Here is a 92,468-nt window from a genome sequence, read left to right on the forward strand (position 1 = left end):
CCAGGCGCATCGACCGTGCGCGGTTCGCGGTCCGCTGCCGACGGGCGGGCGGGCGCTACCGAGCGTCCGGCCTCTTCCTCCCGCGCCGCGGTCCCGGTCGATGCGGGCGATTCCGATGATCTCCGCAAATTCATGACATGTCCATTCAGTTGGTTGTGTCTATATTTTGATAGTAACTCTTATTTAACGTCCTCTGTCAATACTTTGCGGGCGCGGGTGTTCGCGGCACCATCGCGCAACGCCGCATAAGCTGCATGTCGATGAACACCCGCATGTCCCGCACCGTCCGCTTCCGCCGATCCCGCTCGCTGGCGGCCGCCGTGCTGACTGCCGGGCTGCTGGGCGCCACCACGGTCACCGGGCTCGGCGTGGCCGACGCGGCCCCTGCGCCGCCGTCCACGCCGTTCACCACCCCGAATACGGATTCCTGCCCGAACAAGACGGCCCCGCCCGCGCCGATCGATACCTCGGAGGTGCCGGCGCCCGGCAGTACGACGCCGTCGCCGCTACCGGTGCCGTCGGATCCGATCGGCGGCGACAAACTCGGACGCTGCGGCGTGGTGGTTCCGGCGGGCGCACCCCCGGTGCCCGCCGACATCTCGGCGACCGCCTGGCTGGTCGCCGACCTCGACACCGGCAAGGTGCTGGCCGCGAAGGATCCGCACGGCCGTTACCGACCGGCCTCCACGATCAAGACGCTGCTGGCCGCGGTCGCACTCCCCGCGCTGGACCCCAACCAGGTCGTGATCGGCACGCAGGACGACGCGAATGCCGACGGCACCCGCGTCGGCATCGGCCCCGGTGGCCGCTACACCAACGACCAGCTGTTCCACGCGCTGCTGATGTGCTCCGGCAACGACGCCGCCCATGCCATCGCCACCCAGCTCGGCGGCGACGAAGCCACCGTCGCGAAGATGAACGCGACGGCAAAACAGTTGCAGGCCATGGACACTCGGGCCGCCACCCCCTCCGGCCTGGACGGCCCCGGGATGAGCACCTCGGCCTACGACCTGGCCACGATCTTCCGCCACGACATGCGGAACCCCACCTTCGCCTCGATCATCCACACCGAGCAGTACGACTTCCCCGGCTACCCCGCCGACCCCAAGATCCCCGACGACAAGGACCACCCCGGCTTCCCCATCGCCAACGACAACCGCCTGCTGTACGACTACGACGGTGACCTGGGCGGCAAGACCGGCTACACCGACGACGCCCGGCAAACCTTCGTGACCGCCGCCGAACGCAACGGCCACCGCCTGGTCGTCACCCTGCTCAAGGCCGACGTCCTCCCCATCCGCCCGCCGGAGCAGGCCGCCCGCCTCCTCGACTACGCCTTCGCCCTCCCCGCCGGCGCGAACATCGGCTCCCTGCCCGACCGCAACACCGGCGAGGACTCGAACACCAATGTCGCCCTGGCGTCCCCGCCCGCCCACGACACCCCGACCGCCGCCGCGCCCACGACGCCCCACGGCAACTCGAACCTCCGGACGATCGGGATCATCGGCGCATTGGGATTGGCGATCGCGCTGGGTTTGTTCGGGTGGTCACGGATGGGACGGTCGCGGCGGTGATGACCGGCACCGATCGGAAGGGCTGGCAGAGGACACCCCACCGAACGCTACGTGGGTGGATAACGGCGTAGCCACTCTTTGTCGGTGAGTACATCGCGAAGTTCGGTTGCGAGGTCGTGGGCAAGAGTGTCCAGGGTGGCCGCTGATTTGATCGGGTCCAGGAAGACGCGGGGGACGGCCTGAATACCGTACTCGGCGCCGATCAACAGGCCCGCTGTCGCGGCGACTTCATTTCGGTGCGTGGCATAGTTCAATGCCATCAGCAGCGCCTCACGCAGGTAGTCACTGGCCATAGCGCAGTAGAGCGCGATACCCAATGCCTCGGCACCGTCCACGCCACCATCCGGGAATTGCCAGCGCAAGGTCGCCACCTCTGTCGGTGGCCGCTCGTCCTGGACGAGGCGCACCGCACGGTTGACCATCACACGAGTCTTCTCGTGATCGGGCCTGCGCACCAACTCGTCGTATGCGGCGGAAAGACAATCCATGAACGGGTGGTCACGAATCTGCTGATGCAGGACCACAGCCAAAACGCCGGCTGCCATGTAGTCATCGGGGTGGGGATGGGTCAGCGCGGCAATCGCAACCGCTAGGTCGAAGGTTTCCGACAGATCCTCCGACCACACCGCCGCGAGAGCTGCGCGGACAAGGACATCACCACCGCGAGCGGCACTTCTGGGATCAGCAGGGGTCGAGCGAATTCCGGTGGACGCGAAGGCTAGCAGCGCATCGACGACCGCGGGATCCGGATCGAAGTTCCTTTGCAGTGCAAAATCCTCGACGACAATACCGTCAGGGCCATCGTGTTCACCGGCGTCACGAGCATAAACACCACCATAAATACGCCACTCGTTGACTATACCGATTTTCTCGGGATCCTCCTTCATAGCGTAAAGCCAACGTTGAAATCCGTGCTGCACCGCCGAAATAGGATCAACATGATTACCGGCACGCCTGCCGCCCAGCGCACGAAGCAAACCCTCGGCAGCATTTGCCATCAGCTGAGTAATCCACGTGGGAGACGCCCACGTTTCGGGTAGGTAGTCGGCTAGATTTTCTTTGTTCCATCCACCGGTATTCCAGGGAAATGTCTTCAACAGCCCACGACCACAGGAATACGCGAATGCATCACCCGCAGCAGCAGAAATCACAGCGCCACGCAAGCGCTCGGCCCCGGTCGGAATCCACAGCTTCCTTGTGCCTCCCGGAAGGCTGCCAGTGATCTCATTCGAACGATCGCCGAATTCCACTTGAGCTTCCGCCGGAGCTTCGACATCAACGAAATGCACATTGTAATCACTATCATCCGGCCAGTTCTCCGGCCGAAACTCAACACGGTCCTCCCACCTCTCGGCCCAGTCGTCATGCCAATACCCGAGCTTCATGTTTCGCCGGTCTCTTTCGGACTTCGACCAGCCCTTGGGAGCGATTCGAGGGTCTCTCACCGCTGCTCCTCCTCGATAATCTTCACACCTTGCCAAGAGACCGCCCCCTTGGGTTCTGTAAACACCCGCTTCCCAGGCCATGTCAGGTTGCGCGATTCCCCCGGTAAGAGGTTGGCCGGCTTCCCGAGCCGCGCGATTTCCTCAGGTTTAGGAAAATCTGGAGAGCCTTCGTAGAAGCGTTTAGCGATTCCGTTGGCCTCCTTGATCAAATCAGCGAGTTCGGCAATTTTGCGCTCTCGTTCTGTGTCGGGTCGCTGCATTTGCTCCTGCTCCAACTGCGCGAGATCCTCACGCATTCTCCGGATCTCCCTGTGCAAGTTCGGTCGAATATGTTGAACTGCTCCCGGTTGGCTCGCAAAATCGAACCCGGCCGACGCCCAGGCGTAGCATCCCACGGAGCTACTGGCAGTCAATCTCACCTCAGCGCCTCCGGACTGCGCATACCAATCGAACATCGCCTTGTTGAATTCGGTAGCACATCCCCGACCTCGGAGACCTGGCTGGATATTGAAAGAGCTGTGCATGGCAGTGATATGCCCATCTTGTATGGAATAGGTCCGATTGGCATGTCCGACTCTATTCCCATGTGTGTCGTATATACCTGTCTCGACGACCATCGGGGTTGCCTCCGGGGATACGCTTTCGACGCGGAAGCGCAGCCCGCCATACTCACCGTCGACGGCCTGGCGGAGCAACTGCAGAACCCGCTCCCGATCGACCGGCAGACCGTCCGGTGGAAACAAGTCACGCAGGCTCGGCTTGGGTTCTGTCGACCGATCGGGTGGGTCCCCCTGATCATCCGCCGGCTTGGCGGATTCGGAATCAGGGCGCTGACTCTCGTGATGGTTGTCCGGTCCCGGTCGTTCTTCCCGTCCGTCGACACCATGTCTGTTGCCGGGCGCAGACTCGCGGTCGCCTCCGAGCGGCGCGAAATCGCGGTCACGCGCTGGGGGCGCCACATCGCGGTCACCCCCGAAAGGCGCCACATCGCGGTCACCGCCTAGTACTGAGTGATCCCCTGGCTGGGCCAGGTCCCGTCCGTGCGTCGGCGATGGTCGATCCACGCCGCCGCCATCATGTTCATGGTTCCGGGCGGCTGGGGCATCCGGGTGTCCTTGTCGATCACCAGCAGGTAGTCCGCGGTCGGCCGCGGCTCGGTTGTCGATTCTGGTCGGATCAGGTACTCGACTGTGGCCGGGTTGTCCCGAATGAGGCTGAGGTGCAGGCGAGTTCGCGGGGGGTAGATCTGCCCGCCGGGCATCCGGGTACCTTCTCGGATCGCTGCCGTGTACATCTGGGCCACCGTTTCGACCGGCAGGCTCGGGAGTTCGGTGATCACTCCGGTCCGGGCGTCGAGCACCATCTTCGACAGGCCGATATGCCGGCCCTGACCGATCTCCTGTTCGGACAGGATCGGGTAGATCACCCAACCCAGTTCGAACGGGTACATCCGGTACTTCCGGCTCGTGCCCAGCGCGTCGGCCAGGTACCGTTCCGCTTCCTCGGGAGTGTGAATCTGACTGAGGGACATACGGTCTCGCATCCTGGGTGAGTGGAATGGCGTGCAGACTGGCCGCGTCGGCGACCAGATTCGGGAACGGACGGTCGGACGCCTGACGCATCAGCGGGTCCCACCACACCGGGCCTTCGGCATCCCGCGGATAAACCACGATGACGCCGTGGCCCGACTCGATGACAGGACTGCCGTCGGCGTGATATTGCGGCAGCCCGGTTCGAGGGTCACGGGCGTGGAATCCGACCGCTACCGCTGCCGAGGAACCGGGCCCGAGCGAATCGATGAGGTCGTGCAACTCACCGAAACCGCTTATGGTATCACGATGTCCGAATGTCTGCCAGTCGGCGTCGAGCCAGTCGCTGATACGGTCGATTACTCCCTGTTCAGGGCTGCAATGGTCGACACTTCCGTCGGGAAGCAGATCCGGGTGACGCGGATGGGATATCTGGGGATCGCCATAAAAGCACGACAATCCGGCCATGATGTTGTCACCACAAGAGTTTCGGCGACCCGGCACCTCCGGACCACCGTCGTTGACATAGTTTGCCGCCTCGTGCGTGCGCGGATCGAACCAGGTGGCGAACCGGTCTCCCTCACGCAGCGCGTTTCGCACGTACTCCTGGTAGGAGGGATCTTCGAGAGGTGCCAGTTTGCCGGGACCGAGCTCCCGGGTTTCCGGCAGTCCGCGTAGTGGCGCATCGGTATTCGTGTCGGCGATTCGGTCACTCAGTCGCTGAAGATCGCTGGCATTCAACGACACTTGCCCGTCATGGTCAGCAGGAAGGCCGAGATGTTCGCGCAAACGCCCGGCCAGAGCCTCCGGTGACGCGCCGGTCGGCCAGATTCCATGTTCGGTACCACCGCTGTGAGCGACGGCCGCGTGTAGATCCGCAAGAGCCGGGTCAGCGACGAACTCGACGTGCAGACGCGGTCGATCGCCCCACGGCAGACGTTGATGTGGACCCGTGATCTCTGCCGCCGCGGCCCAGGCAGCTTGCGCTACATCGCGCATATGCTGGTTCGACACCCCGGGGCCTTGATCGAGGTGTACGCGGACGACCAGGCTCGAGATAGGTCGCCCCGAGTCATCAGCCGAGCGGCGCACCGAAAAGGGCCGCTCGCCTTGCCGGTCTGTCCTGCCGACCGCGCGGTCGCGTTGCGGTGCGGATGATTCGCTTCGAGGTGGTTGGCGACCGACCCCAGGGCCATCCGAGCGAGCCGACTCGCTCGGGCGTGACGACGGAGCGGTATCTGAGTGCGACGGCTTTACAGCGCGGGTCGGTCCCGGACGGTGCGGCGAAGCCAGGTCGCTCTCCCGTGGCCGCGGGGCGGGGTCCGGACGCGGCGCGGACGGGTGAGATTCGGTGGGTGTGCGAGGTGTGACGGAATGGGCCTGAATGGGTTCACTGGTCGTGGGGGGACGCTGGGGCCCACCCGGGGCGTCAAGCCGCCCAGGTGTGTTCGAATCAGGCGCTGGCCACCCAGCACGCGCGTGATCGGAACGCGGGAGATTCGACCGGGGCGCCCGCAAGTCGGCACGTGCATGTTCCGAATACGGAATGTCGGACTCGGGCGCCCGAAACCCTCCCTGCGCATGATCCTGGTGCGGAGCACCGAAATCTGACACCGAGCGAGGGAGTCCGCCTCCCCGGGTTGAGCCGGTTCGGCCGAATGAATTCTCCTGAGCCGCAGTCGAATAGGAATCTACTTCTGCTGCTCGCCGCGCTCCCGCTCGATCCGCCTCAGTTCCGAATCGCCCCACGCCTGCCAGATCTTCTTCTGATCCTCGGTGGCTTCCGAGGCCGCGTTGGCGTCCATTTCCGCCAGCCAGGCCAGATCGCGATCCGTCGCGGCGCGAACCTCCGGGGATACGTTCTCGTCCCTCAAGGTCGGTCCGAGAATTTCCCGCGCTATGCGCTCCATTTCTTCTGGGCTGATCGCCATCAGAACTCCTACCTAGATCTGTCAATCGGATGATGTACTTGTTGTTCTCGCGATCGAAAACCCGGCTCTCGACAGAGAACCTGTGCCCGGGTGGGAAGACGACCTCATTCTGCTGGCTACTCGCCCAGGAGATGTCCTTGCCATGGCGGGATTCGATGATCAGTTCGATGTTTCCGCCAGCAGAAGCGTTCTTGTCCGAGGAGGCGAATCCGTGGTCGGTCGGCGTCTTTCCGACCCCGTACGCCTCCAGAAACATCGCCAACTTCGCGGGGTCGTCGATCGAGATTCCGCGACGCACGCTGCCTCGATAGTCGGGCAACTTGTTGAGGGCACTGACGAGAGCCCGGATTTCCGTGTCCGAATCTCGCAATGCTCGGGCGGACCCTTCGCGGGTCGCGAGGTTGAGGCGTTCACATACGGCCATCTTCTGGTAGGACCGGATGACGCCGAGTTCAGGATCGGTCAGGCGATGGATTTCCGGGTTGTCGATACCCCGGCCCCGAATTGCCCGAACATCCTCCATCACGCGGGGATTCGCTACGGCATGCCGCTCCGCGGCGGTCTCGTCCCGGAAGTGCGGATTCGCATGGAAGGGCTTGCCTTCGACCGGCAGTTTGCCGTCCGGAGTCAGATTCGGTAGGGGCTGGGCTTCGAAAGCCTCCTCGTACACCAGATCCCACGTGCTACCCGGCCGCTCGGCACGGTTGTTCCCGCTGTCAGCGTTCGATCGGAAAAGATCGCGGAGTCCGGCGATATCCGGTGGTCGATCTGCCGGCCCGTCAAGTTTCCGAGGCTCATCATCCCCACCGCTCAGGCTTGAATCCCGTCCCCGCCCGGCCAGTTCGGGTCGTTCCCCTTCCGCGCCAGAATGCGTCCGGCTACTTTCATCACCAGCGAGTCGATCGTTGCGTCCGCCGCTTTGACGGCCGGGCCGTGCTTCTCGATCACCAGCTCGCGGTTCAGTTCCGTCTCGCTGCTCCCGAACCGGTAGGTCACCTCGGTCTCGGTTTCCGCTGTCTTCCGGTAGATCACGTACAGGGCCATCGACACCCGTCTGGTCTCGGTCGTCCTCGCCATCCCTCAGGACGCGATTACTCCGTTCCGGGGCCACTGCTTCTCGCGTTTCGCCCGGAGCATGATCTGGCCCGCGGCCGACCGGAAGATCACGTCCTCCGGTTGGTCCGTGTGGGGGGTGTTGTTCGCCTTGTCGATCGTCAGGGTGCGATCCAGGGCTTCTCTCGTCTCCCCGAACCGGTACTCCACCTCGTCCAGGTCGTCCCTGATTCGGCTGTAGTAGATCAGCAGTGCCATCGTGTGGTCCCCAGAAGGTGTCGTACCGTTCGCCCGAGCGTCCCGCGGCGACTTCGGCCCAGTTGTGGTCGATATTGGCATGTGCGTGAGCGTCCTGATACAGGGCGCCCGGATGGTCACGGTAGTAGTTCGACTCCGCCAGCTCATGTTCCAGCAGCACCAGGTCCGCCGGATCGGGCCGACCGGATCTCACCCTGATCCACGCCTCCGCGATATCCGGGTCTGCATCGTAGCGCCGATGAACGATTTCGCCGTCGTAGTCCCGAATCGGATGTTCCTCGCGGAACAGGTGATTCTTGATCTGTTGAATGTCCTCTGCCGAAAAGTGACTACCATCCTCGCGTGGATGATCGGCCAAGACCCTGGCCATGTGGTGAATATCGCTATCATCACCGCGGAAGCGTTCATACGCGTCATCAGCCCACTCGAATGCCGCGAAATCATCGCGCGGCCGGATCACACCGCCGGAATAGGCATCTGGGGAGACGTCGGGAATACCGTCGCGCGTCGGGTGGTCGATCGAGTTCGCGTCCCGCGGATCCACGGGGCGCTCGGCGGTGGGGGTGTGCAGGGGGGTCGCAACGCCAACCGGAACCGGTTGCGGTTGCTGCGCGCTATCGCTTCGAGTGCCAATCGAATCCGCTCGATCGGATGAGCCGTTCGACTGGTGGTCCTGCCGGTTCGATACATCTTGTCGCGGAACATCTCCGGGTGCGTGATCGCCGCCTCGAGAATCCGGGTGCGCGCCGCCAGGCTCCGGGGAACGAGCAGCCGCTTCCCTACCCGGATCATGCGGGGCCGGGGCGTCGGTTCGTTGAGTGGAGTCAGAAGTGCGCTGCAGTTCTCCGGGATTCCGCGGGCTCGACTGGTGAGCTGGGCGGGCCGGCGTGTGAGGACTTTCCGGACGCACCGGTGTGCCCGACGGCCGCTCCGGGGCAACCGGCGGACGATGCGACGAGTCGGGAACAGCTCGGACGGCGGCATCCGGTCGAGCGGGCGTATCGGTATGGCCCGGCCGAGCGGGAGTGGCCTCCGGGCGAGGTGTGGCGCCTGCTGCCGGCGGTTCGGTAGTCCGGTGCCCGGGCGCGTCGGCGATCAGCGATCGCGAAGATTCCGGAACCCGCTGCGGTGCACCGCGATCCGTAGCGGGAGTTTGCGCATCCGGTCGCGCTGCGCCATCCGGCGCCGGGCGGGCCGCAGGCATCTGCCGATCCCCTAGCGGCCCAGCGTTGGGAGCCTGCGGTTGCGATGGCGGGGCGGAACGATCGGGTGACGGCGTCGCCGCCTGTGCCGGGGCCGGCTGATTCGTCGATCCCGGCTCGGGACTCGGCTGTGGCCCGGCGTTCGACCGCACTTCGGTCGGAGGTTTGGAATCACCGGCCTGGCTCGCGCCGTTCGAGTCGGGTTGGGCCGCAACAGGTGTTTCGTGCCCGGCCGCGACGGTGGCCGCATGATCGGTACCGTTTCCCTGGGGCGGGGCGGGAGGGGCTTCTGCCTGCACAGTCCCAGGATCCGGATGGGTGCCGGAGGGATGTGTGCCGTCGGCTGCGAACGGAGTCCCCACCTCCGAGGACGAAGGCCGCGGAGGCAGATCAGCGGGCGACGGATGGTCCGAGCTGCCGGCGGCGGGCTTGTCGGGTGTCGGCTCGGTATGCGGGCTCGTCGCAGGGTCACCGTGCGGCGCGTTGTGCGCCCCAGGCTTGTTGGCGAGGCCACCTCCGGCGCCCTCCAGCAATGTGCCGGGGTCTATCGAATGATCGGGGTTGGTCGCCAACTGAGCGGCGGCATTGCCGACGACGTTGGCCGGCACCTCCGCCACGTTCTTGCCGACCAATCCGGCGACCAGTCCCGGTTCGGCCCCGCCGGCGAGCCGTCCGGCGAGATTGCCGCCGATGCCTTCGCTCATCGGGCCGGTGACACCTCCGGCGACGGCCCCGGCTCCCGTTGCCCGGAAGAAGCCGGCCAGATCGAATCCGTCTTGGCGGTGGCCGGCAGCCAACTGAATGCCTTGCGCGGCAGCGTCGGTCCCCGCCCCGATGCCGGCACCGATCACCGCCTGGGTCGCTACCTTGGTTCCCACGCGCATCGCGAGACGCCGGGCAACGAAGGCAGCCCCCTTGGTCGCGATTTCGGTCAGCAGCTTCTCCACCGCCGCGCGAATCGTCACCTTGACGGCGGCGGCCGCCGCCACCTCGCCTACCTGCCCGGCGCCGGGAACCCACGACCACGCGGTCATCGCGACCATGACCATCGCCGAGATGTAGATGGTCAGCTTGGTGTGTTCGATGTCGGTGGCACCGTGCTCGAGCTGCTCGGCGAAGCTGTTGCAGGTGTCGATGAGACGTTGCAGCTCACCGCCGTCACCGCCGGAAATATTCTGCCAATAACTCGACATCGCGGAATGGGCCTTGCCGTCGATCGCGTCGAGCGCACCGACCATTGCCAGGTCGGCTGGTTGCTTCAACTCCTCCAGCGCTTTGGCCATATCCGACCAGTGCCCTGCCGCGCGGCGCATAGCGTCTTCGTCGCCGTCGGGCCAATGACCGAACAGAAAATCCGACAGGTATGGAATTTGAGGAGGCCGCCACAGTGTCACGAGTTAGTTCCCCCGCTATACCTTGCCTATGCTGTCTGCACTGGCCTGATCCTGGTTCTGAACGAGGTTCGCGGTTCCGGTGATCTTGTTGCCGGTATCCCTGAGCCGGGCCGCCAATGCGCCCAACTCGTCGAGCGTCTGCTTGACGCTGCCGTCACCCTCCTGGGGATAGTTTTTCTCGAACTCCGTACCTGGGCGGTCTCCTCCCCAGCAACGTCCCTCGGCCTCGAGTCCCTGACTCAGCTTCTCCAACGCGGTTTCGACATCCTCGCCGAGCTGCTCGAACTTCGGCGCTATCGCCCGCAGCCGCTCCGGATCGGCAAAGAAGTCAACCACACTCACACTCCCTCATCTTCGTATTCCGTCCCCCTCTTCCGACGCACACGCAGCCGTACCGGTTCCACGGAAACGTCAGCTGCACCTGTCTATTGCTCCGTCGACGGAAGCTCGGAAAACCGTTGGCGCAGTTCCCGCATGCTGGGCATACCCGGCAGGACCTCATCCAGACCGACCATCCCGTCGATCACAGCCTGCACCGGTTCGAGGATCTCGGCGCGAGCCTGCGTGACCGCCTCGACGCCACCGCGGATCGCCGCATTGATGTCCTCGGTCAACTGCCGAGGCGTGCTGCGCCGAAACGCATCATCGGCGATCTTGACTTCCGTGACGGTCCCGGAACCGTTCACTGTTACCTGCGCCAGCTCGTTGGGCGAAGTCGCACGGACCGACAGTGCCGCCAGTTTGCTCCGGATGCCCTCCAATTCGCCCAGCTCATGGTCGAATTCACTGTGGATGCCATCCAAAGTTGCTCGCAGGGCGTCGTTGGCGGCACGAATCTTCTCGCGCTCCCAGTCGTCCATGCCGGATCAGCCCACCCTCGAACCGGCGTCACCGATCATCGCGAGGTAACGCACCTTGACCCCCGTTTCGAAGCACCGGAACAGTTGCTATGTGCGGAGTCGAACCGCACCGACCCGGCACGCTACCGCAGTCACGAGCCCGGCGGTCCGTACCCCTCGGCTTTGCTTCGTCCTCGCGCGTAGTCGGTCATTTCGCATCACCGGTATCGATTTCGATCCTCACCCCGGCAGTGGACGGCCGCGCAGCCGCGGGAGGCGGCGAGTCGGTAGTCGTGTGGGCCTGACTGGGGCTCGTGGGCGCCGAGGGAACACTCTCCAGCGGGCCCACGGTGGCCAATTCCGGACCAGCACTGGGCGATTGCGGCACGCCACCATCCAGCGGACCGACCGTCGCGAGTTCCGGGCCTGGACCGTCCGGCCCTGCGGGACCGTCGGGTATCTGTCCGCCTGCGTCGGGAACCGTAGTCCACAACGGCTTCGGGGGAACGATTCCGCTCGGTGGACGTTCGGAATCCGGCGCGGATTTACCGCCGCCTCCCGGCGCGTGCGGCATCCCACTCATCGGCATACCGGGTGCGGCAGGAACATTCGTTCCCGCGCCAGACCCCGCGTTCGAGTTATCAGTTCGAGGCTCGACTGCATGTCCGGGCACAGAGCCCGGCGTAGCGGTTCCCGAAGGCGCAGGTGTCAACGACTGCGCCGAAGACCCCGCAGCAGAAGCACCGCCGGGCCCGGGGCCAGGGCCAGACGACCGCGCACCGCCCGGATGCGAACCCTTTTCGTCGGATGGTCCGCCCGCGGTGGGATCTGCCGACTCGTCCGGCCCGGGCTTCAAGAACGGCACACCATCCTTGATTCCCATTGAGTATTCCTGCGACTTCCCTTCGGGCCCAGTAACTTTCGCAATGATAGTGCCGTTCGGCGCCTGCGTGACCGTGAGGTTTCCACCCAACGCGCTGAGATTGGCCAGCTCTTTCGAGCCGGGCAGATTCTTCACGTCGGTCAGATGAGAACCGACGCCGGACAGCTGAGATCCGAGGCCGGAGACGTTGCTGCCCAGCGACCCCAAACCTTGCTGAGCGACGTTTTGGATCTGGCTGAGACCTTGTTGCAGGGTCTGGGTCAGGCCCTGCTGGACGGTTTGGCTCGCTTGGCTTGCCAAGGACGACAGGATCTGAGCCGGATTGAATTGCGTCGCAGATGGATTGGTTGCGGACGGCACCGTAGGAGTGACGGTTGCCGGCGTGGTGGGAGTGACCGCCGACGGTGTCGTCGAGGCAGGTCCGGGAGCGGGCCCTGCGGGCGTCGAAGGCCCCGGCGAGGGCGTTTCCTTTCCAGGAGTGTCCGGCTGCGGCGGCTTTCGTATATGTCCGAACGAGTTCAACGCGTCGGTGACAACCTTCAGGTATCCCTGAATCGCGACATCGGTTTCGTGGCACAGGTTGGAGTACGCCTTGAAATAGCCCTCGGCACTTTCACGAAAGTGGTTGCGCCAGACAACGCACAGCGCCTGCGCCTTGTCATCGAAAACCGTCATGCCGCATCCGCTGCCATCCGCCATCGTCGAGGAATCGGTCATGGCGGGCAGGTAGTGCAGCAACCCACCCCGGTTAGGACCGAAGACGCCATTGTCGGCAAGGACCTGGATCCGCGCCCGAGCGTGGTCCCCGACTCCACGACGTGCGGCATAGTTGATGATCATCGAGACGTCGTCGTTCTCACTTGCGGCGTCGTCATCGTCACGAAGGTTTATACCGACGCCGTGACTGTTGCCGTTGGTCATGTCCACGCCGTTTATGCGATGGATACCTTGGAACTTCGCGAAGGCGTCGGCTTTGCGCTGTAGACAGCTCTTGATCTCGTCGACTGCCGTACAAAGAATGTCGGGCAAAGGCTCGAGTTCATCGGAAACGTCCTCGGCCCACGTGTTCAGTTTGGCCAGCTTGTCTTGCGCGGTTTCCCCACTGGAGCCCTGCCAGCATCCGGCGAGTCGCTGTGTTGCTTGCTGCTGATCGCTGTGAGCTTGCCGGACTTTCGGAAGCGCGTTGGAGATCCTCTGAGCCGCGCCGACCAAGTGATTCAGCTGCATGGATGCCTGCAAGTTGTACAGGCGGTCCATCTCATCTTCTTTTTTCAGAGCTGGGATGTCTGAGGTTCCCCCCGAAAAGGCATATCTGGCCTGAACGAGGTGGAACCAATGCAGCCATCCCTCCGATTCACGGTAAAACGGATTGAGACCGGAGTTGTATCCCGAGTTCGCGAAAGGCGCAGCGCCTTTAAGGATTCCATCCGCATCCGAGTTCGGATCGTACCGACCATCGTCGTCACCAATAGCCCGGTTGGCCGCCATATCGGACGAATCATGGTGTCCGTATCCAGCCCAATTGGCAGATCGGTCAACATCCTTCCCTCCGATGGTGACCCATGCGCCGGCGTCGCCGGCACCCAACCCGATATTCGCCTTCTCCGCCACCGCAGCTACTTTCCACCGGACGTCAAGTCGCCCGCGCTATCGAACGCCACCTTGCCGATATCACCGGCAAATTGGGCGTCGGTGTATTGCACGACGTCCGCGCTCTGCGTGAGCGCATCTCCGAATGCTCCGCAAGCCACAGACCAATTTTTCACGACCGCCGTAACATGGTCGAAGCCTTTGATTATGTCGCCGGCGATCGTCTTGTAGTTTTCTCCCAGGGCATCCGGTTCCAGCATGGTCCCCCAGGAGCCGGATACGTCGGACAGCGCCTGCGCGGCGTCATGAAACGAATTCGCCTGTTGCCGAACCATTTCCGGGCTCATGCTCAGATAGTCGCTCATCGACTTCCTTCCCCTCTCTGTACATGTACGAGCTCGTGAGCGGGCAACTCCACTCGAACCTCGCTAAGTAAGCCAAGATTTCGGTGGCCCGTATCCTTCCGCTCTGGCCTCATCCTCGTCGGTCCAATCGACCGGCAGTACGACCTCGTCCCTCGCGTGCTTGGCCCCGCCGTGTTTCTCGGACCTCAGAGCCGCCGTACGTGCTAGGGCCTCCCGCGCCGATCTGTCGCGTTCCTCCCGCGCTTCCCGCGCGGCCCGCTCCTGCGGCGTCTCCGATTCGCTGTGGGCTGCGCCTGCCATCTCGCCCATGCGAGCAGTCGCCGCACGCGCTCGCTCGTCGACCTCGCTCACCTCCTGCTCGGTACGCCGCAGCGCGGAGATGTGGTCGGCCGTGATGCTGTCGAGTCGCGCGCGCCAACTCATAGAACACCGAATCCGATTCCACCGGTGGCGTACCGGCTGTGACGGCACGCCGCAACCGATGCCGGTTCCTGTTCGAGAAGCACGATCCCCTCCGTATTGTTCCGTTCCGCCCGGCGATCTCGGTGGTTCGTCCGAATGCACACCGGTGGGTGGACACCCCCGCGCGTGACCAACGATCGCAGGTCGTGCCGGTCGGCGCAAGCGTGGAGTGAGCGGCCGTATCGAGACGAGAGGCGCAGTGGAACCGACCCCGCGTTGCCCCTACCGGTCCGAGACGCGTCACCCATACGGAGAAGGCCGAGCCGAGACCGCTCTCATCTGACAGGGTGGTCTGGTGACACGTCCGTCGCCCCCGCAACCTCGCATTCTTGTCATCGATCCCGCGCCGAGCGGGTTGACAGTGGCTGAACTCGAAGGCTTGACTCAGCTCGGCCTCGTCCCGACGGTCAACCTACATCGAGTTGCGGACCGCACTTTTCGTTCCGAGATCGAACACCGGTGGGACTGTGCCGATTTCGATGGGTTCAGTGCTAACGAGATCTTGGCAGCCTTCGATCGTGGCGGCGGGTACGACGCGCTGAAATGTCGCGCGGGCGTCCCTTTGAGCCGCAACGTCTTCGAGCAGGTGACAAACGAGCGGCACGGACAACCACTGCGATTGGTTGCCAAGGCCGCGTCCGGTCTGGACAGTATCGATCTCGGTGCTGCCGACGACTTGGGAGTCACGGTCCTGTCTACCCCGGCCGCGAATGCCGGTGCCGTTGCCGAGTTGACGATCGGGCTCATGCTCGACGCTCTCCGCGGAATCAGTAAGCGGGACAGAGCTCTACGTGCCGGCGACTGGGGCACTGCAGTCGACGGTATTCCCGTTCGGAGCCTGTCGGATTCGCGGGTGGGACTTGTCGGCAGTGGAGCGATCGCACGGGCGGTGGCGGAACGTCTCGGGCCGTTCGGGGCGGAGGTGTGGGTTCACGGGTCACCGCGCTTCACTGCCGAAGAGGCGGCACAATGGCCTGCATACCGCGCCGAGAACCTGCGCGCCCTTGTGACCAGCTGCGACATCATCTCGGTTCATGTGCCGGCCACCCCCGCGACTACCGGGCTCATCGGCGCGCGGGAGCTGCGGTGGATGAAGCCGGGGGCGGTACTGGTCAACACATCGCGGGAACAGGTGGTTCCCGAGGACGCCCTGGACGCGGCATTGCGCGACCCCAGCTGCGGTCCGGGCCACGTCGCCGTCGACGTATTCGCCAGGGAGGGAAAGCCTTTCAGCTCGGTACTGGCATCGAACGCAAATACGACACTCAGCCCTCACGTCGCAGGCATGACCCTGAACGCGATGAGAACCAGTTCCGAACGGCTACTCGCCGAGATCGCCCGGTTCTACGCGCCGTAATGAATTCCAATTCAAATCGCAAGTTCGACGTCGCGCTACTCACCGGTCGAGGTCGCCGCTTGCTACTGCTGTGGTGAACGCGGACCACTCAGCAGCAGCGAAGATCAGCGCCGGTCCGGTGCAGTCCTTCGAATCTCGCACGCCTACAGCATTATCCGGCAAGAACGCCACTTCGACGCAGTTCTTCGACCCTCCGCTACGACTGCTCTTGAACCACTGCGCATTCGATAGATCGACAACCATCAGACGTACTCCCTCGCTATCTGCCGGAGCAGGGATCGGCTCGCGGCCGGATCCATCACGCTTCGCCGGAGACCTTCGTAGGCCTGATGGTACCGCTGCACCGCTAGTGGTTTTTCGAGATACAAATCCCCGATGAAACCTTCGACGTAGACGACCGGCGGTTCTATGGTCTGCCCGCTTCGGTCGGTACCGAAGTCGAGAAGCACGAACGAACCCACCGCCTCACCTAGCGGGAAGCCAGCCCGATCGGGCAGTACTTGCACGTTGACGTTCGGACGACATCCCATGTCCGCGAGGTGCTTCAGCTGTGCAGACATCACTTTCGGTCCACCTACGACGCATCGCAAGGCTGATTCCCGGAGGATCACGTCGAGTTCAGCCGGTTGATACTTGCGCGTGATCCTGGTCTGCCTACGCATACGCAATTGGACGCGCCTGGCATGTTCCTCAGCGGTGTCGGTCGGATGAGCAGTTCCGAACATCGCGCTGGCGTACGCAGGCGTTTGGAGCAGTCCAGGGACAAGTTCTGGCTCGTAAGTCTTCAAACTACGAGCTGAGGCCTCCAACCCGACATAGAAGTCGAAGTTTTCCGGAATGACGTCGCCGAACTCACACCACCAGCTCAACTCATTGCCATGTACTGCAAGGGCTTTCATGGCGACCACCTGCTCGCCTTCGAACCCGTAGACCTTGCACAGAGCATCGGTGTCCACCTCCCGCAGATGGGCCACCATCCCCCGCTCGATCCGCTGCAACGTACTCGCACTGCGCTGAATCAGCGCCGCAGCCTGATGCAGCGTCAACCCGCACTCCTCGCGCCCGTTGCGCAGATACCGCCCGAGCTGCCGCCTGGGCAACGTGGACCCACACTCCGACATGCCTGCCTCCCTTCAGGTTCGCTTCGATCGTGGCAGCACATCACCACGCAATCCCCCACTGCCCCACCATCACGGAATCTCATTCGATCCCCGCATAATCCCAGCAAGGATTGCATCTTTCGCGCGGTCCGCACAGCAGATCGCGCAGTCGAGGGAACCGCGAGCCCTCACCGAGCGTCCAGTAAGGTGAGCGGGACAAGCAAGGGAGGGACGTCGGTGGATGTAGGACAGTCGACTGCGAACGCTCTGTACCAGGAGGCGACGGCGGGCACCTTCAAGATGGAGCCTGAGGCCGCACGGAGATGCGCGAACGTTTACGTTCGATTCATAGGAACAACGATCAATCCGCAGATCAAGAGCGCCCAGCTCCTGACGCAGCTGACAGGTTTCGGCGACTTCCAATCGGCCAAGGACCTCCAGTCCGGATTCTCTTCGAAAGCGTCGAGCCTGATCGACGCATTGAATAGCATGAAAACTGCGGCGCTCACGATGGCCGCGGCCTACCTGCGGGCCGCACAACTTATCGACGACACAGAAGCCGCGAACGCGCACGCGATCGAAGGTGCCATATCAGGGGGCAGCAAATGACAGCGATCCGATCTTCGATCTTCGCGGCTGCCGTGGCAGTGGCAGCAGTGTCGGCGCTCAGCGGATGCACGGACAACGGCGGAAGTTCGGCATCACCGGACAGCACCACACAACCTTCTCCGCGCTCAGTAGCAACGCGCCCGACCCTGACGAATTCAAAGCTGCAGCCGCCGTCTCAGCATGACGTGCACATGACCAGCGGGAGGCCGGCGATAGTCTTCGATCCATGCACCTGGATCAGTGACGACACGGTTCGAAAATCGGGATTCGATCCGAGCACTCGAAAGCGTGGTCACGATCAGATCGCCGAAATCAGCTTTCTTACTTGCAGTTTCGATTCCAATTCCGGAAGTTCGATCAACTACAACTCGCTTTTGGTGAACTCTGGTAACGCGACCTGGGATGAAGACCTGACCAAGGTGCGCAGCTACAGTGAGCCGGTGACCATAAACGGCCGTGAAGCCATGTGGGTTCGCGACCCGCAGGTGCAAAGTATGTGCCAGATCGACCTCCGCACCAAAGTAGGATTTGCGCAAGTTGCAGTTTCATCGAATGATCCGCAAGTTACCCGGCCGTGCGAGAACTTGCTGAATATTGCATCAAATATCGAGTCCGAGATCGGTAAGGATAACTGATCGTGGGCACAGACAATCAATCCGACCCTGGCGCAGCCATTTTGACCCCACTTCTCGGCATCAACGTGAGGGCGGTAGAGGATCGGAAGTCCGCAGACCAGGCCCAACGCGGCGCGCAGCAAGTCCAGCAAGGCATTCACCACCAAAGCACGGATCCGTCGTATATCAAAGATTTGGAACCTTGGGAAAGACTTGACCATCAGACGATATACACAATGGTCAACAGCATCAAGTCGGATGTAATGCATGACCATGCAAAAAGCTGGCATAATATCGCCGCCGCACTAGGCGGCGGCTTATTCGGTCTGAACATATCTATCCAGAAAGAGCTGTCGGACGGCTTTCACGGCCAGTTCGCCGGCGCCGCTGCCGACGCCGCTAAGAAGTTCGTGCAGCAGGCCACCGATGTCCAGGAGGTCATCACCACGGTCGGCGCCCGAATCACCGCTGCGGCCTACGGTGCCGAGGCAGCCAAATTGGCCGTGCCCCCACCCGATACGACGTCGGCGCCCGCCACCACTGCGGCAGATGTACTGACGTTGGCACTCGGCGCCGCGCCGCCGGCTCCGACGATCGACAAGGGCAAGGCCGATGCCGAGAAGCTCCAACTGGCGATCGACGCCATGCACAACAACTACGACCCCACGTACCGGCCTGCGGGCGACGGTGTCCCCACCTTCGTTCCGGTCGATAATCCTGGTGGTGACGGCACGAACAGTCCCAACAGCGGACTATCGAACAGCGGCAACGGCATAAACAATGCAGGCAATCCGGGTGGCCCCAATTCCGAGGGGAACGAGCACAAACCGGGTGATTCCACCGACAAGTCCGATCCGGACGCTTCACAACAGACCGACCCTGCCAGCGCATCCCAGTCCGGGCTGAGCTCCAATCAGCCTGGCAGCCAGAACGCATCGAACCCCGCTACGTCGTCCCTTCCCGGCAGCGATACGCGCCCGTCCGGATTCGATTCCACCAATGCCGCGGGATACGGCGGCGGACCGGGATCCGGTGTCGGCTCCTATGGCACGCACGGCGGTTCGAGTGGCACCCAATCGGGCGGACCGGGCCGGAGCATCCCCGGCGTGCCTGGCGGGGGAAACCCCGCTGCCGCAAGCGCTTTCGGCGCCCGGCCTGGTCAGCCCGGACTCGGCGGCATGCCCGGCATGGGCGGTATGGGTGGCACCGGCAAGAAGGACGAGTCCGAGCGGGAGCACAAGACGCCCGACTACCTCATCATGGATCGAGAAGAGGAGCTGTTCGGTCGGCAGGGCCCCACCCTGGGGGGAGCCATCGGCGCCGATATTCCAGCGGCACAGTTCCGTCCGGAGGATCAGGAGCGCAGTCGGTGAAGTGGGAGTTCACTCCTGACGAGTTCATGCATGTCTGGAAGGAGACCGATAGGGATCGGTATCCGTTTCCGTTGCAGTTGCGCTCATCGGCGGAGTGGCAGAGCGATTACGACCGCATGCATTCAGAATTCAGGTTGCGGATGCCGAGAGGGTTCGATCCGGACTTGTCGGCAGCCTTACGACTCGTATCGAACCCTCCGATGTCGTTGCTTCTCATAGGGGCTCGTAAGCGGCCAGTGCGGTTTTATGCCGGAATCGATACGGCGGCGGGGGTGACGCTGGTTCAGAGACCCGGCCCGGTGGAAGAGCATGGCGGCAATGTGGTGATCGAGTTCGGTTCGTCTGCCATCGCTACGAAGGTGTTCGCCGCTGTTCTCGGCAGTCTTCCGGCCGGTCGGCGCCCGGCCATGGTCGAGAGCCTCGATCGGATCCGCACCGATCTCGAATCCTGGACGGGTACAAAGGAAACCACCACCGACAGGATGAAGAAGCTGCTGCAGGCACCTCGGATGGGCTCCGGTCACATAGAAGTCCGTTGCGGACTGGAGGACCCCCGCCCCTATCCCCCGCAATACCTGAGCTGGTTCGACGTGGAGGGCGACGGACGGTACACCTATCGCGAACAGTACAACGAGTTTCGCATCGATCCCTCATCGACCGATGACATATGCCGGGAAGTCACGCGCATGATGGAAGTGCAACAGGAGTTCTCACGCACAGACTGAACGCCGCGATCAACGAATTCTGCTGACGTCCAGCGCCGTTGAACCGTCTCGGCCGGACTCACTCAACCGATCGGCGCAGCCTGCCACCAGCTCACAATCTTGTCCATCTTGTCTCGACCCGACATCTTCGGGCCGACCAACAAGATGAAGTTGCGTCGCTGCGGATCACCGGGAAATGTAGTCATCAAATTTGCGTAATCGAAACCGTTATCGGTCGTGAAATATCTGTAGTTCGTGTATGTTTTTCCATCCTTGAGGTCCATGGACTTTTCGTTCGCCGGTAAAGCATCGACGACCGCCTGGACGGCAGCGGGCGACCGGTACGAGTAGATGTTGAACGCGGCCTCACCGTCACCACCGGCGCAATCCCAGTCCGCCAGCCAGTCTTTCATGGCGATTCGCTGGGGCGAAGAATGTCCGGCATGGAATCCAGCCGCGGGGAGGCACTCCGCGTTCAGGTATCCATGCTTCCCCCCGCTTCCGGCGGGCTGGACCATACCCGGGAATGCCGCGCTCATGGCGTCCAGCGATCCCCGCCACTCGTCGTATATCTTCTGATCCGCCGGGTCCGGCGCCTGTGCCGACATGGTGACCCTCGAGGACGTGGCCTTCGAATGTGAGCTCTCGGTGAACATCCCGGCAGCGACGCCGGCACCAACCCCGATCACAATGGTGAGCAGGAACCCGATCCCGATCAGGGCTCTCCTGTGCACCGCTCCGGTGTTCGGACTCGACGTGCCGGCGGGGCGATCAAGACCCTGCCACACCGGACCGGGCATCGCCGACCGCGGTTGCGCTGCCGGCAGGACGGCGGCAACCGACGCTCGTGGAGCAACGTCGTCGGCGTGGATCTGCGCCGCACCCGAAGTCGCAAGCGATTGCCATGCGGCAGCGGCCAGTTCCGAACATGAGGCAAACCTCTCCTGCGGCCGCTTCGCCAGTGCCTGGGCCAATACGGTGTCGAGCGCAGGTGGCAGATCCGGACGGAGTCCCCGAACCGCCGGTGGCCGGTCCTGCAAATGACCCTTGATCACCGCCGCGGGGTTGCCCGATCCGAAAGGTGCTTGCCCGGAGAGCAGCCAGTACAACGTACAAGCCAACGAATACTGATCGGCCCGGCTATCCACGGCTGCGGCAGTGATCTGCTCCGGCGACGCAAACGCAAGCGTCGCGTTGATCTCGCCGGTATGGGTCAGGTTGCGAGTGTCATCCCGTAGACGAGCAATACCGAAGTCTGCGAGGAGAACTCGTTCGATCTGTCCATTCGCCTGCGCAAGAAGAATATTCCCCGGTTTCACATCCCGATGCAGAACGCCCACGCCGTGGGCGTAGTCCAGTGCCTCCGCGACCTGCCCGATCACCCAGATGGCCTGTTCGGCCGACAAGACCGCCGGACCGAGCGAACTCGCATCGACACCGTCGATGTAAGGCATCGAGATCCAGCGCTGATCCCCCTCCACTCCACGGTCGAATACCGTGACGATGCCCGGATGGTCGAGACCGGCCACCACATCGGCTTCACGCTCGAAGCGGGCCGCACTATCGCTGTCGGAGAACAGCTCCCGCTTCAGCAGCTTCAGAGCGACCCAACGCGGAAGGCGTGGGTGGCGCGCGAGATACACCGCACCAGTGCCGCCGTGCCCCAAGGCCCGCTGAATCACGTACCCTGCGAATATCTCTCCTTCGCGGAGCACACTTCCCCCTATCACACGCAACGTTCCAGCAGTCGTCCGAGCCGCGCAGCGCAGTCTCACCCCGCCGGATGCATGGTACCGGCCGCACTCGCGGCGAAGGTGCCGAAGCCCAGCTCGGATGGTTCTCAGCATGCGGTAAGGTCGCCACGAAGGTCAGGGCGGGAGGTATAGCCGGGTGGGTCGAACACTGGCGCAGGGACAGGTTTTCGCCGGTTACCGGATCGAGCGCCTGCTCGGGGCGGGTGGCATGGGCGAGGTGTATCTCGCGCGCGATCGAGACCTGCCTCGATTCACCGCACTGAAGGTGCTCAATCCGGCGATCGGCGACAGCGAGGGAGCACGGCGGCGGTTTCTTCTGGAGGCCGATACCGTTGCGCGCCTGTCACATCCGAACATCGTCACCGTCTACGCCCGCGGGCAGGAGGGTGACCGGCTGTGGATGGCTATGCAGTACGTCGAAGGCACCGATGTCGCCGCCGTCCTGCAGAACGGGCCGATTCATCCCGAGCACGCGGTCACCATTGTCGGCGAGGCCGCGAAAGCACTCGACTTCGCGCATCGGGCGGGAGTACTGCATCGTGATGTGAAGCCCGCGAATATCCTTCTCGCACAGGATGCTTCACAACAAGTGCTGCTCGCGGACTTCGGTATAGCGAAGCTGATGGACCATACCAGCAACCTGACGCATACCGGCGAGGTCCACGCCAGCTTCCGCTACGCTGCGCCCGAGCAATTGGACAGCACCGTCGCCGTCGACCAGCGCGCCGACGTATACGCACTGGGGTGCACACTGTTCCACATGCTTACCGGGGTGCCACCGTTTCCCGGAACTGCTCCGTCCCAACTGATTCACGGCCACCTCAATCTGCCTGTGCCGCAGCCCAGCAGACAGAGCGGTTGGCTGCCAACGGGGTTCGATGCCGTGATCGCCCGAGCCATGGCGAAGAACCCGCATGACAGGTTCGGTAGTTGCGGCGAACTCGCGACAGCAGCTCGTCATGTGCTGCACGGCAGTACCTCCGGCGGGTCGACTCCCACCCCGAATGCTAAATCCGGCAAGGGCTCGACCGTGGCCGCGGTGACTGCTGCTCTCGCGCTGGCCATTGCGGGCGGTGCGGCAGGATTCGTCTGGTACCACAACAAATCCGAGAACGAACATGCTCGGTCCGCTGATGGCGCCCGCGACCAAGCGTGCGCATTCAGCCGCGTGATGTTGTCCCTCGACTACAACGACTTTCAATCGTATAGAAAAGCTGTCCTCGACGGATCGACGGGGGAACTGAAAGATAAACTGACATCGCAGATGGAGACGTTCGAAAAGACCTCCGCGCAGAACCACTCACGCACCCGGGCAACCGATGTGCAATGCTTCACGAAAAACACGGACCCTGATCAGGTCGACGTCGCCGTATTCACCAACCAGTCGTACACCAACGACCTCACCCCGGTCCCTGCGAGCCAGCAATCGTCGATGATGCTCACCATGCAATTTGTAGACGGACGCTGGCTCGCAGCCAAGTCGGCAGCTATGACACCGGAGAAGTAGCTCGATCGCGGCCACGGATGGTCGTCTCGACGATTTCCGCAGCGACGTGTTCGCGTCTGCGGCGAGGCAGGGCGAGAAGTAGCGGGCGGCAGCGCCCATAACCCGCCGCCCCCTCGTCTCACACCAGTTCCGGCACCCGCAGATGCGCCAACGCCAGTTCGAACTCTTGGACGTCGATCGCCTCGACACCGACCTGGCGGGCCGCGTCGACCCGCAGTGCGGCGGACTGTTCACGATTGCGCTGCATGGCCTCGGCGCTGTCGAAGACGCCGCAGGAGACGGCGCGACCGGATGCGCGGTTGATCAGGAGGCTCGCGCTGCAGAAGCCGTCGAGCTGTTCCATACCCGGCAGGATGTAGTTGCGGTAGGCGTCGGTCGACATGTCGAGGCGGCTCGGATCGGTCTTGATCCAGGTCACGCGGACGCAGGCGCCGGGCATCGAGCGATGGTCCCGGTGTAGGACGGCGATCTCCCATTCCGCTACCTGCGCGGAGGTGCCGCCGAAGATCGTCACGGCCCGGTCGCGCGCGGCCATGAAGCGCGACTCGCTGTCGTGCATGGCGGCCTCGGATTCCCAACCGGTGGTGGAGATACACCGGCCGAAGGTGCGATCGACCAGCAAGGATAGTCCGGTACAGCCGGGGGTTTCTTCCAACACCGGCATAACTTCATCCCGCATGTGCGCAATCCCGGCGTCGATAGCGGAGGGTTGCGCCTGAATCGTGGTAGACCGTGCGAACACGATCCACCCCCTCTCTGCTCGGGGCAGCGCCCGGCGGCGCCACCGGTGCTGTTCAGACTCCTCCGTCGGCGGCACCGTGGCAATAGCCGCGCGCGCTCGTCCTCCCTACTCGACGGCGTCCCACCCCTGTTGATAGCCATTATGGAAGCCGAGATAGGGCGCTCGCATCCTGCCGTTGCTGTCGCTGGAAATGACGTTGACCAGGTCCCCTTCGACCACCTGGCCCGAGAGAGCGCCTGCGCGTATCAGCTGGATCAAATCCCGTAGCTGTCCATCGTCACCGAAGAGATACGTGTAACGCGCGTCGTGACCGATAAAACCGTTGTGGCTCTGAATCGCCGACGCGATGGTGATTTCCGGCAGGGCTCCGACTACGGCGTCATATTCGACGTAGGGCTGTTGACGCTTGTTACCGACCGGCAGGGGGCTCGTGTCACCGAACTCGTCTCGAGTGCGGTCGTCCGCTTCGGCAGTGAGACCACGATCGAGAATCCTGCACAACACTCCATATTGGTAGGGGCCCTCGGCGGCGGCACGGTGATCCAGTTCGGCGAATACCCACTCTCTGGCAATAACTCCGGCAACAGCGAAGGTCGCGTCCACGAAATGCTGGGCGGAGTCCTTGTCGCTGCCGACTACCGCGAATACGTTGACCGCATTGCGTCCGACGGGATCGCTCCCGCCGGGTGCCGGGAATCCCGCCGCGGCGATACCAGGCGAACGGACTCCTGCCATGTTGGCGATAAACGGCGTCAGCGCGACGCCGATCTGCTGTATCGCCTTGGGGTTCACCTGCCCTACCGATGCGGTTCGGGGACCGTCGAGATTGAGCAGATCAGCTACGTGGTCGCCGAGGTATCGCGCCAGCCCGGTCGCTGACTCACCGGCGCGAGCCGCGACCACCGGGTCGGACGACTTCGCATCGGGTCCGATCCACGAAAAAAGCATGCCCATTGCGGCCCCATCGTCATCCCAATGACGATGCAGCAAATCGCCGAGTACCTGATCTGCGGTCACCCCCTCCCGGGGTGCATGGCCGGTGAGCAAGCCGTGGACCGCCGCCTTGTCGGCGCTGCCGGCCGCGACGGCACGTTCGACCAGATCGTCCGCGGCCGATTGTGCGGGGCTCGGACCGTTACCGCACGCAACCAGCCCAGCCACGAGCGCGGCGCACAGAACTCCTCCGACAGAACTCTTCACTTGATCGAATTCCGTCCTTTGTTGACTTCGTTCTGAAGTTGCAGAAATTTTTCGCTGAACGCGCCATTGTTGTAGCCGTTGATGATATTGGTGAGATTCGAATCGATGACCTGCTCAGGCATGTGGTCATCCTCGACCAGTGTTCGATAGTCCTTCAGCTGCCCGCGAGAATCGAACATACCGGTATACCGTGGATCGTGCCCGATGTACCCGTCCCTGGTCTGCAACGCGTCGGCGACCGCGTATGAGAGTTGGGCAGGCTGGAAGTGCGAGTCCATTCGAGGTTGCGCTGGGTCCGGCGCCGAATAGAGGCCGATCAAGGCATTCTTCCCCCATGCGTTACTCACGTCGATCACCGGCGCCGCGATATCGCCGACCACCGGAACATATTTGATGCCGGTGGTGAGAACGGACTTGATCGAGTCGTAGGCGGCACCCTTGTTGGCGAAGTGGTGAGCGGCGTCCAGCGCAGCCGCCTTGTTGGAATCGCTGGTGCGGTCGGACGCTTCCATCGTCAGTCCCTGGTCGACCAGAGCTTGAATCCTGCCGGATGTGGTTGCCAGTGACCCTTCGGGATTGCCCGGATTGTCGAGGGCGGATTCCACCCATCGGGACTGTAGTTCCGATGCCGCCACGAGCGCCTTCGCGTTGAATTGCGTCGCGGCATCCTTGTCGGTGTCCATCAACGCGAATATCTTCTGCGCGCCCGATCGCCGGTCGTCGTGGATGCCATCGGGTGGCGTGAATCCACTGTGCGCGACACCGGGCGGCAGGTTGCCGGCCATATCGGGAACATACGGCGCAAGTGCGGACGACAACGCCTGCACCGCCTTGGGATTGACCTGACCGAAAGCTTCGCTGTGCGATCCGTGCGCATTCATCAATGTGTCGTAGTTCTTCACCATGCAGCCGGACAGCCCGCCGGCAATTTCGCCGGCGCGCGCCCGGACGGCAGGGTCGGAAGAATGCGATTCGTCCTCCACCCAGCGATACATATTCCCCAGCGAATCGCCACCGTCGCCCCATTTGTGCGTCAACAGCGTCGTGGTGAGCTTGTCCGAGTCGTACGGATGCCACGACTGACCCGGTGTGTCCTTACCGAACAACTCATCGCTGCCATTACCGGTGAGCAATGCATGGTCGGCATCGTGATTACGGGCGGCTAGGCCGAGGAGATTCTGCGCGCTGTGCTCGGTGTGGCGCAACGCCTCGCCGTCCTGAAGCTTCGTGCCTTCGTACCCCGTGTAGCCGTCGTGATCGATGATCCACGCCTGGTGGGCTGCCTGACGCCCCAGCTCCACGCCGAATTTCTCGCCGGGTTGATAATCCTTGTTCGCATTGCCGAGGAAGTCGGCTAATTTATCCAAATCCCCGGTGTACTCTTTGATCGCGCTCTCGCGGTCGACATTGTGACCACTGAAGAAACCTGATCGATAATCATCGGGGATATCTCTGGTGTTTGCATCGGGCGCGCCGCTGATACTCGGCCGGGTACCAATTATCTCGCGAACCTCGGAGTTGAGTTTCTGATACCCGCCACGGTCGGTGACTGTCCCCTTCGAATCACGGCTCACGAGATGCTCGTTCGACAGTGTCATCATCCCGTTGGCCAGGCTCTGCCGCAGCTCGAGAGACTGGGGCGATCCGTCGCGCTTCAATGTCTCCGAGAGCGAGATCAGGCCGTCCCGGCCCGCCTGGTCGTAGAGGTTCGACAGATAGCTCATGGTGGACGCCGGGACTGTAACGTCCTTCCCCTCTCGCAGGGCCGTCAACTGTTCCGGTGTGAGCCCGGTCTGACGCAGATGGTCGAGAATGCGCCGCTTCTCGTCATCGGAGAGTTTCCCGTCTGCGATGGTCTCACCGTCGGCCTTGCCTTCCTCTGCCGTCAACTGCTTGGTGGGATCCAGCTTTCCGGGCGCTTCGGCAGCGACGGCGGTGACACCGCCGCTGTGTTCGAATGCCTTCCGAATATGATCCGCCGCAGCGTCGACAACTGTCGCCAGGTCGTTCAGTGCCGTCTTGATCGGCTGCTCGAACGTGTCCTTTCCGTACTTGGTCAGCGCAGCGACGGCATTCTTCCGGTCCTCCGCCTGATCCAAGGAAGCCGTTGCGGCCACGATGGCGTCCTGGCCGGCCGAGACGGTACCGTCCTCGGCAACATCGTATTTCGCCTGAGTGGCAGCAGTAATCGCCCCCGTCGCGCGGTTCTTGGCCGCCCAGATCGCATCACGATCGCCCCGCAGTGTCGCGAGAGCCGCAGTGAGGTCACCGGTGAACGAGCGACCGGCGGTGACGGCTTGCCCGGTGATGTCGCGTGCACGATCCCCAGTCTTGCCGGTCCAGTAATCGACAGACTGTCGGTAGTCGTTGCCGGCCTTGTCCAAGGCCGTTTCGACTGTGTCGTGCACGGTCTGCCACTCCGCGATGAGCGAATCCAGTGCGCTCGGATCACACTGCTCCGCTTGAGTTTTCGTTGCGGACACAGCCGCCCCCCTTTGTGTTCATCCGGTCAACGGCCCGACTCGGCACGATCGAAATCGCGTGCCCGGGCCTCATCGATGTGCAGGAATTTGGCCGATACCGTCACCGTGTTGTCGCCGATGACATCCAGCACCGTGCTCAAGTCCTGCAACGCTTGCAACGCCGCCGTGCCGGCTGTCGTGCACGCCTCGCCGATAGTGAAGCCCGGGAACCCGTTCGTCACGGTGGTCGCGGCCTCTCCATATTTGACGCCTTTGATCTCTCCGGCGTAGGCCTTCACATTGCGGGCCAAGATGGCAGCGTCGGCACCGTCGATCTTCAGAGTCTCGCTCAATGGATCACCCACGAAGGGTCACCGTACCGGCATCGAAGCAGCGAGTTCAAAGGCTGAGTAAAGATTCGCGTTACCCTTGCCCCAGTACGAGGGAGGAGTTGTCGATATGGGGTTGACCGATCATGATCCGGTACACGAAAGTACCCGCCGACTTGCGGAAGCGTTGACGACAGCGCGGTCACATGCCCGATCACGGGATGGATATCTGATGGTGGAAGCGTGCGCCGACGGAGAGATCGCCATCCGAATCGACGATCGCGCGCTGACCTACGGTGGCGCGGCCGTGGGCGCCGAGCTCACCCGACTGGCTGCCGAGGCCCTTGCGGCCGCACGTGTCCGGGTACGTGATGCCGTTCAGGTCTTCAGTGCCGATCCCCGGGTCGCCGAGGCGGTTGCGGCAACCGGCGACGCAATAGGCCGACCGCTCGGCACGGCAGCCGGGTCCGGATTGCCTGGCCGGCCTCACAATTCGCCCCTCAACCCGCCCGCGGACCAACCGGTGAACAGTGAGTGGCCCACCAACTACGGTCTGCCCGAAAGTAATCCGCCGGGCGGATACAGTCGGCCCCACAACGCACAACCGGCAGCCCATCACCAGTCGGCATCGTGGCAGAATCATCGACGGGAGCGGTCGAATACCCAACCGCGACAGCAGGATTCGCCGAACACACCACCGCCTTACAGCCTCTACGACGTGCCCGATGACGACGAAGATGCCTATTATCAGCGGAAGTCCTGGTTGGAGTAACCGATTCGGCACTGCGCCGCGCCGGTCGGCTGCGCGGATCGAGCGGTACGCCTCACCGCTTGCGGCGCGCGATGCCGACCATCGAACCCAGCGCCGCTCCCACACCGAACAGGGCCAGGCCCGTGCTCGCCGTCATGCCCGCGTGCATCCGCGGCTCGATCACCGCCGGGCCCGGGGCCGGGATCTCGGCCTCCACCTCGTTCTCCCGGGCGGTGGCCGCCCAGGCGGTGGCGAACAGGATGATGCGGGCGGTGATGTAGGCGAAGACCATGAGGCCGATGATCGAGCCGAATGCGACGCCCGCGGGACTGGTGAGCACCTTCTGCAGGTAGAACGAGGCCACCTGCTTCCAGATCTCGAACGCGATCGCGGCGATGAAGGCCGCGCGCACGGCGCTGGTGAAGGTCACCGGCCGGCGGGGCAGCCGGGCGATGATCCAGACGAACACCGCCCAGGACGCGAGCACCGCCAGGACCAGCGTCAGCAATCGCAACAGCCACGAAACACCGGGCACCTTGTCGAGCCCGACACCTTCCAGCAGCTGCAGCGCCAGGCCACTGGACGACAACGCCGACAAGCCCAGCGACACCACCATCGCGACACCGAGTCCGGCCAGTGCCAGCAGGTCCGACAGTTTGGTCCGGAACCAATTGCCTTCCTGCGCGGGCTGTTCCCACTGCTCGGTCAGGGCGGCGCGCAGGTTGGCCATCCAGCCCAGGCCGCTGTAGGCGGCGATGAACAGACCGATGATGCCCACACTGGTCCGGGACTTGATGGCCTGGTCGATCAGATCGTTGACCTGGCCGCCGAACGAACCCGGGATGTTCTCGACGATCTTGTCGCGCAACTCTTCGAGCAGGTGCGGATCGCGGGCGAGGACGAACCCGGCGACCGCGAAGGCGACCATCAGCAGCGGAAACAGCGAGAGCACGGTGAAGTACGTGATACCGGCCGCGAAGTAGTCGCCGCGCTGGCGCTGGTAGCTGCCGCCGGCGCGGACGGCGTGGTCCAGCCACGGCCGTGCTCGCACCTCACGTTGGATCCGCGCTTTGAGCTTGTCGAGCACCTGTCCTCCCGAACCTGTTCAACCGCAACACGGCCTCGCGCGGTGCAGATCAGCGGTGCAGGAAACCCACTCGGTCGTACACCTGCGCGAGGGTCTTACCGGCGATCTCGCGCGCCTGCTCGGCTCCGGTGGCGAGAATGCGATCGAGTTCGCCCTGATCGTCCAGATACTCTTGCACTTTCGCCTGCAGCGGTGTCACGAATTCCACCAGGGCGTCGGCCACATCGGCCTTGAGCTCGCCATATCCCTTGCCCTCGAAGCCTTTTTCGAGTGTCACGATGGGCGTGTCGGTCAGCGAGGACAGGATCACCAGCAGGTTGCTGACTCCCGGCTTGGTCTCCGGGTCGTAGCGGATCTCCCGCTCGGTGTCGGTGACGGCCGAGCGGATCTTCTTCGCCGAGACCTTCGGATCGTCGAGCAGATTGATCAGGCCCGCGTCGCTGGCGGCCGACTTGCTCATCTTCGAGGTCGGATCCTGCAGATCGTAGATCTTCGCCGTGCCGGTGACGATATGCGGCTCGGGCACCACGAAGGTCTTCTTGAAGCGAGTGTTGAAGCGCTGCGCCAGATTTCGCGTCAATTCCAGGTGCTGGCGCTGATCCTCACCGACCGGTACCAGCTGCGGGCGGTACAGCAGGATGTCGGCGGCCATCAGGATCGGGTAGGTGAACAGGCCGACGGTGGCGTTGTCGGATCCCTGTTTGGCCGACTTGTCCTTGAACTGGGTCATCCGGCTGGCCTCGCCGAAGCCGGTGATGCAGCTCAGCACCCAGGTGAGCTCGGCGTGCTCGGGCACCTGGCTCTGCACGAACAGGGTGGACCGCTTGGGGTCGATACCCATCGCGAGCAGCTGCGCGACACTGCGCACGGTGCGGCTGCGCAGCTGCTTGGGGTCCTGCGACACCGTGATGGCGTGCATATCCGGAATGAAGTAGAGCGCCTCGTAGTCGTCCTGCAGCGGAGCCCAATACTGCAGCGCACCAAGGTAGTTGCCGAGGTGGAAGGAGTCGCTGGTCGGCTGGACGCCGGAGAGGACCCGCTGCTTGCGTTCGCTGGGGGCAGGACTGGACATGAACCGATCTTCCCATGCACGCCCAAGCGGTTTTTTCCGAGGGAGCGAGGACGTTCGCCACCCCGCACGGCCGCCGCTCTCGGCGGCGTGCGGGGCGGCGTCGCTCAGACCGCGTGCCGTTCGGCGTAGTTGCGCGGATCCACCCCCGGCATGCTGGACCTACCGCTGGCGACCAGGTCTTTCTCCCGCCGCGTGATCAGGCGATAGACCGGGGCGCTCGGGCCGGACAGCGTGTCGCGCAGCACCGGCGGCGCCAACGGCGGGCGTACGTGGGCGGTGCGCACGGCCTGCGCGAGTCCCCGGTACGCGAGCTCTTCACGCCGGCCCCATCGAATGTCGTACATCCGCCGGATCCGCGGCGGCAGCGAGCCCTGGACCAGCAGATGCGCCCCGCTGCTGGCCTGCTGGAACGGGCGCGGCAGCGGATGCGGCACCTGCTTACCCGCCAGATACGAGCCCACGAGCCGCGCCTCGTCGGTCAGATACAGCTCGTCCGAGGCGAGGTAGGCATCGAAAGATCTCCGGAAGGCCGGATAGTCGGCGGGCGCGGCCGAACGCGGCATACCGAACAACTCGCCCCAGCGCACGTAGTCCTGGTACAGATCCTCCCGCTCGCCCGCAGTCAGTTTGCGCACCAGCAGGTCGTGCATGACCTCGGCGGAGTCGGCGGTGAACGCCATGGTCATGAACATCAGGTGCGGGTCCAGCGCGGAGTAGTGCGAACCCGCCGGATGATGCGGACCCGCGTCCTCGGGCAGCACACCTTCGACGGGCAGGTGCCGCTTGCGGGTGAACGCCAGCGCGCGGTCGGCCTCATCCTTGTCGCCGAGGAATACCGCCTCGAACAGGCGACCGGTGAGCGCGAGACGCGTGTAGGGGGTGGCTCGGTGGGCGGTGTTCTCGGCGGTGCCGACGAACAGCAACGGATGGACCGCGCCGATCACCAGCGCCCGCAGGCCGTACGTCAGTCCCACCGCGCGTTTGCGCATCACCCGGCGGATCATCGAATCGTCGGAGAAATATCCCGGACCAGGCATCGTCGCCCTCCTCGCATGGAATCTGGCAATAGCATCCACCAGAAACCCACTTCTGGCAATAGCCCATGCCAGAAACGCGGCCGTGCCACAATCGGACCGTGACGGCACAGCGGACCTATGGCGGTATCTCGGCCGCCGAACGGCGCGCGGGCCGGCGTGCCGCGCTTCTCGACGCGGCTCTCGAGATCATCGGCACCCAGGGCGTGGACAAGCTGACGGTCGCCGGGCTGTGCGCCCAGGCCGGGCTGAACGAGCGCTACTACTACGAACAGTTCACCGGCCGCGAGGCCGTGCTCACCGCGCTGTTCGACAGCATCGCCGAGGAACTCGCGAACGCCATCGTGCGGGCGCTGCAGGAGGTAGCCGGCCCGTCCGCGTCCGGCGACGGCGACAACTCCGCCGATGTGTCCACCCGCCGCACCCAGCGCGACACGCGCACGATGGCGCACGCGGCCGTCGCCGCCGGTATCCACGTGCTGACCGACGACCCGCGCAAGGCCCAGGTCGCGCTGGCGGTGAGCGCCTCCACGCCGGAGCTACGCTCACGCACGCTGCAGAGCATCGCGTCGTTCGCGAACCTGGTCGCCACCCGCGGCATCGACTTCTACAGCCTGGGCACGCCCACGCCGGACCCGGCGATCGGTTTCCGCGCGACCTACCTGGTGGGCGGGCTGGTCCAGACGCTCACCAGCTGGTTGCAGGGCGATATCGATATGACGAGGGAACAGCTCATCGACGAGACCACCGACGTATTCGTCCTCCTCGGCGAGGATCTCGCACAGCGGCTCCGCTGAGCCGCTTCCTTACGCCGGGTCGGCCATGGTGAGTTCGACGGGCGACAGCACCGCCGGATGCTGTTGCAGCACCACCCGGAAGACCGTGCCCTTCGCGGCCCAGTATTCGGCCGCCTGGGTCATCGCGTCGGCGAACCATTCCAGATCCTCGCGCTGGTCGGCCAGCAGCCCGCTCGAATCACGGATCACGACAACGTATCCCGGCGCCTCGCCGACGAATTCGTCCAGGTCGCGCAGGCATTCGTCGAAGGCGTCGCGGTTGTCGCCGAAATAGTAGGGAAACTGCAGGGCGGCGGCGAATTCGTCGAATACTCCCGCGGTGGTGCGCATTTTCGTGCCGCGGACCTCGCGGGCGATATACCCGTCGGGGACCTGGAATCGCACCCCGCTGAACGGTCCGGCGCCGACGTCGAGGGCGCCGAGGACCGGCCCCGTCGCGGCCCGGTGGGCACGGCCGTTCTGCCGCGCCGCGGCCGCATCGGAGCCGGCATGCGGGGCCAGGAACTGCGACAACGACATGGTTTCGGCCATCAGCGCATCCTCGTGAAGGTCTGGTAGTGGTCGCCGGTGTAGTAGGCCGACCCGTCGCTGCCGGTCACGATGCGTTCGGCGTCCCGGGTCTGGCCGCGTTGCTTCGGGTTGACGTCCCATTCCTGATACGTGATCGCCTTACCGCTCGAGTCGGTCTTCGGCAGGGTTCCGGCGCGGTTCATCCACTGATCGCCGCCCTTGGTGCCCGGCGCGTTCGCCGAACCGGGCCAGCGTCCGGCGTCGATCTCGACGAGGGTGGCGTAGGCGCGGTCGGGCACACCCGGCGCCCGGGTCGCCGACGCCGCGGGTGTGGCGCCGTTGCCGGGCGCGGGCTTGGGAGCCTGCGTGGTGGACTGCGCGGCCTTGGTGGAGTGCACGGTCGCCGCCACCGAACTCGCGGTGTCGTGCGTGGCGGAACCGCCGCGCAGGCCCAGGACGCCGGCCACGATCGCCGCGATCACCAGCCCACCCAGAACCATCAGGATGCGAATTCTCTTGTCGGACATGTTCATCGGTGCCTGTTCATCGGTGCTGTCGGACGTGCGGAGTCCCGTCCACGCTGACGGGTACGCGGTGTGGAGACGATGTTCCCACCGCAGTCGGTCGATCAGGGTTCAGCGGTATCGCGTTCAGCGGTATTGCACGGTGACCGGAGCGTGGTCCGACCAGCGCAGCGCGTATTCGGACGCGCGCTCGACCACGGCCTGTTTCGCGCGCCCGGCGATCGCACCGCGCGCGAGGTGGTAGTCGATGCGCCAGCCGGCGTCGTTGTCGTAGGCGCGGCCGCGATAGGACCACCAGCTGTAGGGGCCGGGCACGCCCGGATGGAGTTCGCGGACCACGTCGACATAGCCCGCGGCCAGCATCTCGTCGATCCAGGCCCGCTCCCCCGGCAGGAAGCCGGAGTTCTTGACGTTGCCCTTCCAATTCTTGATGTCGAGTTCGGTGTGCGCGACGTTCCAGTCGCCGCAGATCACGAAGTCGCGGGTCTGCGCCTTCATATGCGCGCCCAGTTCGCCGAGGAAACGGTATTTCTCGTCCTGCATGGGAGTGTCGGCCTCACCGGTGTGCACGTACACGCTCGCGACGGTGACTTCGTCGAAATCGGCCTCCACGTAGCGGCCGACGCCGTCGAATTCGGTGCTGCCGAAGCCGATTCGCACACGCGTGGGCTCACGGCGGGACAGAATTCCCACCCCGGCGCGGCCCTTGGCGCCCGGCTCGGCGTGGGCGAGGAACCACCCGGCGTCGAGGACCGGCGCCAGTGCCTTGCGGGTCTGGTCATCGGTTGCCCGGGTCTCCTGCAGGCAGATGATGTCGGCCTCGGTCACTGCGAGCCATTCGAGCATCCCCTTCCCGGTCTTGCCGGTAGCTGCGCGTATGCCATTGACGTTGACGGAACTGATGATGCTGGCCACGTATCGACCGTACAATGCGGGAATCAACCCGTCCTCGCGGACATCGCGGCCACGCCGAGCAGGCCGCCGCCGATTCGGAAGGGGTGACGACGATGACGTCCGGCACCACCCAACCCGCCACCTCCCTTGCGCCGATGACAGCCCTGCACACCGGATCGGGTGATCCGCTGCTGCTGTTGCACGGTTTCCTGATGTCGCCGCACTGCTGGGAGGACGTCGCGTCCCGATTGTCCGCTACTTGCGAGGTGTTCGCTCCGGCCTTCGCCGGCCACTGGGGCGGCCCCGACCTCAGCGGCTGGTACATCGACGTGAATCTGCTCGCCGACCGGGTCGAGGAACAGCTCGACGAATTGGGTTGGCGCACCTGCCATATCGCGGGCAACTCGCTCGGCGGCTGGGTCGGCTTCGAATTGGCCCGCCGCGGCCGGGCGCGCACGCTCACCGCCATCGCACCCGCCGGTGGATGGCACAATCCGTCGCTGGCGCAGTTGCGGGTGGGGCTGGAGTTCCTGATGCTGCTGCCGATCGTCGAAATCGGCAAGCGTCTACCGGCCTGGATCCGGTTCAGCGCGCCGGTCCGGCGGGCCACCGCCATGTTGCTGAGCAAGAACATCGCCGCGGCGCCGCGACGCGGAGTGGAAGCGGCGATCATGTCGGCGACCCACTGTGCGGCCATGCTGCCGCTGATCGTCAGCGGTCTGCGGATGGCGGTTCTCGACGATCTGTCCACCGTGCGGACGCCGGTGCGCCTGCTGATGTGCGAATTCGACCGGATCATCCCGAACCGCATGTACGCCAAGCGTTTTCTGCGGGAACTGCCCGAGACGGCAGACCGCATCCTGGTGCACGGCGTGGGTCACGTCCCGATGCTGGAGGCTCCCGACCGGATCGCGACCCTCATCGCCGAGCACGTCTATGCCAGCCGCACGCGTCTGCGGGCGGTGTGAGAAAGGCCGGCGGATCGGTTCGAACCCCTCGGCGCCGATCCGCCGGCCGCCATCACGTGGCGATCACCGGCCCAGCAGGCCCTTCGCGATATGGGTCACCTGGATCTCGTTGCTGCCGGCGTAGATCATCAGCGACTTGGCGTCGCGGGCGAGTTGTTCGACGCGGTATTCCTGCATGTAACCGTTACCGCCGAACAGTTGCACTGCCTCCATCGCGACCTCGGTGGCCGTCTCCGAGCAGTACAGCTTGATCGCCGAGGCCTCGGCCAGGGTCGGCGGTTTGCCCGCGCGGCCGCGTTCGAGCGTGTTGAAGACCATGTTCTGCACGTTGATGCGGGCGATCTCCATCTTCGCGAGCTTGAGCTGCACCAGCTGGAAGCGGCCGATCTCCTGCCCCCACAGCATGCGTGTCTTGGCGTATTCCACGCAGAGCCGGTGACATTCGTTGATGATGCCCAGCGCCATGAAACCCACGCCCACCCGCTCGGCGACGAAACTCGTTCGCGCGCTTTCTCGCCCGTCGCCGCCCTTGTGCTCCTCGGTCTCACCGAGCAGCCGGTCCTTGCCCAATCGCACGTTGTCGAAGAACAATTCGCCGGTGGGCGAGGAGTGCAAACCCATCTTCTTGAACGGTTTGCCCTGGGTGAAGCCCTCCATGCCCTTGTCGAGGACGAAGGTGAGCACCTTGCGATCGCGTTTGTCGGTGCCGTCGCCCTCGTCGAGTTTGGCGTAGACGACCGCCACATCGGCGTACGGACCGTTGGTGATGAAGGTCTTCTGGCCGTTGAGGATGTAGTCCTCGCCGTCGCGCTTGACCGAGGTCTTCATGCCGCCGAAGGCATCCGAACCCGAATCCGGTTCCGTGATGGCCCAGGCCGCGACCTTCTTCAAGGTCACGATATCGGCGAGCCAGCGTTCCTTCTGCGCGAGCGTGCCGCGCGACATGATGGTGGCCGCGCCGAGACCGATCGAGACGCCCATCGCGGCGACCAAACCCATACTGACGCCGGACAATTCGCTGATCAGCACCGCCATCAACGACTGCTGCTCGCCGACCGGGTCACCGCCGGACCTGGGTTTCTTGTCGCGCTGTCCGGCCTCGTCCGGCGCGGCCTCGGCGGCACGCTGCTTGGCGAGCATCTTCTCGATCGCCTCGGCGCCCATGGCGTCGATGCCGAACTCGCCGAACAGTTTTCGCAAAATCGGATACGGCGGCATCTCACCGCTGTCGAGGGCGTCCAGATGCGGCCGGATCTCCTTGTCGATGAAGGCGCGCACGGCCGCGCGGATCATCTCGTCGGTCTCGGACCATTCGAACATCGTCATTCTCCTCCAGCGTCAGGGCAGCCGGGCTGCGATGTCGTCGATCAGCCAGGGGCCGTCGGTTTCGATGGTCTTCACGTCGTGCCAGCCGCCGAGCTCGGAGATGGCCCCGCCCTGGACGGCGAAGACCTTGCCGGTGACCGGGCATTTATCGGTGGCCAGATAGGCGACCAGCGGCGAGATGTTGGCCGGGCTGAAGGCGTCGAATTCCCCTTCGCCCACCTCGGCGGCGAAGATCGCGCCCATACCGGGTGTGGCCAGGGTCAAGCGGGTGCGCGCCATCGGGGCGATGGCGTTGACCCGCACGCCGTAGCGTTCCAGTTCCTCCGCCGCGACCAGGGTCAACGCGGCGATACCGGCCTTGGCCGCGCCGTAGTTCGCCTGGCCGGCGTTGGGCAGGGTGACGCCGGAGGCCGAGGCGGTGTTGACGACGGCGGCATTGGGCTGCTTACCGGCCTTCGACTGGTCCTTCCAGTACGCCGCGGCATGGCGCAGCACGTTGAAGTGGCCCTTCAGATGCACCGCGATGACCGCGTCCCACTGCGATTCCTCCAGTCCGGCGATGAACCCGTCACGCAGGATGCCGGCGTTGTTGATCACCACGTCGAGCGTGCCGAATTCCGAGATCGCCTGGTCCACAAGGTTTTTCGCACCGTCCCACTGCGCCACGTTGTCGGTGTTGGCCACCGCCTTCCCGCCCGCGGCGCGGATCTCCTCCACCACCTGCTGCGCCGGTCCGGCGTCGGCGCCCTCTCCGGCGTTGCTCCCGCCCAGATCGTTCACCACCACCGAGGCGCCCTCACGCGCGAACAACAGCGCGTGTTCGCGTCCGATGCCGCGGCCGGCGCCGGTGATGACGGCGACCCGCCCATCCAATACACCCATGAAAGTCTCCTCGGCTACGAGTTGTCGGCGACGACCGCCAGGCCGTCGGTCAGAACGAGATCGGTTCCGCGCGCGGTGCGGAACGCGTAGGTGGTGTCGGAGCCGGTCGAGCCGACCTTCCAGATCTGCGTCTCCAGGTCGTCGCCGGGGAACACCATCTTCGAGAAGCGCACCGCGAAACGCTTCAACCGGTGCACATCGGAACCGGCGACCTCGGTGAGGACCGCCCACGACGACATCGCCATCGTGCACAGACCGTGCGCGATGATGCCGGGCAGTCCGGCATCCTTGGCGACCTGCTCGTCCAGGTGCAGCGGCACCGGATCGCCGGAGGCGGGGGCGTAGCGGTAGGTCTGATCGTCGTCCACGTGGGCGGCGACCCGGGCCAGGGGCGGCTGCGCCTCCAATTCCGGATCGAACTTGTGCGCCGGCGCGCTCTCACCGACCCGCTTGCCGACATCGATGTTGCGGAAGAAGGCGGTCAGGTACTGCTCGTTGACCAGCTCACCCTCGGAGTCCCGGCATTCGATGAGAATGGTGATGGTGGTGCCGTTCTCCCGGCCCTCGTAGCCGACCGCCTTGGCCCGCGAGACCAGCCGATCACCGGGCCGGATCGGGCGGTGGAAGTGAAAGTCCTGCTCGCCGTGCACGACCCGGCCGAAGATGTCCATCGGGACGACGTCGATCACGGGCATCATCATCGCCTCGAAGACGGGCACGATGGCGAAGACGGGTGGGGCGATATCGCCGGACAGGTGGGCCGGAATCGGGTCGTTGGTGGCCGCGGCGTACTCGGCGATCCGCTCCCGGGTGACCTCGAATCGTTCCTCGTCGGACCAGACGTTCAGGCCCGCGTCGTCGAATTCCACGGGCCGGGGTGCTGTTTCGGTGGCCATCTGCGCCCCTGCTATGCCGTCGCGAGGGCGTCGAGTTGTTCGAGGGTGGTGTTCAGCTGCTTGGCGCCGTCCTTCTCCACCGCCTTGCCGAGCGCGCCCTTGATGAGCGCGCCCTCGAAATCGCCGGAGACCGAGAACGTGCTGCCGGCCCCCTCGGGCGTGATGTCGAAGGAGAACTTCACCTTCACACCGGCCATACCGGCGCCGCTGAGCACCAGGTTGTTCGGCGAATTCACCTCCTCGACAACCCATTCCATCTTGTTCGCCATGCCGAGCATCATGATCTTGGCGACCAGCTTCGAGCCCGTGGTGAGCGTGGCCGGCGGTTCCTCCATCCAGCGCTCGTGGATGGTGAACCACTTGTCCCAGGTCTGCGGATCCGAGACGACCGCCCACAGCGCGTCCGGGGTGGCGTTGAGGTTCTTGGTGGCTTCGATGTGACCCATGCTCGTACTCCTTTCAGCGCTCGGCGCGCTGGTAGGCGGTGACGACCGCGGCTCCGCCGAGGCCGATGTTGTGCTGCAGCGCGGCGGTGACACCGTCCACCTGACGCTTGTCGGCCTCGCCGCGCAGCTGCCAGGTGAGCTCGCTGCATTGCGCCAAACCCGTCGCGCCCAGCGGATGCCCCTTGGAAATGAGGCCGCCGGAGGGGTTGACCACCCACTTGCCGCCGTAGGTCGTCTGCTCGCCGTCGATGAGGCTGCCGGCCTCACCCTCGCCACACAGGCCCAGCGCCTCGTAGAGCAGCAGTTCGTTGGCGGAGAAGCAGTCGTGCAGTTCGATCACCTGGAAGTCCTGCGGGCCCAGGCCCGACTGCCGGTACACCTGCTGCGCGGCTTGCACATTCATGTCGTAACCGATGAGGTTCTTCGCGGTGCCGTCGAAGGTGGATGCGAAATCGGTGGTCATCGCCTGGCCCACGATCTCCACCGCTCGCCCGGCCAGACCGTGGCGGTCGACGAAGTCCTCGGAGGCGAGGACCACCGCGCCCGAACCGTCCGAGGTCGGCGAGCACTGCAGCTTGGTGAGCGGGTCGTAGATCATCCGCGCGCCCAGGATGTCGTCGAGCGAATATTCGTCCTGGAACTGCGAATACGGATTGTTCACCGAATGCTTGTGATTCTTGAATCCGATCTTCGCGAAATGCTCCGCGGTGGTGCCGTACTGCTTCATATGTTCGCGGCCCGCGGCGCCGAACATCCACGGCGCCGGCGGGAACAGGACCTCGGAGATCTCGGCCAGCGCCATCATGTGCTTGGCCATCGGCTGCTCGCGGTCGTCCCAGGTGGACCCGAGCGATCCGGGCTGCATCTTCTCGAAGCCCAGCGCGAGAGTGCAGTCGGCCAGCCCGCCCCGAATCGCCTGTGCCGCAAGGTAGAGCGCGGTGGATCCGGTGGAACAGTTGTTGTTCACGTTGATCACCGGGATACCGGTCATCCCCAGTTCGTAGACCGCGCGCTGGCCGGAGGTGGACTCGCCGTAGACGTAGCCCACGTAGGCCTGCTGCACCTCGCGATAGTCGATTCCGGCGTCGGCCAGCGCCTTGGTGCCGGATTCGCGGGCCATATCCGGGTAGTCCCACGCGCGGGTCGTCCCGGCGGCCTCCTCGACCTGCCGCCGCCCCGGCTTCTCGAACTTCGTCATTCCGACGCCGACGACGTAGACCTTGTTCGTCATCGAACCACCCTTCTCCCAGTCGGCCGCCCCCGCGAGCGGCAGTGGTCGATCCGTTCCGATCGAACTGGAAACAAACATACGGAGCTGTATGTAAATGCGCAATAGGGTGCGCGAGTTCGCTGCCGGATCGGGAGGTATGCCCAGTTAGGACGTTTGTGTTGATACGTACAGGTGCATCTGTAGCTCGCTATAGCGCGCCCCGGCACCGGCGCACCGGCGGGGCGGTACGGCAGTCAGCGGTGGCGCCCGTAACAGCAGCCCGATCTCCCGCGCGCAAGAGTCGGCGCATCGGACCGCGCCGCAGCATCATTGGTCGCGAGGCGGCTACCGGGAAGCCCCACGGCCACCGCACATCGGCGCCGGCGCGGAGCCTTTCAGAGCTCTCAGCCCCCGATTCCCAGGCCCGGCAGTGCGGATTCGGCGGCCCGGCGCAGATGCGCAGACGCTCGCTGCCAGCGGCGGTGGGCACGCTCCGGATCCGGGGATACGAAGTTGGAGACCAGAATTCCGCGCAAGGTGTCCATCGCGGTATAGGCGAAATCCCGAACTTCCTTGCGCCGCAATTCGTCCGGGACCAATTGCGATACCGCCATCAGGACGGCGTTGTTGACGAACGGCTCGACCTTCTCGGCCTCGGCGGCCAGCACCGGATCGGTGCGCCCGGCCACCCACAGCTCCATGGCCGCGATGAACAGCGGTCCTTGATGCAGCTCCCACATCGCGTCGAGGGTGGCGCCGATCGGATCGTCGCCGGCGCGCAACCGGCCCAGTTCCTTCATCGCGGCCTCGGTGCGCCGCTGCGCGAGATGCGAGATGGCGGCCACCACCAGATCCGTCTTGGAACCGAAGTGGTGCACCTGAGCGCCGCGAGTGACCCCGGCCCGTTCCGCGACGCGCGGCGTCGTGGTGCCCGCATAGCCGTATTCGACCAGGCAATCGATGGTCGCGTCGAGCAGCCGCACCCGCATCTCACTGCTGCGCTGCTCCTGCGTACGACGCGGCGGCTTACCGACGACAGATCTGGCCATTCGGAAATCCTACACTTACATACACACGTGCATGAAACTTACTCGGGCTCGCGCGCCGCACGGCCGCGCTGGATCGCGGCCAGCACCACCCGCACGCCGGCGCCGATGAGCGCCAGATCGGCCAGGATCTGGACAGTCACCATGACGCGGGCGGCCTGCGAGGTCGCAGCGATATCGCCGAAACCGACCGTTCCCAGCACGGTCACCGTGAAGTAGAGGGAATCGACCCGGGTCAGCAGGATCGTGAAACTGTCCGGCGCGGCCGACGACGTCAACACATACGTCGTGGCGAATACCAGAATGAACAACACCGCGATCATGGTCAGCGCCTCGGCTCCGCGGAGTCCGGGATAGGGCGCGGCGACGATGCGTGTGGCCTGCCGCACGATGAGCACGACGACCAACACCAGACCACCACACAGGCCCAGTAGCGGGCCGAGCTTGTCCAGATGATGAAAGGGCAGGACGAAATACAGCGCGACGAGCACGATCGTCGTCACCGCGGTCCGGGCGGCGGCATACAACACCGCCCGCCGCCGCGCACCGTCACCGCCGCTCCACTGTTCCTGCGGATCCATCCTGACCTCCCGGTCGAGTTCTGCCGCCCGCTCGGGATCACTCAACCACGCCGGAGGGTCGCACAAGGGGAGGTTGCCCGGCGTTCTCCCGGTCAGCTACGGGCGAGGGCGACCGGTTCGCGGCGTCGCGCCACGCGGCGGGACGACCACACGGTGATGGTGAACAGCACCACTCCCGCGACGGCGAGGCCCGCGCCCACGACGGCGGGTGCGGTGTAACCGAGGCCCGCCGCGATCACGAGGCCGCCCAGCCAGGCGCCGGCGGCGTTGGCGATGTTCAGGGCGGCGTGGTTGAGGGCGGCGGCGAGGGTTTGGGCGTCGTGGGCGACGTCCATCAGGCGGGTTTGCAGGCCGGGCGCCAGTGCGGCTCCGGAGGCGCCGACCAGGAAGGCGCCCGCGGCGGCGGTGAACGGATTGTGAGCTGCCGCAACGAAAGCCGCGAGAATCACGACCATCGCGATCAGCGCGACGAACACCGAGCGGTCCACGCCGCGGTCGGCGAGGACGCCGCCGCCGATGTTGCCCGCGACCATGCCCAGGCCGAACAGTGCCAGCACGATCGGCACGAGGCCCTGACCCATGCCGGCGACATCGGTGAGAGTCGAGGTGATGTAGGTGTACACCGCGAACATGCCGCCGAAGCCGACCGCGCCGACCAGCAGCGTCAGCAGGACCTGGGGGCGGCGCAGGGCGGTCAGTTCGGTGCGCGGATCGGTCACCCGCACGCCGTGCAGATCGGGCACGAAGCGGGTGATCGCGAAGACCGTGGCGAGCCCGATGACGGCGACGACCACGTAGGCGTCACGCCAGCCGAGCCCCTGCCCGAGCCAGGTGGCCGCGGGGACGCCCACCACATTGGCGGCACTCAGGCCCAGCATCACCGCGGCGACGGCCTTGGCCCGCTGCCCCACCGGCGCCAGCGAGGCGGCGGCCAGCGAGGCGACACCGAAGTAGGCGCCGTGCGGAAGGCCCGCGACGAAACGCGCGGCGACCAACGCCGGGAACGCCGGGGCCAGCACCGAGGCGATATTTCCGACGGTGAACGCGATCATCAAGGCGATCAGCAGGCGCTTGCGCGGCATGCGGGCGCACAGTGCCGCGATCACGGGCGCGCCGACCACCACGCCCAGCGCGTACGCCGAGACGGCATGTCCACCGGTGGGCTCAGAAACATGCAGGTCCGCGGCGATGTCGGGCAGCAGTCCCATGGTGACGAATTCGGTGGTGCCGATCCCGAAACCGCCGAGCGCCAGCGCGAGCATCGCCGGAACATGCCATCCGGTGCGGGCGGAAGTCTCCGGCGCCGAGCCGAGCGCCGCACGGGACGACGCGTCACTCGCGGATGGCCCCGAGGGGACGTCGACGGGAGGTGCGGTACGCACGGGAGCTGAGTCGGCCACGGGTGTGGCCAACACGCGCGGCCGTCGCGGCGATACCGGCGGCCGGGGTGATTCGACTCACCGGAACCGGCGCCCGCTCGTCGGCGCGTACGGCGAACATCGAAATCGTTGCGGAACAACGGCTCTCGCCGCATCGGAGGCCGCGCCCGGCGCGCTGTCGGATACCTCACATGCCACGCGATCGGGTGCGGAAAGCAATTCGGGCACCCGCGGCCACCGGGATCGGTGGGGGCGGGTGCCCGGATATGTCTACCGGCCGCGCCGGATTCCGGCCGGTCGTGAGCGTTCAGCTCAGTTCGCGCGCCAGGTTGGCGTCGAGCACACCGAGGAATTCCTCGGTGGTCAGGTAGCCCTGGTTGCCGCCGACCAGCAGCGCCAGATCCTTGGTCATCTGGCCGCTCTCGACGGTCTTGATCACGACGTCCTCGAGGGTCTGCGCGAAGCCGATGACCTCGGGGGTGTTGTCCAGCTTGCCGCGATGCGCCAGACCCCGCGTCCACGCGAAGATCGAGGCGATCGGGTTCGTGGAGGTGGGCTTGCCCTGCTGGTGCTGCCGGAAGTGGCGGGTCACCGTGCCGTGCGCGGCCTCGGCCTCACAGGTGCGGCCGTCCGGGGTGAGCAGCACCGAGGTCATCAGGCCCAGCGAGCCGAAGCCCTGCGCCACGGTGTCGGACTGCACGTCGCCGTCGTAGTTCTTGCAGGCCCAGACGTAGCCGCCTTCCCACTTGAGCGCGGAGGCGACCATATCGTCGATCAGCCGGTGCTCGTAGGTCAGGCCGGCGGCGTCGAACTCTTCCTTGAACTCGGTCTCGAAGATCTCCTGGAAGGTGTCCTTGAACATGCCGTCGTAGGCCTTCAGGATGGTGTTCTTCGTCGACATGTAGACCGGGTAGTTCTGCTGCAGGCCGTAGTTCAGCGACGCCCGCGCGAAGTCCTCGATCGACTTCTTGAAGTTGTACATACCCATGACGACGCCGCCGTCCTCGGGCATCTTCACCACTTCGTGGACGATCGGCTCGGAGCCGTCCTCCGGGGTGAACTGAATCGTGACGGTGCCGGCCTGATGCACCTTGAAGTCGGTGGCGCGGTACTGGTCACCGAAGGCGTGACGGCCGATGATGATCGGCTTGGTCCAGCCGGGAACCAGACGCGGAACGTTGGAGATGATGATCGGCGCGCGGAAAATGGTGCCGCCGAGGATGTTACGAATCGTGCCGTTCGGCGAACGCCACATCTTCTTGAGACCGAATTCCTCGACACGTGCCTCGTCGGGGGTGATGGTGGCGCATTTGACGCCGACGCCGTGTTTCTTGATGGCGTTGGCCGCGTCGACGGTCACCTGGTCATCGGTCTTGTCGCGAGTTTCGATGCCGAGGTCGTAGTACTCGAGGTTCACATCGAGGTACGGATGGATCAGCTTGTCCTTGATGAACTGCCAGATGATCCGGGTCATCTCGTCGCCGTCGAGTTCGACGACGGTCCCTTCAACCTTGATCTTGGACATGGATCTTCGTGTCCTCCTAAGGAAGGTGTGCTCCCATTGCACGGCCAGGCGAGCACGCTTGTGAGCGGACCCCAGCTGTTCAACAGACAACGTATACGCCCCGCGTTGTCCACGAGACGCCTGGTGCTAAACAAGACAAGCGTACTGGTGCGCTGGGTCTCACTGACAGGGGCGGTCCCATTGAGAGCTGCCCACGTCACACCGGCGCGATGTCCAGTCGCCAGGGAAACGGACATACGCCGCGAACGTCCGCCTCGAATCGGGCGAGCCCAACCCTCGCCCCCGCCGTGACCGATTGTTACCATCCACGGCAGGTCATGAGTGCCAGCGCCAAGCCCCGGCTCGCTGGCCGGCAACCCTCCAGTTGCGGTGGGGTGCTCCGGGTGATTGACCGGGCTCTCGAAAGCCGAGGGCAAGCGCGACTGTCAGGAGCAACAAGTGAGTGAGTCCACCGTGCCCATCGTCGACAAGTGCGTGGAGGCGGCGGAGCGGCGCAGGCGTATCGCTACCATCGGGGATGTGTGTGCCCCAGCCCTCCGTACCGCCTCGACCACGCGTGCGCTCTCGCCGTGCGCCGACCCGGCGGCCTCCGGCGCCGTGTTCCGGCAGGTCCGCGGGCCGATGCGGATCCTGGGACTCACCGGCGCGGGAGTAGACGGCCTGGCACGGCTCGACGTGGTGACGGCACGGTGACCGTGAGTATCGAATCGAGCACGTCACGCCCGGGCGCAACGACACTGCTACCACCCGCGGACGGCACGGTGGGCATCATCGGCATCGGCGATGTCCGCGTCGAGAACGGGGCGGTCGTCCCCGGTGTCGAGCTGGCCGTGCAGCGCTGGGGCGAACTGGCCCCCGGCCTGGACAACGTGGTGCTGGTCGAGCACGCGCTGACCGGAGATTCGCACGTCTGCGGACAGCCGGACGAACTGCACGCCCTGCCGGGCTGGTGGGACGGACTGGTCGGACCGGGCGCCGCATTGGACACCGATCGCTGGTGCGTGATCGCGACCAACGTTCTGGGTGGTTGCCAGGGCAGCACCGGCCCCTCGTCCCTCGCGCCGGACGGAAAGCCTTGGGGCGCGCGGTTTCCGGAGATTTCGATTCGTGACCAGGTGAGCGCCGAAGTGGCGCTGCTGGACCTGCTCGGCATCTCCCGCATCGCCGCGGTGGTCGGCGGTTCGATGGGCGGCATGCGAGTGCTGGAATGGATGGTCGGCTATCCCGATCGCGTCGATGCTGCCCTGGTGCTGGCGGTCGGCGCCCGCGCCACCGCGGATCAGATCGGCACCCAGACCACCCAGATCGCCGCGATCACCTCGGATCCGGACTGGCAGGACGGCAATTATCACGACACCGGCCGCCGCCCGCAGGCCGGGCTGGGCATCGCGCGCCGGATCGCGCATCTGACCTACCGCACCGAATTCGAACTCGACCATCGGTTCGCCAACACCGCCCAGGGTGACGAAAACCCTTGGGACGGCGGCCGTTACGCGGTGCAGAGTTATCTGGAGCATCAGGCGGACAAGCTGGTCGCGCGGTTCGACGCGGCCACCTACGTGCTGTTGACCGAGGCCATGAACCGGCACGACGTCGGGCGCGGACGCGGCGGTATCGAGGCCGCGCTGGCCGCCACTCCGGTGCCGTGCGTGGTCGGCGGCGTGGACTCGGACCGGTTGTATCCGTTGCGGACTCAGCAGGAACTGGCCGATCTGCTGCCCGGCTGTAAGGGCCTGGAAGTGGTGCATTCGCGCGACGGCCACGACGGTTTCCTCACCGAGATCGAGGCGATCGGCAAATTGCTGGAGCAGACGATGGAGTTGGCGCGCGCCGCGCAGGATGCCCGCAGGTCCTGAGTTCAGCCGACGCCGAGGCTGCTGATGGTGACCGCCAGCACGATGATCGCGCCGCCCAGCACGGTGTAGGCGCCGATGTCGAACGGGCGGCTGCGCACCGCCAGCAGCCCCACCCGGGCCGTCGGCAGGCACAACCGGAACACCGCCGCCAGCAGGGTCGCCCCGCCGATGAAGAACGCACCGCGCCGCCACCGGTCCTGGGCCACGAAGACCACCGCGACCAGCAGCACCACCACGACCAGCAACATCGGCAGATGAACCTGGAAGAAGCGGCTCGCCGGGCTGGAATGCTGTGGGTGGGTGGTCGGCACGTCGGTCACGGCTGCGATTCTCGCATGTCGGCACCGCCGGCGGATCGGTGGCGGGTGCCGCACCTTCCCCGTGGGCGCCCGGTCGGGCATGGTCCGCGGCCGGTCCCGCACCGGCGGACGGGTACCGTCTCGGTGTGCTCAAGCTGGTCTTCTTCGAACCGCGTATCCCACCGAATACGGGCAATGCGATCCGTTTGGCGGCCGGCACGGGATGCGAACTGCATCTGATCGAGCCGCTCGGATTCGATCTGTCGGAGCCGAAGCTGCGTCGCGCCGGACTGGACTACCACGACCTCGCGGTGGTCACCGTGCACGAAAACCTCTCCGCCGCATGGAAATCCCTGCGTCCCGAGCGCGTCTTCGCCTTCACCACGCATGCCACCACGCACAACACCGATATCTCCTACCGGGCCGGAGACGTCCTGCTGTTCGGTCCGGAACCGACCGGGCTGCCGGCCGACGTCCTGGCCGACCCGCACATCACCGATCAGCTGCGCATCCCGATGCTGCCCGGTCGCCGGTCGATGAACCTGTCCAACGCCGCGGCGGTCGCGGTGTACGAGGCGTGGCGGCAGCTGGGGTTTCCGGGCGCCGTGTAGCCGCCGAGGCCCGCGCCCGAACGGCACGCCTCAGATGTCGATCGTGAAGCGTTTGAAGCGGGAGGTGGCGCCCGCGGTGAGGTGAACGGCCGACTTGGGCACGCCGTAGTGCTGGGCGAGAAGTTCGATCGCGGCCTTGTTGGCCTTGCCTTCCACCGCGGGGGCGCGCACGTACAGCTGCAGGGTGCCGTCGTCGAGGATTTCGACGAGGGGGCCCTTGCGGCTGTTGGGTTTGATGGTCGCGCGGACCACGGTCGCCACGTGCTGCTCCTCGATGTCGGTCGGTGGGACGAGCGTAGCCGCGACCGTTCAGCGGAAATCGCGTGACTTCGAGGCCATGCGCAGGTCCATGCGCTGCAGATGTTCCGCCACCACACTCACCACACCCTCGGCGTTCTGCACCCGCCCCCGGATCAGCAGCGCGGGAGCGCCCTGGGCGATGCGCCGATAGCGGCGCCACAGCCCCACCGAACACACCACGTTCACCATGCCGGTCTCGTCCTCCAGATTGATGAAGGTGACCCCGGACGCGGTGGCCGGTCGCTGCCGGTGCGTCACCGCACCGCCGATCAGCACCTTCGACCCGTCGGGCACGGCGAGCAGCCGGTTCGCGGCGACCACGCCGAGTTCGTCCAGCCGCGGACGCAGGAATTCGGTGGGATACCGACCGGGCGACACACCGGTCGCCCACACATCGGCGGCCGCCATTTCCAGTTCGCTCATCCCGGGCAGCGCCGGTGCGTCGGTGACAGCCCCGGTCCCCGGCAGCCGATCCGACCGCTCCCCCGCCGCCGCACCGGCCGCCCACAGCGCCTGCCGCCGGTCGAGACCGTGGCCCGATGCGGACTCGATGCTGGCGAGCGCACCCGCGGTGGCCAGGGCCTCGGCCTGCGGCACCGTCAGCTCGACCCGCCCGGTCAGATCCAGAAACGATCGATAGGGCCCGGAAGACCGTGCGGCGACGATCTTTTCGGCCAATTCGTCACCGATGTGCCGGACCGCGGACAAGCCCAGTCGCACCTGGGTTCCGCGCTGCTCGAGCGTCGCCCCGGCCAGGCTGTGATTGATATCCGGCCCGTGCACCACCACCCCGTGCCGGCGGGCGTCGGCCACCAGCGACTGCGGAGAGTAGAAACCCATCGGCTGCGCGTTCAGCAGCCCCGCGCAGAACGCCGCGGGATGATGCAGTTTGAACCAGGCCGAATAGAACACCAGCGCGGCGAAACTTTGCGAATGGCTTTCCGGGAAACCGAAATTCGCGAAGGCATAGATCTTCTCGTAGATGCGATCGGCCAGCTCTCCGGTGATTCCGTGCAGATCACGCATGCCCTGATAGAAGCGGCCGCGCAGCCGCTCCATGCGCTGTGGTGACCGTTTCGATCCCATCGCGCGGCGCAACTGGTCCGCCTCGGTGGCGGTGAAACCCGCGATATCGATCGCCATCTGCATGAGTTGTTCCTGGAACAGCGGAATTCCGAGGGTGCGGGCCAGCGAACTCTCGAGCGCCGGATGGTCGAGCGTCACCTCCTCCCGGCCGTTGCGCCGGCGGATATAGGGATGCACCGAACCGCCCTGAATGGGGCCGGGCCGGATCAGCGCGACCTCCACGACGAGATCGTAGAAGGCACGCGGGCGCAGCCGCGGCAGTGTCGCCATCTGGGCACGCGACTCGACCTGGAACACTCCCACCGAATCCGCTCGCGCCAGCATCTCGTAGACGGCGGATTCGGTGAGATCGAGGGCGTGCAATTCCACGACCTCACCTTTGTGCTCGCGCACCAGATCGATCATGTAGTGCAGGGCCGAGAGCATGCCCAGACCGAGCAGATCGAATTTCACCAGACCCGCTGCGGCACAATCGTCCTTGTCCCACTGCAGCACACTGCGCCCGGGCATGCGCGCCCACTCCACCGGGCAGACGTCGGCGATCGGCCGATCACAGATCACCATGCCGCCGGAATGAATACCGAGATGTCGCGGCAGGCCCTCGATCTCACCCGCCAGTTCCAGGACCCGGTCCGGAATATCGGTATGCGTTTCGGATGCCACCCCGGTCCATCGGCTCACCTGTTTGCTGAACGCGTCCTGCTGGCCGGGCGAGAAACCCAGCGCGCGAGCGGCATCGCGCACCGCCGACTTGCCGCGATAGGTGATCACATTGGCCACCTGGGCGGCGTATTCGCGACCGTACTTGCGGTAGACGTGCTGGATCGCCTCCTCCCGCCGATCGGATTCGATATCGAGATCGATATCGGGCGGGCCGTCGCGTTCGGGCGCCAGGAAGCGTTCGAACAGCAGATCGTTGGCGACCGGATCCACATTGGTGATGCCGATCGCGTAGCAGACCGCGGAATTGGCCGCCGACCCCCGGCCCTGGCACAAAATGTCGTTCTGCTTGCAGAAGTGGACGATATCGTGCACGACCAGGAAGTAGCCGGGGAAATTCAGTTCGGTGATGATCCGTAGTTCGTGTTCGATCTGCCGGTACGCCTTGGGATTCCCCTCCGGCGGGCCGTAACGATCGCGCGCTCCGGCGAGGGTGAGTTCCCGCAGCCAGGAATTCTCGTCGTGGCCGGGCGGCACGTCGAACGGCGGTAATTCGGGGGCGATCAAGCGCAGATCGAAGGCGCATGCGCGAGCCAGATCGACCGCCCCGGCCACCGCCTGCGGGTATTCGGCGAAGAGCCGGGCCATTTCCGCACCCGATCGCAGATGCGCGCCACCGGTGGGCGGCAGCCAGCCGTCGATGTCGTCCAGACTGCACCGTGCCCGGACGGCCGCCAGCGCCATCGCCCGGCGCCCCTGGGCCGGGGTGGCGAAATGCGCTGCGGTCGTGGCGATCACCGGCACGTCCAGCCGGGTGGCGAGGGCGATCAACCGGGCATTGCATTCGTCGTCGTCGGGCACTCCGTGGTGGGTGAGTTCGACGCTCACCCGGTCGCGGCCGAACAGATCCATCAGCCGGCGCAACGCCGCCTCCGCCTCGGCGTCACCCTGCTCCAGCGCCCGGCGCACATGTCCTTTGCGACAACCGGTGAGAATATGCCAGTGCCCGTCGGCGGCGGCGGCGAGCCGATCCAGGTCGTAGCGCAGGATTCCCTTCTCACCGGCCACCATATGTGCCGCCGACATCTCCCGCGACAGCCGCCGATATCCCTCCTGCCCGCGCGCCAGCACCAGCAGATGCGGTCCGGACGGGTCCGGTGCCCCCGTGCGCGGTTGCGAATCGTCCATCGGAGCGGAGCCGAATATCGTTGCCGCGTCGCGGGTTTCACCCAGCGACAATTCGGCCCCGAACACCGTCGGCAGCCCCCATTCGGCGGCGGCCTCGGCGAAACGCACCACCCCGTAGAAGCCGTTGTGATCGGTGAGCGCCAGCGCCTCGAGCCCCAGCCGCACCGCCTCCTCCACCAACTCCTCGGGTTGGCAGGCGCCGTCGAGAAAGCTGTAGGCCGAATGCGTATGCAATTCCGCATACGGCACCAGCGGACCGCTCGGCTCCGGCCGCGTCCCCGCCCGGTATTCGCCGCGCGTATGCGACCACGCCGGGCTGTCCCCGCCGTCACCCGGCGGGGTGGCCCCGCGCCCGGGCAGACCGGAGAGCACCCGCTCCATTTCCGCCCAGGTGGGCGGGCCGTTTCCCCAGCCCATATCGGCACACACCTTCGTAGATTCGAACGTATATTCGATACCGAGCCTAACTCGTGGGCGCAACGTTCGGAAGGCGGCCCCGCCGCGATCAGCGGGTCCGGACGAATATCCCGCCGACCACCGCCGCGACGAGCAGTGCGAGGACGGCGATCACCAGCGACGTCCGCAGGCCGCCGAGGAAGTCACCGGCCACCAGCGTGCCGAATACCGCGACCCCGACCGCGCCGCCGACCTGCCGTGCCGTGTTGAGCTGCGCGGACGCCACACCTGCCCGGGCGGCCGGCACGCTCTCCAGCACCGCGCTGGTCATCGCCGGCACGACCGTTCCCGCACCGAAGCCGACCGGGCCGGTCGCCACCCAGATCATCCACAGCGGAGCATCCGCACCGGCCAGAACGAGCAGCAGCAGACCACCCGCGAAGGCGAGCTGCCCACCGACGATCGGCGAGCGCGGGCCGACCGCGGCGGTGATCCGGCCTCCGAGCAGATTCGCGGTCAGCGCGGCCAGGTTCATCGGCAGGAATACCAGCCCGGTCACCAGCGCCGAATCACCGCGCTGCTCCTGCAGAAACAGCGACAGCAGGAAGACGATGCCGTAGTAGGCGAAGTTCTGCACGAAGCCGACGACCGAGGCGGCCGAGAAGGCAGGGTGCGCGAACAGATCCAACGGCAACATCGGGTCCGCCACCCGGCGCTCCCAACGGACGAAGAAGACCGCACCGGCCGCCGCCGCGATCAATCCGGTCAGCACCGGCGCCGAGCTCCAGCCCCGGTGGCCACCCTCGATCAAGCCGTAGGTCGACCGAACAACGTCCGCTATGTCTTCACCGACCCTGAGGCGAGGCAACGCTTTTCGGACTGGGACGAGATAGCCGCCGACTCGGTGGCACATCTGCGTGCGGCCACCGGTCGGCGGCCGGACGATCCGACGCTGCGCCGGCTGGTGGCCGACCTGCACGCCCGGAGCGCTCCTTTCCGGGAACTGTGGGCCGATCACGAACTGCGGCACAAGGTCAGCGGGCACAAACGGCTGTACCACCCACTCGTCGGCGCCTTCACGCTCGACTACGTGGTGCTGACGGTTCCGAATGTGCCGGGGCAGCGGTTGGTGGCCTACAGCGCCGAACCCGGCACGATCGCGTACGACGCGCTGGTACGGCCGGCGGCGGCTGCGCCCCGGGCATCCACCGTCGCGGGCTGACCAGGGGAAGCGGTCGGCCGCAGGCCGGAACAGACCGCCGCTGGAATCTCACTGATTCGAATCCTTTTCGCGAATATCGGCTCGCCCTAATGTCACGGGCGAATCGACGGCGGGAAGGAAAGGGACCCCATGTCTGTACTGGAGTCCGCGCCGGCGAGTACGCGCGCCGCGGGGCAGCACGAGGATCATTCGAAACATCTCGGCGCCGCCGAAACCCGGACAGCGGTGGCGGCGAGCCTGATCGGCACCACGGTCGAGTGGTACGACTTCTTCCTCTATTCCACCGCCGCGGGCATCGTATTCAACAAACTGTTCTTCCCGGATACGAGCGCGTTCGTCGGAACCATGTTGTCGTTCGCGACATTCGCGGTCGGTTTCGTGATGCGCCCGATCGGCGGATTGGTTTTCGGCCATATCGGGGACCGCATCGGGCGCAAACGTACCCTCGCGCTGACCATGGCGATCATGGGCGGATCGACCGCGCTGATGGGCGTGCTGCCGACCAGCGCCGCGATCGGTATCGCGGCGCCGATTCTGTTGCTGGCGTTGCGGATTCTGCAGGGTTTCGCACTCGGCGGGGAATGGGCCGGTGCGGTACTGCTGGCCGTGGAACACAGTCCCCGCACGAAGGTCGGCCGGTTCGGCAGCTATCCGCAGATCGGTTTGGCGCTCGGGCTCGCGCTCGGCACCGGAGTCTTCGCCCTGCTGCGTTCGGTCCTGAGCGAACAGGCGTTTCTCGACTACGGCTGGCGAATCGCCTTCGGCGCCAGCGTGGTGCTGGTGGTTATCGGCCTGGTGGTGCGGCTGAAAATCGACGAGACGCCGGCATTCCGGGAAATCGACCGGCTCAATCGAATCTCGAAAGTGCCTGTGGTCGAACTGTTCCGGAACGCGCGCACCCGGCGCAACACCGTTCTCGGCCTGCTCTCGCGGTGGGGCGAGGGCGCGGCGTTCAATACCTGGGGCGTCTTCGCGATCAGTTTCGCGACCGGGCATCTCGGTTTCGAACAGGTCCCGGTACTGCTCGCGGTGACCATCGCCGCGGTCGTGATGGCCGCACTCATTCCGGTATCCGGAAAGCTGACCGACACATTCGGGCCGCGCCGGGTCTATATCGCCGGTATCGCCGCGTACGGGCTGCTGGTGTATCCGGTATTCGCACTGTTCGAGGCCGGCAATATCGTCGTCTTCACGATCGCGATCATCGCGGTGTTCGGTATCGCCCACGCCCTGTTCTACGGTGCGCAGGGCACGTTGTACGCCGGGCTGTACCCGCCCGAGGTGCGCTACACCGGACTCTCGTTCGTCTATCAGGTCTCGGGGATCTACGCCTCGGGCATCACCCCCATGATCGTCACGGCGCTGATCGCGGCGGGCGGCAAAACGCCGTGGCTCGCATGCGGCTATCTGGTGGCGACGGCGGTGATCAGCGTGGTCGCGACGCTGTTCATCAGCGAGGACGACCGGCTCACCGCCTGAGCCCGCTCATCCGCCGGTGTACAGGGCGCGACGCCGGCGTCGCGCACGCGGGACCGCCTGTTCCGCCGCGGCGGCGGCCTCTCGTTCGGATGCCCCCGCTGCGATCGCCTTCGCCCGGGCATCGGACCCGGCCTTCTCGTCCCTGGCCGCCGATCGCCGGCGCAACGCTGTCCACAGACTCACCGTCGTCTCCTCCCGCACCGATATCCGAACACCCAGCATGACGCGGGAGCGCCGGGCCGGCATCGCCCGTCAGAATGACCGGTGCGGGGCGGATGTAGTCCTCGCGACCTACCCGGCTCCCCCGCGCCGATGTGCGCAGCCCCCTTGGCAGCGGAACTTACTTTGGAGTAAGTTCGAGGGAAATCGACCTGCAAGGGAGCAGCGATGTCGGATAACCACGCGGCCGAACACGGCTATCTGGCCCGGCGGCGGGCACGCCGGGATCTCGCCGGTAAACATGTCGTCATCACGGGCGCCTCCTCCGGTATCGGGCGGGCGGCGGCGACCGCGGTCGCCGCCAAGGGGGCCGTGGTGCTGCTGCTCGCACGGCGCGACGAGGAACTGAACGCCGTGGTCGAGGAGATCACCGCCGCGGGCGGGCGGGCCTACGCCTACCAGTGCGACGTCACCGATTCCGACTCGGTGGACCGGACCGTGAGGTCGATTCTCGACACCCACGGCCACGTCGACATGCTGGTCAACAATGCCGGCCGCTCCATCCGGCGCGCCGTGCACCGATCCACCGACCGGCTGCACGACTTCGAACGGACCATGGCGGTCAACTACTTCGGTGCGGTGCGGATGACACTGGCACTGCTGCCCCAGATGCGGGAGCGTAAATTCGGCCACATCGTGAACATCTCGAGTGCGGGTGTTCAGGTCGCCACACCGCGGTTCGCCGCCTATCTCGCCAGTAAGGCCGCCCTGGACAAGTTCGCGGAGGTCACGGCGGCCGAGATGCTCTCCGACAACATCACTTTCACGACCATTCACATGCCGCTGGTGCGGACGCCGATGATCGCGCCCAGCGGCAAACAGGGCCCGTCGGAATCTCCCGAATGGGCGGCGGCCACCATCGTGCGCGCACTGAGCGAGCGGCCGCGGCGCATCGATGTGCCGGTGGGCACCCTGGCCGAATACGGGACGCTGTTCGCCCCGGGGATCAAGGATCGGGTCATGCACCGGTACTACCGGGCGCTGCCGGACTCCCCCGCCGCCAAGGGCGAACTGCCGGTCGAGGACGAACCGGAGTCGGAAGTGCCAGCGCTGCAGGCGAAACCACAACGCAAGCCGTCGGCGGCGGAACGGGTCACGCGCTCGACACTGCGCCGCGCCGCCCGGCTGGTTCCCGGCACCTACTGGTGAACGCGGCAGCCGCCTCCACCCGCGTCTCTCCGTTGCGCTCGCGCCCGCCGCCGGTCACCTGCGGCGAAATGTCACGTGGTCTCGCGGATTTCGTCCACGACGATCGCCGACGCCGGTTTCGGGGCGGCACCGCAGCTCGCCTGGCGGGGCGGATAGCCGACGGTTCGCGTGGTGACCAGCCACCGGCGGCCGTCGGTATGGGTCACCTCCGCGGCGCCGGCGAAGGTTGCCGGATCCGATGCCGAGGCCGCCCGCTCGACAGCCGTCACCGTCAACTGGTCGAGGGCGGCCGGCACCCGTTCCCGCACCGCGATCTCCGCCACCTGCTCGACCGGCGACAGGCCGCTTCGCCCCCGAAACCCCTTCAGCGACAGGTGGTTACGCCGCACCTGCGTCACCGCTCGGACCGCGTCCTCGCCGTCGACCCGGCCGTAGGTCAACCCCTCGGGCAGAATCACCATGGCGGGCGCGAACCGGTGCCCGCCGGTATGCGAGCACTCCCAGACCTGATCCGGATATTCGGCCGCCAGCCGGGCCGCGATCGGACGTCCCAGCCGGGCACAACACTGATCGCGCTTACCGTGTGCGCACACCAGGGTCAGCGGATCGGTCACCCGTTCACCGATTCCTGGCGCGGGACCGTTCAGCACGTGCAGATCGATATCGAGAAGTTGTTCCAGATCGGTGACGGTCAGACGTTCGCACCACGAACCCTGTGGCCGGGAGGCGGCGAGCAGAACCGTTCGCACACCGGTGAATTCGCCGCGGCCGGGACGCCGGATGAGGGTGGGGCGGACGCGCGCGGCCTTGGTGCGGGCGGCCAGTTCGGCGGTGAGCTCGGCACCGAGGACCGCATCGCCGATCACATCGCGGCCCCAGGCGCCGGGTTGTTCGATGCACAGCCAGCCGCTCACCCGGGTCGCGCTGCCCGGCAGGGGAATATCGGCCGCTGCCGCCGAACACGGCAGCCCGTCGAAATTGCTCGCGGGCGCCTGCGAGGTGGGTGGTGCGGAACGGGAATCGGCCCCCACGTTCAGCGCTCCAGGAACGGCAGCACCACCGAAGCGAACTCCCGATACCGGTCGCGGTGGATGCTGTGCCCGCAGGTGAAGGCCTCGACTCGGCAGTCCGGGACGCTGGCGCGGAAGATCTCCAACTTCTCCGGATCGACCATGCCGCCGGGACCGCCGCGCAACATCACCGTGGCTGCGGTGATATCCGCCAGCCGCTCCCACCATTCCGGATGCGGTTTGCGGAACTGCTCGAGCGCCGGAGTGGTCATCGACCGGTCGAAGGCCAGAACCGCACGCGGATGACGCAGCAGACTGGTGGTGGCATGCCACAGTTCCGGCACGGACGGCAGCCGCCGGGTGAGAGTGAGTTGTTCGTCACCGGACCGCAGCGGCAGCGGCTGTTCCTCGAGGACCAGCCGCCGGACCAGTGCCGGCCGTTCGATGGCCACCCACGAGCAGGCGTATCCGCCGAGCGAATGCCCGACCAGATCGACGGTGGCCAGTTCCAGCCGATCGCACAGGCGCAGCAGATCCGTGCCGAAATCCTCGAACCGGTAGGAGGCGGTGTGTTCGCTGCGGCCGTGTCCGCGCAGATCGGGAATGATCACCCGGCGTCCGGATCGGATCAGCGCGGTGGCGAAGCGATCCCAGGTGTGGCCGTCGCCACCCATCCCGTGCACCAGCACCACCGGGACCTCCGAGAGCGGATGCGGCGTCGGCGCGCTGCCCGAATCCCGGTAGGCGATCTGCACCCCCGCCAGGGGCACCCGGATGACGTTCGACTCCACGATCAGCCAGGGTACGTCGCCGCGGGCGCCGTCGCCGCAGCCTGTGGGGTGTTCCATAGCTCGCGCCCAGGGGCATCGGCGGCACCGGCGCTATTCGTAGAGTCCCTCCACGTGCCAGATGTAGTCGTAGCCGAGCAACAGTAGGGCACGCTCCTCCGTGTCGAGCAGGATCTGCGTGCGGACGGCGCCTCCGGAATCGCCGGTGGCCCACCAGCGTTCGTCCAGCAGCCAGGGGCCGGCCCAGCCCACGACCCGCCACGATTTGCTGCCCCAGTGCAATTCGGCCGGTTCGGCGGTGAACATGCCGCGGTCGGTGAGCCAGATCGGGCTGCCGTCGCCGGACTGCAGCCGGACCTCGGGATGGTTGACCAGCACCACCGCGGGAGCCGGTTGCGGCAGCCGGCCCGGCCACGGCAGGCCGGGATCGGCGGCGGGAACCGCTTCCTCACCGAAGGTGATCAAGGTGACGCGTTCGACGGGACCGCGGCCGCCGCTGAGGACACCGATCCGCACCGCCTCACCGCCCAGCAGACCCTGCACCCGGGTCAGGGCGCGGCGGGCGCGCTGATCCTCCTCGCCGACCCCGCCCCAGAGCCCGAGCTGCAGCGCACCGGCCGCCACCACCTCGACCGGCTCCAGGCGCAGCAGCGTGATCGGAGCGGACGGTGGCGGTTCGGAATCGCCCGTCCGCCCGCGTTTTCCGTTGGTCAGGGCGCGATGGGTCAGCCAGCCGTCCAGCTGCCAGCGCACCCGGTCCGCGGTGGTCTCCGGGGTGAGCGGCTGGGCACAGCGCCAGATTCTCGACAGCTGTTCCCCGGCCGCGGTTTCGGCGTGGACCGCCAGCCGGGTGCAGGCCACCGAGGCCGCCGCCAGGCGTTCGTGCAGCCGGGTGGCGAGCATGCGACCGGCGAAGGCGGCGGCATCGACCCGCTCGATCGGCGGATCGCACCGGTACTCCACCATCAGGTCCGGGGCGGGCGGGGCCGCCGAGGGCGGGCGCTCCGGTTCGGCACGGGCACACCGGTGCGCCCGAATCGCGTCGGCGCCGAACCGGGAGGCGACCTCGGCGGGCGTGAGGGCCGCGAAATCGCCGATTCGGCGTAAGCCCAAGCGGTGCAACAGATCCACCAGTTCGGCGCGCTCCGGTGGAGCCAGGCTCGGCTCCACGGCCAGCTCCCCCACCGGCAGCGGCGCCAGGAAATTCGCGGCGGCGCCCGGCGCGACGATCTGCGCCCGGCGCGCGGCTGTCACCGCGGCCGACAGTTCGTCGGCGATGCCGATCCGGCATTCCACACCGAGTGCGGCGACCGCGTCGACCAGGCGCTCGGCGGCCTCCTCCTCGGACCCGAAGTAGCGAGCGGCGCCGCGGGCGGCGAGTACCAGCAGGCCGGGACGCAAGACCTCCACTCCCGGCACCGTCGCGTCCACGGCCGTCGCCACCGGTTCGAACAGACGCGCGTCGCGGTCCGGATCCGCCTGCGCCACATGGAGGTCCGGGCAGCGCGCCTGCGCCTCGCGCCGGGTCAGACCGCGCCGCACCCCCGCGTCGCGAGCCACCGCCGAACAGGCCACCACCCGATTCGCGTACAGCACCACCACCGGTCGCAACGGTGAGAGGTCGGCCACGGCGGCCGCCGCCGCGGCCGGCCAGTCCGGACACCACACCGCCAAGACGCGAAACCCGGGTCGCTTCATCACGCCCCCACTGCCGACAGCGCGGTAGGCGGCGAATCCGATTCCGGTACAAGCCATTCGACCCGGCCGTCGCGCGGGCACAGGTCGAGCGTGCCGGTGCGCTCCGGTGCGGACCGGCCGCGCACGCAGACGTTCAAGCGCACCGATCGCAACCGGCCTCGACCACGCCCCAGGCCCGAATAGCCCGCGACCCGGGTGTCGATCCGCAGCGTCGGACCGCTCCAGGCGCCACCGGTCACCACGAGCGTGGCCCCTTTGCTGCGGGCGCGGGCGGCGAGAATTCGAGTTCGGCTGGGCGGCACCGACATACCGGCCAGGCCGACCACCACCAGATCAAGGCCATCCAGCAACACTGCGGCGACCTCCACCGGGTCCGGGCCCGGTTCGGTCACCACGGCCAGCCGGCCCAGATCGGCACCCATCTCCGCGGCGGCGAGCAATCCGAGCCGCGGCAAGCCGACGGCCGCGGCGTAGCCCCCGCCGCCGGTCACCGCGGCCAGCAGACCGGTCAGCAGCGAACCCGCGCCCGAGTAGGCCACCACCGCCCCCTTCGGCATCCCGCCCTCGGGCAGCAGCCCGGCCAGCGCGGGCGGTACGGGAAGAAGCTCTCTGCGCAGTTCATCGCTTGTCGGCGGGCGTTCCACGACCTCGACCCCACGGGCCGGAACCGCGGCCATCCGCCGCCGCAGCTCCGCCAGCTGCACGGCCCGCGCATCACCAGCCGAACCCATCTCGCCGACCACCTATCTCTCACCGAATGGACTCCACCGCACTCGATGCACCGCACCGCAGCATCGACTACATTCCGCACCTCCTCCGCCTCACCCACCGCGCCGGAGCCCGCATCCCCCGACAACGCCAGAAGCACCGTCGAGCGGATTCAGCACCGATTCAGCTATCGATCGTAGTCGAATATACGTTCGATCCGGTGATCAGTAGAACCTTCCGACCGGTCTCCGTCAAGCCGCACCGGCCCACGTGTCACATCAGTCCCACTGCGACTGTTCCGTCACCGGTCGCGGCTGTTGTCCACACCACCCATCGGGGGCGTCCGGCGGGCTGTGACCGCCGCCAACCCCGGTCCGAAGCAGGCCGGTCGCCCTGGTTTTCGGCTATCCTCGCGCCGTGACCGAACGCGCCCGCCCCATCGTCGGCCCCGACTATCTCGTCGCCGGCCGTTACCGCCTGCAGTCCAAACTCGGAGGCGGCGGTATGGGTGCGGTATGGCTCGCCACCGATCGGCTGCTCAACCGCGAGGTCGCCATCAAACAGGTGCTCACCACCGCCGGGCTCAGCGAGGCCGAGGCGACCGAGGTGCGCAACCGGATCGTGCACGAGGGCCGGGTCGCGGCCAAGCTCTCGCACGAACACGCGATCGCCGTCTACGACGTGGTGCTCGAGGCGGGTGAACCGTGGCTGGTGATGGAGTATCTGCCCTCGCGCAGCGTCGCCAAGGCACTCGCGCTGGCCGACACCCTCTCCCCCATCGAGGTCGCGCAGATCGGCGCGCAGGTGGCCGACGCCCTGGCCACCGCCCATGCCGCCGGAATCGTGCATCGCGACATCAAACCGGGCAACATCCTCGTCGCCGACCGAGGCTCCGAGGTGGGGATGGCCAAACTCAGCGACTTCGGTATCTCCAGTGCGGGTGAGGCTTTCGACGAACCGGAAGATGTGATCACCGGCACCCCGTCCTATCTGCCGCCGGAGGTGGCGCGCGGTGCTCAGCCGGGACCGGCCAGCGACGTATTCTCCCTCGGCGCGACGCTCTACACCGCGATCGAGGGACATCCGCCGTACGGATTCGACGACGACAACGACGTCATCGTCACGCGCGCGGCGATGGCACAGATCATTCCGCCCACCCGCAGCGGGCCGCTCACCCAGGTGCTGCTGCACATGATGGAACCGGCGCCGCAGCGTCGCCCCACCATGGCCGAAGCCCGCGAGGAAATCCTCACCGCCGCCTTCGGGCCCGGCACCGGGCCTTATATTCTCGGCGCTCCGATCCGCACCGAGGACGGCACCATTCCGGCCTGGGCGGCCCGCAATTCGGCCGCCGGACTGCGCAGTCCACATTCCGCGCCGCTGCCCCGCCCGCCGCGCGTCGCCGCGGCCGGTGCCGTTGCGCAGCAACCGAAACTGGGGAAATCGAAGCTCGTCGACATCGACTTCACGAAGTTCGGGCCCAATGCGGCGCCGCTCGCGATCGCGGTGGGCCTGCTGATCGGACTGCTCATCCTGATCGTGATCCTCGTCGCCGCGATGTAGGCGCGACTCAGTCGATGCGCCGGCGGTGCGCCCAGCGAGTCAGCGCATTGCGGTTGGACTGCTGGGTTTTTCGCAGCACGTTGGAGGCGTGGGTTTCCACGGTTTTCACCGAGATGAACAGGGTTTCGGCGATTTCGCGATAGGTGTAGCCGCGCGCCAGCAGGCGCAGCACCTCCAGTTCGCGCGGGGTCAGCGAATCCAGTTCCGGATCCAGCGGGGGTTCGGGAGCCGGTGAGCGCCCGGTGAACGAGTCCAGCACGAAACCGGCCAGTCGCGGACTGAACACCGCGTCGCCACCCGCGACGCGCCGAATGCCTTCGGCCAGTTCGGAACCGGAGATGGTCTTGGTGACGTAACCGCGCGCGCCCGCGCGAATCACCGCGATCACATCCTCGGCGGCATCGGAGACGCTCAGCGCCAGGCATACCGGGCCGTTACCCGACGCCGAACCGTTCGGACGATCGTCGATACCCTGCAGGACCGCCACACCGCCGCCGTCGGGCATGTGCACATCCAGCAACACCACATCGGGTCGCGCGGCGTCGATTCCGGCCACGGCCTCGGCCACGGTGCCCGCCTCACCGACGACATCCATATCGGCTTCGCGGCTCAACTCCGCCCGCACCCCGGACCGGAACACGGCGTGGTCGTCGACCAGAAAGACCCGGATCGTCACAGTTCTCCTCACCTCGAGCCGGCCCGCTGCCGGGCGCGGCAGCGCCGAACTCCTCATCGGTACCACATCGGTAGCCGGGGTGCTGGAAACCGGCATCGAGGCGGCAGGGCCGGTACCGCTGCCGATGTGCCCGCCTCCCCCATCTCCGCACGCTCCGTCCGCTACCGCGACCTGCCCGGGCCGGAGCCGGTATCCGCGGTTTCCCCTCGCGGTTCGGTCGTCGCGGCGCTGTGCGAATCACCGGCGCGGCTCGCGTCGGCGGCCTCGGCCGCCGTGCCGGAACGGTGTGCCTCCGCACTCGCGGACTCGGCATCCCCGGACTCGGCACGGTCGGCGCCGGCCGCGGCGAATTCCTCCTGGCCCTCGGAATCCTTGCGGGGCATCATGATTCGTACCTCGGTGCCGCGGCCGGGTGCGGTCTGAACCTCGACGGTGCCGCCGCGGCGTTCGATCCGGGCGTGAATGGATTTCGCCAGGCCCTGCCGGTCCGCCGGTACCGAGGCGGGATCGAAACCGGTGCCGCGATCGCGCACGAAGATGCTGACCTGATGCGGTTCCACCTCGGCGAAGACGTCGATGGTCGGCACACCGGCATGTTTGGCGGCGTTGACCAGCGCCTCCCGGGTGGCGCCGAGCAGGGCGGTGAAATGTTCCTTCGGCAGGCCGAACCCGGTATCGCCGACATCCATCGAGACGTCGCCGACGGTCACCGGAGTCACCTGCACCCCGTACTGGTCCTCCACCTCACCGGCGATCGTGCGCAGTGCGGCGGCCAGGCTCGACTGCGCGGGCATGGAATCCTCGAACAACCACTTCCGCAGTTCCCGCTCCTGGCTGCGGGCCAGCCGGGCGACCTCCTGCGGATCGTCGGCCTGCCGCTGGATGAGCGCCAGGGTCTGCAGCACCGAATCGTGCAGATGTGAGGCGATCTCCTCGCGTTCCTCGTTGCGGATGCGGGCCGAGCGTTCGGCATTGAGGGCGCGCATCATGCGCAACCACAGCGGCACCGTCAGCAGACCGACGCCGATCAGCGTGACCGCGACCGCGATCAGTGCCGAACCCAGCGAACTCAGGTTGATGCGGGCCAGCACCACCACGCCCAGCCCGACCACGATCAGCGTCGCCCCGGCCAGGATGCGCGTCCAGGTGAGCACGGTCGGCCGGGCGGGCAGGCCGAGAATGGAACGCGGCCCCTCGGCATCGAATTCGCGCCACACCAGCGCCGCACCGACGGCGACCACGATGATCGGCGCGACCACCCGCGCCGCGGTCCCGTTGAACAGCCACGCCATCGATACCGACAGCGCCAGCCCGAGCAGCACCAGCCCGACGGCCTGCCGCCGCTCGGACGCCGTGGGCGGCGGCCCGTCCGCACCCGAGGACGTGAAGATCCACAGCAGCCCGTAGGCCACGATCCCCGCCCCCATCAAGGCCGACAGCAGGACGAACGCCATCCGCACCTTGAAGACGTCGACACCCAGATGGTCGGCGATACCGCCCGCGACCCCGCCGACGACCCGGCCACCGGATCGCCGCAGCAGCCGCGGCTGTTCGAACACCGGATCGGCGCCCCGGCCGTCCGGCCCGAGACCGTCCACACCGGCGCGAGGTTCGAATCCCACGCGACCGTCGAACCCCGAACGCGCGTCGAATGCGGGCATGGAGGGGTACATGCCTTCGATACTGGCACGTCACCCCGACAACCGACCATCGGGAAATACCCGGATTCCCGATCTCGGGGTCGCCGACGGCACCGTGTTATCCGAGGCGGCGAGCACGCACCAGCGAGAGGCTGCCCAGAACCACGCCACCCAGCCCGAGTACCACCGCCGCGATCGCGCCGGCCAGCCCGTTGCCGGTACCGAAACCACCGGCGGCATCGGCCCCGTGGATGGCGCCGACGACCGCGGCGACCGCTCCCAGCGCCAGCGCCGTGACAGCCCGGGACCGGCGGGTGCCGACGCGGTGGCCGCGGGCCGAGACCGCCGGCCCACCGGCGATCACGCTGATCAAGCCCAGGACGGCCGCGATGGTGGGAACGGTCCGGCCGACGCCGACTTCGTACCCGGCGGCCACGACGGAGAGGCGAGTGGTCGAGAGCGCGGCGAACACATCGAGTGCGGGCATCGCGAATCCTTTCGGTCGAGCGGCAGCCGGCTGCCGTGCGGGTCGCACGGACTCGGAATCGGCTGCGGACGCGACGATCGTCGCGCCGCGACCCGCTCGCGGGCATCGGCCCGGGATCGACGACGAATACGCCGTTCGGCGTAGCCGACCGCGCACCGCGACGTACGAAGTCGCGCGCTCGGCACGACGTCCCAGGCCGCCTCGGCTCCTATGATCGCCACATGCCGGACCGCGTCACACCGCTGCGCCTGCCGGGCTGGTCTCAGGATCTGCTGTTGGCGGCATTCATCACCGTGATGCAGGTCCAGGGCACCGTCGTCCGCAACAGCGGCCGGCCCGAGGAGGTGCTGCGCCCGCTCACGGATTTCGGATATCTCGGCTACCTCCTCTTGATCACCGTGGGCGCCGTCCTGGTCCTGCGGCGCCGATATCCGGTCGCGGTATTCGCCGTCACCGCGCTCACCAGTGCGATCTACTACGCCCTCGACTTCCCGGACGGACCCGGATGGCTGGCACTGTTCGTAGCGCTCTACACCCTCACCGCACACGGTGACGGGCGGCGCTCGCTGGTGGTGGCCGGAGTGGGGATCGCCGTCCTGACCGCGATCTGGCTCCCCGCCGCATCGGACGTCCAACCGCCGGCCGCGATCGGCTGGGTCTATTTCCGGATAGGCGCCGCGGTGATGAGCGCTGCGCTCGGCGAGAGTGTCCGCTCGCGGAAAGTCATTGCGGCACAGGCGTTGGAGCGCGCCGAGCTGGCGGAACGAACTCGCGAGGAGGAGGCCCGCGCCCGGGTCGACGCGGAACGTCTCCGCATCGCCCGCGAAGTGCACGATACGGTCGCGCACGCCATCGCCGTCATCAACGTCCAATCCGGTGTCACCGCGCACGTGCTGGACAAACGGCCCGAACAAGCGCGCGAGACGCTGCAGATCATCGAGCGGACCAGTTCTCGGGCCTTGTCGGAAATGCGGGCGATCCTCGGGGTTCTCGGCGGCGACGGCCGCGCCCCACATCCGGGTCTCGGGCAGATCCGGGAGCTCGCCGCCGCGGCCCGCGACGCCGGGCTCGAGGTCGAATTCGACACGACCGCACCGCGTCCCGAAATACCCGGCGCGGTCGGCACCGCGATATACCGGATACTGCAGGAATCGATCACCAATGTGATTCGCCATGCCGGCGCGACGCGAGTCTCGGTCGAGGTGAACTACGGTGCCGACACGGTCGACATCAGGGTCACCGACGACGGGCGGCAGTCACCCGCCGCATCTTTCGCCACCGGTCCAGCGCGCACCGCCGGGCGCGGCATCCTCGGTATGCGTGAGCGATGCCGGCTCCTGGGAGGTGATCTCGACGCGGGCCCGCTTCCGCACGGAGGATTCGCGGTCACGGCCCGGCTGCCCCTGGCCACGACGGAAACGGTGAACCTGTGAGCAGTACGGCAGACTCGGACGGTGGCACCCCGATCCGGGTTCTGCTCGTCGACGACGAGCAGTTGGTGCGGTCGGGCTTTCGGCTCCTGCTCGATATCGAGGACGACATCACGGTCGTCGGAGAGGCCGCCAACGGCGCCGAAGCCGTGCGGAAAGCTCGTGCGCTGCGTCCGGATGTCGTACTGATGGATATCCGCATGCCGACAATGGACGGCATTCAGGCCACCCGCGAGATCGCCGCGACGACCGGGCTGCAGGACGCCCGGATCCTCATCCTGACCACCTACGACACCGATGCCTATGTCTTCGACGCACTGCAAGCCGGCGCCGGCGGTTTTCTGCTCAAAGATGCCGGTCCGGCCGAGCTGCTGCACGCTATCCGCGTGGTCGCCGCCGGTGAGGCTCTGCTCGCGCCCCGGATCACTCGCCGGCTCATAGCCCAGTTCACGGCTCGCCGCGCCGCCGACCGGGCCGCCGAACAGCGGCTCGCGGTACTGACCGACCGTGAGCGGGAGGTGCTGGCCCTGGTCGGCCAGGGCATGAGCAATGCCGAGATCGGCGCCGAACTGTTCCTCAGTCCGGCGACCGCCCGCACCCACGTCAGCCGGGCGATGGTCAAACTCGGCGCGCGCGACCGCGCGCAATTGGTCGTCATCGCCTATCGAACGGGCCTGGTGGCGCCGTAGATCGAAGTCGTCGGACCGTGCCCAGAGTCGCCGTCGTCTGTCGGCCCGAGTCGAGTCGATTCCGTCCGGATGTAGTTCAGGTTCGTTTTCAGGGTGAACCCCGATGCCATTCGATGCTGCTCACGGCCACCATTGAGCTATGACCACAGCGAGCGGCGGGACCGGCGGCACGAGCCGGACGGGATTCAGCGAACAGCTCCAGCACCTGTGGCGGACGCGTCCGACACGGCTGCCGGGACAGAGTCCGGTCGCCGGCGTGGCGTCCGGATTCGGCCGGCGCTACGGCGTGGACCCGGTACTGATCCGGGTCGCGTTCGTGGTGTCGACGATCTTCGGTGGTGCGGGCATCGTGTTGTACCTGGCGGCATGGTTGCTGCTGCCTCCGGCGGGTGATGCGGTCTCACCCGCGGAGGGCCTGATCAGCCGCGGACGCAGTTCGCAGTCGTCCACCAAGACCATCGTGCTGATCGTCGCTCTGGCGATCGCGGTCACCACGATGGGCCCGGTGGGTGTCGGACTCGGCGGCTCGGGGGTGATCAGTTTCGCGCTGATGGTGGCCGGCTGGTGGTTGCTGTACATGCGGCAGCCGGAACCGCCGATCGACGGCTCGTATCCGCTGACGGCCGAGGGTGGGATCGCGGCGATGGGGTATCCGGGGGCGAGCTTCCCGGGCGGGTCGCCGTGGAGCGGAAGTCAGTACGGACCGTTCACCAAGCTGCCCGACCACTACGAACCGGACCCGAACGCCTTTGCCGGCGGCCAGGTTCCGACCGCGCCGGCACAATCCTCGAACGACGCCGTTTCGACGGTGGACAACGCTTCGACGGCAACCGAACCGATCGGCGCAGCGGCCGCCACTGCCCCACTGCGGGTCGATCCGGCCACCGGGACGCCGGAAAGTGAGCCTGGCGAAGCCGGCACCGCGTCGCCGGAAAGCACGTGTTCGGCATCCGAAGCGACCGAAAGTACTGCGACCGAAAGCCTTGCCGCAGAAGATGTTCCGACGGACGATACATCCGGACGGCAGGCCGGTTCGGGCGCCGCGACCGATTCCGGTACCTCCGAAAACGCTGCCGCCGAGCCGGACTCGCCGGCCGACGAGGCCACCACCGACGAGGCGCCGGCCGACGATCGCCCCACGGTCGCGCTGACCCGGCCACTCACCGTCGAATCCGAATCGGCGGCACCCTCCGACGAACGCCCGGCCGAGGACGAGTCCGGCCCCGACGATTCGCCCGGGTCCGGCGGGAGCACACCTCCTCGCCCGACGCCTCCTCCCGGCCCACGGCCGACCGGCAACCGTCCGATCCCGGACCCGGCGCATGTCGGCCCCACTCCGGCCGGCTGGGATCCGCTCGGCGTGGCGCCCATGGCCTGGGATCTGCCCAGTCCGACGCAGCAACGCCCGGTCGCGGTCGTCCCCGCACAGCGGCCGCGCTCCCGGCTCACGCCGGTGGTGATCGGTCTGGCCGTCCTGGCGGCAGCGGCGGCGGGCGCGGTGGCCGCGGCCGGGGCGGACTGGATGACACCCGCGCGGATCGGCGCGGTCGCCCTGGCGGTGGTCGGCCTGGGCCTGATCGTCGGCGCCTTCCTGCGACGCGGCTACGGCTTGATGGTGGTGCTGGCGCCGCTGGCGGGATTCGTCATCCTCGCCTCGATGGTGGGTCCCGTCGAATTCGACCGCGGAGCCATGGGCGACCACGTCTGGACCCCGGCCACGACCGCCGATCTGGCCTCGGAATACCGGATCACCATGGGATCGGGCACGCTCGATCTGCGCCAAGTGCCCCTCACCGAGAATCGCACCGTGCACGTGAACGTCCAGATGGGCGACTTCCGGGTGCTGGTGCCGGACTCGATGCGGCTACACGCGACCTGCAACGCCAGCATGGGCGACGTGTCCTGCCCGCAGGGGCCCACCGGACCGGCCGACGGGCCGATTCTCACTCTCGACGTCGATGTCCACGCCGGAAACGCGGAGGTGAAACGTGGCTGACAACGAAACGGCCGACACTCGGACCGAAACCGGTCGCGGACCGTCGTTCTCGCTGCTGCTGGCCGGGATACTCGCCCTGCTGGTCAGCGTCTGGGCCTTCATCGGCCCCACGTCCTGGCCCTTCCACAGTGCGGTGCCGGTGGGCTGGATCGTGGTGGGTGTGGCGGTGGTCGTGGGCGTCGCCCTGGTGATCTCGCCGCGAAGGAAGAAATAGCCTCCGGAAAAGGCGCACAACAGAAAGAAGGGGCCTTCCAGCCGATGCTGGAAGGCCCCTTCTCCGCTATCCGTACAGGCAGCCGCTCATTCCCATTCGATGGTGCCCGGCGGCTTGCTGGTCACATCGAGCACCACGCGATTGACCTCGGCCACCTCGTTGGTGATACGGGTGGAGATGCGTTCGAGCACCTCGTAGGGCAGGCGGGTCCAGTCCGCGGTCATGGCGTCCTCACTCGACACCGGCCGCAGCACGATCGGATGTCCGTAGGTGCGGCCGTCGCCCTGCACGCCGACACTGCGCACATCGGCCAGCAGGACCACCGGGCACTGCCAGATCTGCGCGTCCAGGCCGGCGGCGGTCAGTTCCTCGCGGGCGATCGCGTCGGCCTGCCGCAGGGTTTCCAGCCGGTCCGGGGTGACCTCGCCGATGATCCGGATCGCCAGGCCCGGCCCCGGGAAGGGCTGGCGCGCAACGATTTCCTCGGGCAGCCCGACCTCGCGGCCGACCGCGCGCACCTCGTCCTTGAACAGCAGCCGCAGCGGTTCGACCAGCTCGAATTCCAGATCCTCGGGCAGCCCGCCGACGTTGTGGTGGCTCTTGATGTTGGCGGTGCCGGAGCCGCCACCGGATTCGACCACGTCCGGGTACAGGGTGCCCTGCACCAGATATTCGACCGCGGGTCCGCCATCGCCGTCCTCGGTGCCGGTGGACTTCACGACCTCGGCGACCGCATCCTCGAAGGACCGGATGAACTCCCGGCCGATGATCTTGCGCTTCTCCTCCGGATCGGTGACGCCCTTCAGCTCGCCGAGAAACTTCTCCACCGCGTCGACCGTCACCAGCTTGGCCCCGGTGGCGGCGACGAAGTCGCGCTGAACCTGTTCGCGCTCCCCGGCCCGCAGCAGGCCGTGGTCGACGAAGACACAGGTCAGCCGGTCTCCGATGGCCCGCTGCACCAGCGCGGCCGCCACCGCGGAATCCACGCCGCCGGACAGGCCGCAGATCGCGTGTCCGTCGCCGATCTGCTCGCGCACCTGCTCGACCAACGCATCGGCGATATTGGCCGGGGTCCAGGACGCGGGGATGCCGGCGAGTTCGTGCAGGAACCGGCTCAGCACCTGCTGGCCGTGCGGCGAATGCAGAACCTCCGGGTGGTACTGCACACCGGCCAGCCGCCGGGCGCGATTTTCGAAGGCGGCGACCGGCGCACCGGCCGTCGTCCCCGTGACCTCGAAGCCGGCCGGCGCGTCGGTGACCGCGTCGCCGTGGCTCATCCACACGGGTTGCACCGTCGGCAGTCCGCCGTGCAGCACGCCGCCGTCGATGTTCAGCTCGGTGCGGCCGTACTCACGGGTGCCGGTGTGCGCGACCGTGCCGCCGAGCGCCTGCGCCATCGCCTGGAATCCGTAGCAGATACCGAAGACCGGAATGTCGAGATCGAACAACCGCGGATCGAGCTGCGGCGCGCCCTCGGCGTACACGCTGGACGGGCCGCCGGACAGGATCACCGCCAGCGGCTGCCGATCGGCGATCTCCTCCACGGTCGCGGTATGCGGTACCACCTCCGAGTAGACGCTGGATTCGCGTACGCGCCGCGCGATCAACTGCGCGTACTGCGCCCCGAAGTCGACGACGAGAACTGGTCGCTGGGTTTCTGCCACCCGCACAGTTTAGTGAGCGCATCGGCGCACCTCGAGGGCGGGCGAGCCTGCGACTCGAGGCCGTGATCGCCCCCACTCCACCGGTTCGATGCCGGTCGTATCGGCCGGTGCCGGCCAGGCCGGCGAAACGGCCCATCCGCCAACACATATCCATGCCCGCCTTCCTCCGCGGCGAACACGAAGGCGGAGCAGCGGCCCGCGGCGACGGCTATCCTCGTGCTCGTGCCATTCGCCCGTGCGATCGATGCCGAAATCCATTACGAGGATTCCGGTGGCCGTGGCCCGGTGGTACTGCTGGGGCACGAATTCTTCATGGATCGAACGATGTTCGCATCGCAAGCGGCCGCATTGGCACCGGAGTTCCGCATCGTCACCTGGGATGCGCGCGGACACGGCCGCACCCGCGACGAGGGGCTGCCCTTCACCTATTGGACGGCCGCCCGCGACGCACTGACCGTGCTGGATCAGCTCGGCGTCGAACGCGCGGTGGTCGGCGGCACCTCACAGGGCGGGTTCAGCGCCATGCGCACCGCCCTGCTCGCTCCCGAACGGGTGGAGGCGCTGATCTTGATCTCGACCGAGGCGCACAGCCCGACCCCGCAGGAACTCGCGACCTCGCGCCGCTTCCTGGACCACTGGCGGGAGCCGAATATCCGGCACGCCCTCGCCGAGCACATGGCGCACTGGCTGATCGGAGACGACGCCTGGTACCGGGCGGTGTGGACCAAGCGGTGGCTGGCGCGCGATCCGCACGAGCTCGAGGCCGCGGCCGGATGTCTGCTGGCCCGCGACTCGATCCTGGATCGGCTGTGCGAAATCACCTGTCCCGCACTGGTCATCCACCCGACCCGGGCCGGCATCCCGCGCGCGCACGCGCTGGAGATGGCGCGGCGACTGGCCGGATCGCGATTCTGCGAAATCGAGGGCGCCCGTCAGGCGGTCAACATGACCCACCCCGAGCAGGTCAACGCCGCGATTCGCGACTTCTTGCGCGGAGAGGTGCTGACCCGGCTCAACTGAGCCGGGCCGCCGCGGACGATCTCAGGCCCGCACGCTGAGACCGACCCGCTGGAATTCCTTCAGATCGCAGTATCCGGCCTTGGCCATCGAACGACGCAGGCCGCCAACGAGATTCACCGACCCCCACGGATCGCTGGACGGTCCGTACAGCACCTTCTCCAGCGCGGGCTGCTCGTCCGGCTCGGCGAACTGCAGCAGCGCGCCGCGCGGGACCGACGGATGCGCGGCCGCCGAGGGCCAGTACCAGCCGCGGCCGGGCGCCTCCTGGGCCAGCGCGAGCGGCACACCCAGCATCGCCGCGTCGGCACCACAGGCGATGGCCTTGGCCAGCTGGCCGGAGGAGACGATGTCGCCGTCGGCGATCACGTGGACGTAGCGACCACCGGTCTCGTCGAGGTAGTCGCGGCGAGCCGCGGCGGCATCGGCGATCGCGGTCGCCATCGGGACGCCGATACCGAGCACCTCACCGGTGGTGGTGGCGCCGGGCATCGAGCCGTAACCGACGATCACGCCGGCGGCGCCGGTGCGCATCAGATGCAGGGCGGTGCGGTGATCGCTGACGCCACCGGCCACGACCGGCACGTCCAGTTCGGCGATGAAGGTCTTGAGGTTCAGCGGTTCCACCGACGAGCCGGAATCTTCGGCCGGCACCGCGCTCGCGCCACCGACGTGTTCGGCGGAGATGATGGTGCCGTGGACGACCAGCAGGTCGATCCCGGCCTGCACCAGACTCGGGGTCAGGGCGCGCGCGTTCTGGGGGCTCACCCGCACCGCGACCGTCACTCCGGCGGCGCGCACCTGCGCGACCGCGGCGGCCAGCAGGTCGGGCTGCATCGGCGCGGCGTGCAGTTCCTGCAGCAGTTCGACCGCGGCCTCGGGACCCTTGTGCTCGGCCACCTCGACCAGCTGCTCGATGCGTGCGCTCACATCGGCGTGCCGGGCCCACAGTCCCTCGCCGTTGATGACGCCCAGTCCGCCGAGGCGGCCCAGTTCGATCGCGAATTCCGGCGACACCAGCGCATCGGTCGGATGCGCGACCACGGGGATGTCGAATCGGTAGGCATCCAGCTGCCATGCCAGCGACACCTGCTTCGACGACCGGGTGCGCCGCGAGGGGACGATGTCGACATCGTCCAGCTCATAGGTACGCCGGGCGGTCCGACCCATCCCGATCTCGACCATGTCCCGCACTGATGTCTCTCCTTAGTGTGTTCTGCCACGCCGGTGTGTGCGACGAACTCGCGCGCCGGCGCCACGACGTCGCGGCGATCTCACGCCGACGCGCGTCCATCCTCCCAGCTCCCGGCGTACGCCATACGCCGGGGGCGGTCCGTGTCGGACCGCGGGCATCGGGACGGGCCGGGGCGCGGTCACGCATCGACACGACCGACCGGTATCCCAGGACCGCGTTGGGCCGACGCGTCGCGATGACATGCCTTGTCCCGGAGGCATTTCCGTCACCCGCGACACAGCGGCGAGCCAAACCATGTGCCATGGCGAGGACGTTCGTCGCCCTCGCCCCGGCTCCTACTTGCCGCGGCCGGTGTAGTTCGGTGCCTCGACCGTCATGGTGATGTCGTGCGGGTGGCTCTCCTTGAGACCCGCCGCGGTGATCTGCACGAACTGCGCCTGCTGCAGGTCGGCGATCGACTGGGAACCGGTGTAGCCCATGGCCGCCCGCAGACCGCCCACCAACTGGTGGATGACCTGGTTCACCGGACCGCGGAAGGGCACCCGCCCTTCGATGCCCTCGGGCACCAGCTTGTCCTCGGCCAGCACGTCGTCCTGGAAGTAGCGGTCCTTGGAGTAGGACTTGCCCTGCCCGCGTCCCTGCATGGCGCCCAGCGAACCCATGCCGCGGTAGCTCTTGAACTGCTTGCCGCCCACCAGGATCAGTTCGCCCGGGGATTCGGCGGTACCGGCGAGCAGCGAGCCGAGCATGACCGTCGACGCACCGGCGGCGATGGCCTTGGCCACGTCACCGGAGAACTGGATACCGCCGTCGGCGATCACCGGCACGTCGGCCGCGCGGCACGCGGCCACGGCCTCGAGAATCGCGGTGATCTGCGGGGCGCCGACGCCGGCGACCACGCGAGTGGTGCAGATCGAGCCGGGACCGACACCCACCTTGACCGCGTCGGCGCCGGCCTCGACCAGCGCCGCCGCGCCCTCGCGGGTGGCGATATTGCCGCCGACGACCTGGATCCGGTCGCCGACCTCGTTCTTGACCTTGGCGACCATCTGCAGCACCTGGGCCTGATGGCCGTGCGCGGTATCGACGATCAGCACGTCGACCCCGGCATCGGCCAGGCTCATCGCGCGCGACCAGGAGTCCTCGCCGACACCCACCGCGGCGCCGACCAGCAGCCGGCCGTCGCGATCCTTGGTCGCGTTCGGGTACTGGTCGGTCTTGACGAAGTCCTTGACGGTGATCAGCCCACGCAGGCGGCCGTTGCCGTCGACGATCGGCAGCTTCTCGATCTTGTGCCGGCGCAGCAGACCCAGCGCGGCCTCGGCCGTGACGCCCTCCTGGGCGGTGATCAGCGGCGCCTTGGTCATCACGTCGGCGACCCGGCGGTTCTGGTCGACCTCGAAACGCATGTCCCGGTTGGTGATGATGCCGACCAGCGCACCGGTCTCGTCCACCACGGGTAGACCCGAGATCCGGAACCGCGCGCACATCGCGTCGACCTCGGCGAGGGTGTCGGTCGGGCGGCAGGTGACCGGATCGGTGACCATTCCGGCCTCGGACCGCTTCACCGTCTCCACCTGCGCGGCCTGATCGGCGGCCGACAGATTGCGGTGCAATACGCCCATACCTCCGGCGCGGGCCATGGCGATCGCCATCCGCGCCTCGGTGACGGTATCCATCGCCGAACTCACCAGCGGGGTGCGCAGCGTGATCTCGCGGGTCAACCGGCTGGAGGTCTCGACCGAGCTGGGGATCAGATCGGAAGCGGCCGGCAGCAACAGCACGTCGTCGAACGTGAGGCCGAGCATGGCGATCTTGTTCGGATCGTCACCACCCGTATGCGGGCGGACGGCTCGTTCGCCCATCACGGGACTACTCATCTGATCGACCCCTCCTGGACCTCGAAAGCACCGATACGGCACTCCGGCCCGGCATTCCGGGACCTCGGTACCGATCGAGAACAGCTGATGGATGGTGGAGCCGAAGCGTGCGACCCGGCGCCTGTGTATCCATGGTATCGGCCGCCTGTGGGGGCGACCTCGTCGCCTCCGACACAGTGGTGGACGAGGGTGACAGCGGCGGAACAAGCGCGTCAAAATGCCTTCAGCGCTGGCGCGGAGGGGGTGGTTCTGCGTACCGTGGGATTGTGCGTGACCATCTACCACCTGGCCTGCCGCCGGACCCCTTCGCCGGAGATCCCTCCGACCCGTCGGCCGCGCTCGATGCCATTGAGCCTGGGGAGCCGCTGGACCCCCATGAGCGCCTAGCGGTCGAAGAGGATCTCGCCGATCTCGCGGTGTACGAGGCGCTGTTGTCCCACCGGGGCATCCGCGGTCTCGTGGTGAGCTGTGAGGATTGCCGGCAGGACCACTACCACGATTGGGACATGCTGCGCGCCAACCTGCTGCAACTGCTGGTCGACGGCACGGTCCGCCCGCACGAGCCCGCATACGATCCGACGCCGGAGGCCTACGTGACGTGGGACTACTGCCGCGGATATGCGGATGCCTCGATGAACGAAGCCCTGCACGGCGACGGATTCGACGGTTTCGACGCCTGACCCCTTCGCCGCGTAGCGCTCGGCTCGGTACAGCCGCGCGCGCTTTCGGCGTGTGAATTTCCACACTTCTGCCGCGCCGTACCGCGCGCACTTCCCCTGAAAACACGAATCCGACCGCCAGGATCGGCGATCGGTTCTCGTATCGGATATGTGGTTCTAGTTGATGCCGGTGTGCAATCCCCCACCGGCCGGTGGCACGACCACCGTCGGCACCGAGGGCACCGACGGATGGACCGGGGCCACCGTCTGCTGCGGCTGCGTCGGCGGGACCACCGCCCCTCCGCCGATGGTGGTCGGCGGATTGGCGGTGGGCTGGTTCGTCGGCGGCTGTTCGTGTGTGGGTGGCTGCTCGTTGGTCGGCGGCTGCTGCTGAGTCGGCGGCTGGTTCGTCGGCGGCTCGGCAGTCGTCGGCGGTTGCTGCTGCTGTTGCGTCGGCGGCTTGGAACCACTCCCCGGCTCGGTGCCCGGCGTTCCCGGTCCGGAACCGCTCGCACCGGTTTCGGGCGCGGTCTGGCTGCGCATGATCTCCGGGCCCGGGGTGCTCGGCTTGGAGCCGGTGCTCTCGTGCTGCCCTGGATTGGCAGACTGTCCCGGCGTCGTCGGCGCGACCACTGTCGGGGTGGTCGGCGTCGTATTCGCCTTCGGCTCCAGCGACTCCAGCGCGGCGGCCACCTCGGGTGCGGTGGTCTTCAGCTGATCCAGCATGTGCTGCCAGCGCACCTGCAGATCCTGCTTGCGCGAGTTGTCGTCGACCTGAGTCGTGTTGGTGGATGCGCTCTCCAACAGTGCCTTGGCCTGTTCGGGGTGTCCCTGGTCGATCAGCGCCTGCGCCTTGGTCATATCGTCGTCGGCGCGCTGGGCGATCGTGGTCTGCGCCTGCTGGCTGAACACGACCTCCTTCACCCGCCACAACGGATCACCCGGCTGCGCGCCGTAGGAGAAGGCCGTCGTCCCGCCGGCGATCACCGCGATCGCGGCCGCGGCGCCCATCAGCGGACGTACCAATCGCAATCTGCCGCGGCGATGGGCGTTGACCCTCGCCTCCCGCGCTCCGATCTCCTGGTTGACGGCCGCTACCACGGCGTCCAGATCGGGACCGGCCGGCATCGGAGTGTCGACGATATCGGCTCGCCAATTCGCGAGCAGGCTCGCGAGTTGATACTCCTCGGCACTGTCGGTCGCTACGGGACCGTCGCCTGCGATGGCGTCGATCAGCGCATCGTCGCGTCGGACCGCTGTGATATCCACCGGCCCGGCGTCACCGGACTCCCCGGATGCCTCGGCATAGGGACCGCTGTTCGGCGATCCAAGCCGCGCCTTCCAGTCGCCCCGACCGCGCTCGCCATCCCTAGCCATACATTTCACCTGCCCTCGCCACTTGTGACTTGAGTTTCGCGAGCGCCCGATGCTGAGCCACTCGTATAGCCCCCGCCGTACTGCCCACGGCGACAGCAGTTTCTTCTGCTGACAAACCCATGACCAAACGCAGGATCAGGATCTCTCGATGCTTCTCCGGTAGCGTGGCCAGCAGACTGTTCATCTGCCGGCTCGTTTCGGATTCGAGAGCGCGCTGCTCCGGCCCCTGGTCGGTGGATATGACATCTGGTACTTCGGCCATCGCGTCCGCCTTGTTACGGGCGGCGTTGCGATGTGCGTCGGCGACCTTGTGCGAGGCGATTCCGTACACGAAAGCCATGAACGGCCGCCCCCTGGTCCTGGTAACGCGGCAGGGCGGTCATCACAGCCAAGCAGACCTCCTGCGCCACGTCGTCCGCGGAGAGCTGCCCACGCTCCGCGGAACCGATCCGCGCACGGCAATAGCGAACTACCAGCGGGCGGATGATTTCCAGTACCTGGGCTAAAGCCGAACGGTCGCCCTGAGCTGCAGCAGCTACGGCGGCGTCCAACTCCTCGCCCGAGTGCGTCATCGTCAGAGATATTCCTGGCGTTACAAGTGGCACGGCCGGATTTCGACCGGTGCTTCCACCGGTCGGTGGAACGAAACCAACAATAGCGGCTCAGCTATGTGAGTCGGACAACATGGGGGATCACTGCTTCCCGATTTCCGTCCCGATCCGCAGCCGACCGCCCCGACCAGCCAGAATGCGCGCGTACACACCGGCTTCGGCCGCCGCGCGGCGGGCCTCGGCCGGCTCGCACACCCCCGACCGCAACATCGCGGCGGCCCACCGCAGCGGCAGCAAACCGTGTGCGGCGCAGAGGGAATCGACCAGCTCGGCACCGGCGCGACTGCGATCGATGTCACCCTCGCCCGCCGCCGCGGCGGCCAGCAGTAGCCGCGACTTCACCTGATGCCGAACCGATCCCATCCGCTCGGCCGCGGCCATCGCCACCTCGGCGTGCGTCGACGCGGGCTCGGAGACCAGTCCCATACCGGGTGCGGCAAGGGCGGTTTCGGCGCTGACCCAGTGCCAGCGCACCAGCGTTCGCAGGTCCGCGGGCGCGCGATCCAGTTCGCCGCGACAGCGCCGCAGCAACCGCGCGGACACCTGTGGCTGCCCGGTACCGAGCGCGTCCGCGGCCAATCCGGTCAGCGCGTCGCAGACCGCCGCAGCGCGCATCGGATCGGCCGCACCCGCCACCGGCAGGTTCGCGACCAGCGCCGCTGCCCGTCCGTCCAGGATCGCGGCGCGCGCGTGCCAGCCGAGTTGACGAAGCAGCGAAGCCTCGGTGGAGGCCACGAGCGAGCGGAGTACCGGATCCCTGGTCAGCCGGGCGGCCCGGAGCAATTCGGTGCGCGCGGCCGCATACCACCCCCGACCACCGAGGACGATTGCCCGCAACCGGGTTCCGGCGGGATCGGCGGCGACGGGCAGATCCGCGAGCGCGATGCCGGGGCGGCCGCCGAACGCCGCGTCGGCCAGTACGGGGGCGGGCCCGGAGTCCAGCAACCCGTCGACTCGCGGGGACAAATCCAACACCAGCGCACCTTATCCGGAGACGGCCGGCGCTCCGCACCGCGTACGGGCTATTTCTCAGCGAAAATCGGCGGCGCCGTGTTTCCATCAGGTAAATCTGCAGCGAGCTAACCGCCGGCGCACCGAAGCGAAATTCGCACGCTTTTCGGATTATTAACCTGCCCGCCCCGACGCGGCCATCCGGACTTCTTCCGCGCGCACGAGGCCAGTGTGCCACATCACATATCACACTCCCCAGCGTTGGCAAGTACGACAGATCTTTTCTTCCGCTAAACACCCTGTGAACTGGGAAAATGCGGGAATCTACGGACGCGTCGCAATACTCGCGAAACAAGTCAACCGGTCAGTATCGCTTTCCCGGTCCGGAAAGTAAACAGTGTGCAGGTTAAATCTGAGATCTGCCGAAATTGCGATCACTGTCGACGTATCTATTGACGTGATTTCACTGCGCGACCTAACGTACTTCATCGCCGTCGTCGGCGCCGCGCGAAATTGCGGCGACCGCGTACTGCGATCGCCGGAGATCGGCGATACGGTCCGAGCCCGATCTCGGCGAGGTCACTGTCGCCCCCGCCCAGGGTCCGGACAGACCGCTGCTGACAAGCACCGCTCGACAACGCCGACGAGCTCGCACCATGAGGAGTTCACCATGCCCATGCCCACCCACCTCCCCGGTCCCAACGCCGACATCTGGGATTGGCAGATGCGCGGCTCGTGCCGCGGTGTGGACTCCTCCGTCTTCTTCCATCCCGACGGCGAGCGCGGCCGCGCGCGCACCCAACGGGAGTTGCGCGCCAAGGAGATCTGCCGGACCTGCCCGGTGCTCATGCAGTGCCGCAGCCACGCCCTGAAGGTCAGTGAGCCGTACGGCATCTGGGGTGGCATGTCGGAGACCGAACGCGAGCTCCACGCCCGGCGCAACCGCCGCCGGATGGCCGTCTGACCGGCGCTCGCGAAATTCGGTCGCACCCGACCGATCCGAACCAGCTGGGGCGCCGAATACCTAGCAAACACCCGGCCACTGAACGTGGCCGGCGACACTGGTACAGGCGCAGGTTCTCGGCCACCGCCGATTCGCCTGCCGCATGTTGACCAACAGCCGCACCCAAGCCCCAGCGTTTCGTGAAAGTCATCGGCGTGTCACGGCGTGTCTCCGCACACTCCTCGGCGTGTCGTCTTACGGGCGAAATCCGCTGGGCCACAAGTGCGTTGCCCGACGCACCCCACCTGGAAGGAGGTCATAGCGGCGCGCTACGGTAGTGGCCGATGACACAGAATGGAGCGTTGTGACAACGCGGCCGCCGGCCGCAGAGGACGACTCGTTCCAAGGATCCATCGGGGACGGTCGGGTGGCCACACCGAGTGTGGACTCTGCGATCACGGCACGCGCAAGCGAAAGTATCGAGCTGGCGGCACTTCTGGTGCGCTGCGGCCGGTCCGATCAGCAAGCATTCGCCGAGCTGTACGACCGCACGTGCGCCCGGGTATTCGGACTGGTGCTGCGTGTCCTCCACGATTCCGGTTACGCGGAGGAGACGACCCAGGAGGTCTACCTCCAGATCTGGCGCACCGCAGCCAATTTCGACCCGGCCAAGGGTTCGGCGGTGACCTGGCTGATGACGCTCGCGCATCGGCGCGCCGTCGACCGCGTCCGCGCCGAACAGGCGCACGCCCAGCGTGAGGTCACCTACGGCACCGCGACCCTCGGCCACGAATTCGACGAGGTCACCGAGGAAGTCGGCCGCCGACTCGAACAGCAGGCCGTACGCGACAGCCTCGCCACCCTCACCGAAACCCAGCGCGAGGCGATCTCGCTGGCGTATTTCGGCGGCCGGACGTATGCCGAGGTGGCTACCTACCTCGGAGTAGGGTTACCGACCGTCAAGTCCCGTATTCGGGACGGATTGACACGACTGAAAAAGAGTTTGGGAGTGACGTGAGATGAACGAGAGCCAGATCGATCTCGCGCATGCGGTCGCGCTCGGATCGATCGGCGACGAGGACCAGCGCGCGGTGCAGGAGCTGTTCGACTCCGGCGACCCCGTACTGCGCGCGGACTTCGACACGGAAGTGCAACTGACCAGAGAAGCTCTTACCCTGTTCGCCTCGGCGTCGGCCGTCCAGCCACCCGCCACCCTCCGTACCCGGCTCCTGGCCGCGATCGCCGACGATCACGCCCCCGCCGCACGACACATCCGTCCCCCCGCTCACCGCAACGGTGCGGAAGCCGGTCCCACCTCTCTCAACTGAGCTCCGGCCTCCACCGAGCCTCGAGGTAGGCGCAACGCTCCAGCGAGTATCCACTCGCAGCCCCCTCACGAAAACGCCAACGGCCCGTTCACGTTTCGAACGTGAACGGGCCGTTGCGGTCACAAAGGCTCCCGTCACCGAGACCAGGGCCCGACCCAACCCCGCCGGGTTGCGGCCCGACCCAACCCCAACGGGTTGCGGCCCGGCTCGTCGATCGGTGCCCGTTGCGTACGCGACGAAGGAGTGAGCAACGGGTGCCGATCGACGAGCCCTAGGGGGCCGCAACCCCGCCGGAGCGGAGCGGAGGCCGATAACTCAGTGCGCGTGGCCGTGGTGGTCGTCGGCCTCGTCCGCGGCCGGCTTGTCGACCACGGCGCTCTCGGTGGTGAGCACCATGCGCGCCACGGAGGTGGCGTTGAGGACCGCGGAGCGGGTGACCTTGACCGGGTCGACGACGCCGTCGGTGATCAGGTCGCCGTAGGTCAGGGTGGCGGCGTTGAAGCCGTCCTTGCCCTCGCTGACCTTGCTGACCACGACCGCGCCGTCGATACCGGCGTTGGTGGCGATCCAGTACAGCGGCGCCCGCAGCGCCTGCCGCACGACCTCGACGCCGATGGCCTGGTCACCGGTCAGCGAGTCGCGCAGTTCGACCAGCTTGGTCGCCGCCTGCACCAGCGCGGTACCGCCACCGGAGACGATGCCCTCCTCGACCGCGGCCTTGGCCGCGCTGACCGCGTCCTCGACCCGGTACTTGCGCTCCTTGAGCGCGGTTTCGGTGGCCGCACCGACCTTGATGACCGCGACGCCGCCGGACAGCTTGGCCAGCCGCTCCTCCAGCTTCTCGCGGTCCCAGTCGGAGTCGGTGGCCTCGATCTCGCCGCGCAGCTGCGCGACGCGGGCGTCGATGGCCTCCTGGGTGCCGGCGCCGTCGACGATGGTGGTCTCGTCCTTGGTGACGACCACGCGGCGGGCGTGGCCGAGCAGGTCCAGACCGGCCTCGCGCAGGCTGATGCCCAGGTCGGGGTTGATCACGGTGCCACCGGTGACGACGGCCAGGTCGTCGAGGAACGCCTTGCGGCGGTCACCGAAGAACGGCGCCTTGACAGCGACGACCTTGAGGGTCTTGCGGATGGCGTTGACGACCAGGGTGGACAGCGCCTCGCCCTCGATGTCCTCGGCGATGATCAGCACCGGCTTGCCGGATTCGGCGATCTTCTCGAGCAGCGGCAGGAAGTCGGGCAGCGAGCTGATCTTTTCCCGGTGCAGCAGCACCTGGACGTCCTCGAGGACGGCTTCCTGCTTGTCGGGGTCGGTGACGAAGTAGCCCGACAGGTAGCCCTTGTCGAACTGCACGCCCTCGGTGATCTCCAGGTCGGTGCTGACCGTGGAGGATTCCTCGACGGTGACGACGCCGTCCTTGCCGACGGTGGTCAGGGCCTTGCCGACCATTTCGCCGATTTCCTCGTCGCGCGAGGAGACGGTGGCGACCTGGGCGATGGCCTTCTCGCCGGAGACCGGCTTCGCGGCGGCCAGCAGCGCCTCCGACACGACGTCGGCGGCCTTGCTCATGCCGACGCCGAGGCCGATCGGGTTGGCGCCGGCGGCGAGGTTCTTGAGGCCGCCCTTGATGAGGGCCTGGGCCAGCACGGTGGCGGTGGTGGTGCCGTCGCCGGCGACGTCGTTGGTCTTGGTGGCGACGCTCTTGACCAGCTGCGCGCCGAGGTTCTCGAACGGATCCTCGAGGTCGATGTCGCGCGCGATGGTGACGCCGTCGTTGGTGACGGTGGGGCCGCCGAACGCCTTGGCCAGCACCACGTGCCGGCCGCGCGGGCCGAGGGTGACCTTGACGGCGTCGGCCAGCTTGTCGACGCCGCGTTCCATTGCCCGACGAGCCTTCTCGTCGAACTCGATCTGCTTTGCCATGGTTGAGATGTCCTTGGGGTGGGAGTGGTGGACGGGCCTGCGACGACCCGCGGCCTGGAGTGGCGACCTGGACGATCCCGGCCACAACGATCACTGCCCCGGCGCCCATGCGTGGGACACCGGGGCAGTGATCGTTACGGTGCGATCCGGATCGCGACGGCCGCGTGGGTCATCGGTCGGTCATCACTTGTCGACGACGGCCAGCAGGTCGCGCGCCGACAGGATCAGGTACTCCTCGCCGTTGTACTTGATCTCGGTGCCGCCGTACTTGCTGTAGATGACGACGTCGCCTTCCTTGACATCCAGCGGAATGCGCTTCTCGCCGTCCTCGTCCCACCGGCCGGGTCCTACGGCGACGACGGTGCCCTCCTGGGGCTTCTCCTTCGCCGTGTCGGGGATGACCAGGCCGGAGGCGGTCGTCGTCTCGGCCTCGTTGGCCTGGACGAGGATCTTGTCCTCGAGCGGCTTGATGTTCACGCTCGCCACGTTGAGCCCTCCACTTTCAGGGGATTCGGTCGTCCGGGGCTGTTCCCCGGACTCACGGTTTGGTCACGGTGTTGATGCGGCGTTCGTGGAGTTACCACTACCGCCGTGCCGACCCTGCGCACAGCCCCGTCGTCGCGGGTGCCGGGACCCTTGCCCAAAGTCGAGCTGGCACCTGAGCACAACCAGTGCCGACTAGCACTCTATACACGAGAGTGCCAGCGCTCAAGGGTGGGCAGTGCTGACATCGCGACACGCCCGAGGGCGTGGCAATTGCTCCGAAAAATCTGTAACGTTCGGATAACGGATTGTGACAGTATGTAAGACGGTTTCGTGATCGGTCATGCCGTACGACAGTTGTGTCGTTACGGCGCGTCCATCGGCCGTAACCGTCACGCGATCCGTTGAGTACCACTGCTTCACCCACTCGCGCGACAACCTCGCGCACACCTGAGACGAGAACAAGACCGCACGTGATCGACGGCCGGTCCCGACCCTGAAAACGGATCGCACCTGATGGGACCGAAAGCCTGACGGAATGGCGCCTCACCGGACCGCCCCCGACGGAGGAAGACCCGCCCCGATCCGCGCGCGGAGTATTCGCCGCACAGCGGATGCCCGTGATGTCCGTTCGAGATGGTCGGTTCCACCAAGGCCGTCCGCTCGACCAGCTCGAGAAGGGAGGTGAACATGCGAACATCCCTCGGTATCTCCGCCGGGAACGAGGTCGTCTGCTCGGCCGTCGTCACCACCACCCCCAACGGCGCCCAGAGCTTCGACTACCGCGTCGTGTCGGCCGATGTGGCACATTCCGATCCGGGTGATCTGGTCGCCTCGTCGATCGAGCTGATGACCACGCAGATGCCTCGCGACTACCTGCACCGGGTCGGCACGCACACGCCCGGCGCCTCGGCGCCCCAGACCCAGCCCGTCCCGGCCGGGGCCATCGCGGTCGCCTACCGCGATCGTGAGCAGGCGATGGCGATTCGCGCCGCGATCGGCAAGCAGCGCCGGGATGTGCAGCTCATCCCCGAAAGTACTGCGGCACTCACCTATTTGCGCGAGACCGGCCTCCTCGACCGCTACGAGACGGTGGCCGTGATCGACCTCGGCGCCTCCGGTACGACGGTCACCGTGGCCGATCTGGCCGACGACACCGTGCTGCGTTCGGAGCGCACCGAGACGATCAGTGGCGCCGCGGTGGACGAGCTGATCTATCACCATCTGCTGGACTGCCATTTCGCCCGCAGGGGCACCCGGCCCAACCGGACCATGCTGATCAACCGCAGCCGGGCCGCCAAGGAGCATCTGTCCATCGCCCCGGCGGTGACCATCGATCACGTCGCCGGGCAGCCGCTGAAGCTGACCCGCGCCGATTTCGGTGAACTGATCGCCGATCTGCTGCACGAGGCGGCAGACTACGCCCGCGCGGTCTTCGCACGAGCGCCGAAATCCCCGGAGGCAGTGGCGATCATCGGCGGCGGCGCCAATATCGCCTCGCTGGTCGAGGGACTCGACGCACTGCTCGACATTCCGGTGGTCTCGGTTCCGGAGCCGGAGGCGGTGACCGCGAAAGGCGCGGCGCTGGTGGCCGATTCGGCCCAGCCCTCGACCTTCTCCCCGATCGCGCTCGGTGGCGACGGATCGGCCGGAACCTTCACCAAACTGATCGGCACCCTCGTCGGTGCGGTCGTGGTGGTCGGTCTCGTGGTCGGCTACGGCGTCAAGGAGCTCGTGCCGACCGCCCACCAGGATGTGACCCCGGCGGGGACTACCGGTACCCAGCTGACCACGTCGCCCGCGTCGTCTCCGATGCCAACGGGTACATCGACGGACGGCACCGGGCAGAGCCGGACCGAGCATCCGCCGACGAGCTCCACCCAACCCGGCAGTTCGGCACCCGGCACATCGCCGGGCAGCTCGCTGCCGACCACCCATGCCGATCAGGTGCCGGCGGTCACGCCGACGACCAGCGCGCCGGTCCTGCGGCCGGATCCGAATCTGCCGCAGATCCCGCTGCCCAACCTGCCGCATCTGCTCGGCCCGCTGCTGGGAACCACCACGCCGCAACCGGTTACGCCCGAGACGACCACACCGGACAGCCCTACCCCGGGGGCCGCGCCGACCAAGCCGGGCAGCACCCGAATTCCGGTACCGCCGCACTCGAGTTCCGGGTCCGCGGAGACGGACCCGGCCCAGCCCGCCGAGCCGGGTGAATCCACTCCCTCCGGGCAGCCGACAGCGCCCAGCACGACCGTGCAGCCCCAGAACTGAGCCGGTGGAATCCTTTTCGGGACGGCCTCAGCGAATCTGGCTGGTGGACACCGAAAGACCCGGGTCGGTCGCGACCGTCAACGGAGACGGTTCGGCGCCGCCCGCGATCACGTGGGCGCCCAGGGTGGCGATCATGACGCCGTTGTCGGTGCACAAGCGCGGCTTCGGCACCCGGAGGGTCAGACCGGCGGCCGCGCACCGCTCTTCGGCCATCGACCGGATCCGGGAGTTGGCGGTCGCGCCGCCACCGAGCACGAGCGTGTCCACACCGACATCCTGCGCCGCGCGCACGGCCTTCATGGTCAGCACGTCGGCCACCGCCTCCTGGAACGAGGCCGCGATATCGGGGATCGGCAGCTCGGTCCCGTTGCGCTGGGCCGCCTCGACGTAGCGGGCGACGGCCGTCTTGAGACCGGAGAAGGAGAAGTCGTAGCGCGGATCACGCGGCCCGGTCATCCCGCGCGGGAATGCGATCGCGGCCGGATCACCGTGGACCGCAGCGGCATCCAGCGCCGGACCGCCCGGGAAGCCGAGGTCCAACAGCCGCGCCACCTTGTCGAACGCCTCGCCGGCGGCATCGTCGACGGTGCTGCCGAGTTCGGCGATCGGCTCGGCCAGATCGGTCACGTGCAGCAGATGGGTATGCCCGCCGGAGACCAGCAGGGCCACGCACGGCGGCATCGGTCCGTGTTCGAGAGTGTCGACGGCGACGTGCCCGCCGAGATGGTTCAACGCGTACAGGGGGATATCCCAGGCCGCCGCATAGGCTTTCGCGGCCGCCACGCCCACCAGCAGCGCACCGGCCAGGCCCGGTCCGATGGTGACCGCCAGCGCATCGGGCTTGGCGATGCCGGCCGTCGACAGCGCACGCCGCATGGCGGGCACGATGGCCTCGAGATGGGCGCGCGAGGCGATCTCGGGAACCACGCCACCGAACCGCGCATGCTGATCGACGCTGGAGGCGACCTCGTCGGCGAGTAGCTCGCAGGTGCCGTCCGGATGGCGGCGCACGATGCCGACACCGGTTTCGTCACAGGAACTTTCGACACCCAGGACGATCATGACAGGACCTCGGAGTCGTGGGCGCGCTCGACGCCCGGGTGCGGGAATCCGGTCATCGCCGGGCGGCGCATGGTGAACGCGTCGGCGCCGCTGGGCTGGTAGTAGCTCTTGCGCAGGCCGATGATGTGGAAGCCGTGCTTCTCGTAGAGCGCGATGGCCGGGGCATTGTCGGTGCGCACCTCGAGGAAGACGGGCCCACCGCGCCGCCCGGCCTCGGCCAGCAACGCGCGCAACAGGGCGGTCCCGATGCCGCCGCGGTGCACATCCGGATCGACACCGATGGTGTGAATCTCGGCCTCGGGATGGTCGAGCGTGCCCAGCAGTGCGATGCCCGCGTACCCGAGCATGCGCCCCGCGTCGTCACGCGCCACCAGATAGCGATTGTGCGAACCGGCCAGCTCCGAGCGGAAGGCGACGTCCTGCCAGGGATCGTCCTCCGGGAACAGCAGCAGTTCCAATTCCACGCAGCGCGCGATATCGGCCGGGCCCATCGGTTCGATATGGACCACCGGCGAGGATTCGGTACTCATCGCACCGCCTGATAGCTGCGTTCGACCGCATCGGGACGGCGCAGATACAGCGGGACCAGCGGCTGCGGCGTCGCGCGCGCGAGGATGTCGTGGGCGGCACACCGCACCAGCCCCGCCGCCGAGGGGGTCTCCACCGGCAGCACCGGAAGATCGAAAAAGTCCACGTGCGAGGGTGATCCGGCGATCGCGGTCGCGTCCCCGGAATCCAGATCGACCGGTTTGCACACGCCGGGACCGTCGACGCGGCCGCCGCGGCGATACCGCGCCCAGTACACCTCGCGGCGGCGGGCGTCGGTCACCACGAGCAATTCGGCGCCGGAGCTCTCGTCCTGACCGGCCGGCACCTCGGGCCATGCCTCCGCGGCGATGGCGTCGAGACTGCAGACGCCGTGCACCGGCAGGCCCAGGGCGTCACCGAAGGCGGCGGCGGTCGCCATTCCCACCCGCAGGCCGGTGAACGGGCCGGGGCCGATACCCACCACGACCGCCCCGATATCGGTGCGCGTGCGGTCGGCCTCCTCGAGGCAGGCCAGAATCTGCGGGGTGAGCACTTCGTTGTGGGCGCGCGCGTCCACGGTCACCCGGGAGGCGAGAGTGCGGACCTGCGGCTGTGTGGCGGCCTGCTCCAGTTCCACCAGTCCTGCTGTAACGGCAGGCGTCGCGGTGTCGACAGCAAGTACAAGCATGATTGCCTCAACGATACCGGTTGGTCACCTCCCGTATGCCATCAGCGCCGTCGGCGTATTCGCATGTCGCAACCGCGGGGCAAACCGCTGCCGGCCGGACGTGCGCACGTCGTGACAAGGCGACCGCGTGGCGCTCGTCAACGACCAAGTGCCGCAACAACTGCCGGGGTGCCGGTGCGGAGGTCCGTGATCCGGGCCCGGCGGCCGGGCCGGATTCCGCGCTGCCGCGTATTCGCCCGAGGCGCATCGGTGGCGAGCATCACAACCGATCAGTACTGACCGACCCACTCCCAGGTGGCGGTGCGGGTCTCCGATTCCGCTTCCCGATACAACCGCACCCGCAGATGACGGTCCGCGAGATGTTCGACGACGCCGAGGCCCCACTCGACCACCACCACCGATTCGTGCAGATCGGCATCGAGATCCAGCGCGTCGAGCTCGTCGAGATCACCGCCCAGCCGGTAGGCGTCGACATGCACCAGCGGTATCGATCCCGGCGCCGCGCCCGCGCGGTGCTGCCGCGCGATGATGAAGGTCGGTGAGCTGACCCGTCCTTCGACCCCGAGCCCGGCCGCGATCCCCCGGGTCAGCGCGGTCTTCCCCGCGCCCAGCGGGCCGTCGAGCACCACCAGATCGCCGGGCCGCAGCTCGGCGGCCAACTCCCGGCCCAGCGCCTCGGTATCGGCGACCGTGGGCAGTTCGCGGCTCTCGGCCTCGCCCTGTGCTTCCGGGGCTTGCTCGCGATGCTCAGCCATTGCTCGCCTCCCGCCCCACGCCGTAGTCGACGGACGCGCCGCCGAATACGCCCGTGCGCAACAGCAATCGATCCAGCGCGGCGTTGATCAGCTCGGGATACTGCAGATGCACCATATGCGCGGCGTCGGTGACCCGGATCAGATCGGCGTCCGGCAGCCGGGCGGCGAGTTCCCGCGAATTGCGGAACGGGATGATCAGGTCGTGGTCGCCGCCGACGACCAGCGCCGGCCGCGGCGCGAGCACCGGCAGCGCCGCCGATTCGTCGTGCACCTGCAGGGCTTCGAGAAATTTCACGATGGTCTCGACCGGTGTGCGATCGATCATCGAGGTGGTGAATCGCGACAGTGTCGGACTGACGTCGCCGTGGAACGAACTGACGTGCAGCACCGGGGTGATCAGCTGACGGGCCGTGACCCGCCCCGCCTGCACCAGCGCCGGGGAGGTGTGTGCGAGCACCCGGAACCCGTCGATCGCGGGACTGCGCAACAGCTGTGCCGCACCGGCGCGGGTCACCCCGGCCGCGGTGGTGGACAGCAGTGCGGAGGCCAGCACGCGGCGCTCGAACAATTGCGGATCGCGCGCGGCCGCCGCGAGAATCGCCATCCCACCCATGGAATGCCCCACCAGCACCAGCGGCCCGTCGGGGGCACAGTCCTCGATCACCCGCAGCAGATCGCGTCCCAGCTGTGGAACCGTGCAATTCGCAGTGCTCGACGTGCCGGAACTGCCGTGCCCGCGCAGATCGAAGAACACCATGCGGACCTGCGCGCCCCACTGCCGCGCCAGATCGCGGCGCTGAAAGTGGAACGACTGCATGCTGTTACAGAATCCGTGCACGAAAACGACGGTGGCAGCCGGGTTCTCGGCGCCGACGACGCGCGCGGCCAGCGGTACGCCGTCGTCGGCCACCACCCGGCGCGCGGGATCACGGTCCAGCAAGGTGAAATCCTCGTCGCGCAGGTCGTCACCGCGAGCCGGCCAGGCGACGGCGGCGCCCATGCGCCGCAGGGCCTGCGCACCGGCCAGCGCGCCCAGCACACTCGCCGACGCCACCCCGCCACGCAGCAGTGTGGACCGTAACCGGCGCGCGCTCCGAAACTGATGTGCCCGTTCGGGTTCCATCACACCACCCCTGCCTGTCCGGTATAGCCTCGCACGACACGGCCGCGCGGGGAACACACGATCTCGTAATGGATGGTGTTCATCAGTTCCGCCCACCGCTGGGCGTGCGGATCACCCGGTGCCCCGCCGAACAGCACCGCGCGATCCCCCTCCTGCACTCCCTGCCGGTTCTCGCCCAGGTCCACGACCAGCTGATCCATGCACACTCGGCCGATGTTCGGATACTCCGCATCCCCGATCCGCAGCGCGATCCGACCGCCCAGGCCGCGCGGCACACCGTCGGCGTAACCGGCCGGAATCAGTGCCACTGTGGTGTCGTGCGGCGCGATCCACTCGTGCCCGTAGGACACGCCCTCGCCCTGCGCCACCCGCTTGACCAGGGCGACCCGGGCTCGGAAGGTCATGGCCGGGCGCAGGCCGAAGTCGGAGATCTCCGGAATCGGACTCAGGCCGTAGACGGCGATACCTGGCCGCACCATGTCGAACGCCAGATCGGGCCGGGTGAGCGTGGCCGCGGAGTTGGCCAGGTGCACCACCTCGGGCTGCAGCCCGTAGTCCTTGGCGAGGGCGATGGCCTCGACGAATCTGTCCCGCTGCACGTCGATGACCGGATGCTGCGGCTGATCGGCGTGGGCGAGGTGGGAGAACATCGCCCGCAGATGCACCACGCGCTCGGCGACCAGCTCCTGCAGCAGGGTCAGCACGTGCGGATACTCCGTGGAGGAGACGCCGTTGCGATTCAGGCCGGTATCGAGCTTCAGCGTGACGGTCGCGGTGGTTCCGCTCGCCCGCGCCGCGCGCTCCACCGCCCGCAGGTGGGCGGTCGAGGAGACTCCGATCTCGATATCGGCGGCGATCGCGGCGGCGTAATCCGCGTCCGAGGTGTTGAGCCAGCTGAGGATGGGCGCGGTGATACCGGCCGCGCGCAACTCCAGCGCCTCGGGGATGGTGGTCACGCCGAGTTCGGCCGCGCCCGCGGCCAGTGCCGCCCGGCCGACCTGCACCGCTCCGTGGTTGTAGGCGTCGGCCTTCACCACCACCATCACCGCGGCATCGCCCGCGTGTTCGCGCAGTATCCGCACGTTGTGTGCGATGGCATCCAGATCGACGACGGTCTCCACCTGCGGATCAGCGCTACTCACGGCTACCGATCCTGCCACGCGGCGCGTCGCGCCCACCCGGCGCGCCCGGGTGATATCGGATCGAGCCGAAATCAACCCTTGCTTGGAGTGCACTCCAGCTCATTAGCGTGGTTCACGCGGGCACACGCCGCCCGCCACCACCCATCGACCAGAGGGGTTTCATGAGCAAGGTTTGGTTCATCACCGGCGTCTCGCGCGGCTTCGGCCGCGAATGGGCTCTGGCGGCCCTCGAGCGCGGCGACCGGGTCGCCGGAACCGCGCGCAAGCTGGAGACACTCGACGACATCGTCGCCGCCTACCCCGACACCTTCCTGCCGCTGCAACTCGACGTCACCGACCGCGCGGGCGACTTCGCGGCGGTCGCGGAGGCCGCCGAGCGGTTCGGCCGCCTGGACGTCGTGGTCAACAACGCGGGGTACGGCCATTTCGGCATGATCGAGGAACTGACCGAAGAGGAGATCCGCGCTCAGCTCGAGACCAACGTCTTCGGGGCGCTGTGGGTCACCCAGGCGGCGCTGCCGATCCTGCGCGAGCAGGGCAGCGGGCACATCATCCAGGTGTCGAGCATCGGCGGGATCAGCGCCTTCCCGAATCTGGGCGCCTATCACGCGTCGAAGTGGGCGCTCGAGGGGTTCTCGCAGTCGCTGGCGCAGGAGGTCGCCGGTTTCGGCATCCACGTCACATTGATCGAGCCGGGCGGGTTCAGCACCGATTGGGCCGGCCCGTCGTCGGTGCACAGCACGGAGAACCCCGCCTACGACGAGGTGCGGGCGGCGCGCAATCGGACCCGTTCGGCCCAGCAGCCCGGCGAGCCGACGGCCACGCGGGCGGCGATCCTGGCCGTGGTCGACGCCGACAAGCCGCCGTTGCGGCTGTTCCTGGGGACCGCGCCGCTGCAGATCGCGACCGCCGACTACGAGTCGCGACTGTCGACCTGGCGCGAATGGGAGTCGGTCACGCGGGCCGCCCAGGGCGACTGACCGGGCACGAACCGGGCGGACCGGAGTTGCTCGCGCTTCGGTCCCGGCACCCGGCCGTCCACCGTGGTTCCGCCGTGGCGAAGATGGCGCGGTCAGAACGGATCGGCCGGCAGTCCGTCCGCGGCATCGGCGAGACTACGCAGGGTCCGCACCGCGGCTCGTAGGTGATGCAGCAGCGGAGTGGCCGAAATGGGCGCTGCCGCATCACTGTCGGCATGGGCGGCGAGATTCGCGGCGAGGGCGTGGACACGCGCGGCGGCCGCCGCCGCCCACCCCGGGTCCCGTCCCGCTGCCAGCAGTGCGCCGATGACGCCGGACAGTACGTCCCCGGCGCCCGCGGTGGCCGCCCAGGAACCGCCCGCCTCGTTGACCAGCGTCGGCTCGCCGGGGGTGGCGACCAGCGTGGACCGCCCCTTCAGCAGGACCGTGACCTGCCACTTCTCGGCGAGTTCGCGCACCGCCGCCACCCGGTCGGGGCCGAGTTCACGGCCGGTCAGACGCGCGAATTCGCCTGCGTGCGGGGTCAATACGGTCGGTGCGCCGCGACCGGTGACCAGCTCCGGCGTGGCGGCCAGCAGGGTCAACCCGTCGGCGTCGACCACCACGGGCAGATCGGTGGCCAGGACTTCCGCCAGGCGCTCGCGCGCGGCGTCGTCGGTGCCCGCCCCGGGCCCGAACACCCAGGACTGCACCCGCCCGGTTCCGGAAATACTCTCGGCCGCAATGACTTCCGGGAATTGCGCGAGAACCTGCGCGGCCGCGGTTCCGGCGTAGCGGACCATGCCGGAGGTGGCGGCCACCGCGGCGCCGGTACACAACACCGCGGCACCGGGATAGATGTCGCTGCCGGCGTGGATGCCGGTGACACCCTGCGTGTATTTGTCGTCGTGCGGTCCGGGCACCGGCCAGTCGCGACCGATAGACACCGGCTCCAACGCGGCCAGCTGCGGCTCGGGCAGGCGTAAACCGATGGGAACCAGCTGAATTCGCCCACACCACGGCGCGGCCAGCGCGTGCACCGGTTTATAGGAACCGAAGGTGACCGTCACCGCGGCCCGTACCGCCGGGCCGTCCACCGCACCGGTATTCGGATCGACACCGCTCGGCAGGTCGGCGGCGACGATCGGCGCCTCGATCGCCGCTACCAACTCGGCGGCCCGGGGTCGCAGCGCACCTCGGCCGGAGATCCCGATGATGCCGTCGACCACCAGGTCCGGCGTGCCGAGCAGTTCGGCGGCCGATCCCGCCCCGGCCTCACGAATCCGCCCGCCCGCCCGGCGCAGCGCGGCGAGTCCTTCCGCATGCGCTCGCTCGGGC

90 protein-coding genes, 3 pseudogenes and 1 riboswitch are annotated in these 92,468 nt (G+C 66.9%); of the genes and pseudogenes, 32 read left to right on the top strand and 61 right to left on the bottom strand.

The annotated features are described in order from the left end of the window. The first annotated feature begins 260 nt into the window (after window positions 1–260). Window positions 261–1,574: a serine hydrolase gene (locus tag NE2_RS22965; RefSeq protein WP_063029433.1), complete on the top strand. Its 1,314-nt coding sequence runs from the start codon at window positions 261–263 to the stop codon at window positions 1,572–1,574. 47 nt (window positions 1,575–1,621) lie between these two features. Here the strand turns inward: NE2_RS22965 and NE2_RS34550 are convergent, their stop codons facing one another. Next, complete coding sequence (locus tag NE2_RS34550; protein WP_063909459.1) at window positions 1,622–2,959, bottom strand: ADP-ribosylglycohydrolase family protein; 1,338 nt, start codon at window positions 2,957–2,959, stop codon at window positions 1,622–1,624. 56 nt (window positions 2,960–3,015) lie between these two features. Then, window positions 3,016–3,315: a hypothetical protein gene (locus tag NE2_RS37245; RefSeq protein ID WP_063029295.1), complete on the bottom strand. Its 300-nt coding sequence runs from the start codon at window positions 3,313–3,315 to the stop codon at window positions 3,016–3,018. Between the two features lie 546 nt (window positions 3,316–3,861). Here NE2_RS37245 and NE2_RS37250 point away from each other — a divergent pair. Further along, entirely contained in the window at window positions 3,862–4,023 is a 162-nt protein-coding gene (locus NE2_RS37250) for a hypothetical protein (RefSeq protein WP_228816552.1), read from the top strand. Here NE2_RS37250 and NE2_RS37255 read toward each other — a convergent pair. The 3 genes and pseudogenes from NE2_RS37255 to NE2_RS36365 form a co-directional block, all read right to left on the bottom strand. Beyond that, window positions 4,020–4,550 (bottom strand): SUKH-4 family immunity protein, encoded by a 531-nt coding sequence (locus NE2_RS37255; protein WP_233429860.1) that lies wholly within the window; start codon window positions 4,548–4,550, stop codon window positions 4,020–4,022. The two genes, NE2_RS37250 and NE2_RS37255, sit on opposite strands and share 4 nt — an antisense overlap. A gap of 100 nt (window positions 4,551–4,650) precedes the next feature. Next, a pseudogene (locus NE2_RS37815) lies at window positions 4,651–5,547 on the bottom strand (toxin glutamine deamidase domain-containing protein); the annotation flags it as partial. 692 nt (window positions 5,548–6,239) lie between these two features. After that, window positions 6,240–6,479: a hypothetical protein gene (locus NE2_RS36365; RefSeq protein WP_063029304.1), complete on the bottom strand. Its 240-nt coding sequence runs from the start codon at window positions 6,477–6,479 to the stop codon at window positions 6,240–6,242. A 142-nt stretch (window positions 6,480–6,621) separates the two neighbouring features. Here NE2_RS36365 and NE2_RS36370 point away from each other — a divergent pair, with 142 nt between their 5' ends. Then, window positions 6,622–7,119 carry a hypothetical protein gene (locus NE2_RS36370; RefSeq protein WP_167356770.1) on the top strand — a complete coding sequence of 166 codons (498 nt, stop codon included), beginning with the start codon at window positions 6,622–6,624 and terminating at the stop codon, window positions 7,117–7,119. A gap of 170 nt (window positions 7,120–7,289) precedes the next feature. Here NE2_RS36370 and NE2_RS36375 read toward each other — a convergent pair whose 3' ends face one another. Together NE2_RS36375 and NE2_RS36380 are read right to left on the bottom strand one after the other, a co-directional pair. After that, the gene (locus NE2_RS36375) at window positions 7,290–7,523 is read right to left on the bottom strand and encodes a hypothetical protein (RefSeq protein WP_063029308.1); all 234 of its coding nucleotides are present in this window, start codon (window positions 7,521–7,523) and stop codon (window positions 7,290–7,292) included. Window positions 7,524–7,559: 36 nt separating this feature from the next. Next, window positions 7,560–7,790 carry a hypothetical protein gene (locus NE2_RS36380; RefSeq protein WP_063029310.1) on the bottom strand — a complete coding sequence of 77 codons (231 nt, stop codon included), beginning with the start codon at window positions 7,788–7,790 and terminating at the stop codon, window positions 7,560–7,562. Between the two features lie 238 nt (window positions 7,791–8,028). Here NE2_RS36380 and NE2_RS36385 point away from each other — a divergent pair, with 238 nt between their 5' ends. Beyond that, window positions 8,029–8,445 carry a hypothetical protein gene (locus NE2_RS36385; protein ID WP_167356771.1) on the top strand — a complete coding sequence of 139 codons (417 nt, stop codon included), beginning with the start codon at window positions 8,029–8,031 and terminating at the stop codon, window positions 8,443–8,445. Window positions 8,446–9,907: 1,462 nt separating this feature from the next. Next, window positions 9,908–10,054 (top strand): hypothetical protein, encoded by a 147-nt coding sequence (locus NE2_RS36390; RefSeq protein WP_167356772.1) that lies wholly within the window; start codon window positions 9,908–9,910, stop codon window positions 10,052–10,054. On the opposite strand, the pseudogene NE2_RS37780 reads toward NE2_RS36390, so the two are convergent. From NE2_RS37780 to NE2_RS23040, 5 genes and pseudogenes are all read right to left on the bottom strand, one after another. Next, window positions 10,012–10,305, bottom strand: a pseudogene (locus NE2_RS37780) (WXG100-like domain-containing protein); the annotation flags it as partial. The gene NE2_RS36390 and the pseudogene NE2_RS37780 sit on opposite strands and share 43 nt — an antisense overlap. A gap of 96 nt (window positions 10,306–10,401) precedes the next feature. Next, window positions 10,402–10,728, bottom strand: a complete 327-nt coding sequence (locus NE2_RS23025; protein WP_146165252.1) for a WXG100 family type VII secretion target — start codon at window positions 10,726–10,728, stop codon at window positions 10,402–10,404. A gap of 83 nt (window positions 10,729–10,811) precedes the next feature. Then, the gene (locus tag NE2_RS23030) at window positions 10,812–11,246 is read right to left on the bottom strand and encodes a YbaB/EbfC family nucleoid-associated protein (RefSeq protein WP_063029318.1); all 435 of its coding nucleotides are present in this window, start codon (window positions 11,244–11,246) and stop codon (window positions 10,812–10,814) included. 187 nt (window positions 11,247–11,433) lie between these two features. After that, complete coding sequence (locus tag NE2_RS35885; RefSeq protein ID WP_146165253.1) at window positions 11,434–13,719, bottom strand: WXG100 family type VII secretion target; 2,286 nt, start codon at window positions 13,717–13,719, stop codon at window positions 11,434–11,436. Between the two features lie 5 nt (window positions 13,720–13,724). Next, on the bottom strand, window positions 13,725–14,063 hold the full coding sequence (locus NE2_RS23040; RefSeq protein WP_063008267.1) for a hypothetical protein: 339 nt from the start codon (window positions 14,061–14,063) through the stop codon (window positions 13,725–13,727). Window positions 14,064–14,886: 823 nt separating this feature from the next. On the opposite strand from NE2_RS23040, the gene NE2_RS23050 reads away from it, so the two are divergent. Further along, window positions 14,887–15,882 carry an NAD(P)-dependent oxidoreductase gene (locus tag NE2_RS23050; RefSeq protein WP_063029324.1) on the top strand — a complete coding sequence of 332 codons (996 nt, stop codon included), beginning with the start codon at window positions 14,887–14,889 and terminating at the stop codon, window positions 15,880–15,882. Window positions 15,883–15,921: 39 nt separating this feature from the next. On the opposite strand, the gene NE2_RS35140 is transcribed toward NE2_RS23050, so the two are convergent. Further along, window positions 15,922–16,125, bottom strand: coding sequence for a DUF397 domain-containing protein (locus NE2_RS35140; RefSeq protein WP_084494261.1), 204 nt, complete (start codon window positions 16,123–16,125; stop codon window positions 15,922–15,924). Beyond that, window positions 16,125–17,003 carry a helix-turn-helix domain-containing protein gene (locus NE2_RS23055; protein ID WP_063029326.1) on the bottom strand — a complete coding sequence of 293 codons (879 nt, stop codon included), beginning with the start codon at window positions 17,001–17,003 and terminating at the stop codon, window positions 16,125–16,127. Before NE2_RS23055 ends, NE2_RS35140 begins: the two co-directional genes overlap by 1 nt. A 216-nt stretch (window positions 17,004–17,219) precedes the next feature. Between NE2_RS23055 and NE2_RS23060 the strand changes: the two genes are divergently transcribed. Genes NE2_RS23060 through NE2_RS35150 form a run of 4 tightly spaced genes read left to right on the top strand, consistent with a single transcriptional unit; the run spans window position 17,220 to window position 20,303 of the window. Next, the gene (locus NE2_RS23060) at window positions 17,220–17,591 is read left to right on the top strand and encodes a hypothetical protein (RefSeq protein WP_063909462.1); all 372 of its coding nucleotides are present in this window, start codon (window positions 17,220–17,222) and stop codon (window positions 17,589–17,591) included. After that, a complete protein-coding gene (locus tag NE2_RS35145; protein WP_084494262.1) occupies window positions 17,588–18,226 on the top strand; it encodes a DUF3558 domain-containing protein in 639 nt (212 codons plus the stop codon). The genes NE2_RS23060 and NE2_RS35145 overlap by 4 nt, the downstream gene beginning before the upstream one ends. A 2-nt stretch (window positions 18,227–18,228) precedes the next feature. Continuing rightward, a complete protein-coding gene (locus tag NE2_RS23065; RefSeq protein WP_146165254.1) occupies window positions 18,229–19,578 on the top strand; it encodes a hypothetical protein in 1,350 nt (449 codons plus the stop codon). Then, window positions 19,575–20,303, top strand: coding sequence for an ESX secretion-associated protein EspG (locus NE2_RS35150; RefSeq protein WP_084494263.1), 729 nt, complete (start codon window positions 19,575–19,577; stop codon window positions 20,301–20,303). Before NE2_RS23065 ends, NE2_RS35150 begins: the two co-directional genes overlap by 4 nt. 62 nt (window positions 20,304–20,365) lie before the next feature. Here NE2_RS35150 and NE2_RS23075 read toward each other — a convergent pair whose 3' ends face one another. Continuing rightward, the gene (locus NE2_RS23075) at window positions 20,366–21,964 is read right to left on the bottom strand and encodes a serine/threonine-protein kinase (protein ID WP_063029342.1); all 1,599 of its coding nucleotides are present in this window, start codon (window positions 21,962–21,964) and stop codon (window positions 20,366–20,368) included. Between the two features lie 208 nt (window positions 21,965–22,172). Between NE2_RS23075 and NE2_RS23080 the strand changes: the two genes are divergently transcribed. Next, window positions 22,173–23,543: a serine/threonine-protein kinase gene (locus NE2_RS23080; RefSeq protein ID WP_063029344.1), complete on the top strand. Its 1,371-nt coding sequence runs from the start codon at window positions 22,173–22,175 to the stop codon at window positions 23,541–23,543. A 118-nt stretch (window positions 23,544–23,661) separates the two neighbouring features. On the opposite strand, the gene NE2_RS23085 is transcribed toward NE2_RS23080, so the two are convergent. The 4 genes from NE2_RS23085 to NE2_RS23100 all read right to left on the bottom strand — a co-directional run bounded on the left by NE2_RS23085 (window position 23,662) and on the right by NE2_RS23100 (window position 28,312). Next, window positions 23,662–24,285: an antibiotic biosynthesis monooxygenase gene (locus NE2_RS23085; RefSeq protein WP_063029346.1), complete on the bottom strand. Its 624-nt coding sequence runs from the start codon at window positions 24,283–24,285 to the stop codon at window positions 23,662–23,664. 105 nt (window positions 24,286–24,390) lie between these two features. Then, window positions 24,391–25,485 carry a TPR repeat domain-containing protein gene (locus tag NE2_RS23090; protein WP_063029348.1) on the bottom strand — a complete coding sequence of 365 codons (1,095 nt, stop codon included), beginning with the start codon at window positions 25,483–25,485 and terminating at the stop codon, window positions 24,391–24,393. After that, window positions 25,482–27,968 carry a TPR repeat domain-containing protein gene (locus tag NE2_RS23095; RefSeq protein ID WP_063029350.1) on the bottom strand — a complete coding sequence of 829 codons (2,487 nt, stop codon included), beginning with the start codon at window positions 27,966–27,968 and terminating at the stop codon, window positions 25,482–25,484. Before NE2_RS23095 ends, NE2_RS23090 begins: the two co-directional genes overlap by 4 nt. A gap of 26 nt (window positions 27,969–27,994) precedes the next feature. Beyond that, complete coding sequence (locus NE2_RS23100; RefSeq protein WP_063029353.1) at window positions 27,995–28,312, bottom strand: hypothetical protein; 318 nt, start codon at window positions 28,310–28,312, stop codon at window positions 27,995–27,997. Window positions 28,313–28,406: 94 nt separating this feature from the next. On the opposite strand from NE2_RS23100, the gene NE2_RS23105 reads away from it, so the two are divergent. Continuing rightward, the gene (locus NE2_RS23105; protein ID WP_146165255.1) at window positions 28,407–29,048 is read left to right on the top strand and encodes a hypothetical protein; all 642 of its coding nucleotides are present in this window, start codon (window positions 28,407–28,409) and stop codon (window positions 29,046–29,048) included. Between the two features lie 52 nt (window positions 29,049–29,100). Here the strand turns inward: NE2_RS23105 and yhjD are convergent, their stop codons facing one another. From yhjD to NE2_RS23120, 3 genes are all read right to left on the bottom strand, one after another. Then, entirely contained in the window at window positions 29,101–30,114 is a 1,014-nt protein-coding gene (gene yhjD, locus NE2_RS23110; protein WP_063029357.1) for an inner membrane protein YhjD, read from the bottom strand. Window positions 30,115–30,163: 49 nt separating this feature from the next. Then, entirely contained in the window at window positions 30,164–31,186 is a 1,023-nt protein-coding gene (gene trpS, locus NE2_RS23115) for a tryptophan--tRNA ligase (RefSeq protein WP_030513557.1), read from the bottom strand. A gap of 104 nt (window positions 31,187–31,290) precedes the next feature. After that, window positions 31,291–32,223, bottom strand: coding sequence for an oxygenase MpaB family protein (locus NE2_RS23120; RefSeq protein WP_063029359.1), 933 nt, complete (start codon window positions 32,221–32,223; stop codon window positions 31,291–31,293). A gap of 98 nt (window positions 32,224–32,321) precedes the next feature. On the opposite strand from NE2_RS23120, the gene NE2_RS23125 reads away from it, so the two are divergent. Next, window positions 32,322–33,017: a TetR/AcrR family transcriptional regulator gene (locus NE2_RS23125; RefSeq protein WP_233429861.1), complete on the top strand. Its 696-nt coding sequence runs from the start codon at window positions 32,322–32,324 to the stop codon at window positions 33,015–33,017. A gap of 9 nt (window positions 33,018–33,026) precedes the next feature. Here the strand turns inward: NE2_RS23125 and NE2_RS23130 are convergent, their stop codons facing one another. The 3 genes from NE2_RS23130 to NE2_RS23140 form a co-directional block, all read right to left on the bottom strand. Further along, window positions 33,027–33,548 (bottom strand): barstar family protein, encoded by a 522-nt coding sequence (locus tag NE2_RS23130; RefSeq protein WP_063029363.1) that lies wholly within the window; start codon window positions 33,546–33,548, stop codon window positions 33,027–33,029. Next, a complete protein-coding gene (locus NE2_RS23135; protein WP_063029365.1) occupies window positions 33,548–34,060 on the bottom strand; it encodes a guanyl-specific ribonuclease in 513 nt (170 codons plus the stop codon). Before NE2_RS23135 ends, NE2_RS23130 begins: the two co-directional genes overlap by 1 nt. 117 nt (window positions 34,061–34,177) lie before the next feature. Continuing rightward, on the bottom strand, window positions 34,178–34,966 hold the full coding sequence (locus NE2_RS23140; protein WP_084494265.1) for an exodeoxyribonuclease III: 789 nt from the start codon (window positions 34,964–34,966) through the stop codon (window positions 34,178–34,180). 14 nt (window positions 34,967–34,980) lie between these two features. Here NE2_RS23140 and ephH point away from each other — a divergent pair, with 14 nt between their 5' ends. Next, the gene (gene ephH, locus NE2_RS23145) at window positions 34,981–35,913 is read left to right on the top strand and encodes an epoxide hydrolase EphH (protein ID WP_227463188.1); all 933 of its coding nucleotides are present in this window, start codon (window positions 34,981–34,983) and stop codon (window positions 35,911–35,913) included. 63 nt (window positions 35,914–35,976) lie between these two features. On the opposite strand, the gene NE2_RS23150 is transcribed toward ephH, so the two are convergent. The 9 genes from NE2_RS23150 to NE2_RS23190 form a co-directional block, all read right to left on the bottom strand. Beyond that, window positions 35,977–37,233 carry an acyl-CoA dehydrogenase family protein gene (locus NE2_RS23150; RefSeq protein WP_063029435.1) on the bottom strand — a complete coding sequence of 419 codons (1,257 nt, stop codon included), beginning with the start codon at window positions 37,231–37,233 and terminating at the stop codon, window positions 35,977–35,979. An 18-nt stretch (window positions 37,234–37,251) separates the two neighbouring features. Further along, window positions 37,252–38,121, bottom strand: coding sequence for an SDR family oxidoreductase (locus NE2_RS23155; protein WP_063029370.1), 870 nt, complete (start codon window positions 38,119–38,121; stop codon window positions 37,252–37,254). Window positions 38,122–38,135: 14 nt separating this feature from the next. Further along, the gene (locus NE2_RS23160; RefSeq protein WP_063029371.1) at window positions 38,136–39,017 is read right to left on the bottom strand and encodes a MaoC/PaaZ C-terminal domain-containing protein; all 882 of its coding nucleotides are present in this window, start codon (window positions 39,015–39,017) and stop codon (window positions 38,136–38,138) included. 11 nt (window positions 39,018–39,028) lie between these two features. Then, window positions 39,029–39,463 carry a type II toxin-antitoxin system Rv0910 family toxin gene (locus NE2_RS23165; protein ID WP_063029373.1) on the bottom strand — a complete coding sequence of 145 codons (435 nt, stop codon included), beginning with the start codon at window positions 39,461–39,463 and terminating at the stop codon, window positions 39,029–39,031. Window positions 39,464–39,476: 13 nt separating this feature from the next. Further along, window positions 39,477–40,694, bottom strand: a complete 1,218-nt coding sequence (locus tag NE2_RS23170; RefSeq protein WP_063029375.1) for a lipid-transfer protein — start codon at window positions 40,692–40,694, stop codon at window positions 39,477–39,479. 383 nt (window positions 40,695–41,077) lie between these two features. After that, window positions 41,078–41,722 carry a TetR/AcrR family transcriptional regulator gene (locus tag NE2_RS23175; protein WP_030513545.1) on the bottom strand — a complete coding sequence of 215 codons (645 nt, stop codon included), beginning with the start codon at window positions 41,720–41,722 and terminating at the stop codon, window positions 41,078–41,080. Between the two features lie 38 nt (window positions 41,723–41,760). After that, the gene (locus tag NE2_RS23180) at window positions 41,761–42,300 is read right to left on the bottom strand and encodes a potassium channel family protein (RefSeq protein WP_063029377.1); all 540 of its coding nucleotides are present in this window, start codon (window positions 42,298–42,300) and stop codon (window positions 41,761–41,763) included. 92 nt (window positions 42,301–42,392) lie between these two features. Further along, the gene (locus NE2_RS23185) at window positions 42,393–43,682 is read right to left on the bottom strand and encodes an MFS transporter (RefSeq protein WP_233429862.1); all 1,290 of its coding nucleotides are present in this window, start codon (window positions 43,680–43,682) and stop codon (window positions 42,393–42,395) included. Between the two features lie 304 nt (window positions 43,683–43,986). Then, entirely contained in the window at window positions 43,987–45,204 is a 1,218-nt protein-coding gene (locus NE2_RS23190; RefSeq protein WP_063029381.1) for an NADP-dependent isocitrate dehydrogenase, read from the bottom strand. 313 nt (window positions 45,205–45,517) lie between these two features. Beyond that, window positions 45,518–45,629, top strand: a riboswitch (SAM riboswitch). A 13-nt stretch (window positions 45,630–45,642) separates the two neighbouring features. Between NE2_RS23190 and NE2_RS23195 the strand changes: the two genes are divergently transcribed. Together NE2_RS23195 and metX are read left to right on the top strand one after the other, a co-directional pair. Continuing rightward, the gene (locus tag NE2_RS23195) at window positions 45,643–45,897 is read left to right on the top strand and encodes a hypothetical protein (protein ID WP_063029384.1); all 255 of its coding nucleotides are present in this window, start codon (window positions 45,643–45,645) and stop codon (window positions 45,895–45,897) included. 2 nt (window positions 45,898–45,899) lie between these two features. Beyond that, window positions 45,900–47,060 carry a homoserine O-acetyltransferase MetX gene (gene metX, locus NE2_RS23200; RefSeq protein WP_063029437.1) on the top strand — a complete coding sequence of 387 codons (1,161 nt, stop codon included), beginning with the start codon at window positions 45,900–45,902 and terminating at the stop codon, window positions 47,058–47,060. 2 nt (window positions 47,061–47,062) lie between these two features. On the opposite strand, the gene NE2_RS35890 is transcribed toward metX, so the two are convergent. Then, window positions 47,063–47,308: a DUF3017 domain-containing protein gene (locus NE2_RS35890; RefSeq protein WP_081879271.1), complete on the bottom strand. Its 246-nt coding sequence runs from the start codon at window positions 47,306–47,308 to the stop codon at window positions 47,063–47,065. A gap of 197 nt (window positions 47,309–47,505) precedes the next feature. Here NE2_RS35890 and NE2_RS23210 point away from each other — a divergent pair, with 197 nt between their 5' ends. Continuing rightward, on the top strand, window positions 47,506–47,970 hold the full coding sequence (locus NE2_RS23210) for a tRNA (cytidine(34)-2'-O)-methyltransferase (protein WP_030513537.1): 465 nt from the start codon (window positions 47,506–47,508) through the stop codon (window positions 47,968–47,970). Window positions 47,971–48,000: 30 nt separating this feature from the next. On the opposite strand, the gene NE2_RS23215 is transcribed toward NE2_RS23210, so the two are convergent. The 3 genes from NE2_RS23215 to NE2_RS23225 all read right to left on the bottom strand — a co-directional run bounded on the left by NE2_RS23215 (window position 48,001) and on the right by NE2_RS23225 (window position 52,513). Then, the gene (locus tag NE2_RS23215; protein WP_063029386.1) at window positions 48,001–48,231 is read right to left on the bottom strand and encodes a DUF167 domain-containing protein; all 231 of its coding nucleotides are present in this window, start codon (window positions 48,229–48,231) and stop codon (window positions 48,001–48,003) included. Window positions 48,232–48,279: 48 nt separating this feature from the next. Continuing rightward, the gene (locus tag NE2_RS23220; protein WP_063029388.1) at window positions 48,280–51,621 is read right to left on the bottom strand and encodes an error-prone DNA polymerase; all 3,342 of its coding nucleotides are present in this window, start codon (window positions 51,619–51,621) and stop codon (window positions 48,280–48,282) included. 88 nt (window positions 51,622–51,709) lie between these two features. Continuing rightward, window positions 51,710–52,513: an MFS transporter gene (locus tag NE2_RS23225; RefSeq protein WP_084494267.1), complete on the bottom strand. Its 804-nt coding sequence runs from the start codon at window positions 52,511–52,513 to the stop codon at window positions 51,710–51,712. On the opposite strand from NE2_RS23225, the gene NE2_RS23230 reads away from it, so the two are divergent. Further along, a complete protein-coding gene (locus tag NE2_RS23230; RefSeq protein ID WP_063029392.1) occupies window positions 52,394–52,822 on the top strand; it encodes an MmyB family transcriptional regulator in 429 nt (142 codons plus the stop codon). The two genes, NE2_RS23225 and NE2_RS23230, sit on opposite strands and share 120 nt — an antisense overlap. Window positions 52,823–52,951: 129 nt before the next feature. Beyond that, window positions 52,952–54,301 carry an MFS transporter gene (locus NE2_RS23235; protein ID WP_084494269.1) on the top strand — a complete coding sequence of 450 codons (1,350 nt, stop codon included), beginning with the start codon at window positions 52,952–52,954 and terminating at the stop codon, window positions 54,299–54,301. Window positions 54,302–54,307: 6 nt separating this feature from the next. Here the strand turns inward: NE2_RS23235 and NE2_RS23240 are convergent, their stop codons facing one another. Then, on the bottom strand, window positions 54,308–54,484 hold the full coding sequence (locus NE2_RS23240) for a hypothetical protein (RefSeq protein ID WP_157110962.1): 177 nt from the start codon (window positions 54,482–54,484) through the stop codon (window positions 54,308–54,310). A 204-nt stretch (window positions 54,485–54,688) separates the two neighbouring features. Here NE2_RS23240 and NE2_RS23245 point away from each other — a divergent pair, with 204 nt between their 5' ends. Continuing rightward, the gene (locus NE2_RS23245; RefSeq protein ID WP_063029396.1) at window positions 54,689–55,669 is read left to right on the top strand and encodes an SDR family NAD(P)-dependent oxidoreductase; all 981 of its coding nucleotides are present in this window, start codon (window positions 54,689–54,691) and stop codon (window positions 55,667–55,669) included. Between the two features lie 71 nt (window positions 55,670–55,740). Here NE2_RS23245 and NE2_RS23250 read toward each other — a convergent pair whose 3' ends face one another. The 4 genes from NE2_RS23250 to imuA' form a co-directional block, all read right to left on the bottom strand. After that, complete coding sequence (locus tag NE2_RS23250; RefSeq protein ID WP_063029439.1) at window positions 55,741–56,637, bottom strand: ferredoxin family protein; 897 nt, start codon at window positions 56,635–56,637, stop codon at window positions 55,741–55,743. A 65-nt stretch (window positions 56,638–56,702) separates the two neighbouring features. Then, window positions 56,703–57,470, bottom strand: a complete 768-nt coding sequence (locus NE2_RS23255) for an alpha/beta fold hydrolase (RefSeq protein ID WP_063029441.1) — start codon at window positions 57,468–57,470, stop codon at window positions 56,703–56,705. A 90-nt stretch (window positions 57,471–57,560) separates the two neighbouring features. Further along, a complete protein-coding gene (locus NE2_RS23260) occupies window positions 57,561–59,165 on the bottom strand; it encodes a DNA polymerase Y family protein (protein WP_063029444.1) in 1,605 nt (534 codons plus the stop codon). Continuing rightward, the gene (imuA', locus tag NE2_RS23265) at window positions 59,165–59,896 is read right to left on the bottom strand and encodes a DnaE2-dependent mutagenesis accessory factor ImuA' (protein ID WP_063029446.1); all 732 of its coding nucleotides are present in this window, start codon (window positions 59,894–59,896) and stop codon (window positions 59,165–59,167) included. Before imuA' ends, NE2_RS23260 begins: the two co-directional genes overlap by 1 nt. Window positions 59,897–60,290: 394 nt before the next feature. On the opposite strand from imuA', the gene NE2_RS23270 reads away from it, so the two are divergent. Beyond that, window positions 60,291–61,436 (top strand): serine/threonine-protein kinase, encoded by a 1,146-nt coding sequence (locus tag NE2_RS23270; RefSeq protein WP_030513526.1) that lies wholly within the window; start codon window positions 60,291–60,293, stop codon window positions 61,434–61,436. 7 nt (window positions 61,437–61,443) lie between these two features. On the opposite strand, the gene NE2_RS23275 is transcribed toward NE2_RS23270, so the two are convergent. The 3 genes from NE2_RS23275 to NE2_RS23285 form a co-directional block, all read right to left on the bottom strand. Continuing rightward, complete coding sequence (locus NE2_RS23275) at window positions 61,444–62,106, bottom strand: response regulator (RefSeq protein WP_036498325.1); 663 nt, start codon at window positions 62,104–62,106, stop codon at window positions 61,444–61,446. A 167-nt stretch (window positions 62,107–62,273) separates the two neighbouring features. Further along, window positions 62,274–63,785, bottom strand: a complete 1,512-nt coding sequence (locus NE2_RS23280) for an ATP-binding protein (RefSeq protein WP_174553973.1) — start codon at window positions 63,783–63,785, stop codon at window positions 62,274–62,276. Window positions 63,786–63,870: 85 nt separating this feature from the next. Then, complete coding sequence (locus NE2_RS23285; RefSeq protein WP_063029406.1) at window positions 63,871–64,239, bottom strand: DUF6223 family protein; 369 nt, start codon at window positions 64,237–64,239, stop codon at window positions 63,871–63,873. A 221-nt stretch (window positions 64,240–64,460) separates the two neighbouring features. On the opposite strand from NE2_RS23285, the gene NE2_RS23290 reads away from it, so the two are divergent. From NE2_RS23290 to NE2_RS23305, 4 genes are all read left to right on the top strand, one after another. Then, window positions 64,461–65,672, top strand: a complete 1,212-nt coding sequence (locus tag NE2_RS23290) for a sensor histidine kinase (RefSeq protein WP_063029408.1) — start codon at window positions 64,461–64,463, stop codon at window positions 65,670–65,672. Beyond that, window positions 65,669–66,358 (top strand): response regulator transcription factor, encoded by a 690-nt coding sequence (locus tag NE2_RS23295; protein WP_063029410.1) that lies wholly within the window; start codon window positions 65,669–65,671, stop codon window positions 66,356–66,358. The genes NE2_RS23290 and NE2_RS23295 overlap by 4 nt, the downstream gene beginning before the upstream one ends. 139 nt (window positions 66,359–66,497) lie before the next feature. Further along, window positions 66,498–68,354 carry a PspC domain-containing protein gene (locus NE2_RS35155; RefSeq protein ID WP_063029412.1) on the top strand — a complete coding sequence of 619 codons (1,857 nt, stop codon included), beginning with the start codon at window positions 66,498–66,500 and terminating at the stop codon, window positions 68,352–68,354. Next, complete coding sequence (locus NE2_RS23305; RefSeq protein WP_063029414.1) at window positions 68,347–68,568, top strand: hypothetical protein; 222 nt, start codon at window positions 68,347–68,349, stop codon at window positions 68,566–68,568. The genes NE2_RS35155 and NE2_RS23305 overlap by 8 nt, the downstream gene beginning before the upstream one ends. Window positions 68,569–68,654: 86 nt before the next feature. Here NE2_RS23305 and guaA read toward each other — a convergent pair whose 3' ends face one another. Further along, complete coding sequence (gene guaA / locus NE2_RS23310) at window positions 68,655–70,232, bottom strand: glutamine-hydrolyzing GMP synthase (protein ID WP_030513517.1); 1,578 nt, start codon at window positions 70,230–70,232, stop codon at window positions 68,655–68,657. A gap of 222 nt (window positions 70,233–70,454) precedes the next feature. Between guaA and NE2_RS23315 the strand changes: the two genes are divergently transcribed. After that, window positions 70,455–71,252, top strand: a complete 798-nt coding sequence (locus NE2_RS23315; protein WP_063029448.1) for an alpha/beta fold hydrolase — start codon at window positions 70,455–70,457, stop codon at window positions 71,250–71,252. Window positions 71,253–71,273: 21 nt separating this feature from the next. Here the strand turns inward: NE2_RS23315 and NE2_RS23320 are convergent, their stop codons facing one another. Continuing rightward, window positions 71,274–72,443: a GuaB3 family IMP dehydrogenase-related protein gene (locus NE2_RS23320; RefSeq protein WP_062961697.1), complete on the bottom strand. Its 1,170-nt coding sequence runs from the start codon at window positions 72,441–72,443 to the stop codon at window positions 71,274–71,276. Window positions 72,444–72,779: 336 nt separating this feature from the next. After that, the gene (guaB, locus tag NE2_RS23325) at window positions 72,780–74,324 is read right to left on the bottom strand and encodes an IMP dehydrogenase (protein ID WP_227463190.1); all 1,545 of its coding nucleotides are present in this window, start codon (window positions 74,322–74,324) and stop codon (window positions 72,780–72,782) included. A 266-nt stretch (window positions 74,325–74,590) separates the two neighbouring features. Here guaB and NE2_RS23330 point away from each other — a divergent pair, with 266 nt between their 5' ends. Next, complete coding sequence (locus NE2_RS23330; RefSeq protein WP_025347353.1) at window positions 74,591–75,004, top strand: DUF5319 domain-containing protein; 414 nt, start codon at window positions 74,591–74,593, stop codon at window positions 75,002–75,004. A gap of 156 nt (window positions 75,005–75,160) precedes the next feature. On the opposite strand, the gene NE2_RS23335 is transcribed toward NE2_RS23330, so the two are convergent. The 3 genes and pseudogenes from NE2_RS23335 to NE2_RS23345 form a co-directional block, all read right to left on the bottom strand. Further along, window positions 75,161–76,360 (bottom strand): anti-sigma-D factor RsdA, encoded by a 1,200-nt coding sequence (locus tag NE2_RS23335; protein ID WP_084494271.1) that lies wholly within the window; start codon window positions 76,358–76,360, stop codon window positions 75,161–75,163. Further along, a pseudogene (locus tag NE2_RS23340) lies at window positions 76,353–76,932 on the bottom strand (sigma-70 family RNA polymerase sigma factor). The gene NE2_RS23335 and the pseudogene NE2_RS23340 overlap by 8 nt, the downstream one beginning before the upstream one ends. Before the next feature lie 120 nt (window positions 76,933–77,052). Beyond that, on the bottom strand, window positions 77,053–77,946 hold the full coding sequence (locus tag NE2_RS23345) for a hypothetical protein (RefSeq protein ID WP_106958539.1): 894 nt from the start codon (window positions 77,944–77,946) through the stop codon (window positions 77,053–77,055). Window positions 77,947–78,592: 646 nt separating this feature from the next. Between NE2_RS23345 and NE2_RS23350 the strand changes: the two genes are divergently transcribed. The 3 genes from NE2_RS23350 to NE2_RS23360 all read left to right on the top strand — a co-directional run bounded on the left by NE2_RS23350 (window position 78,593) and on the right by NE2_RS23360 (window position 80,193). Beyond that, entirely contained in the window at window positions 78,593–78,886 is a 294-nt protein-coding gene (locus NE2_RS23350; RefSeq protein ID WP_030513510.1) for a WhiB family transcriptional regulator, read from the top strand. Window positions 78,887–79,307: 421 nt separating this feature from the next. Beyond that, window positions 79,308–79,883: a sigma-70 family RNA polymerase sigma factor gene (locus NE2_RS23355; RefSeq protein WP_063029451.1), complete on the top strand. Its 576-nt coding sequence runs from the start codon at window positions 79,308–79,310 to the stop codon at window positions 79,881–79,883. A gap of 1 nt (window position 79,884) precedes the next feature. Continuing rightward, window positions 79,885–80,193: an RskA family anti-sigma factor gene (locus tag NE2_RS23360; RefSeq protein WP_228816542.1), complete on the top strand. Its 309-nt coding sequence runs from the start codon at window positions 79,885–79,887 to the stop codon at window positions 80,191–80,193. Between the two features lie 315 nt (window positions 80,194–80,508). Here NE2_RS23360 and groL read toward each other — a convergent pair whose 3' ends face one another. Both groL and groES read right to left on the bottom strand, forming a co-directional pair. After that, window positions 80,509–82,116 (bottom strand): chaperonin GroEL, encoded by a 1,608-nt coding sequence (gene groL / locus NE2_RS23365; RefSeq protein ID WP_063029418.1) that lies wholly within the window; start codon window positions 82,114–82,116, stop codon window positions 80,509–80,511. Between the two features lie 183 nt (window positions 82,117–82,299). Continuing rightward, window positions 82,300–82,602, bottom strand: a complete 303-nt coding sequence (gene groES / locus NE2_RS23370; RefSeq protein WP_030513506.1) for a co-chaperone GroES — start codon at window positions 82,600–82,602, stop codon at window positions 82,300–82,302. Window positions 82,603–83,289: 687 nt separating this feature from the next. Between groES and NE2_RS23375 the strand changes: the two genes are divergently transcribed. After that, window positions 83,290–84,873, top strand: coding sequence for a DUF7159 family protein (locus NE2_RS23375; protein WP_106958546.1), 1,584 nt, complete (start codon window positions 83,290–83,292; stop codon window positions 84,871–84,873). A 27-nt stretch (window positions 84,874–84,900) separates the two neighbouring features. On the opposite strand, the gene tsaD is transcribed toward NE2_RS23375, so the two are convergent. The 6 genes from tsaD to alr all read right to left on the bottom strand — a co-directional run bounded on the left by tsaD (window position 84,901) and on the right by alr (window position 90,171). Continuing rightward, window positions 84,901–85,935, bottom strand: coding sequence for a tRNA (adenosine(37)-N6)-threonylcarbamoyltransferase complex transferase subunit TsaD (gene tsaD, locus NE2_RS23380; RefSeq protein WP_063029420.1), 1,035 nt, complete (start codon window positions 85,933–85,935; stop codon window positions 84,901–84,903). Beyond that, window positions 85,932–86,465: a ribosomal protein S18-alanine N-acetyltransferase gene (gene rimI, locus NE2_RS23385; protein WP_063029422.1), complete on the bottom strand. Its 534-nt coding sequence runs from the start codon at window positions 86,463–86,465 to the stop codon at window positions 85,932–85,934. Before rimI ends, tsaD begins: the two co-directional genes overlap by 4 nt. Next, the gene (gene tsaB, locus NE2_RS23390; RefSeq protein ID WP_030513502.1) at window positions 86,462–87,151 is read right to left on the bottom strand and encodes a tRNA (adenosine(37)-N6)-threonylcarbamoyltransferase complex dimerization subunit type 1 TsaB; all 690 of its coding nucleotides are present in this window, start codon (window positions 87,149–87,151) and stop codon (window positions 86,462–86,464) included. Before tsaB ends, rimI begins: the two co-directional genes overlap by 4 nt. Before the next feature lie 269 nt (window positions 87,152–87,420). Continuing rightward, window positions 87,421–87,906 carry a tRNA (adenosine(37)-N6)-threonylcarbamoyltransferase complex ATPase subunit type 1 TsaE gene (tsaE, locus tag NE2_RS23395; RefSeq protein ID WP_063029424.1) on the bottom strand — a complete coding sequence of 162 codons (486 nt, stop codon included), beginning with the start codon at window positions 87,904–87,906 and terminating at the stop codon, window positions 87,421–87,423. Beyond that, window positions 87,899–89,029, bottom strand: coding sequence for an alpha/beta fold hydrolase (locus NE2_RS23400; protein ID WP_063029425.1), 1,131 nt, complete (start codon window positions 89,027–89,029; stop codon window positions 87,899–87,901). The genes tsaE and NE2_RS23400 overlap by 8 nt, the downstream gene beginning before the upstream one ends. Continuing rightward, on the bottom strand, window positions 89,029–90,171 hold the full coding sequence (gene alr, locus NE2_RS23405; protein ID WP_233429863.1) for an alanine racemase: 1,143 nt from the start codon (window positions 90,169–90,171) through the stop codon (window positions 89,029–89,031). The genes NE2_RS23400 and alr overlap by 1 nt, the downstream gene beginning before the upstream one ends. Window positions 90,172–90,332: 161 nt before the next feature. Here alr and NE2_RS23410 point away from each other — a divergent pair, with 161 nt between their 5' ends. Continuing rightward, window positions 90,333–91,151, top strand: a complete 819-nt coding sequence (locus tag NE2_RS23410; protein ID WP_063029429.1) for an SDR family oxidoreductase — start codon at window positions 90,333–90,335, stop codon at window positions 91,149–91,151. A gap of 92 nt (window positions 91,152–91,243) precedes the next feature. Here NE2_RS23410 and NE2_RS23415 read toward each other — a convergent pair. Continuing rightward, a partial coding sequence (locus tag NE2_RS23415; protein ID WP_063029431.1) for an NAD(P)H-hydrate dehydratase occupies window positions 91,244–92,468 on the bottom strand: 1,225 nt, incomplete at its 5' end.

The organism is Nocardia elegans NBRC 108235 (assembly GCF_001612845.1).
GTDB lineage: Bacteria > Actinomycetota > Actinomycetes > Mycobacteriales > Mycobacteriaceae > Nocardia > Nocardia nova.

Excerpts from the sequence above, each read along its gene's own strand:
- NE2_RS23290 (WP_063029408.1), top strand. The coding sequence starts at position 64,461 with ATGCCGGACCGCGTCACACCGCTGCGCCTGCCGGGCTGGTCTCAGGAT.
- NE2_RS23055 (WP_063029326.1), bottom strand. The coding sequence starts at position 17,003 with ATGTCGGAGTGTGGGTCCACGTTGCCCAGGCGGCAGCTCGGGCGGTAT.
- NE2_RS36380 (WP_063029310.1), bottom strand. The coding sequence starts at position 7,790 with ATGGCACTGCTGATCTACTACAGCCGAATCAGGGACGACCTGGACGAG.
- NE2_RS37255 (WP_233429860.1), bottom strand. The coding sequence starts at position 4,550 with ATGTCCCTCAGTCAGATTCACACTCCCGAGGAAGCGGAACGGTACCTG.
- NE2_RS35155 (WP_063029412.1), top strand. The coding sequence starts at position 66,498 with ATGACCACAGCGAGCGGCGGGACCGGCGGCACGAGCCGGACGGGATTC.
- NE2_RS23120 (WP_063029359.1), bottom strand. The coding sequence starts at position 32,223 with ATGCCTGGTCCGGGATATTTCTCCGACGATTCGATGATCCGCCGGGTG.
- rimI (WP_063029422.1), bottom strand. The coding sequence starts at position 86,465 with ATGAGTACCGAATCCTCGCCGGTGGTCCATATCGAACCGATGGGCCCG.
- NE2_RS37250 (WP_228816552.1), top strand. The coding sequence starts at position 3,862 with ATGGTTGTCCGGTCCCGGTCGTTCTTCCCGTCCGTCGACACCATGTCT.
- NE2_RS23235 (WP_084494269.1), top strand. The coding sequence starts at position 52,952 with ATGTCTGTACTGGAGTCCGCGCCGGCGAGTACGCGCGCCGCGGGGCAG.
- NE2_RS23040 (WP_063008267.1), bottom strand. The coding sequence starts at position 14,063 with ATGAGCGACTATCTGAGCATGAGCCCGGAAATGGTTCGGCAACAGGCG.
- NE2_RS34550 (WP_063909459.1), bottom strand. The coding sequence starts at position 2,959 with ATGAAGCTCGGGTATTGGCATGACGACTGGGCCGAGAGGTGGGAGGAC.
- NE2_RS23410 (WP_063029429.1), top strand. The coding sequence starts at position 90,333 with ATGAGCAAGGTTTGGTTCATCACCGGCGTCTCGCGCGGCTTCGGCCGC.
- ephH (WP_227463188.1), top strand. The coding sequence starts at position 34,981 with ATGCGGGAATCAACCCGTCCTCGCGGACATCGCGGCCACGCCGAGCAG.
- NE2_RS23285 (WP_063029406.1), bottom strand. The coding sequence starts at position 64,239 with ATGCCCGCACTCGATGTGTTCGCCGCGCTCTCGACCACTCGCCTCTCC.
- groL (WP_063029418.1), bottom strand. The coding sequence starts at position 82,116 with ATGGCAAAGCAGATCGAGTTCGACGAGAAGGCTCGTCGGGCAATGGAA.
- NE2_RS23245 (WP_063029396.1), top strand. The coding sequence starts at position 54,689 with ATGTCGGATAACCACGCGGCCGAACACGGCTATCTGGCCCGGCGGCGG.
- NE2_RS35140 (WP_084494261.1), bottom strand. The coding sequence starts at position 16,125 with ATGGTTGTCGATCTATCGAATGCGCAGTGGTTCAAGAGCAGTCGTAGC.
- trpS (WP_030513557.1), bottom strand. The coding sequence starts at position 31,186 with ATGTCCAGTCCTGCCCCCAGCGAACGCAAGCAGCGGGTCCTCTCCGGC.
- NE2_RS23135 (WP_063029365.1), bottom strand. The coding sequence starts at position 34,060 with ATGAACATGTCCGACAAGAGAATTCGCATCCTGATGGTTCTGGGTGGG.
- NE2_RS23360 (WP_228816542.1), top strand. The coding sequence starts at position 79,885 with ATGAACGAGAGCCAGATCGATCTCGCGCATGCGGTCGCGCTCGGATCG.
- NE2_RS23170 (WP_063029375.1), bottom strand. The coding sequence starts at position 40,694 with ATGACGAACAAGGTCTACGTCGTCGGCGTCGGAATGACGAAGTTCGAG.
- guaB (WP_227463190.1), bottom strand. The coding sequence starts at position 74,324 with ATGAGTAGTCCCGTGATGGGCGAACGAGCCGTCCGCCCGCATACGGGT.
- NE2_RS36375 (WP_063029308.1), bottom strand. The coding sequence starts at position 7,523 with ATGGCCCTGTACGTGATCTACCGGAAGACAGCGGAAACCGAGACCGAG.
- NE2_RS23130 (WP_063029363.1), bottom strand. The coding sequence starts at position 33,548 with ATGGCCGAAACCATGTCGTTGTCGCAGTTCCTGGCCCCGCATGCCGGC.
- NE2_RS36365 (WP_063029304.1), bottom strand. The coding sequence starts at position 6,479 with ATGGCGATCAGCCCAGAAGAAATGGAGCGCATAGCGCGGGAAATTCTC.
- NE2_RS23260 (WP_063029444.1), bottom strand. The coding sequence starts at position 59,165 with ATGAAGCGACCCGGGTTTCGCGTCTTGGCGGTGTGGTGTCCGGACTGG.
- NE2_RS35890 (WP_081879271.1), bottom strand. The coding sequence starts at position 47,308 with ATGTTGCTGGTCGTGGTGGTGCTGCTGGTCGCGGTGGTCTTCGTGGCC.
- NE2_RS35145 (WP_084494262.1), top strand. The coding sequence starts at position 17,588 with ATGACAGCGATCCGATCTTCGATCTTCGCGGCTGCCGTGGCAGTGGCA.
- tsaE (WP_063029424.1), bottom strand. The coding sequence starts at position 87,906 with ATGGCTGAGCATCGCGAGCAAGCCCCGGAAGCACAGGGCGAGGCCGAG.
- NE2_RS23160 (WP_063029371.1), bottom strand. The coding sequence starts at position 39,017 with ATGGCCACCGAAACAGCACCCCGGCCCGTGGAATTCGACGACGCGGGC.
- NE2_RS23190 (WP_063029381.1), bottom strand. The coding sequence starts at position 45,204 with ATGTCCAAGATCAAGGTTGAAGGGACCGTCGTCGAACTCGACGGCGAC.
- NE2_RS37245 (WP_063029295.1), bottom strand. The coding sequence starts at position 3,315 with ATGCGTGAGGATCTCGCGCAGTTGGAGCAGGAGCAAATGCAGCGACCC.
- NE2_RS23400 (WP_063029425.1), bottom strand. The coding sequence starts at position 89,029 with ATGGAACCCGAACGGGCACATCAGTTTCGGAGCGCGCGCCGGTTACGG.
- NE2_RS36385 (WP_167356771.1), top strand. The coding sequence starts at position 8,029 with ATGAACGATTTCGCCGTCGTAGTCCCGAATCGGATGTTCCTCGCGGAA.
- NE2_RS23105 (WP_146165255.1), top strand. The coding sequence starts at position 28,407 with ATGGGGTTGACCGATCATGATCCGGTACACGAAAGTACCCGCCGACTT.
- NE2_RS36370 (WP_167356770.1), top strand. The coding sequence starts at position 6,622 with ATGGCGGGATTCGATGATCAGTTCGATGTTTCCGCCAGCAGAAGCGTT.
- NE2_RS23150 (WP_063029435.1), bottom strand. The coding sequence starts at position 37,233 with ATGTTCGAATGGTCCGAGACCGACGAGATGATCCGCGCGGCCGTGCGC.
- NE2_RS23155 (WP_063029370.1), bottom strand. The coding sequence starts at position 38,121 with ATGGGTGTATTGGATGGGCGGGTCGCCGTCATCACCGGCGCCGGCCGC.
- NE2_RS22965 (WP_063029433.1), top strand. The coding sequence starts at position 261 with ATGAACACCCGCATGTCCCGCACCGTCCGCTTCCGCCGATCCCGCTCG.
- NE2_RS23165 (WP_063029373.1), bottom strand. The coding sequence starts at position 39,463 with ATGGGTCACATCGAAGCCACCAAGAACCTCAACGCCACCCCGGACGCG.
- NE2_RS23220 (WP_063029388.1), bottom strand. The coding sequence starts at position 51,621 with ATGGGCTGGGGAAACGGCCCGCCCACCTGGGCGGAAATGGAGCGGGTG.
- tsaD (WP_063029420.1), bottom strand. The coding sequence starts at position 85,935 with ATGATCGTCCTGGGTGTCGAAAGTTCCTGTGACGAAACCGGTGTCGGC.
- NE2_RS23180 (WP_063029377.1), bottom strand. The coding sequence starts at position 42,300 with ATGGATCCGCAGGAACAGTGGAGCGGCGGTGACGGTGCGCGGCGGCGG.
- NE2_RS23175 (WP_030513545.1), bottom strand. The coding sequence starts at position 41,722 with ATGGCCAGATCTGTCGTCGGTAAGCCGCCGCGTCGTACGCAGGAGCAG.
- tsaB (WP_030513502.1), bottom strand. The coding sequence starts at position 87,151 with ATGCTTGTACTTGCTGTCGACACCGCGACGCCTGCCGTTACAGCAGGA.
- NE2_RS23375 (WP_106958546.1), top strand. The coding sequence starts at position 83,290 with ATGCGAACATCCCTCGGTATCTCCGCCGGGAACGAGGTCGTCTGCTCG.
- NE2_RS23225 (WP_084494267.1), bottom strand. The coding sequence starts at position 52,513 with ATGTGCCACCGAGTCGGCGGCTATCTCGTCCCAGTCCGAAAAGCGTTG.
- NE2_RS23280 (WP_174553973.1), bottom strand. The coding sequence starts at position 63,785 with ATGTACCCCTCCATGCCCGCATTCGACGCGCGTTCGGGGTTCGACGGT.
- imuA' (WP_063029446.1), bottom strand. The coding sequence starts at position 59,896 with ATGGGTTCGGCTGGTGATGCGCGGGCCGTGCAGCTGGCGGAGCTGCGG.
- NE2_RS23030 (WP_063029318.1), bottom strand. The coding sequence starts at position 11,246 with ATGGACGACTGGGAGCGCGAGAAGATTCGTGCCGCCAACGACGCCCTG.
- NE2_RS23350 (WP_030513510.1), top strand. The coding sequence starts at position 78,593 with ATGCCCATGCCCACCCACCTCCCCGGTCCCAACGCCGACATCTGGGAT.
- NE2_RS23335 (WP_084494271.1), bottom strand. The coding sequence starts at position 76,360 with ATGGCTAGGGATGGCGAGCGCGGTCGGGGCGACTGGAAGGCGCGGCTT.